The sequence below is a fragment of the Vaginella massiliensis genome, from assembly GCF_900089075.1.
Lineage (GTDB): Bacteria > Bacteroidota > Bacteroidia > Flavobacteriales > Weeksellaceae > Weeksella > Weeksella massiliensis_A.
In genome coordinates, this window is sequence record NZ_LT593747.1 from 57672 (window position 1) to 172101 (window position 114430).

118 protein-coding genes, 8 tRNA genes, 1 pseudogene and 1 riboswitch (2 of these 128 only partly in view) are annotated in these 114430 nt (G+C 37.7%); of the genes and pseudogenes, 75 read left to right on the forward strand and 52 right to left on the reverse strand.

The annotated features are described in order from the left end of the window. The 3 genes from BN8061_RS07600 to BN8061_RS12370 all read right to left on the reverse strand — a co-directional run. Positions 1-398 carry the 5' portion of a substrate-binding domain-containing protein gene (locus tag BN8061_RS07600; protein WP_235802709.1) on the reverse strand. The gene continues 370 nt to the left of window position 1, outside the view, so only the first 398 of its 768 coding nucleotides appear in the window; its start codon is at positions 396-398; its stop codon lies beyond the left edge, outside the window. A 214-nt stretch (positions 399-612) separates the two neighbouring features. After that, positions 613-921, reverse strand: coding sequence for a helix-turn-helix domain-containing protein (locus tag BN8061_RS12365; protein ID WP_317038981.1), 309 nt, complete (start codon positions 919-921; stop codon positions 613-615). Between the two features lie 99 nt (positions 922-1020). Next, entirely contained in the window at positions 1021-1500 is a 480-nt protein-coding gene (locus tag BN8061_RS12370; RefSeq protein WP_317038982.1) for a hypothetical protein, read from the reverse strand. A gap of 277 nt (positions 1501-1777) precedes the next feature. On the opposite strand from BN8061_RS12370, the gene BN8061_RS07610 reads away from it, so the two are divergent. Continuing rightward, positions 1778-2029, forward strand: a complete 252-nt coding sequence (locus BN8061_RS07610; RefSeq protein WP_068598098.1) for a cyclophilin-like fold protein — start codon at positions 1778-1780, stop codon at positions 2027-2029. 239 nt (positions 2030-2268) lie between these two features. On the opposite strand, the gene BN8061_RS07615 is transcribed toward BN8061_RS07610, so the two are convergent. Next, on the reverse strand, positions 2269-2790 hold the full coding sequence (locus tag BN8061_RS07615; protein ID WP_068598100.1) for a YciE/YciF ferroxidase family protein: 522 nt from the start codon (positions 2788-2790) through the stop codon (positions 2269-2271). Between the two features lie 120 nt (positions 2791-2910). On the opposite strand from BN8061_RS07615, the gene BN8061_RS07620 reads away from it, so the two are divergent. From BN8061_RS07620 to BN8061_RS07635, 4 genes are all read left to right on the forward strand, one after another. Continuing rightward, complete coding sequence (locus tag BN8061_RS07620) at positions 2911-3183, forward strand: T9SS type A sorting domain-containing protein (RefSeq protein ID WP_068598102.1); 273 nt, start codon at positions 2911-2913, stop codon at positions 3181-3183. Beyond that, on the forward strand, positions 3180-3416 hold the full coding sequence (locus BN8061_RS07625; protein ID WP_068598103.1) for a hypothetical protein: 237 nt from the start codon (positions 3180-3182) through the stop codon (positions 3414-3416). Before BN8061_RS07620 ends, BN8061_RS07625 begins: the two co-directional genes overlap by 4 nt. Positions 3417-3931: 515 nt before the next feature. Beyond that, entirely contained in the window at positions 3932-4852 is a 921-nt protein-coding gene (locus BN8061_RS07630; protein WP_068598105.1) for a hypothetical protein, read from the forward strand. Positions 4853-5088: 236 nt separating this feature from the next. Beyond that, positions 5089-5613: a hypothetical protein gene (locus BN8061_RS07635; RefSeq protein WP_154662285.1), complete on the forward strand. Its 525-nt coding sequence runs from the start codon at positions 5089-5091 to the stop codon at positions 5611-5613. A 97-nt stretch (positions 5614-5710) separates the two neighbouring features. On the opposite strand, the gene BN8061_RS12020 is transcribed toward BN8061_RS07635, so the two are convergent. The 4 genes from BN8061_RS12020 to BN8061_RS07655 form a co-directional block, all read right to left on the reverse strand. Then, positions 5711-5992 carry an OmpA family protein gene (locus tag BN8061_RS12020; RefSeq protein WP_068598110.1) on the reverse strand — a complete coding sequence of 94 codons (282 nt, stop codon included), beginning with the start codon at positions 5990-5992 and terminating at the stop codon, positions 5711-5713. After that, positions 5993-6199, reverse strand: a complete 207-nt coding sequence (locus tag BN8061_RS12025; RefSeq protein ID WP_068598112.1) for a hypothetical protein — start codon at positions 6197-6199, stop codon at positions 5993-5995. It lies immediately after the preceding gene. 136 nt (positions 6200-6335) lie between these two features. Continuing rightward, positions 6336-6521, reverse strand: a complete 186-nt coding sequence (locus BN8061_RS07650) for a hypothetical protein (RefSeq protein WP_068598113.1) — start codon at positions 6519-6521, stop codon at positions 6336-6338. Between the two features lie 15 nt (positions 6522-6536). After that, positions 6537-6860 (reverse strand): hypothetical protein, encoded by a 324-nt coding sequence (locus BN8061_RS07655; protein WP_068598115.1) that lies wholly within the window; start codon positions 6858-6860, stop codon positions 6537-6539. Between the two features lie 781 nt (positions 6861-7641). On the opposite strand from BN8061_RS07655, the gene BN8061_RS07665 reads away from it, so the two are divergent. Both BN8061_RS07665 and BN8061_RS07670 read left to right on the forward strand, forming a co-directional pair. Next, entirely contained in the window at positions 7642-7860 is a 219-nt protein-coding gene (locus BN8061_RS07665) for a VOC family protein (protein ID WP_154662286.1), read from the forward strand. A 22-nt stretch (positions 7861-7882) separates the two neighbouring features. Further along, the gene (locus BN8061_RS07670; protein ID WP_154662287.1) at positions 7883-8386 is read left to right on the forward strand and encodes a hypothetical protein; all 504 of its coding nucleotides are present in this window, start codon (positions 7883-7885) and stop codon (positions 8384-8386) included. A gap of 489 nt (positions 8387-8875) precedes the next feature. On the opposite strand, the gene BN8061_RS07675 is transcribed toward BN8061_RS07670, so the two are convergent. Further along, on the reverse strand, positions 8876-9445 hold the full coding sequence (locus BN8061_RS07675; RefSeq protein ID WP_068598122.1) for a DUF417 family protein: 570 nt from the start codon (positions 9443-9445) through the stop codon (positions 8876-8878). A 265-nt stretch (positions 9446-9710) separates the two neighbouring features. On the opposite strand from BN8061_RS07675, the gene BN8061_RS07680 reads away from it, so the two are divergent. The 7 genes from BN8061_RS07680 (at position 9711) to BN8061_RS07715 (ending at position 16495) form a co-directional block, all read left to right on the forward strand. Next, positions 9711-10430 carry a DUF3784 domain-containing protein gene (locus BN8061_RS07680; protein ID WP_068598125.1) on the forward strand — a complete coding sequence of 240 codons (720 nt, stop codon included), beginning with the start codon at positions 9711-9713 and terminating at the stop codon, positions 10428-10430. Positions 10431-10624: 194 nt separating this feature from the next. Then, positions 10625-11698: an AOC03_06830 family ribosome hibernation factor gene (locus BN8061_RS07685; RefSeq protein ID WP_068598126.1), complete on the forward strand. Its 1074-nt coding sequence runs from the start codon at positions 10625-10627 to the stop codon at positions 11696-11698. A 597-nt stretch (positions 11699-12295) separates the two neighbouring features. Next, positions 12296-13021: a slipin family protein gene (locus tag BN8061_RS07695; RefSeq protein ID WP_094745912.1), complete on the forward strand. Its 726-nt coding sequence runs from the start codon at positions 12296-12298 to the stop codon at positions 13019-13021. A 291-nt stretch (positions 13022-13312) separates the two neighbouring features. After that, a complete protein-coding gene (locus BN8061_RS07700) occupies positions 13313-13810 on the forward strand; it encodes a hypothetical protein (protein ID WP_068598130.1) in 498 nt (165 codons plus the stop codon). A 154-nt stretch (positions 13811-13964) separates the two neighbouring features. Continuing rightward, positions 13965-14486, forward strand: a complete 522-nt coding sequence (locus BN8061_RS07705) for a hypothetical protein (protein WP_068598132.1) — start codon at positions 13965-13967, stop codon at positions 14484-14486. Positions 14487-14490: 4 nt separating this feature from the next. Then, on the forward strand, positions 14491-15261 hold the full coding sequence (locus BN8061_RS07710) for a hypothetical protein (protein ID WP_154662289.1): 771 nt from the start codon (positions 14491-14493) through the stop codon (positions 15259-15261). Between the two features lie 316 nt (positions 15262-15577). Beyond that, a complete protein-coding gene (locus BN8061_RS07715; RefSeq protein WP_154662290.1) occupies positions 15578-16495 on the forward strand; it encodes a DUF3592 domain-containing protein in 918 nt (305 codons plus the stop codon). A gap of 279 nt (positions 16496-16774) precedes the next feature. Here the strand turns inward: BN8061_RS07715 and BN8061_RS07720 are convergent, their stop codons facing one another. Further along, positions 16775-17980 (reverse strand): NAD(P)/FAD-dependent oxidoreductase, encoded by a 1206-nt coding sequence (locus BN8061_RS07720; protein ID WP_068598137.1) that lies wholly within the window; start codon positions 17978-17980, stop codon positions 16775-16777. Between the two features lie 50 nt (positions 17981-18030). Next, positions 18031-18120, reverse strand: a riboswitch (SAM-I-IV-variant riboswitch). Between the two features lie 172 nt (positions 18121-18292). Between BN8061_RS07720 and BN8061_RS07725 the strand changes: the two genes are divergently transcribed. From BN8061_RS07725 to BN8061_RS07745, 4 genes are all read left to right on the forward strand, one after another. Beyond that, positions 18293-19177 (forward strand): restriction endonuclease, encoded by an 885-nt coding sequence (locus tag BN8061_RS07725; protein ID WP_068598139.1) that lies wholly within the window; start codon positions 18293-18295, stop codon positions 19175-19177. A 518-nt stretch (positions 19178-19695) separates the two neighbouring features. Next, a complete protein-coding gene (locus BN8061_RS07735; RefSeq protein WP_068598143.1) occupies positions 19696-20196 on the forward strand; it encodes a DUF1648 domain-containing protein in 501 nt (166 codons plus the stop codon). Between the two features lie 235 nt (positions 20197-20431). Beyond that, on the forward strand, positions 20432-20716 hold the full coding sequence (locus tag BN8061_RS07740; RefSeq protein WP_154662291.1) for a hypothetical protein: 285 nt from the start codon (positions 20432-20434) through the stop codon (positions 20714-20716). Positions 20717-20897: 181 nt separating this feature from the next. Next, positions 20898-21908: a M28 family peptidase gene (locus BN8061_RS07745; RefSeq protein WP_068598148.1), complete on the forward strand. Its 1011-nt coding sequence runs from the start codon at positions 20898-20900 to the stop codon at positions 21906-21908. A 101-nt stretch (positions 21909-22009) separates the two neighbouring features. Here BN8061_RS07745 and BN8061_RS07750 read toward each other — a convergent pair whose 3' ends face one another. After that, positions 22010-24235 carry a T9SS type A sorting domain-containing protein gene (locus BN8061_RS07750; protein WP_068598149.1) on the reverse strand — a complete coding sequence of 742 codons (2226 nt, stop codon included), beginning with the start codon at positions 24233-24235 and terminating at the stop codon, positions 22010-22012. An 82-nt stretch (positions 24236-24317) separates the two neighbouring features. Here BN8061_RS07750 and BN8061_RS07755 point away from each other — a divergent pair, with 82 nt between their 5' ends. Next, complete coding sequence (locus BN8061_RS07755) at positions 24318-25766, forward strand: aminoacyl-histidine dipeptidase (RefSeq protein ID WP_068598151.1); 1449 nt, start codon at positions 24318-24320, stop codon at positions 25764-25766. A gap of 80 nt (positions 25767-25846) precedes the next feature. Here the strand turns inward: BN8061_RS07755 and BN8061_RS11900 are convergent, their stop codons facing one another. From BN8061_RS11900 to BN8061_RS07775, 5 genes are all read right to left on the reverse strand, one after another. After that, positions 25847-25987, reverse strand: a complete 141-nt coding sequence (locus tag BN8061_RS11900) for a hypothetical protein (protein ID WP_154662292.1) — start codon at positions 25985-25987, stop codon at positions 25847-25849. 65 nt (positions 25988-26052) lie between these two features. Next, on the reverse strand, positions 26053-26646 hold the full coding sequence (locus tag BN8061_RS07760) for an RNA polymerase sigma factor (protein WP_068598153.1): 594 nt from the start codon (positions 26644-26646) through the stop codon (positions 26053-26055). A 182-nt stretch (positions 26647-26828) separates the two neighbouring features. Further along, positions 26829-27836, reverse strand: coding sequence for a type I glyceraldehyde-3-phosphate dehydrogenase (gene gap, locus BN8061_RS07765; RefSeq protein WP_068598155.1), 1008 nt, complete (start codon positions 27834-27836; stop codon positions 26829-26831). Positions 27837-27868: 32 nt separating this feature from the next. Further along, complete coding sequence (gene pfkA / locus BN8061_RS07770; protein WP_262509380.1) at positions 27869-28852, reverse strand: 6-phosphofructokinase; 984 nt, start codon at positions 28850-28852, stop codon at positions 27869-27871. A 37-nt stretch (positions 28853-28889) separates the two neighbouring features. Further along, positions 28890-29528, reverse strand: coding sequence for a DUF4294 domain-containing protein (locus BN8061_RS07775; RefSeq protein WP_068598157.1), 639 nt, complete (start codon positions 29526-29528; stop codon positions 28890-28892). Between the two features lie 62 nt (positions 29529-29590). Between BN8061_RS07775 and BN8061_RS07780 the strand changes: the two genes are divergently transcribed. The 5 genes from BN8061_RS07780 (at position 29591) to BN8061_RS07800 (ending at position 35753) form a co-directional block, all read left to right on the forward strand. Continuing rightward, complete coding sequence (locus BN8061_RS07780) at positions 29591-30682, forward strand: M42 family metallopeptidase (RefSeq protein WP_068598159.1); 1092 nt, start codon at positions 29591-29593, stop codon at positions 30680-30682. An 84-nt stretch (positions 30683-30766) separates the two neighbouring features. Then, on the forward strand, positions 30767-31390 hold the full coding sequence (locus BN8061_RS07785; protein ID WP_068598160.1) for an L-threonylcarbamoyladenylate synthase: 624 nt from the start codon (positions 30767-30769) through the stop codon (positions 31388-31390). Positions 31391-31400: 10 nt separating this feature from the next. Further along, positions 31401-32159 (forward strand): peroxide stress protein YaaA, encoded by a 759-nt coding sequence (yaaA, locus tag BN8061_RS07790; protein WP_068598162.1) that lies wholly within the window; start codon positions 31401-31403, stop codon positions 32157-32159. Positions 32160-32168: 9 nt separating this feature from the next. Continuing rightward, on the forward strand, positions 32169-33065 hold the full coding sequence (locus BN8061_RS07795) for a hypothetical protein (protein WP_068598164.1): 897 nt from the start codon (positions 32169-32171) through the stop codon (positions 33063-33065). Between the two features lie 87 nt (positions 33066-33152). Further along, positions 33153-35753: a BamA/TamA family outer membrane protein gene (locus BN8061_RS07800; RefSeq protein WP_068598167.1), complete on the forward strand. Its 2601-nt coding sequence runs from the start codon at positions 33153-33155 to the stop codon at positions 35751-35753. Between the two features lie 54 nt (positions 35754-35807). On the opposite strand, the gene BN8061_RS07805 is transcribed toward BN8061_RS07800, so the two are convergent. Further along, complete coding sequence (locus tag BN8061_RS07805; protein WP_068598169.1) at positions 35808-37937, reverse strand: Tex family protein; 2130 nt, start codon at positions 37935-37937, stop codon at positions 35808-35810. Positions 37938-38198: 261 nt separating this feature from the next. On the opposite strand from BN8061_RS07805, the gene BN8061_RS07810 reads away from it, so the two are divergent. Together BN8061_RS07810 and BN8061_RS07815 are read left to right on the forward strand one after the other, a co-directional pair. After that, positions 38199-38630 carry an acyl-CoA thioesterase gene (locus BN8061_RS07810; protein ID WP_068598172.1) on the forward strand — a complete coding sequence of 144 codons (432 nt, stop codon included), beginning with the start codon at positions 38199-38201 and terminating at the stop codon, positions 38628-38630. Continuing rightward, a complete protein-coding gene (locus BN8061_RS07815) occupies positions 38631-39863 on the forward strand; it encodes an RsmB/NOP family class I SAM-dependent RNA methyltransferase (protein ID WP_394330299.1) in 1233 nt (410 codons plus the stop codon). A 23-nt stretch (positions 39864-39886) separates the two neighbouring features. Here the strand turns inward: BN8061_RS07815 and BN8061_RS07820 are convergent, their stop codons facing one another. The 4 genes from BN8061_RS07820 to rlmH are packed head-to-tail and all read right to left on the reverse strand — an operon-like array spanning position 39887 to position 42655. Then, entirely contained in the window at positions 39887-40804 is a 918-nt protein-coding gene (locus tag BN8061_RS07820) for a ribonuclease Z (RefSeq protein WP_068598174.1), read from the reverse strand. A 6-nt stretch (positions 40805-40810) separates the two neighbouring features. Further along, on the reverse strand, positions 40811-41377 hold the full coding sequence (rdgB, locus tag BN8061_RS07825) for an RdgB/HAM1 family non-canonical purine NTP pyrophosphatase (RefSeq protein ID WP_068598177.1): 567 nt from the start codon (positions 41375-41377) through the stop codon (positions 40811-40813). Continuing rightward, on the reverse strand, positions 41368-42189 hold the full coding sequence (locus BN8061_RS07830) for a CPBP family intramembrane glutamic endopeptidase (RefSeq protein WP_068598179.1): 822 nt from the start codon (positions 42187-42189) through the stop codon (positions 41368-41370). Before BN8061_RS07830 ends, rdgB begins: the two co-directional genes overlap by 10 nt. Further along, complete coding sequence (gene rlmH, locus BN8061_RS07835; RefSeq protein ID WP_068598181.1) at positions 42182-42655, reverse strand: 23S rRNA (pseudouridine(1915)-N(3))-methyltransferase RlmH; 474 nt, start codon at positions 42653-42655, stop codon at positions 42182-42184. Before rlmH ends, BN8061_RS07830 begins: the two co-directional genes overlap by 8 nt. Positions 42656-42690: 35 nt before the next feature. Between rlmH and BN8061_RS07840 the strand changes: the two genes are divergently transcribed. Next, positions 42691-43668, forward strand: a complete 978-nt coding sequence (locus tag BN8061_RS07840; protein ID WP_068598182.1) for a YihY/virulence factor BrkB family protein — start codon at positions 42691-42693, stop codon at positions 43666-43668. Here the strand turns inward: BN8061_RS07840 and BN8061_RS07845 are convergent. Further along, positions 43658-44524 carry an ion transporter gene (locus BN8061_RS07845; protein ID WP_068598183.1) on the reverse strand — a complete coding sequence of 289 codons (867 nt, stop codon included), beginning with the start codon at positions 44522-44524 and terminating at the stop codon, positions 43658-43660. The genes BN8061_RS07840 and BN8061_RS07845 overlap by 11 nt on opposite strands. A 45-nt stretch (positions 44525-44569) precedes the next feature. Here BN8061_RS07845 and BN8061_RS07850 point away from each other — a divergent pair, with 45 nt between their 5' ends. From BN8061_RS07850 to BN8061_RS07865, 5 genes are all read left to right on the forward strand, one after another. Continuing rightward, entirely contained in the window at positions 44570-45460 is an 891-nt protein-coding gene (locus BN8061_RS07850) for a TIGR01777 family oxidoreductase (protein WP_068598186.1), read from the forward strand. 361 nt (positions 45461-45821) lie between these two features. Further along, positions 45822-45959 carry a hypothetical protein gene (locus BN8061_RS11905; RefSeq protein ID WP_154662293.1) on the forward strand — a complete coding sequence of 46 codons (138 nt, stop codon included), beginning with the start codon at positions 45822-45824 and terminating at the stop codon, positions 45957-45959. A 20-nt stretch (positions 45960-45979) separates the two neighbouring features. Continuing rightward, positions 45980-46114, forward strand: a complete 135-nt coding sequence (locus BN8061_RS12300; protein WP_262509381.1) for a hypothetical protein — start codon at positions 45980-45982, stop codon at positions 46112-46114. Positions 46115-46202: 88 nt separating this feature from the next. Further along, complete coding sequence (locus BN8061_RS07860) at positions 46203-46853, forward strand: hypothetical protein (RefSeq protein WP_154662294.1); 651 nt, start codon at positions 46203-46205, stop codon at positions 46851-46853. Between the two features lie 302 nt (positions 46854-47155). Next, positions 47156-47398, forward strand: a complete 243-nt coding sequence (locus BN8061_RS07865; RefSeq protein ID WP_068598191.1) for a hypothetical protein — start codon at positions 47156-47158, stop codon at positions 47396-47398. A 1-nt stretch (position 47399) separates the two neighbouring features. On the opposite strand, the gene BN8061_RS07870 is transcribed toward BN8061_RS07865, so the two are convergent. Further along, on the reverse strand, positions 47400-48380 hold the full coding sequence (locus tag BN8061_RS07870) for a LuxE/PaaK family acyltransferase (protein ID WP_068598193.1): 981 nt from the start codon (positions 48378-48380) through the stop codon (positions 47400-47402). A gap of 18 nt (positions 48381-48398) precedes the next feature. Further along, positions 48399-50039: a Na/Pi cotransporter family protein gene (locus BN8061_RS07875; protein ID WP_068598195.1), complete on the reverse strand. Its 1641-nt coding sequence runs from the start codon at positions 50037-50039 to the stop codon at positions 48399-48401. Between the two features lie 235 nt (positions 50040-50274). On the opposite strand from BN8061_RS07875, the gene BN8061_RS07880 reads away from it, so the two are divergent. The 3 genes from BN8061_RS07880 (at position 50275) to BN8061_RS07890 (ending at position 50544) form a co-directional block, all read left to right on the forward strand. Further along, positions 50275-50348 (forward strand) — tRNA-Thr (locus BN8061_RS07880). Between the two features lie 29 nt (positions 50349-50377). Beyond that, a tRNA-Tyr gene (locus BN8061_RS07885) sits at positions 50378-50460 on the forward strand. Between the two features lie 7 nt (positions 50461-50467). Continuing rightward, a tRNA-Thr gene (locus BN8061_RS07890) sits at positions 50468-50544 on the forward strand. 44 nt (positions 50545-50588) lie between these two features. On the opposite strand, the gene BN8061_RS07895 is transcribed toward BN8061_RS07890, so the two are convergent. The 4 genes from BN8061_RS07895 to BN8061_RS07910 all read right to left on the reverse strand — a co-directional run bounded on the left by BN8061_RS07895 (position 50589) and on the right by BN8061_RS07910 (position 53139). Further along, positions 50589-51350: a 5'-methylthioadenosine/adenosylhomocysteine nucleosidase gene (locus BN8061_RS07895; protein WP_068598197.1), complete on the reverse strand. Its 762-nt coding sequence runs from the start codon at positions 51348-51350 to the stop codon at positions 50589-50591. Between the two features lie 228 nt (positions 51351-51578). After that, positions 51579-51663, reverse strand: a tRNA-Ser gene (locus tag BN8061_RS07900). 142 nt (positions 51664-51805) lie between these two features. Then, on the reverse strand, positions 51806-52858 hold the full coding sequence (locus BN8061_RS07905) for a hypothetical protein (protein WP_068598200.1): 1053 nt from the start codon (positions 52856-52858) through the stop codon (positions 51806-51808). A 14-nt stretch (positions 52859-52872) separates the two neighbouring features. Beyond that, on the reverse strand, positions 52873-53139 hold the full coding sequence (locus BN8061_RS07910; RefSeq protein WP_068598202.1) for a VF530 family protein: 267 nt from the start codon (positions 53137-53139) through the stop codon (positions 52873-52875). Positions 53140-53258: 119 nt separating this feature from the next. On the opposite strand from BN8061_RS07910, the gene BN8061_RS07915 reads away from it, so the two are divergent. Further along, the gene (locus BN8061_RS07915; RefSeq protein WP_068599472.1) at positions 53259-54464 is read left to right on the forward strand and encodes a metallophosphoesterase family protein; all 1206 of its coding nucleotides are present in this window, start codon (positions 53259-53261) and stop codon (positions 54462-54464) included. Here the strand turns inward: BN8061_RS07915 and asnA are convergent, their stop codons facing one another. Further along, on the reverse strand, positions 54465-55463 hold the full coding sequence (asnA, locus tag BN8061_RS07920) for an aspartate--ammonia ligase (protein WP_068598204.1): 999 nt from the start codon (positions 55461-55463) through the stop codon (positions 54465-54467). It abuts the gene before it with no gap. Between the two features lie 312 nt (positions 55464-55775). Here asnA and BN8061_RS07925 point away from each other — a divergent pair, with 312 nt between their 5' ends. Both BN8061_RS07925 and BN8061_RS12305 read left to right on the forward strand, forming a co-directional pair. Beyond that, positions 55776-58811 carry an SbcC/MukB-like Walker B domain-containing protein gene (locus tag BN8061_RS07925; protein WP_068598206.1) on the forward strand — a complete coding sequence of 1012 codons (3036 nt, stop codon included), beginning with the start codon at positions 55776-55778 and terminating at the stop codon, positions 58809-58811. Between the two features lie 56 nt (positions 58812-58867). Next, positions 58868-58990, forward strand: a complete 123-nt coding sequence (locus BN8061_RS12305) for a hypothetical protein (RefSeq protein ID WP_262509382.1) — start codon at positions 58868-58870, stop codon at positions 58988-58990. Between the two features lie 47 nt (positions 58991-59037). Here BN8061_RS12305 and BN8061_RS07930 read toward each other — a convergent pair whose 3' ends face one another. Next, complete coding sequence (locus BN8061_RS07930; protein WP_068598208.1) at positions 59038-59610, reverse strand: PhnA domain-containing protein; 573 nt, start codon at positions 59608-59610, stop codon at positions 59038-59040. Between the two features lie 208 nt (positions 59611-59818). Here BN8061_RS07930 and BN8061_RS07935 point away from each other — a divergent pair, with 208 nt between their 5' ends. After that, positions 59819-60661, forward strand: coding sequence for an ATP cone domain-containing protein (locus tag BN8061_RS07935; RefSeq protein WP_068598209.1), 843 nt, complete (start codon positions 59819-59821; stop codon positions 60659-60661). 7 nt (positions 60662-60668) lie between these two features. Here the strand turns inward: BN8061_RS07935 and BN8061_RS07940 are convergent, their stop codons facing one another. Further along, entirely contained in the window at positions 60669-61130 is a 462-nt protein-coding gene (locus tag BN8061_RS07940) for a DUF4268 domain-containing protein (RefSeq protein WP_094745914.1), read from the reverse strand. A 96-nt stretch (positions 61131-61226) separates the two neighbouring features. Here BN8061_RS07940 and BN8061_RS07945 point away from each other — a divergent pair, with 96 nt between their 5' ends. The 4 genes from BN8061_RS07945 (at position 61227) to BN8061_RS07960 (ending at position 63755) form a co-directional block, all read left to right on the forward strand. Continuing rightward, the gene (locus BN8061_RS07945; protein WP_068598213.1) at positions 61227-61694 is read left to right on the forward strand and encodes a TlpA family protein disulfide reductase; all 468 of its coding nucleotides are present in this window, start codon (positions 61227-61229) and stop codon (positions 61692-61694) included. Positions 61695-61701: 7 nt separating this feature from the next. Beyond that, entirely contained in the window at positions 61702-62298 is a 597-nt protein-coding gene (locus tag BN8061_RS07950; RefSeq protein WP_068598215.1) for a thioredoxin family protein, read from the forward strand. Positions 62299-62393: 95 nt separating this feature from the next. Next, positions 62394-62852 (forward strand): hypothetical protein, encoded by a 459-nt coding sequence (locus BN8061_RS07955; RefSeq protein ID WP_068598218.1) that lies wholly within the window; start codon positions 62394-62396, stop codon positions 62850-62852. A 3-nt stretch (positions 62853-62855) separates the two neighbouring features. Next, on the forward strand, positions 62856-63755 hold the full coding sequence (locus tag BN8061_RS07960) for an MBL fold metallo-hydrolase (RefSeq protein WP_068598219.1): 900 nt from the start codon (positions 62856-62858) through the stop codon (positions 63753-63755). 35 nt (positions 63756-63790) lie between these two features. Here BN8061_RS07960 and BN8061_RS07965 read toward each other — a convergent pair whose 3' ends face one another. Then, the gene (locus BN8061_RS07965; protein ID WP_068598221.1) at positions 63791-64732 is read right to left on the reverse strand and encodes an NAD(P)H-dependent flavin oxidoreductase; all 942 of its coding nucleotides are present in this window, start codon (positions 64730-64732) and stop codon (positions 63791-63793) included. Between the two features lie 169 nt (positions 64733-64901). On the opposite strand from BN8061_RS07965, the gene BN8061_RS07970 reads away from it, so the two are divergent. From BN8061_RS07970 to BN8061_RS07980, 3 genes are all read left to right on the forward strand, one after another. After that, complete coding sequence (locus BN8061_RS07970) at positions 64902-65123, forward strand: DUF2795 domain-containing protein (RefSeq protein WP_032132481.1); 222 nt, start codon at positions 64902-64904, stop codon at positions 65121-65123. A 130-nt stretch (positions 65124-65253) separates the two neighbouring features. Then, the gene (gene secA / locus BN8061_RS07975) at positions 65254-68589 is read left to right on the forward strand and encodes a preprotein translocase subunit SecA (protein ID WP_068598224.1); all 3336 of its coding nucleotides are present in this window, start codon (positions 65254-65256) and stop codon (positions 68587-68589) included. A gap of 65 nt (positions 68590-68654) precedes the next feature. Then, on the forward strand, positions 68655-69170 hold the full coding sequence (locus BN8061_RS07980) for a YqiA/YcfP family alpha/beta fold hydrolase (protein WP_068598226.1): 516 nt from the start codon (positions 68655-68657) through the stop codon (positions 69168-69170). On the opposite strand, the gene BN8061_RS07985 is transcribed toward BN8061_RS07980, so the two are convergent. From BN8061_RS07985 to BN8061_RS07995, 3 genes are all read right to left on the reverse strand, one after another. Further along, positions 69163-69504 carry a hypothetical protein gene (locus BN8061_RS07985; protein WP_068598228.1) on the reverse strand — a complete coding sequence of 114 codons (342 nt, stop codon included), beginning with the start codon at positions 69502-69504 and terminating at the stop codon, positions 69163-69165. The genes BN8061_RS07980 and BN8061_RS07985 overlap by 8 nt on opposite strands. Beyond that, positions 69488-69838, reverse strand: coding sequence for a phage holin family protein (locus tag BN8061_RS07990; RefSeq protein ID WP_068598230.1), 351 nt, complete (start codon positions 69836-69838; stop codon positions 69488-69490). Before BN8061_RS07990 ends, BN8061_RS07985 begins: the two co-directional genes overlap by 17 nt. A 93-nt stretch (positions 69839-69931) precedes the next feature. Beyond that, the gene (locus BN8061_RS07995; protein ID WP_068598232.1) at positions 69932-70282 is read right to left on the reverse strand and encodes a YtxH domain-containing protein; all 351 of its coding nucleotides are present in this window, start codon (positions 70280-70282) and stop codon (positions 69932-69934) included. Between the two features lie 106 nt (positions 70283-70388). Between BN8061_RS07995 and BN8061_RS08000 the strand changes: the two genes are divergently transcribed. Then, a complete protein-coding gene (locus tag BN8061_RS08000; protein WP_068598234.1) occupies positions 70389-71588 on the forward strand; it encodes a pyridoxal phosphate-dependent aminotransferase in 1200 nt (399 codons plus the stop codon). After that, positions 71588-72610 carry a UDP-N-acetylmuramate dehydrogenase gene (gene murB / locus BN8061_RS08005; protein WP_068598235.1) on the forward strand — a complete coding sequence of 341 codons (1023 nt, stop codon included), beginning with the start codon at positions 71588-71590 and terminating at the stop codon, positions 72608-72610. Before BN8061_RS08000 ends, murB begins: the two co-directional genes overlap by 1 nt. Here the strand turns inward: murB and BN8061_RS08010 are convergent. Beyond that, entirely contained in the window at positions 72600-73400 is an 801-nt protein-coding gene (locus BN8061_RS08010; protein ID WP_068598237.1) for a cobalamin-binding protein, read from the reverse strand. The two genes, murB and BN8061_RS08010, sit on opposite strands and share 11 nt — an antisense overlap. Positions 73401-73501: 101 nt before the next feature. On the opposite strand from BN8061_RS08010, the gene lpxK reads away from it, so the two are divergent. Continuing rightward, positions 73502-74542: a tetraacyldisaccharide 4'-kinase gene (gene lpxK, locus BN8061_RS08015; RefSeq protein ID WP_068598239.1), complete on the forward strand. Its 1041-nt coding sequence runs from the start codon at positions 73502-73504 to the stop codon at positions 74540-74542. 74 nt (positions 74543-74616) lie between these two features. Here lpxK and BN8061_RS08020 read toward each other — a convergent pair whose 3' ends face one another. Together BN8061_RS08020 and BN8061_RS08025 are read right to left on the reverse strand one after the other, a co-directional pair. After that, on the reverse strand, positions 74617-76194 hold the full coding sequence (locus tag BN8061_RS08020; RefSeq protein WP_068598241.1) for an FMN-binding glutamate synthase family protein: 1578 nt from the start codon (positions 76192-76194) through the stop codon (positions 74617-74619). A gap of 239 nt (positions 76195-76433) precedes the next feature. Further along, the gene (locus BN8061_RS08025) at positions 76434-78020 is read right to left on the reverse strand and encodes an ABC transporter substrate-binding protein (protein WP_068599473.1); all 1587 of its coding nucleotides are present in this window, start codon (positions 78018-78020) and stop codon (positions 76434-76436) included. A 62-nt stretch (positions 78021-78082) separates the two neighbouring features. Between BN8061_RS08025 and mtaB the strand changes: the two genes are divergently transcribed. The 4 genes from mtaB to BN8061_RS08045 all read left to right on the forward strand — a co-directional run bounded on the left by mtaB (position 78083) and on the right by BN8061_RS08045 (position 81832). Then, positions 78083-79417 carry a tRNA (N(6)-L-threonylcarbamoyladenosine(37)-C(2))-methylthiotransferase MtaB gene (mtaB, locus tag BN8061_RS08030; protein ID WP_068598244.1) on the forward strand — a complete coding sequence of 445 codons (1335 nt, stop codon included), beginning with the start codon at positions 78083-78085 and terminating at the stop codon, positions 79415-79417. 43 nt (positions 79418-79460) lie between these two features. Continuing rightward, the gene (locus tag BN8061_RS08035) at positions 79461-80063 is read left to right on the forward strand and encodes a porin family protein (RefSeq protein WP_235802711.1); all 603 of its coding nucleotides are present in this window, start codon (positions 79461-79463) and stop codon (positions 80061-80063) included. Positions 80064-80162: 99 nt separating this feature from the next. Beyond that, positions 80163-80693: a DUF4136 domain-containing protein gene (locus BN8061_RS08040; protein WP_068598249.1), complete on the forward strand. Its 531-nt coding sequence runs from the start codon at positions 80163-80165 to the stop codon at positions 80691-80693. Positions 80694-80698: 5 nt separating this feature from the next. Next, a complete protein-coding gene (locus tag BN8061_RS08045; protein WP_094745916.1) occupies positions 80699-81832 on the forward strand; it encodes a carboxypeptidase-like regulatory domain-containing protein in 1134 nt (377 codons plus the stop codon). Positions 81833-81866: 34 nt separating this feature from the next. Here BN8061_RS08045 and BN8061_RS08050 read toward each other — a convergent pair whose 3' ends face one another. Then, positions 81867-82889 (reverse strand): TerC/Alx family metal homeostasis membrane protein, encoded by a 1023-nt coding sequence (locus BN8061_RS08050; protein WP_068598253.1) that lies wholly within the window; start codon positions 82887-82889, stop codon positions 81867-81869. Between the two features lie 110 nt (positions 82890-82999). On the opposite strand from BN8061_RS08050, the gene BN8061_RS08055 reads away from it, so the two are divergent. From BN8061_RS08055 to bshA, 3 genes are read left to right on the forward strand one after another with little or no spacing between them, the layout of a single operon-like run. Next, positions 83000-84883: a glycoside hydrolase family 3 protein gene (locus BN8061_RS08055; protein WP_094745917.1), complete on the forward strand. Its 1884-nt coding sequence runs from the start codon at positions 83000-83002 to the stop codon at positions 84881-84883. Positions 84884-84894: 11 nt separating this feature from the next. After that, positions 84895-85881 carry a serine hydrolase domain-containing protein gene (locus tag BN8061_RS11790; protein ID WP_094745918.1) on the forward strand — a complete coding sequence of 329 codons (987 nt, stop codon included), beginning with the start codon at positions 84895-84897 and terminating at the stop codon, positions 85879-85881. A 21-nt stretch (positions 85882-85902) separates the two neighbouring features. Next, positions 85903-87042, forward strand: coding sequence for an N-acetyl-alpha-D-glucosaminyl L-malate synthase BshA (gene bshA, locus BN8061_RS08060; protein WP_068598256.1), 1140 nt, complete (start codon positions 85903-85905; stop codon positions 87040-87042). On the opposite strand, the gene BN8061_RS08065 is transcribed toward bshA, so the two are convergent. Together BN8061_RS08065 and BN8061_RS08070 are read right to left on the reverse strand one after the other, a co-directional pair. Then, a complete protein-coding gene (locus tag BN8061_RS08065) occupies positions 87037-87273 on the reverse strand; it encodes a hypothetical protein (protein WP_154662295.1) in 237 nt (78 codons plus the stop codon). The genes bshA and BN8061_RS08065 overlap by 6 nt on opposite strands. Further along, positions 87270-89027 (reverse strand): aromatic amino acid hydroxylase, encoded by a 1758-nt coding sequence (locus BN8061_RS08070; RefSeq protein ID WP_068598260.1) that lies wholly within the window; start codon positions 89025-89027, stop codon positions 87270-87272. Before BN8061_RS08070 ends, BN8061_RS08065 begins: the two co-directional genes overlap by 4 nt. Positions 89028-89276: 249 nt before the next feature. On the opposite strand from BN8061_RS08070, the gene lon reads away from it, so the two are divergent. Continuing rightward, entirely contained in the window at positions 89277-91697 is a 2421-nt protein-coding gene (lon, locus tag BN8061_RS08075) for an endopeptidase La (protein WP_068598262.1), read from the forward strand. A gap of 136 nt (positions 91698-91833) precedes the next feature. Here the strand turns inward: lon and pncB are convergent, their stop codons facing one another. Together pncB and BN8061_RS08085 are read right to left on the reverse strand one after the other, a co-directional pair. Further along, entirely contained in the window at positions 91834-93036 is a 1203-nt protein-coding gene (pncB, locus tag BN8061_RS08080) for a nicotinate phosphoribosyltransferase (protein WP_068598263.1), read from the reverse strand. Between the two features lie 70 nt (positions 93037-93106). After that, entirely contained in the window at positions 93107-93886 is a 780-nt protein-coding gene (locus BN8061_RS08085) for a hypothetical protein (RefSeq protein ID WP_068598265.1), read from the reverse strand. Between the two features lie 75 nt (positions 93887-93961). Between BN8061_RS08085 and BN8061_RS08090 the strand changes: the two genes are divergently transcribed. Further along, positions 93962-94366 (forward strand): RNA-binding S4 domain-containing protein, encoded by a 405-nt coding sequence (locus BN8061_RS08090; RefSeq protein WP_068598267.1) that lies wholly within the window; start codon positions 93962-93964, stop codon positions 94364-94366. On the opposite strand, the gene BN8061_RS08095 is transcribed toward BN8061_RS08090, so the two are convergent. After that, positions 94314-94844 (reverse strand): shikimate kinase, encoded by a 531-nt coding sequence (locus BN8061_RS08095; RefSeq protein WP_068598269.1) that lies wholly within the window; start codon positions 94842-94844, stop codon positions 94314-94316. The genes BN8061_RS08090 and BN8061_RS08095 overlap by 53 nt on opposite strands. A gap of 129 nt (positions 94845-94973) precedes the next feature. Here BN8061_RS08095 and BN8061_RS08100 point away from each other — a divergent pair. The 6 genes from BN8061_RS08100 (at position 94974) to BN8061_RS08125 (ending at position 98090) form a co-directional block, all read left to right on the forward strand. Continuing rightward, positions 94974-95046 (forward strand) — tRNA-Lys (locus BN8061_RS08100). A 7-nt stretch (positions 95047-95053) separates the two neighbouring features. Further along, positions 95054-95137, forward strand: a tRNA-Leu gene (locus tag BN8061_RS08105). Positions 95138-95180: 43 nt separating this feature from the next. Further along, positions 95181-95253: transfer RNA gene (locus BN8061_RS08110), tRNA-Lys, on the forward strand. A 63-nt stretch (positions 95254-95316) separates the two neighbouring features. Continuing rightward, positions 95317-95389, forward strand: a tRNA-Lys gene (locus BN8061_RS08115). A gap of 285 nt (positions 95390-95674) precedes the next feature. Further along, a complete protein-coding gene (typA, locus tag BN8061_RS08120; RefSeq protein WP_068598271.1) occupies positions 95675-97483 on the forward strand; it encodes a translational GTPase TypA in 1809 nt (602 codons plus the stop codon). Positions 97484-97772: 289 nt separating this feature from the next. Beyond that, complete coding sequence (locus BN8061_RS08125) at positions 97773-98090, forward strand: hypothetical protein (RefSeq protein ID WP_068598273.1); 318 nt, start codon at positions 97773-97775, stop codon at positions 98088-98090. A 257-nt stretch (positions 98091-98347) separates the two neighbouring features. Here the strand turns inward: BN8061_RS08125 and BN8061_RS08130 are convergent, their stop codons facing one another. After that, complete coding sequence (locus tag BN8061_RS08130) at positions 98348-100648, reverse strand: choice-of-anchor L domain-containing protein (RefSeq protein WP_162270415.1); 2301 nt, start codon at positions 100646-100648, stop codon at positions 98348-98350. Between the two features lie 117 nt (positions 100649-100765). Then, positions 100766-101161, reverse strand: a complete 396-nt coding sequence (locus BN8061_RS08135; RefSeq protein WP_068598277.1) for a hypothetical protein — start codon at positions 101159-101161, stop codon at positions 100766-100768. Positions 101162-101202: 41 nt separating this feature from the next. On the opposite strand from BN8061_RS08135, the gene BN8061_RS08140 reads away from it, so the two are divergent. Both BN8061_RS08140 and BN8061_RS08145 read left to right on the forward strand, forming a co-directional pair. After that, positions 101203-101814, forward strand: coding sequence for an NUDIX hydrolase (locus BN8061_RS08140; protein WP_068598279.1), 612 nt, complete (start codon positions 101203-101205; stop codon positions 101812-101814). Then, positions 101807-102328 (forward strand): DUF4920 domain-containing protein, encoded by a 522-nt coding sequence (locus tag BN8061_RS08145; protein ID WP_068598280.1) that lies wholly within the window; start codon positions 101807-101809, stop codon positions 102326-102328. Before BN8061_RS08140 ends, BN8061_RS08145 begins: the two co-directional genes overlap by 8 nt. A gap of 91 nt (positions 102329-102419) precedes the next feature. Here the strand turns inward: BN8061_RS08145 and BN8061_RS08150 are convergent, their stop codons facing one another. Next, on the reverse strand, positions 102420-103859 hold the full coding sequence (locus BN8061_RS08150; protein WP_068598282.1) for a glyceraldehyde-3-phosphate dehydrogenase: 1440 nt from the start codon (positions 103857-103859) through the stop codon (positions 102420-102422). A 291-nt stretch (positions 103860-104150) separates the two neighbouring features. On the opposite strand from BN8061_RS08150, the gene BN8061_RS08155 reads away from it, so the two are divergent. The 3 genes from BN8061_RS08155 to BN8061_RS08165 all read left to right on the forward strand — a co-directional run bounded on the left by BN8061_RS08155 (position 104151) and on the right by BN8061_RS08165 (position 105431). Further along, positions 104151-104777 (forward strand): peroxiredoxin, encoded by a 627-nt coding sequence (locus BN8061_RS08155; protein ID WP_068598285.1) that lies wholly within the window; start codon positions 104151-104153, stop codon positions 104775-104777. Positions 104778-104884: 107 nt separating this feature from the next. Next, on the forward strand, positions 104885-105202 hold the full coding sequence (locus BN8061_RS08160; RefSeq protein ID WP_068598286.1) for a thioredoxin family protein: 318 nt from the start codon (positions 104885-104887) through the stop codon (positions 105200-105202). Further along, positions 105183-105431: a DUF6952 family protein gene (locus BN8061_RS08165; RefSeq protein ID WP_068598288.1), complete on the forward strand. Its 249-nt coding sequence runs from the start codon at positions 105183-105185 to the stop codon at positions 105429-105431. The genes BN8061_RS08160 and BN8061_RS08165 overlap by 20 nt, the downstream gene beginning before the upstream one ends. Before the next feature lie 112 nt (positions 105432-105543). Here BN8061_RS08165 and BN8061_RS08170 read toward each other — a convergent pair whose 3' ends face one another. Genes BN8061_RS08170 through BN8061_RS08180 form a run of 3 tightly spaced genes read right to left on the reverse strand, consistent with a single transcriptional unit; the run spans position 105544 to position 107518 of the window. Further along, a complete protein-coding gene (locus BN8061_RS08170) occupies positions 105544-106308 on the reverse strand; it encodes a DUF4241 domain-containing protein (RefSeq protein WP_068598290.1) in 765 nt (254 codons plus the stop codon). A 33-nt stretch (positions 106309-106341) separates the two neighbouring features. Next, a complete protein-coding gene (locus BN8061_RS08175) occupies positions 106342-106947 on the reverse strand; it encodes a hypothetical protein (protein ID WP_068598291.1) in 606 nt (201 codons plus the stop codon). Continuing rightward, positions 106940-107518 (reverse strand): Crp/Fnr family transcriptional regulator, encoded by a 579-nt coding sequence (locus BN8061_RS08180; protein ID WP_068598293.1) that lies wholly within the window; start codon positions 107516-107518, stop codon positions 106940-106942. Before BN8061_RS08180 ends, BN8061_RS08175 begins: the two co-directional genes overlap by 8 nt. Positions 107519-107755: 237 nt before the next feature. Between BN8061_RS08180 and BN8061_RS08185 the strand changes: the two genes are divergently transcribed. From BN8061_RS08185 to BN8061_RS08195, 3 genes are all read left to right on the forward strand, one after another. After that, entirely contained in the window at positions 107756-108082 is a 327-nt protein-coding gene (locus BN8061_RS08185) for a DUF493 family protein (RefSeq protein WP_068599477.1), read from the forward strand. Between the two features lie 467 nt (positions 108083-108549). Continuing rightward, positions 108550-110001: a helix-turn-helix domain-containing protein gene (locus tag BN8061_RS08190; RefSeq protein ID WP_317038984.1), complete on the forward strand. Its 1452-nt coding sequence runs from the start codon at positions 108550-108552 to the stop codon at positions 109999-110001. Between the two features lie 116 nt (positions 110002-110117). Then, positions 110118-111026 (forward strand): UbiA prenyltransferase family protein, encoded by a 909-nt coding sequence (locus BN8061_RS08195; RefSeq protein WP_068598298.1) that lies wholly within the window; start codon positions 110118-110120, stop codon positions 111024-111026. Positions 111027-111058: 32 nt separating this feature from the next. On the opposite strand, the gene BN8061_RS08200 is transcribed toward BN8061_RS08195, so the two are convergent. Together BN8061_RS08200 and BN8061_RS08205 are read right to left on the reverse strand one after the other, a co-directional pair. Continuing rightward, positions 111059-111691 carry a nitroreductase family protein gene (locus BN8061_RS08200; protein ID WP_068598300.1) on the reverse strand — a complete coding sequence of 211 codons (633 nt, stop codon included), beginning with the start codon at positions 111689-111691 and terminating at the stop codon, positions 111059-111061. Between the two features lie 68 nt (positions 111692-111759). Then, positions 111760-112128 (reverse strand): methylglyoxal synthase, encoded by a 369-nt coding sequence (locus tag BN8061_RS08205; protein ID WP_068598302.1) that lies wholly within the window; start codon positions 112126-112128, stop codon positions 111760-111762. Between the two features lie 86 nt (positions 112129-112214). Here BN8061_RS08205 and BN8061_RS08210 point away from each other — a divergent pair, with 86 nt between their 5' ends. The 3 genes and pseudogenes from BN8061_RS08210 to BN8061_RS12375 all read left to right on the forward strand — a co-directional run. Continuing rightward, positions 112215-113264, forward strand: coding sequence for a 2Fe-2S iron-sulfur cluster-binding protein (locus tag BN8061_RS08210; RefSeq protein ID WP_068598304.1), 1050 nt, complete (start codon positions 112215-112217; stop codon positions 113262-113264). A 190-nt stretch (positions 113265-113454) separates the two neighbouring features. Next, positions 113455-114160, forward strand: a pseudogene (locus BN8061_RS08215) (response regulator transcription factor). Positions 114161-114300: 140 nt separating this feature from the next. Beyond that, on the forward strand, positions 114301-114430 hold the 5' portion of the coding sequence (locus tag BN8061_RS12375) for a four helix bundle protein (protein WP_317039022.1). It continues 62 nt past the right edge of the window; 130 of the gene's 192 nt are visible here — the first part of the coding sequence; its start codon is at positions 114301-114303; its stop codon lies beyond the right edge, outside the window.

Genomic DNA, 114430 nt, shown 5'->3' on the forward strand with positions numbered 1-114430 from the left:
AAAGAATAGGTACCTGAACTACTTTGCCTACCGTAAATGTTGATGTCCATGTCAACATCGGCTATTTCGGACCAATTTGTCACTTCTCCGTTCATAATCTTGCCCAAGCTGTTTACATCAATTTCATCAATCGGCAGCGCTTTATGAACGATAAATGCTGTAGCATCTTCGGCAAAAACAATGGTGCGTAGTTGGATACCAGCGTCTTTGAATTGCTGTATTTCTTGAGCAGATAGCGGTCGAGAAGAATTGGCAATGTCTGCCTGACCGTTCAGTAGAGATGTGATTCCAAGTCCCGATCCGCCACCCGAAATAGCAATGCTAAAATCGGGGTTGATTTCGGTGTACTTTTCGGCGAGATTCACCGCGAGGTTTACCTCGGTGTCTGATCCTTTCATTTTGATGCTTTTTTCTTTACTGCACGAAAACAGCGAGAAAAGACCAAAAACAACTAAAAGTTTTCTCATATTCAGCTTGAATAGTTCATCTAGACAAAATTGATTTTTCAAGATGAATTCAATATTATATTCAGGTTAAATTAATGTTTCAAAGTGGGTTATGTTAATGGATGAAGGTAAAAATATTTTATAACAATCTTCCCAATCAAATCCCTTAATCCAAGCTCCGGAATTCGACAGGCGTAATGCCTGTTTTTTGTTTGAAAAGGTGGGTGAAATGCTGCGAATATTTAAACCCTAAATCGCAGGCAATTTCACTGATGGATTTAGAATGGTCGAAAATGCGTTCTTTGGCAATTTCGATCACTTTGGTCTGCAGAAATTCCTGTGCCGTACTGCCGGTTTCTTTTTTGATGAGGTCGCCAAAATAGTTGGGCGAAAGGTGCAGTTCTTCGGCGCAATAAATTACCGTCGGCAACCCGATGCGGTAAGGCTTGTCAGAGTTGAAGTAGTCGTCGAGCAACTTTTCGATACGGGTGAGAATGTCGCTGTTAGCGTGGCTACGGGTGATAAACTGGCGGTCGTAGAAAAGTATGCAGTAATTCAGAAAGAGTTCTATATTCTACATGATGAGCGTTTTGCTGTGGCGGACGATGTTTTGCTGAATTTCTTCGGCGATTTTTTCTAAACAGAATACAATCGTCTTTCGCTCTTTTTTCCAAAGGTGCAAGGCCTCATTCACCTGATACGAAAAAAACTGAACTCTTTTATCCCGTTGGCAAGCGGCGTATCTTTTTTCAAATCGAGATGAAAAACTAAGGCATAGCCTGAAGGTTTTATCGCCTCGCACTTGCTGTCGACACCGTACACCTGCCCCGGAGCCACAAAAACCAGCGTGCCGTCTTTTTAGTCGTAATTTTGGCAACCAATACAGCATATCGCCACTTCTCACGTCTTTCAAAAACACGGCGCAAACTCCCATATACGTCTTGAAATACGGTATCGGGCAGATTTCGTTAAAATCAATTACACTAATCAGCGGAAACAGCGTCTCGGCACCTACATAATCATTGTACTGCTTTACGGTGTCTATTCTTTTCAACCTGTTCCATCATCCTTTTTTTCAAATATAAATTTAATAAACATCAACGCCTTATCTACACCTTCCAACCCAAATCAGTAAAAATGGTAAAAAGAACCGTATCCTGTATAAAATAGCGGAGCTCAACTGTTGCGATATTTGTAAGGTAATCCTATAAATCGAAAATATGGATAGAATAAGGTGTAGATTATGGCTTACACTCGTTGGCATTCAGCTTTATGCCTGCAACCACTAAAATAACCGAACCAAAGAAAGTAATAAAAATTTTGTTTCTGAAATGGACAGCGTACAAGTAAAAATTACAATAGGCGAAAAGACCGCAAAGACCATCCTGTACAACCACCCGACATGTAAAGATTTTGCCTCATTACTTCCCTTAACTTTGAAACTGGAAGATTATAACAAATTGGAGAAAATCAGTCTATTGTCGCCAAAGATTAGTTCAGAAAATGCACCGTCTGGCTTCGATCCCCCGGTCGCCAATTTAACTGACTATGAGCCGTGGGGCAATCTTGCATTGTTTTATTAGGATGAAGGCTATGCAAACGCTCTGATTTCAATGGGGAAAATCACTTCGGGTTTAGAAGTCTTTACGGTCAGCCGAACGGTAACGGCAAAGTTGAAATAATTATAAATCGTAACAAAAGTTACAAATAGAAGATACCTATAACGGTTGGTTTTATTTAAGAAATATTGAAGAAGATTTTTTTGAAAAATAAAAAGCCTATCTTGATATTTAGATAGGCTTTTAAGAACTAAATTTTATGCTTATTTATCAGCTTTTAAATTAATCTCAGAAGTAGCAAGTTTTGATAACAATTGATCAGTCTTTTTTTCTTCTTTCAAAATTTCATTTATCAAATCTTTAGCTTCTTTTTTTTTTAAATGTCGAGCATAGGAAACCATTGTACCGTATGAAGCAATTTCATAATGTTCTACTTTTTGGCAAGAGGCAATAATACCTGCGTCTCTAACTGCTCCAGGTTCGGTTTCTTCTAAAATACCTTCACCTTCTTCAAGTATTCCTGCCATCGCATTGCATTTTTCTTCTTCGGGCTTTACACCAATTGATTTAAAAACCAATTTTAGAGTCTTAATTTGATTTTTAGTTTCTTCTAAATGATCTTCTAATGCTTTTTTCAAATTTTTAGAAGTAGCATTTTTAATCATTTTAGGTAATGAATCTTTAACCGCATTTTCTGCCCATAAAGTATCTTTTAAATAATCTTCAAATAAATCTTCTAAAGATTTTGCTGCATCTTTTTTTGGAGTTACTTTTTCTTTTTTCATAGCATCTTTGTTTTATATTTATAAATAAATATAAAATGTTGTGTATTGTAAATTTTTTCAAAGAAAATTTTGAAAATTGATTGTTTTTTATGTGTGTTTTTGATTTTATATCATTATGAAATGAAACAAATTGATCTTGTAGAAATTAAAGATTTTCAAGCGCAACTCAATGATAAGCAGTTTTACGCAAATACCATATCAACACATCTCTTGCAAAATCATAAACGTATAGAAAAACCGCATAAACATAATTTTTATGCTACATTCTTGTTTATGAAAGGTCATGGAGTACACGAGATAGATTATAATAGTTTGGAAGTTAAACTGGGAGTTTACTTTATCAAAGCAACTATCAACAATGAAATTATAACCAAAAAAATTATCAAAAAATGAAACCAATAATTTTAATTTTAGCATTTCTCTCATTGTTCTCTTGCAACAATGACGATGACAGCGGCAAAGACAATGGCGGGAATACTTTTTCCGCCACTTTCGATGGGCAAACCATTGAACCTGAATGGATACATGGTTTTGGATATGGATCATATACACTAAATTTCAATAGAGATCCTGATGATATTAATGACTGGTTTATTACTATTTCTAGTCCTAATAACTTATATTGAGATATTCGACTTTTAGATGTTATAGAAATAGGTAATTACCCTATAGAAACTGCGACAATGGAAAATTTGAATAATTTTTCAAGCTTTACTTCTATATATCTTCTATATATCTTCAGGATGAAGTTACAGCCCAATACTCATTTTTAAGCTTAGGGAATACAGGAAGTTTTGAGATAACACGCTATGATAGTGAAAGAGGAATTTTGGAAGGTAGTTTTTCTTGTGATATGTATGACCCACAACATCCTGAAATCATTAAACCAATCAGCGGAAATTTTAAAATCAATATGGAAACTCATCCTAATTATAACTAGTCATGATAAAAAACGTCAGCTAACATGAGTTTTGCAAAAGAGCGAGGTTCTCTGCAAAGTTGAAAGTTTGCACTTCTTAATCCGTAAAAAGCAATTTTTTATTATTTTAGTCCAAACAAATGGTTTTTGCTTGATTTCCGTCAGTAATGTCAAGGAGGAAGCTGTTAGCAGATGTTTTAAAAACCATATAAACTTCATTAGATGAGTTATATAGATTTCGACTACACTAAAAATTCAATTTTAATTTGCAAAGGAGATTCTAGAAATAGAAAGAAACTATCTAAGTCTGATTCACATTTAAATTTTGATGTATATGATTATGAAAACAACTTTAGCGGAATAGAAATATTTGATTTTTTATCAGAATTTGAACAAGATGGTTTAAAAGGAGAACTAAAATTTAAAGAACTTTTAGAAGAAAATCATATTCCCTATTTATACATTGGTCAGGGACCGTTTGGCATCGAACGTTCAGGGATTTTAATAGAAAAAACCAAATCCAAAAGGGCAGATTTCCTTGTAAATATACAAGATATGGGAACTATATTATTTGATGTCAAATGTAGAAATAAAATAAAGTTTCATAATCGTGAAGAAAGTTACTTTTCGATCTATATTTCTGAATTAGAGGCTTTACGCAACCTGCAGAATTCTATTTTGATGCCTGTTTGGTTAGCTTTTATAGAAAGAAAAGAGATTGATAACCATGCTAAGTTCCATTTCATTTCCATATCATCAATAATTAAATTTTGGTCAGGGCTATTGAGGTTTTATCCAAATGAAAATGAATTCAATGAAATAACTGTTTTAAGAATACCAAATGAATTGTTTACAATAATTGACGATAAAATTATTTTTGAAGTAGGTTTAAAAAATATCCATGAAGAACTGTTAAATGAATATGCAAAATTGAACATTGGTTTGAATCGTGTAATAAAAGATAAAATAAAAGAAACTATTAGAAAAACCAATTGTCTAAAATCAAGAGTGCATCACGAATTACAATCAGTTGGAGTAAATTATTGTTTTCCGATTGAAGTTTTTCATCACACCCAAAACATGATTGATTTACAAATCATAGAATATACGCCCAAAAAACCTCTAAAACTATTTGGAGAATAAAAACTTTTGCCAACACCGCCTTGGCAAGCAACGGGCTAAAAGAAAACATGAAGTTGTTGCATTTTTCCCTCGCCAAAAACATTCGCTTGCACAATTTTTTTATTATTTTAGTCCAAGCAAATGTTTTTTGCTTTTTTCGGGGTGGAGTGGAGGTTGGTTTGTTTTATGCTCTGGTATTTGGCAAGGCGAGAGTCGATAGGTGTATGCTATAAAAACGAACAAAAAGAAAGAAGATAATGAGAATATCAGTCCCGCTAATTACAATTTTGGCTATAACATTTAGTGCTTGTCATTCATCCAATGAAAAGCAAAATCAATCTGTAGCTGATAAAGCAACTCAACAAGCCGAAACTAACGATAATAATCCTGAAGATGAGGTAAACGAATTCGGTTTTACACTCGATGATTATAAAGGTTTTCCCGAGGAAATTTCAGGATGTTCTTGTTATTTTTCGGAGACATCTACAAAATTCAAAAATGAAGAATATTTATTTGTGGCTGACTTCGATAGTATTGGTCTTATTTCTATAAACCAAAATATGGAAAAGTTAAAATTGACCTCAACTACCAGAGCGCCAGATACTTTTGGGGATTATGATCATGTTGATGTTTACAAATCTGAAAATTATACAGTAACGCTTGATGTAAAATACAAAAATTCGACTGGGTATGAAGTATGGTGGAACGAAGGAACCATACTCGTTGAAAATAAAGATGGTAAAAAAATATCGAAAAAAATTGTTGGCGAATGTGGATGCTAAAAATAAAACCTTAGAAATAGTCCCAAAAAAATGACCGCCCTCTGAGTGACAGCCATTTTTCAATTTGAATTATTCAGCCTTGCACTTTGGTAACATTTTACTGTCCCAAAGTTTTCTGTTTGTTTATTACAATAGTTACGCGTCTATTTTTAGCCCTTCCTTCGGGGTCATCACTGCCGTCGGGTTTCGTATTGCTTGCAACTGGCTCTTTGGCGCCCATTCCAAAAACGGTGTAGTTATAATTTAAACCTTTTGCTTCAAACCAATCCTTCACTGCCTTGGCTCTGTTGAGTGAGCGTTTCTGGTTATAGCTCTCCGAGCCTTTGGAATCGGTATGTCCGGTGATGCTTATCCCGCCTTTGCCTTTTTCCTTAATCAATTATGCCACCTTTTCTAGCTCCTTACTCGCCTCGGGTTTTAGGTCAGCTTTATCAAAGTCGAACAAAACATCCGAATTCAGATTGATTTCAATATTAAAGTCAGATGTTTCGCCTGTCAGACTACTTTGGCTTCCCGTTAGGCTTTCTCCGGGTGAGTAGATTGCTGTTTGGCTGTCAACCTTTTCTACAGAATCTTGCTGATGCACCGTATCCAGAGCGGTAAATGATTCTGTATCATTTATTTCGGCTTTAATATGCTCTTTCTTTTCAGAACCGCTGCAAATGAGGATTCCCGAAAGTGTTAATATAAGATACTTTTTTATTTTAGTGGACGTTTCGAAATTAACGTGAGACCGGAATGTCTATATCTCCGTAATTTGGTACATTAAGGATGATCGTTTCGGACTCAGCAGACGGAGCAGGGAATTTCACCGTGCAAACTTTGTTTTCTCTCGGATAAAAATAACGATCGTTAGGACTTACCATATAATTTCCGCTAGCATCTTTCAAAAGTGAAACGATCTTCATTGTTTTACTGTCGATCTAGTGAATATCTTTGGTATCTATAGACGAAGGCGATTGTGCGTATGAATTTGATTTGCTGAATGAAAATTCGACCGTGAGCATTTCGCCAACCACTTTACATTCCTGAACGTTTAACACCCAATCTCCAACCGTCTTACTGACAACTGATGCGGTAGCTGGAGCAACTTCTTCTGCAGATTGATCCTCTACAACAATTGCATTTTCCTCAGGTTCTGCATTGTTTTCAGAAGTTGAAGTGTCCTCTGCAACTACCTCTACTTTCTCATTAACTTTTTTTTCGCACGAAACTGCAATGTTGCTTAACACATACCAAACAAGCATTGAAATGACTGTTTTTTCATAATCGTATTTTTGTGAATTTAATTAATAATTTATATGATTAATTACAAGGTGTTTGCCACGCATAGCACAAGTTTTTATATTTTTTTTTAATAATTTTATAGTTTTAATAATAAACTGCTGGTTTTTGGAAGGATACTTTTTGTTTTTTTTCTAATGAAATTTTGCAACGTATTTTAGGATTTTATTCAAAAAAAACAGTCAGAATTAACTTCCAAATTTAAAGATTCTGCGCTAAATATGCCCAGAATTATCAACCTAAAAAATTGATACGGAGAGTATTAAAATATTTTATTTATAAAAAATGTATTTTACATTTATTTTTATAATAATTTAGCTATTGTGGAAACACATCAGATCCGTTCTGGCTAATTGGATCTTTTCGCCCAATATATTTGCTTGGTTGTAAATTTGCAAATCGTTGTGTGTCAAGTTATTTTAACGCAACAAAGAAATTCAATATTAAAACAATCAAAAAAGAATATGAAACTCAGCGTCGAAATCAAATGGGCAACCTACTTTACGCTAATGATTTTGGCATGGATGCTCTTGGAAAATTGTGCGGCTTACACGGAAAATATATTGACTATCATTTGTATTTGACCAACTTGTTTGCCATTTCTGCGATTTGGTTTTGGATTTTATTTCAGAAAGTTTAGCTAGGCTAGAGGAGTGAAGGGTGCATTTGATTTTTTGCGAAAATAATCATTAAAAAACTAACGATAAAACACTTAAAATTTTGGCAACAACAAACATTTTTTCAATGGGGTCATCTGTACTGATGGGGAGCGATTGCGGCGGAGATTGGTCGCCAACATTCAAGCAAGGAAACAATTTTTCGGTGGCAATTACCGCCGACAGCAAAGAAGGCAACGCAATTTTCAATGCACTTGCTGTTGGTGGAATAATTACCATGCCGCTAGACGAAACGTTTTGGGGTGATTACTTTGGAATGCTGATAGACAAATTTGGTATAAATTGAATGATGAGTCTCAATGAATAAAATGCAATTACATCGTCATTATTTCGGGCTGATGGTTTTGTTGCTTTTCTTTTCGTGCAATAAAACGCAAGAAATTAAGCAGACCGAATTGAGTTCAAAAGGAAGCGAGGCTAATGTGCCAGAGCAAGAATCGCCAATGATAGGAAAAGAGCGTTCGCCCGCAGGTAGGAATCAAACAGAACTTGATGGCATCCTCAAGAACGATTTCAACACTCTGAATATTTCAGAAATTCCTCGTGTTTGGGCAAAACGGTACGATCTGTTACCAGAAAAGTTCAAAAATACCGTGTATATTGGAAAGGATGCTTACGAGGTCAAAAACAATGAAAATGGGGTGGAAGAGCTTATAAGAGGATTCCATTGGAGTTGCGGTAATAATGAAAAAATGAATCAATTGGGCGAATTAATTTCCGTAACCCTTGGGTATGATAATCCTGAGCTAAGCTACAAGTCAGGAATGGTTTATTTTTATTTTAAACAAGAAGTTTTGAATTGTGCAGATTGAGATTTAATAGATTTTTAAAAAGATTTTCTATTGCGATTTAAGTAAGTTTTGTCATCAGATTATCCTTGTAATTTGCTTGATATACAACGTTTGGTTGTTGTTTTTTCAACAAATTAAAAAAGGTTCACACTCCAGACGAATTAGCAATTAAAAACAAAAAAAAAACCTTCGGGGAAATTAGAATCCTCGAAGATTTTAATATCAAAACATTCTCTGTTACGCTTTCTAGAAACTCCAAACTTTACCATTGAATACAGCGAGGAGTTTCTCTCCTGGTTTATTCACCAAGACCATCATGCCTGGGCTGGGTCTATAACGGATTAGTCAGGTGCGTGTCATTCAAATCCATAACCGAAGTAATCACCATTTTTTTGACTGACGAGTATGTCTAGTTTTTACTAAAAAATAAGCGCAATGCCTCGTTATCAACTCTATTTGATTGTTTTTAAAATGAAAAATAATTTAAAGCATTTGGTATACGACCAAAAATTATCTTCCCAATAATTTACGAGCGTTGTCTGATGCACAAGTCAAGCCGGCTGCCAGCATGATAACATCTTTCAAAACCAATCTACCTGCTCCAGATAAATATGGAAATCCGTGTTGAGGCGTCGGAAAATCTCCGCCAAGATTCGGGACATAAACTTCTGGCGTAGTGATCAAAAAAGACAAGGTGACGATCGACATACCAAAAGTTAGAAGACCGCCTAGCAATCCAATTTTATCATTCCAAATGCCTAAAAATGTCAACAGTCCGATCGTTACAATGACCGTTCCTAGACCGTAAGAAAATTTGTAGGTTCCGTTTTCTTTATGCCAATCTATATTTTTTTGCACGGTTTTCCCTTCGGGATTTTTGTACTCCGCATATTCAGGCGCTTTTTTATACAGAAAGAAAGACATAAAAGGGCTGTTTGCGACAAATGGTATAATTCCGTCTGCCTCGTACTGAAAAGCTTTTAATCCGCCAATCCAAATCATCACGATTAGGATCGAAATTCTCATCAAATTGATAAAAGAGGATTGGCTATTCGCTAAAAATGTAATTAGTTTGTTCATGTTGATTTCAATTATTATTATGCTTTTTATTGATTAGCTCGACCTATTTATTTGCTTTTGTTTCGCTTCCTTATTAAGACTTTCACGAACGCTAAATTATTAAAAATTGCTAAAAGTGAAATACATTTGCTATTGAAAATACAAAAATGAAATGCAGAAAAAATTCAATTATTACCTTCGCTTCAAGTAAAATTTTGTATATTGTTATTTCCGAAAAGGCTTTCGTTAGTTTTGTAAACGTTCAAATATTTTACCGAAGGTGTATATGTTCCTATTTTTCAGTATAATTTTTATCGGACTAGCATTTTTAGTAAACGAGAAAAATGCTAAGAACCTGCTTGCAGGCTATAACACCATGTCGGAAGAAGAAAGACAAAAATTTGATATAAAATCCTACATTCCTTTTTTTCGAAAGTTTCATATTTTTTTAGGAATCTCGTTATTCATCATCTGTTTAGCCATTCACAAACTCGTAAACCCCGATTGGAGTTTTATTGTTATGGTAACGTATCCATTACTTGCGTACGTTTTTTTCATTTGGAAAGGCAATCAGTTTTCAAAATCAAGCGATCGGAAACAGAAACGAAAAAACAACATCGCCTTGTGGATTGTAATCGTAACTTTTTTGGCAATTTCTGCGATGTTGCACCACAGCATGCAAGATAATACCCTAGAAATTCACCCAAATACTATTGAGATAAAAGGTGAATATGGAACAAAATTGCAGAAAAACGAGATAAAATCGGTTGAATTGGTAGACAAATTACCCAAAATCACCGCAAAAATAAATGGTGTTGCATTGGAGAGCATAAAAAAGGGTTATTTCAAGACCGAAAATGGCGAAAAAGTTAGGCTTTTGCTCAATACACAAAATCCACCTTTTATTTACCTCACCACCAACGAAGGGCAAAAAATCTATTATTCTTCCAAAAATAAATCAAATCAACTATTATTTGATGAATTAAAAAATGGGTTGAAAAAATAATCACATCTACTCAAATTCCTTTCGCATGAGCTGAGGTTTCTCTCGTTTTTAACAGTTGTCAAATGTGTTGAAATAGCTTAAAAACGCATTGTTTCCGAGTCTATTGGGCAAGCCGAATTTGTTCTTGGTACAATTTTTCCCTATATTTAAAAAAAACTTTAAACACAGTAAAGATAAATTTAAAATCAAACCCTATGGAGATTAAATTAAAATCACTCAAAAATTTACGTTCAGAAAACAGTATTACCATTATTCTCAATACGCACAGAACCCTTCCAGATAACAAGCAAGATGCACTTTTATTGAAAAATCTTGTAAAAGAAGCAGAAAATAGACTGTTGGCAGATTTTTCATCGAAAGAAGTAAAAGACTTAATCGAAAAGCTACACACGCTTGCCGATTCTATCGACCACAGGCATAATCTAGAAAGCTTGATTTTGTTTGTAAGCCGTGAAATTGCAGAATATGTAAGATTACCAATTCCGGTTGAAAACCGTGTCGTAATCGACAATACATTCGCAACACGCGATTTGATAAGAGGGATGCATCATCGAGCAAATTATTACGTATTAGTTTTGAGCAAAGACGAAGCGCGTTTAATCCAAGCGTCTGAGGATAAGGTCGTAAAAGAGTTTGGAGGTGTTTTCCCATACAAAAACGAGTTGGCTCAGGCTCCTTATAAAGCAGAAGCATCCGATGCGAGCCGCTTAAGCAATCTTACAGCAGAATTTTTCAATCAAGTAGATAAAGCAGTAAACTACGCAAGAAAAGACAATCCACTACCTGTTTTGGTTGTTTCTGATGAGCAAAACTACCATGAATATCTAAAAATAGCAGATCAGCCAAATACTATTTTCGAAACCTCTTTGGGTAGAAGTAGACAAACCGAAAAAGACGCAGCGATCGTAGCCGATGCATGGAAAATTGTGAGAAAACATAACGAGGAGAAAAATAACCAACGCAAAGAAGAATTGTTAAAGGCTGTTTCTTCAAACAAATTCTTGAGCGATACCAACGAAATTTATCAGGCGATAAAACAAGGTAAAATGCAAACCTTATTTATAGAACAGGGCTTGTTTCAGCCTGCAGTTATCGAAAATGACGAGGTTGTTTTGGTGTCTGATGATCAGCGCAACGATAAAGATGTGATCGACGATATTTATGATGAATTGATTGAGTTGAATATGGATTTTGGTGGAGATGTGGTATTTCTTCCGAAAGGTGAACTCAAAGACTTCAATGGATTTGCGGGAATCACAAGGTATTAATTCATTTAGCTGAAAAATCGTCATCTGAAAGTTTAATCATCATAAAATTTAAGTATTACAAAACTGAGTTCGACCTAGCGTCGGACTCAGTTTTATTAGCTCGATTATTTTTGTAATTGCATTGTTTTTTCGTTTTTAAATTTCTCAAACCGATTTTATTTTTTATAATTTAGCGCTTTTAGCAATATTTCGGCTTTGTTTTTGTTGATGATCCATCGAGATGTTTTTCGTGGGGGATCGTCTTGAAGACAACCAACACCGAAAGAATGAAAAAATGAAAAGCGATAAGACGATTTTAAACATAAACCGCCACCTGTTTTACAAGGGGACAAACGATCAAAACAGGGTATTGCGGAGTTTTGTCCCTAGGGGTTCGACTCCCTGTTTGCAGTGGTTGCAAAGCTCTTTTATGAGCCACAAACAGTTATTCTGTTCAGAAAGTAAAGGGGGAGAACAGAGCAGAAATGCTCAAACCAAAATAGAGTTTGCAAGTCTGGGGATACCGTTTGCTCAAAACGGGCGAACTCAACCTGACTTCCCTCGGTTTTGGTGTTCTTCCCTTTTTTGTTCAACAACAATTAAAACAACATAAAAACAATGGCAATATTCAAAAAAAAATATCAGGTAAAACCTAATACCGTCGGTTTTCTTTACCGCGACAATGTTTTCGAGCAAAAACTAAATTCGGGTATTCACGAGATTTGGGATCCGAAAAATAGGACGGAACTCTTCACCCTTCCCGAAACTTCGAAACTGTTGACCATCACCAATCAAGAGGTGCTGACCAAAGACAATATTGCTTTGCGTTTTTCATTTTATATCCTGTACACCATTACAGACGGGCAAACGTTTCTGAGCAAATTTGCACTCGATAGGCCGATTAACGAAATAATCCAAGAAGCCGAACAACGAATTTACACTATCGTGCAGCGCTATATTCGCAACAAAATTGCCGAGTTGGACAGCGAAACATTGAACGAAAAACGAAATGAACTGACCGATTTCAAGACAGCCGAAATGGAAAAGGAGGTTTCGGAATTCGGTATAACGATTGAACAAGCGCAGCTTCGAGATTTGACCTTCCCGAGAGCTATTCAAGACTTGTTTGCCAAGCATTTAGAAGCGAAAATCAGAGCCAAATCCGAGCTAGAAAACGCACGCACAGCAGTTGCCACGGCGCGAGCCTTGAAAAATGCTTCTGAATTGATGAAAGACGATGAAAACATAAAATTTTTCCAAATAATCGAAACCATTACCAAAATTGCAGACAAGGGCAAACATACTTTTATGATCGGCGATATCAATCAATTGACCAATAAATAAATTGCGGTTGAAGGGGTAATTCTTGTTACTCGTTTCTCTTTATGTGAAAATTATTATCTTATAAAATGTTAAATATCAATAAGTTGTATAAATTTTTGGTAAGATATTGGATAATTACATAGTTTCAGGAATTGAAAAACGAACAATTTTCATCTTCTTGTAGGATAAAAATCATGTCGTTTGCTGTTCAATTTGTTGAAAAAATGATCAAAAAACAATTCGATCAAATAAAAAGGTATAATTATTGTTATTATAGAAACACTAATACTAATTTTAAAAATTTAAGAAAAAATGAAAATGTCTTTTTTAACTGTGGCTACCATGGTATTGTTTTTAGGAGCAACTTCATGTAACCAAAATAAAACCAATGAAGAAATGTCACAGGAAACACCCGAAATGGTGGAAACAGCTGACAGTATGGACGTAACAACTGATGTTACCGAGAATTCTGCAGCTACACAAAACGTTATTACTCAAAATGAAGGGAAATATCCACGTGAAGTTGAATTATTTGGAGACAACGAAATCGCAAACAGAATAAAAAAATTGGTTGGAGCTGAGTTTGAGGAAATCTCGAAAAATTTTCAGGTAGAAACACCAATCGTGTCTGAAAATAACGTATACAAATTTTCTGGTTGTCAACAACACAGCTGCCCAAGTTTCCATACAACGGTAGTGTACGATGCCAATAACGACAATTTGAATGTTATGGTAGACAAAGACGGTAAAGTACAAAACTTCAACGAAAAGGGAGAAATTACCCTTACCGAAACTCTGAAAATGAAATAATTTTTTTCATATTAAAAACTTTCGAAAGCTTGAGGAAACTCAAGCTTTTTTTTATTGAAAAATGTATCGACAGAGACATCAAATCATCACAAATTAACATACTGTTAATATTCAAACTGCGCTTCTATGTAAATAATTCATAAATTTGATATAGATGGTATATGGAGCAACATTTTTGGCAGCGGTATGCAAATCTGTTTTGGGACTTCCCTTGTTGCTTGCCTTTGTAGTGGCAGTATCCTTTGTGATTGTGAATGCGATAAGACTAAAAAACGCTGCCGGACAGCGAAGGATCGATTATCAGAAAGAAAAAAAGAAATATAAAATGATCTTGGGGTTCGGATCTGGATTTTGGATTTTCTTGATAATGGTTGTCACCTCTAGTATTGGTTTTTCGTTTTTTGTGGGCTATAAGATTTACCGCAAGATTGTCGAAAAATACGGTGTCGAAACAGAAGCCGTGGTTTATAAAATCTCGGATACGGGAATGTTGGTCAACTACCAAGAGATCAATAAATACCATTTTGTATTTCAACTCCCCGATAATAGCCTGAAAGAAGCCACTTTGCTCGATATTCAAGTTAGTAGAGGCTATGGAACAAACAAGCGGATCGCTATAAAATACCTGCCGCTTACAGTTGATTTTTATCCAATGATTATTGATGTAAATGATTAAGAATATGCAACAGATTGTAAAAATGTTTCTATTGTCGATTGCCACTTTCATCCTTCATTCGTGCGACTATGTGAAAGAGGCTTATAACGAAACCTTTAATTATAAAGATAAAAAAGAACGGGAGATAGACCTGAGAGAAATTTTCGATAAAACGTTTGATCTGGAAAAGGATTACACAAATCGAAATACCGAAAACTACACCAAAGTTCTCAGCGATCTCTACCCAGATTTAGACAGCGCAAAGGTGAGGGTCGCCGCCGAAATGATTACGAATAGTATGCAGAAAGGGCACTATAGTGGGATTTCTCTACTCTTTCAACCCGATAAGTTGGATGAAATACAGGCCGAATTATACACTTTTCTAAATGCTGAAAACCTGCTGATGTACGATCCCGTGATTTTTGTAGAGTACGACAGGGTACGGCTGCGACTCCTCAATCCGCAAAACCCGAAAGAAGCAGACTGGTATTGGTACGAAACCGGAACTGGGAAATGGAGAAAAGAGGATGCCGTGAAAATTTCGAAATCAAAATTAGAAAAAATGGAAGAAAACACTTTACCGCTTTCTTCTATCAAGCTGAGTGCCGCTACGAAAGTGATGTATCAGATAATCAGTCATTTAGACGAGCTTGGTTATATAGAAATGCCAAATTCGATAACAGCCTATATCAATTCATACAAACATATCTGGACGGTTCAGTTACGGGGCGAAAGGGCAGATTATAGATTAGAAACCGATCTCGAGGGGAATTTATTGACTTTGGAAAGGTTGTAATAAGCATCATCACAGCACAGTTGAAAACGAGGGTTATGAGCAAGAATTTCTGGAATTGGTTTGGCGTTGGCTCTCGTTTTGGCATCCGTGGGTTTGGACACCTTTTGTACTATTATTTTTTTATATCAAAAATGATTAAAGTGTTGATATGTAGAGCGTTATGAAAATCATTAGATGAAATTTTTCAAAGGTTTAATGAAAAAAATTAGTAAAAAAATCATCCTTAGACTAAAAACGCATTTTCTCTCGGATGAATGATCAAAAAAATATTTCAAATAAAATATTAAACAAGCGAAAAATCTAAAAGACAAAGATTATGAGCAGTAAATTTTGGCAATGGTACATTTTGGGTTTCTTCTATATTTTCCCGCTGTTTTTTTGTTTTGCTGGGGTTTGGAACATGGGACCTTGGCTCGCAACTCTTTCCCTGTTGTTGGGTATTGTGGGATGGATTTGGCTCGTGGTGGATCAGTTTCGCCTTTTTTTCAAAAATCCAAACCGTTTGCTCGAGCAGGTGCGCCAATTGCAGCGAAACGGAAAAGTTGTGGATGCGAAAATCAGAAGGGTCATTTCGAAAAAACAATCCAAAGACGGAGATGTTTTTACCGAACTCTACGTTTCTTTCCCAAATTTTTCTGGAACCGAAATTTTTACCACTTTCGAGATGTATGACAGCAAACCGCACGAAAACAGGTTTGAAGTTGGCAAAACCTTTCCGCTTCGTCTCAATACCTCGCCCAATACTTCGACGCCTTGGGTGATTGGCGATGGCGAATATTTCAAAACAAGGTCGGGTTTCCGCTGGCTTTTCCTGTTTTCTATAGTCTATGCAGTGGTGGTATTTATTGTCAATTATTATATTTTCACCGACGATAACGGCTGGCGTTGGCTTTCTTTTTTTCATCCTTGGGTGTGGATACCCTATACCGGGGTGATTTTTTACAACAGATTTTTGAACAAATTTCTGTATGGTGACGACAATGACCAATCGTACAAGCTTTATCTGTACGGATTAGAAACGACGGGGCAGATTACAAAATCCTCGCAAACCGGGCTGTATATCAACGAACAGCCGCAAATGAGAATTCAGATCTCCTACACCGATAAAAACGGTAAAACGCATTTTGTAGAAAAAAAGCAAATCGTTATGCTTTCCGACTTGCATAATTATCAGGTAGGCGATGTGAAACTGCTTTACCTGCCCGATAACCCTGAGACGATTGAGTTGTTGTAAAGTTTTGAGTGAAAGTTTCGAGGTGAGAGTTGCTGACCAAATTGTAATTGTTTTAAAAAGAAAATTCGACAGAGCGGATTTATAAAGCTAATCAATCTTGTATCAATCTCAACGGTGCGCAATTGGAAGGAAATCCTATTCTGGTCTATTAACTGAAAAAAAAGAACGATATAGAAAAATTATTTAGCTCTGGCTAAACGATAAAACCTCAACACAACCCATTCGCTTGAATAGGTTTTATTATTTTAGTCCAAGCAAATGGTTTTTGCCTGATTTTTTTTATCTATTAAAACTAAATAATTTCATTCGACTATCTTTTTTTTCTTTAATAATGTTAGTTAATACCTGAGCAGCAATAGCACTAAACGTTATGCCATTTCCACCATAACCTAAGGCAAAAAGCATACGACTACCAGATTGATAAGGACCAATAAATGGCAAACCATCTTTTGTAGAACTAAAAGTACCACACCAAGCCATTTCTGTCTTAAATGAAATACTGGGATATAATCTTTTAAATTTTCTTTCTAGGAATTTAATTTTTTCTCTTAAAATAGAATCTCTTTTAATAGGATCTTCAAACATTTCATCTCCTCCTCCAACTATCATGCGATTATCAGTCGTAGTACGTAAATATAAATATGGATCATCAGTATTCCACAGCAAACTTCTATTGGGCCATATATTGTCTGGATGAACAGGAGAAGAAATTATAGCGTAGGTAGATAATAAATTCATAACTTTTTTGGGTAAAAAGAATTCAGATTCGAAACCAGTTGCAACTATCACATACTTGCAACTGATTTTTTTATTGTTAGCTGTATAAAGCGTATAACTATTCTTATTTTCTTTAAAAGATTGAATTTCGGTATGTGTAAACACTTTCAGATTAGATTTTTCGCGATGATATTTCAGTAATCCAGTAGCTGCTGTATAAGCATCCATTTGAGCTGAAGTTTCATTATGCAAGGCCGCATAACCCTGAATTTTTTGATAATCCCACAATTGATTTTTATCTAGAAAATCAACAGGAAGATTGGCTTTTTTACGTGCTTTATACTCTTTATCTAAAAAAGCTAGTCCTTTTTTGGTAGTGGTATAATATATAGTTGGAATTCTTTCAAACTCAGCATCTACATTTGTTTTTTTTAGAATATTTTCAATATCAGTAATGGACTGTAAACAATATTCAAACGCTTTTATTGCGTTTTGTTCTCCTACTTTTTTTATTAATTGATGCAATGGAGTATCAATTTCGTATTGCAACTGTGCAGTACTGGCTGCGCTGCTTCCAGTGGCTAATGTTCGTTTATCTATTACAGCACAAGAAATACCTGCTTCACAAAGTTCATGTGCAACCAATGCACCAGTTATTCCTGAACCGATAATCGTAACATCAATTGAAATATTTTTTTCTAAAGGATTAAAAGTATTATCTAAAGAACTTTTCAATATCCAATAAGGTAAACCTGAATGTAAATTCATTTTTTTATTAAAATTACATAAAAATTTTCACACCAAGAATCAGGTAAATGAATGGAAGAGATTTTTCCTTACGGCTCATCTATTTTAGCACCGTGGCTTTCGCTCGGTTGCTGTCAATTCAATGACTCTTGATGTTGGTATAAATTTAAACAAAATTTTTACCTATCCAATAGCTAACCAAATTTTATTGGCTTTTTTAGTATTTTTACAAAAGACAATAGTTGGCTCAGTGATAAAGTTTTTTTAGACATGATTCCTTGCCGATTCGTTTTCTGTTCTGTAAAATGTTTCCAATAAACGATTAAAAAAATAATGAAATTAGAAATTCCAAAGTTTCACGAAACTTTTGACCTAATACTTGCAATCCTCCAAAAACAAGACAACATCTCCAGAGCAAAATTGCGGGAGATAGTCATAGAAAATTTTTTCTCAAATATTCCAAAAGATCTTTTAGAACAACGGATTAAAAGCGGCGAATTACTGATTCATAATCGCATAAATTGGGGAATATCTTATTTGAAACAAGCAGGTTATCTCATTTACCCAAAAAGAGGGTTTGTACAATTAACAGAAAAGGGTAAAAATCAGAAAGATAATTTGAATTTGGCAATAATAAAACAAGAAATTGAAAAACTTAATCCTTTTGATAAAAAAGATAATCATAAACCAATTGTTGATAAAGGTATAAAGGAGGAAACACCCGAAGATTTGATCAACGAAGGTTTTTCTCAAATTGAGAAAGAAGTTAAAAACGATTTGCTCGAAAAACTCAAATCAATGGATCCGTATTATTTTGAAAAGGTGATTTTGATCCTTTTGAAAAAAATGGGATATGGTGATTTTATCGAAACCACTAAATCTGCTGATGGTGGAATTGACGGCATAATAAACGAGGACAAGTTAGGGCTTGATAAAATTTACATTCAAGCAAAAAGATTTACAGAAAACAAGGTGCGTGAAATAGATATTAGAAATTTTATTGGGGCCATGAGTGGTGATACGAACAAAGGTGTCTTTGTGACCACCTCCCTTTTCGACAAAGCAGGCGAAGAAAAAGCAAAAAATGCTCACCATAAAATAATCTTAATCGATGGATATAAATTAGTGGACTTGATGCACGAATATAATGTGGGCGTTCAAATAAAATCAATTTATGAAATAAAGCAAATCGATGAAGATTTCTTTGTGGAGCAGTAAATACAAGAACTATTTGTGGCTACAAAAAATTAAAATATGAGACTGAAAAGAAAAATTATTTAGAATTCTTTATTTGGCGTTAATTGAAATTCGCGCCGAATCAAATGGGAGCAAAAAGATATTTGAGATTTCAAATTTGCTTCACAATTTACCTTTAAAACTTTCTAAAGAGCATTGTAATTATGACGATGTATATAATCAGATTTTAGAAGCTTCTAAATCCAATAAAGGATTAAACAAATGGGTCGAATCGAATATTGGAAAAGATTGACACCACTGATAGCACCACTTTCCCTACAACAAGCCAAAGCCCCAACACAAAATTCACACAAATTAATCCATAAAAATCATTCATTTTAGACGAATAATAAGTCAAGCGAGAAATCGCTCTTAGACAAAAGAAAAACTTTCGGTCTGCGCTAATCCTCACTGTATTTTGGAACATTACAAACCGTGTCAAAAAATACTACAGATTGCTTATCTTAGCAACTAAATGCCTCTAAGCATAAATTGACAAGATGAGCAAACGACCGAAAATAAAAATAGAACTCACTACAACCGACAAATTACTTGAAGCTTTGGGCTGGATTGCTGTTCTTGGAATTTGGGTCTTGACCGCAACAAACTACACCAACTTACCCGAAATTATCCCAACCCATTACAATGCAGCCGGGCAGGCAGACGGTTTTGGCGATAAAGCCAATATTTTATCTTTACCGATTGTTGCAACTGTTCTTTTTGTTGGGATGACAATTTTGAACAAGTTTCCTCACGTTTTCAACTATCTGACAGAGATTACCATCGACAATGCACGACAGCAATACACCTATGCGACTAGAATGATGAGGTATCTAAAGCTCATACTTGTAGTAGTTTTCGGGCTGATTGCTTTACAGACAATCAGACAGGCAGACGGTCAAGAAAAGGAACTCGGCGCTTGGTTTTTGCCGTTATTTTTGGGGCTTGTTTTTTTGCCCATCTTCAATTATTTAATTAAATCATCCAAGGCAGAAAAATAATGACCACAGCTTATCCATCTCGAGTTTGCTGGATTTAAAAACAGATTTTTTTGCGATATTTTACGTAAGAATTGTTTAATTTGCGATTTTAACTCAAACCTTATTTTTATAAAAAAATAGCAAGATGAAATTCAGCTATACGCAAAAAAGATTGTACAGAAACCTTTTTTTTGGAATTTTTTGGTTGGTAATCAGCCTGTATTACTTTTTTGGTGAAAATGAAAATCTAAAATTAATGAGTATTCTATTTTCAATTCTTGGCATTGCCTATCTTTTGATTTTTGCTTACGAATACCAACAAAAATATTTTGAGTTTACAGATGATAAAATCAAATTGTACACCATACCAAAGAAGGAAATCAAGATAAATGAGATTACCGAAGCCAAATATTTTGCCGAAGATTATGTTTTCAAAACACCAAATCAATCGCTAACGATTGTAAAATCACAACTAAATAAAAAACAACTTCCAGAGTTTGAAAGCTTTTTCAATGGTTTAAAGGATACTTTAAAAAAATAAGTGAGTGATGATTTTATCATAATATGAAAATCCTTCAAACACATGAATTCAAAAAAAAACACCTTAATCACTTTGGTTAAGGTATTCTTTTTGCTAGGCAACTTGCTACATCGGCTTAGAGAATGATAATTTTCTTTCCTTTGTATAAAATATATCGTTTCATTTTACAAAAACAACATACATGAAAAATTTCTTATTGTCCGTTGCATTTGCTTCCAGTCTAATCTCGTGTAACAGCGTAAAAGATTTGACTCAAGATCGAGTTGTACAAACTTACGTAGATAAAATAAGTCAAACCGAACTTACCAAGCAGCTCTACATCGTGGCTGCAGACGAAATGTTGGGGCGTGATGCAGGAAAAGAAGGAGAGGTTTTGGCCCGAAATTATTTGGTGAATTATTATAAGACGATTGGAATTTCTTCGCCCGATGGCACCGACGAAGGTTATTTTCAGATAATTCCACCCAAAACATTTAGTCGGGTAGAAGGGGAGATGAGAAATGTGATGGCTTTTGTAAAAGGTGCAGAATTGCCAGACGAGGTGTTGGTCGTAAGTTCGCATTACGATCATGTGGGGGTGAGCGATGGAGAAATTTATAACGGAGCCGACGACAATGGTTCTGGTACAGTGGCATTGATGGAAATTGCTCGGGTGGTGAAAGAGGCGCAGAAAAAAGGAAATGCACCCAAAAGGTCAATTTTGTTTTTGCATGTTTCGGGTGAAGAAAGAGGACTTTTAGGGTCTAAATATTATAGCGACAATCCAATCTTTCCTCTCGCCAACACCATTGCCAATGTCAACATCGATATGATAGGGCGTGTAGATGATGAGCATCTTACAGATGAAAATTATGTCTACATTATTGGGTCGAATATGTTGAGCACCGATTTGCACAATACGGTGATGAAGACCAAAGATTTTGTAAAAGATCTGAAACTCGATGAGCAGTTCAATACCAAAGATGATCCCAATCGTTTCTATTATCGATCAGATCATTACAATTTTGCAAAACACGATATTCCGGCGGTTTTTTACTTCAATGGCGTTCACGAGGATTATCACCGTCCTACCGACACCGCAGAGAAAATCAACTATCCGTTGATGACCAAACGCGTAAAATCTATCTTCTCTACCGTTTGGTTGTTGGCAAATGCAGATAAGCGTCCGGCGGTAGATAAACCTACAAAGTAAGGATTGTATTTTTTGGGTTTAATGGATTGTGGTTGAAAAAAAGAAGAGGCTGTCTCGTGACACTTGTTTGCCGAAGTGTAGCAGCGACAGCCTCTTTTAGATTATTTTACCATCACTTTTTTGGTGATCGATTTTCCTTCATTTGTTTTTAGGGTAACGAAATACGTTCCTTTACCGAAAGATTTCATCGAAATATCTACTTTTCCGTTTGCTTTACCAGCTTTTAATTTCTGTCCGGTCATCGAAATTATTTCGTATTCATAAGGACCATATTGCGAATTTAGATCCAATGTAATGATATCTTTGGTCGGATTCGGATAAATAGCTAAATCCCTAGAAAGTTGATCGTTTATACCTAAAGACGACGTGATTTTGAAATTGGTAGAATCTACTGCTCCAAAACTTGCACCTTGTGCCAATACAGTACCTTCTGCAGTTTTTAGTGTATAAGACCCTTGTCCATAAGAACAACAAATTCCATCACCGTATTTATCATAAATCTCGAAACGGTAACAGCCAGAATTTTCTAGCGGGATCTCTACCACATGGGTTGTATTGGCTTGCAAAGTTCCGTTTTGTGCAATCACATTATTGTTGCTGTCGAACAATTTCCATGTGGTTTCAGAAGCAAAGCGGTCTGTTGTCAGGGTTAAGATCACTTTATCTGTATCATGAGCTTCGAGCACTTCATATTCTACAGTTCTCTTGTTGTTGTTCGGATTTTCATCCGCATCATAAATCACTTCGGCCGTAAAATTGCCAACCCCAGTAGCTTGCACAGCAGACGGGATTTCGATATCTACCGATTGGTTCGAAGCCAAACTTCCGTTCCAAGTAAGTGTTGTAGGATTTTCGCTGTTGAAGTAATAGTTAAGTTTAAACGAACTTACAGCATTGCTTCCACTATTTCTCACTTTTACGGTGTTGCTCACTTCTCCATCGCATGATGTATTGGTGTTGATGCTCTGTAGTTGTAAATCATTTGCCAATATTTGGAATTGATAATGATCTACCGTGGTTACACCAGATTGACTAGGGTCTAACCAATCTTTCAGACGAGTGGCAGCAGATCCACCACCTTCCCACGAAACATTGAAACGCCCATAACCGTCCCATTTACCATTACTTTGCGTTCCGTTACAAGCCGCCTGTCCACCATAGAGTTGTCCTACGATCTTACCATTATGATCGAAAAGAGCAGAACCCGAAGAACCACCCTCGGTCATTCCTAAATCCCAATCCGGAATTTCCCAAACCGCAACATTTTGGCGAATAGTTGCCAATGGCGAAGAATAATATTGTGATATCTTCATGATGTCACCATCTGGATGATGCATCCCAGTAACATTTTCTGGTACAGCTCCAGAATTATCCCAACCTGCTAAAACCAGATCCCAATCGAGCGGAATATCATTTTTAAGTTTCAATAATGCGAAATCAGAAGGGGCATTTTTAGCGATGATCGTTGCACCATTCATGGTATAAATTCTTGGTCCGTCACCACTTGGCGCTGTGGTCGCACAATCTGGATTTTCACTTATCCATCTGAATCTGAATGCCCAGTTTGGAGTTTGGCTATTGATACAGTGATTTGCCGTTAAGAAATACGGCGTACCGTCTTGTGCAGTATTGTTGATCAAGGTTCCAGAACACAATTCTGAAGATGATGATAAGATAAGGGCAACAGCGCGTTTCTGCAATTCGAAATTATCACCAGTCGCACAGTTCACGTCTACATTACAGTGCCCAGAAGTGTTGAGTCCTTTGGTCGGATTCATATTTGGGATCGAACGATAACCGTGCACCACTTTCGAAATTACAAAAGTAGATTGCCCAATTTCTGCCTTAGGCTCGTAGAACTCCACAGTGGCTTTAGAACCGTCTATCAGCCAAGTGTTTACTTGTTTGGTTTTACTGTTTTCGTTGGCGGTATAATAACCAATGAATTGATTGTTTTCATTGTGCAAATATAATTTTGCATTTGGTGAAAGCTGATATTGATCTAATAAAAAGTTGAGCGTAATTGCATCTTTAGACTCAATTTGCAGTCGCCAAATACGATCACCGTTTGCCAAGGTTGTCCACGTACCATGCGTTTTTGGTGAATAATTTACATCGAATTCTTTACCAAATCGGAATGGTTTTATAATTCGTTCTTCATTTTCTTTATCTTCTTTTTTGAGTTTTTCAACATCGAAAGAAGGCATTGTGATAGTTTCAACAACTTGATTTACATTGTTTTGCTTACTGTAAATTATTCCTTGATCGGTGACCTGAGCAAAAGCCAGACCAGAGAATAAGAGCAATGAAATAAAAAGTTTTTTCATGTGTAATTGATTTATTAAATGTTAATTTTGCACAAGTTAAGAAAAATATCTTTAGTAATTTTGAAGCGCTAAAATAGAAAAAATGTCTGAAATACTTAATTTACAACCTTCGTTGTTGTGGAAAAATTTTTATAATCTCAATCAAAACCCTAGACCATCCAAAAAAGAAGAAAAAGTAAGAGCTTTTGTAATCGAATTTGCCAAAAATCTTAACCTCGAAGTCAAGACCGATGAGGTGGGAAATGTTTTGGTGTGCAAACCAGCTACCCCCGGCATGGAAAATCGCAAAAAAGTAGTGCTCCAATCGCATTTGGATATGGTTACGCAAAAAAACAACGACCTAGATTTCGACTTCGATACCCAAGCCATCCAAATGTATGTAGACAATGGTTTTGTAAAAGGCAAAGGAACGACTTTGGGCGCAGATAATGGAATTGGTGTTGCCGCGATTATGGCAATTTTAGAGTCAAAAGATATTCCGCATCCTGCAATAGAGGCATTTTTTACCATTGACGAAGAAACAGGCATGACTGGTGCTTTGGGATTGAAACCCAATTTTCTTTCGGGCGATATTTTGTTGAATTTGGATACCGAAGAAGATGACGAACTTGATATTGGATGTGCAGGCGGAGTCGATGTTACCGCTACCAAAACCTATCAAACTGTCTCGCTCGATGGTGTTGCTTATCAGTTGTATGTGAAAGGTTTACAAGGTGGACATTCTGGTATGCAGATTCACGAAGGCTTGGGAAATGCCAACAAAATTTTGGCACGCTTACTCAGCGTTGCTACCGCTTATAAGTTGCAAATTGCCGAGGTAGAAAGTGGCGGTTTACGAAATGCTATCCCGCGCGAAGGTTGGGTAAAATTTGTCATTGAAAAAGAGGCGAAAAACAATTTCGAAAATCAGATTCAGATCATAATTTCCGACATCAAAACAGAGTTCGAGAGCTTAGAACCTAAATTAGAAATATCGCTAGAAGAGATTGCTACTTTAGAAGAAGGGATGAATGTAGACGATTCTAAGATTTTGGTTCAGGTATTGAACAGTGCTTTCAATGGCGTTTTTCGGATGAGTCCAGATGTAGAAGGCTTGGTCGAAACATCGAATAATGTAGCCAAAGTTGAGGTGAAAAATGGAGAAATCAAGATCCTTAATCTCACCAGATCTTCTGTCGAAAGCGGAAAAGAATATTTGTGTGAGGTGCTGAAAGCTAGTTTCGAATTGGGGAATTTCAGCGTTGAATTTTCTGGCTCATATCCGGGTTGGAAGGCAAATCCTCATTCAGAAATCTTAGCGTTGATGAAGCAGATATATACACAAAAATTTCACCATCAACCTCGTGTAGTCGCTTGTCATGCTGGTTTGGAGTGTGGGATTATTGGGCGCAACTATCCTGGATTGGATATGATTTCTTTCGGACCGAATATCTCGGGAGCGCATTCGCCAGATGAAAAAGTTGAAATAAAATCGGTTGAGAAATTTTGGGATTATTTGTTGGAGGTTTTAACGCAAATTCCTGTTAAATAAGTACTTAAATAAGAAATAAATCAAAAAAATCGGTTCCATCTGGAACCGATTTTTTTGATTTGATAACGCTTATTAATCTATTAATTCAAAAACAAAAGGATGTTTTCGGGTAATGATTCATTTTTTATCGCTTTCACCGACTTGGAGAAAGATAATAATGATTGAATGGTAGACTCTTTCGGATTCAAAACTTTAGGAGAAAATGTAGATTTCTTATTCATTCGCGTTAAATTAAAATTATTACACTTAGAACGAATACATCTTGTTGTTATTGTTTCTCCTATTCTTAATCTAATGTTAAAATTAATTGATTTTCATGAATTAACTTTCTCAGGTTGATCAAAGCATACCGCATTCTCCCCAAAGCCGTGTTGATGCTTACATTGGTTTCTTCGGCTATTTCCTTGAAACTGAGATCTCTAAAAATTCTCAGCACCAAAACTTCTCGCTGATCTTCTGGTAAAAACGCTAACAATTCTACAATATCGTGATTGATCTGCTCTTTGATTAACTTGGTTTCAGAACATTCGTCCATTTGTCCAAGGAAATCGAAAATATTGTAGTCCTCAGAATAAGAATTGCTTTCGCTTATTTTGGGCATTTTTTTGGTCGAACGAAAATAATCGATCGTCAGATTGTGTGCAATACGCAAAACCCACGGTAAAAATTTTCCTTCTTCATTGTATCGCCCTCCCTTCAATGTCAAAATCACTTTGACAATCGTGTCTTGGAAAATGTCTTCTGCAAGATCGCGATCCAAAACTTTTGCATAAATACTACTAAAAACTTTCGTTTTGTATTTATTGATAAGGCGTTCCAAAGCCTCTTCGTTGCCCGATACATAGGCACCGATAAGTGTAGAGTCATCTTCGTACATCATGTCTATTTTCTTTGTGCAAACACTAGGTTTTATGTCGATAGAATAGATGTTTTAGTCGATAAGCTTTGGTTTTTGAGTTAAATGTTAAACAAATATAAAAACTTATTTAATAAAATGTGATTATTTAACAAAAATGCAGACGAAATTTCGTCTGCATCTAGAAAGGTTAATTTTTTTGAGGATTAATCCAGCTCTACCATGTGGAGGAGCAGGTCCACAACCTTGCTCGAGTAGCCCATTTCGTTATCGTACCAAGCGACTAATTTTACAAAAGTTGGCGAAAGCATGATGCCAGCTCCTGCATCGAAAATGCAAGGGCGTGTGTCGCCTACAAAGTCTTGTGACACAACGGCATCTTCTGTATAGCCAATAATTCCTTTCATCTTACCCGTTGCAGCTTCTTTCATTACTTTTTTGATCTCTTCGTAAGTTGTTGGTTTTTCCAATTTTACGGTGAGGTCTACTACCGACACGTCTGCTGTTGGCACTCGAAAAGACATACCGGTGAGTTTTCCATTCAATTCGGGGATTACTTTACCCACTGCTTTTGCAGCTCCTGTAGACGATGGAATGATGTTGACCAAGGCGCTTCGTCCGCCTCTCCAATCTTTGTTCGATGGTCCATCTACCGTTTTTTGCGAAGCGGTGGTTGCGTGTACGGTGGTCATCAAACCTTCTTCAATCCCGAAATTTTCATGAATTACTTTTGCCAATGGCGCCAAGCAGTTGGTTGTACAAGAGGCGTTCGATACGATAGTGTCTTCTGGCTTTAGGTCTTCATGATTTACACCCATTACAAACATTGGGCTATCGTCTTTAGAAGGTCCGGTGAGGATGACTTTTTTTGCGCCTGCTTCGAGGTGTTTGCCAGCGGTTTCTTTGGTCATGAAAATACCGGTGGCTTCTACTATATAGTCTGCGCCTACCTCGTTCCATTTAAGATTTGCAGGGTCTTTTTCTGAGGTAATTCTAATTTTCTGACCATTTACTTTTAGAAAAATATCTTCTACTTCAACCTCGCTTTTGAAGGTGCCATGTACCGAATCGTACTTTAGCATATATGCCAAATAGTCTGGGGCAACCAAGTCATTTATCCCGACAACTTCTATATTTTCTTTTTCTGATAAAACACGGAATACCAAACGACCAATGCGTCCGAATCCGTTAATTCCTACTCTGATTTTAGACATTTTTTTATTACTTTTTTGAGCTACACATGGTATTATATTGCTAGAATTTGAGCGGTTTTAATCAAATCTTGATCGATTTCATTATGTTTTTTGATGGCTTCTTCGATTGGGGTATAAACGACTTTGTTTGAGCGCAGACCTGCCATCAGATTGGTTTTGCCCTCCAATAGGGCTTCTACAGCAGCAATGCCCAGTCGACTGGCTAAAACCCGATCTTGACAGCTTGGGCTGCCGCCGCGTTGGATGTGACCAAGAACTGTTACGCGAATATCGTATTGAGGTTTTAGCTCTTTTACTTGTGCTGCAAGTTGGTAAATATTGCCAAGTTTTTCGCCTTCTGCAATCACGACAATACTCGATTTTTTACCTGTTTTATCTGATTGTTCCAAGGAGGCAATCAATTCTTCGATGCTGTCTTTTTTTTCTGGAATGAGGATTTCTTGAGCTCCAGAGGCAATTCCGCTATGGAGGGCAATAAATCCAGCGTCGCGTCCCATAACCTCTACAAAAAAGAGGCGATCGTGCGAGGTCGCTGTGTCGCGTAGTTTGTCTATTGCTTCTACCACGGTATTGAGGGCTGTGTCGTATCCAATCGTAAAGTCTGTGCCAAATATATCATTGTCAATCGTGCCTGGCACTCCTATAAAAGGTATACCGAATTCTTCGGCAAAAATTTTTGCTCCCGTGAACGATCCGTCGCCTCCGATCACGATCAAGGCGTCGATCTGGTTTTGTTGGATGTTCTGATAGGCTTTTTTTCGACCTACTGCTGTGCGGAATTCTTCCGATCGGGCAGTTTTCAAAATCGTTCCGCCCTGATTGATGATATGGCGTACAGACCGAGCTCCGAGAACGATTACATCATTCTGAATCAATCCTTCATAGCCTTGCCGAATTCCGATCGATTCCACATTGTAATATTTACAGGCTCTTACAACGGCTCGTATGGCTGCGTTCATGCCTGGTGAATCTCCGCCAGAGGTAAGTAAACCTATTCTTTTTATTGTATGTTCCACATTACTCAATTACAACCGAGTAAATTTAATCATATTTTTAATTTTCATCATCCTCATATACCGGAATTAACATTCCCGAAGCAAAATCTCGTTGCAGAATCGCTTCTATGAAGTAGTCTTCTCGCGTTTTTTTCGGATTGTAGGTTTGTTTTAGACTCACATTGTACGCTCCGCCAGCGGTATTCCAAATAAAAGCATTTACGCCACCTCTCAGATTTTTGATGATGTCGAAGGCGGTTTGGTCTGTTTCGCGATAGATGAGTTTGGTTAAAATTTGCCCACGAGAGGTGGTTAAATTTTTGAGTTTATGCTCGAATTTGTCTGCCAAGGCTTTTTGTTGTTTTTTGATGAATTGTCGTTTGTCTCGACCTCTGTCAAGTTTCGTAATCGAATCTGTTACATAATCGTATTCTCTCACCGCAACACGCACATAGGGCCATACGTCTCGAACTCTTTGCCGGAGCCAGAAATAATATTTCTTTTCTAAATCCGTCTTCAAGTTGAGTGAATAAATTTCAGAAGGTTTGAGGTTGATGGTATCATTGAAATCAAAATCGTGAATGCTTTCAGAATTGGCAATGCTATCTTGCTTTATCCCTAAATCAATCCCAAAAATTTGGGCACGACTCCAAGCAAAACCAATTAGAAAAAAAATGATAATGTAAATCCTCTTCATAACGGCATTCTTCATACAAAGATTGTTCCTATTTTATTACATTTGTATTAAAATTTTAAACAATGGAAATTAATCGTCTGTTCGATGAAAAATCAATGATTTTTTTAGAAAAATATTTAAATACGGCTTCGCCAACAGGATTCGAAAAAGCGGGTCAAAAAGTTTGGATAGACTACATTCGACCTTTCGTAGACGAGGTGAAAACAGATAATTACGGAACAGCCTATGGCGTTATCAACCCCGAAGCAACCTACAAAGTGGTGATCGAAGCTCATGCTGATGAAATATCGTGGTTTGTAAATTACATTTCAGACGACGGACTGTTATACGTGGTGCGAAACGGTGGTTCTGATCATATGATTGCGCCATCGAAAGTGGTGAATATTCATACCAAAAATGGTTTTGTGAAAGGCGTGTTCGGATGGCCAGCAATTCACTTACGTGAAGCTGGAAAAGAAGATGCACCAAAGCAAGATAAACTCTGGATCGATTGCGGTTGCGTTTCTAAACAAGAAGTTTTGGATTTGGGGATTCATGTAGGAAGTGTGATTACCTATCCAGATGAATTTTTTACCCTCAACGACCGTTATTTTGTTTGCCGAGCGATCGATAACCGAATGGGAGGATTCATGATTGCCGAAGTTGCACGCAAATTGTTTGAGAACAACGATAAACTGGATTTCGGGCTGTACATCACCAACGCCGTGCAAGAAGAAGTAGGACTGAGAGGAGCCGAAATGATTACCCAAACCATAAAACCAGACGTGGCAATCATTACCGATGTTACCCACGATACCACCACGCCCATGATTACCAAATCCAAAGAAGGCGAACAAAAATGCGGCGATGGTCCAGTAATTACCTACGCACCCGCAGTACAAAACAATCTACGCGATTTGATTATCGATACGGCAACGCAACACAATATTCCATTTCAACGGGCAGCGAGCTCTCGAGTGACGGGGACTGACACCGACGCCTTTGCCTACAGCAATGGTGGTGTACCATCGGCATTGATTTCTTTGCCATTGCGCTATATGCACACCACAGTAGAAATGGTGCATCAGGCCGATGTGAAAAACATCATCGATTTGATGTATGAAACAGTAAAAACACTAAAATCGGGGCAGAGTTTCAAGTATTTTGATTTTTAAAAAAAATCAATTTTAAATCGAATAATTTCTTTTTTGGAAACATTATTGATACTAAATTAAACAAAAATATAATCCCACACCATCATGGCACGAATCATTCGCATACATCCAGACAATCCGCAAGAGAAAGCAATCGATCAGGTTGTTGAGGTCTTGAAAAATGGCGGGTTAGTGATCTATCCTTCTGACACCGTTTACGGTTTGGGTTGCGATATCACCAACTATAAGGCAATGGAAAATCTTGCACGAATAAAAGGAGTGAAGCTCGACAAAGCTCAATTCTCGATTGTATGCAATGATTTGAGTCATCTCTCGAATTTTACTCGTCCCATCGACAATGCTACCTTCAAGATTTTGAAACGTGCCTTACCCGGACCTTTTACTTTCGTATTGCCCGCTTCAGGAAATTTACCTTTGGCGTACAAAGGCAAAAAAACGGTTGGAATTCGGGTGCCCGACCATCTGGTTCCGCGCATGATTGTAGAGAAATTGGGCAATCCGATCGCGTCGACTTCAATCTACGACGAAGACGAAATCATCGAATACACCACCGACCCAGAACTGATTGCCGAAAAATGGAATCATCTGGTAGAGGTAGTGGTCGACAGTGGATATGGAAACAATGTGGCGTCTACGGTTGTTGATCTGAGCGATGGCGAAATAACAGTTCTGCGTGAAGGAAAAGGTGAAATTGACGAATTTTTATAATTTTTTTTGAATGAAATTATTTATTTCTCCAGCAAAATTGATGGATTTGAAACATGAAACCAGCTGGAATAAAAATACAAAACCTCAATTTTTAGAGATTTCTAATCAAATTATGGATGTCTTAAAAGACTTCAAACCCAACGATTTGAAGAGTTTGATGAAAGTTTCGTCTGAAATCGCCGAACTCAATGTTGAACGAAATATGCATTGGAACGACCACCCGAAAGCAAAAGATAGTTTGAATGCTATTTTGGCTTTCAAAGGCGAGGTGTATCGCGGAATTGCAGCCGAAGAATTGTCGGACCAAGCGAAAGAATACCTCAATGCCAATTTGTTTATTCTATCGGGTTTGTATGGTATTTTGCGTCCGTCAGATCGCATCATGCCGTATCGTTTAGAAATGGGGACTAAACTTGCCGTGCAACATCATAAAAATCTTTATGAATTGTGGAAAGAAAATCTCACCGAATACATCAATTCGAAAACCAAAAAAAATGAGATTTTACTCAATTTGGCGAGTAACGAATACATCAAATCAATTGATCGTAAACTGTTGAAAGGTAAATTGATAGAGGTCGATTTTTTGGATTACAAAAACGGAGATTTGAAAAAGATTATGATGTATTTCAAACATGCGCGGGGTGAGATGGCACGTTGGATTGCCGAAAACAACATTCAAACCTTAGAAGAACTGCAATCATTCGACGGGATGGGGTATCGATACGACTCTCAAATGTCTGACGAGCAGAAACTTACCTTTACACGATAAGCAACAGCTATGAAAAATCGAAAAAATCAACTATCTGTTTTCAAAACGCGTAGCATTCCTTTATTGACCACTTTTCTGATTTCATCCTGTGCCACTTATTCCGTACAAAAAGGAAAAGATGCGACAACAATCGTCCAACCACAAAATCGAGGCTTAATTCAATCGTTTTATCTGTTTGGCGATACCGAAAAATTAGAATCAAATGCAGAGCGAGTGGCAAGCGTTGAGAAAATTCTTGCGCAACATCCTGCGCAAGCATCAGTAATTTGGTTGGGAAACAATGCGGATGTTTCGTTACTAAGCAAGCTAAAAAAAACGTCTGAAATTCCATTTTACATCACCAATGGTGATAAGGAATGGCAAGAAGGATTAGAAAATTTACAACAAATTACCCAGCAATATCAGCAGACAAAGCTTCATGTTTTATCGTCGAATTATTGCGGAATAGAGCCTATTGAGCTCAACGAAAACTTGGTTTTATTGTCGATCGATAGCCAATGGTTTTTAGAGGGTTGGGAAAAGAATCCGAATGCCAATGCCGATTGCCCAATACAGACTCGAGAATTGTTTTTCAAAGAGTTCGAAAACCAGTTGAATGTCTATGAAAACCGAACCGTTTTGTTGGTTATGCATCATCCGATTTTATCTAATGGTAAATTTGGTGGGCAATTCTCGCTCAAAGATCAACTCTTTCCTTTCGAACCGCCGGTGCCGTTGCCTGTAATTGGTTCTGCATTAAATTTGGTGCGAGCAACTTCGGGCATCAGCAACCAAGATTTAAACAATCATTTTTACCGAGATTTGCGTCAGCGTTTTTCAACTTTGCTTGCCAATAGAGAGAATGTTGTGGTGGTTTCGTCTCACGAGAATAGCTTACAATATGTACAGCAAAATGGCGTGAAATAAATCATAAGCGGATCCCTCAACAAGCATAAAGAAGCAAAGGCGAGTGGGCGACACGTTTTTTCTTTTGGTGGGAATGGTTTTGCGAAGTTGAACGTTTTTGCAGACGGAAGTTCTGATGTCGAGTTTTATCGTATCGATGATTTAGACACGCCCATACATCGCCAACAAATCACACCTAAACGAAAAGAATATTTAGCCAAAGTTTACGATCAGTCCATTCCGAAAGCGCATTCATCCTCAATTTACGAAAAAGATAAAACCGAGAAATCGAAAACTTACCGGAGTTTTTTTGGTGAGCATTATCGGGCAATTTATGGTGAAAATGTGAAGGCGAATACGCTCGATTTAGAAAAACACCAACTTTCTACAATTAGCGAAAAAGAAGATTTACAATTCAACAGTTTGAAATTGAAGAACCTTGCTGGAGAAGAATTTTCGATGATTCCGGTAAAAAAGAATCCCACGCAATTGATTCAGAAATTGGCGTATAAGAACGATTATGTTGCTCAGGAGTTCGAGAACACGTTTACGCAAAAATTTTTGCAAGATTTTCAAACCACGCAACATCCATTTTATCCCTTGTCAATTTCAGAATTTACAAAGGACAAAAAAATCAATCAGCTCGCCTCCAACTTGTTCTACATTCCAAAACAAGAGGCGCTCAAAGAATACAACGACGACTTTGGAGACGAGCTCTACCTCGTGCAACAATTGCCCAAATCATCAGACCGCAACCATTCTTACCTCACCACAGAAGAAATGCTGGCAGCGATTGTACAATCGAAACACCATCGGGTCGATCGAGCGCAATATATACGCCTGCGGTTGCTCGATATGTTGGTTGGCGATTGGAATAGGAACGAATCGCAATGGTTGTGGCAAGTAAAAGTTGAAGGGCAGGATACCATTTATACGCCATACAGTGCTACTCGCGAATTTGCCTTTCCGAAGTACGATGGAGCATTTTTTTGGTTTTTGATGAAATTGATTCCTTTCCGGCACATGGAAAGTTATAGCGAATCAATCAGTAATATAAAATGGTTCAATAAAATAGCCTATCCATTAGACTTGGCGATTTTAGAAAATTCGACCGAAGAAGAATGGACAACTCAGGCTGAATATTTACAGCAAGAGTTCAATCGGACTGATTTCGAAAAAGCTTTTGATATTCTTCCCAATCAAAACAAATCGGATGATGCCACGATTATCGACAATCTGATGAAGCGCAAAGCCGAATTGGTAACCTACGCAAAAAATTATCACCAAGTACTCGATGAGTTGGTAATCTTGAAAGGAAGCAATCTTGCCGAACGATTTACGATCGATCGCTATTCGAATGGGAAAACCAAAATTGTGATAGCCGATCGTGCGACCAATGAAATGCTTTACGAGGGAGATTTTGATCACAAAAAAACAAAAGAAATTCGCCTGTACGGATTGAATGGTGATGATGAATTTATAGAACAAGGCGAAGCGAAAAATCGTATTCTTGTGCGTGTAATTGGTGGATTGGGACAAGATGGATATCAGATTTCGAATTACCATAAATTGAAGTTGTACGAAAATTTAGACAACAAAGGGATAGGCGATCAATACAAATATGATGATTATGAGCTCAATACCTACGATTATAAAAATCCGAAATACAATACCCTTGCAACCTTGCCAAATGTAGGTTATAACCCAGACGATGGAGTAAAATTGGGAATCATCACCAATTATACCATAAACGGATTCGATCGTAAACCATTCTCTCGTCGTCATCAATTACAGTTCAATTATTTCTTTGCTACAGACGCGATAGAAGCCAAATACAAAGGCACCTTCGTAAAACTGATTGGGAAATGGAATGTTGATCTCAATGCAGCCTATACCAGTCCTACATTCAGCCGTAATTATTTTGGGATGGGTAATGAAACGCAAAACCATCAAAAAGATTTGGGAATGGATTTCAACAGGGTGCGATTGCAACAAATTTCATTTGGACCGTCTTTTTATCGAATTTTCAAGAATGAAGGACGATTAGATTTGTTTGCCAATTACAATCATCATCAAATCGAGCATAATTTAGATCGTATTGTAGCCTCAGATCCATCGGTTAATCCTGCTGTTTTCGATGGTCAGCAATTTGGCGAACTCGGAGCGAGTTATTTGTTCAGAAATTACGACAATCAATCGTTGCCGACCCTGGGCATGACTGTCTATTTGTTGGCAAAATGGGTCAATAATTTAGAAGATTTTGATCGCAATCATCAATACACCGAAGCCAACATAGGTTTTACTCATAAGTTAACCCACAACGGGCGACTTACGATTGCTTCCATGGTAAAAGGTAAAGCGCTATTTGGCGACGATTATGAGTTTTTTCAGGCAACGTACTTGGGTGGCGATCAGGATATGAGAGGATACCGATTGGGAAGATTTTCTGGTGAGAAAGCCTTTTTGCACACCACCGATTTGCGTCTCAACTTGGTTCGACTCAGAACTTTTGTGCCTTTGCGTCTTGGCGTTTTTGCAGGATATGATTATGGAAGAATCTGGATGAAAAACGAAAACTCAGAGCAATGGCATCACTCGATGGGAGGCGGAATTTGGATAAACGGAGCCAAAACCATTACCGGAACGCTTTCTTATTTCAAAGGAGAAGAGCCAGGACGTGTGGTTTTCGGACTGAATTTTGGGTTTTAAGTTTGCTCATCAATAATCGAAAAAGGCTGACACTCATTCCGTCAGCCTTTTTTATTAATCAATCAAACTGAGTTGAAACTTTCTGTTTGCCAAATCTATTCCGATCACCGTCGCCATTACTTCTTGGTTGAGGTGAACTTTGGTGCTGATGTCGGTGATGAATTCTTCTGCAATTTTAGAAACATGAATCAACCCATTTTCTTTGATGCCAATATTCACGAAACAACCAAAATTGGTAATATTCTGAATAATTCCAGGAATTTTAGCGCCGATTTTCAGGTCTTCTAATTTGGTTATCGTCGGATCAAAAGAAAAAACTTTAGACGCTTTGCGCGGATCCAATCCGGGTTTCTCGAGTTCTTTAATCAAATCGTTCAAATACAATTCGCCAATCTCATCGGTTTTATACTTTTCCAACTTTATTTTTTGCAGGTTTTCTACATTTCCAATGAGATCTTCCGGTTTTAACCCCAAGTCTTTCGCCATTTTCTGAACAATTGCATAACTTTCTGGATGCACCGCCGAATTGTCTAAAATTTCTTCGCCATCTATAATCCGTAAAAAAGCCGATGATTGCTCGAATGCTTTCTGACCAAATCGAGGAACTTTTAATAAGGCTTTCCGATTTCTGAAAGGACCATTCGCCGTTCGGTATTCGATGATGTTTTGAGCCAATTTTTCTCCGATTCCGGCAGTATATCGAAGCAAATAAGGGCTTGCCGTGTTCAAATTTACCCCAACTTTGTTTACACAAAACTCTACCACATGATCCAATTTGTTTTTGAGTAAGGTCTGATTGACATCGTGTTGATATTGCCCTACGCCAATAGATTTTGGATCTATTTTGACCAGTTCTGCTAGCGGATCTGCCAATCGTCTGCCAATAGAAACAGCGCCGCGTACCGTGAAATCTTTGTCTGGGAACTCTTCTCGTGCAATACTCGAGGCAGAATAAACCGATGCTCCAGATTCGTTCACCACAAAAACATGCACGGGTTTATCGAATCGCATTTGTTGGATGAACTGTTCGGTTTCTCGCGATGCTGTGCCGTTGCCAATTGCAATAGCCTCGATTTGATAGGCGTTGATGAGCGATCTTATTTTTTTGGATGCATTTGCTTTTTCGTTTCGAGGTTGGTGCGGATAAATGTTTTCGTTGTGCAACAATTGTCCGTTTTCGTCGAGGCAAACCACTTTACAACCCGATCGAAATCCAGGGTCGATCGCCAAAATTCTTTTTTCGCCCAAGGGTCTAGCCAGTAACAATTGTTCCAAATTTTTTGCAAAAACTTCGATCGACTGTTGGTCTGCTTTTTCTTTGGCTTGTTGCAAAATTTCTTGCGAAATAGAAGGTTCTAAATATTTTTTATAAGCTTCGGAGATACATTTTTGTAAAAAATCTACAAGCGTTGGCTCCGTGGTTTTTACGATTCGTTGCGCTATGATTTTCAAAGCTTCCTCTTTGTCAACCTTCAATTTGGTTTTCAAAATACCTTCGGATTCTCCTCTCAAAATTGCCAATAACCGATGAGCCGGAATTCTTTTTATTGCTTCAGCAAAATCAAAATAATTTTTAAACTTGGCTGCGTTTTCGTCTTCGCTTTTAGATTTTACCAATTTGCTTTCCAACATTCCCTGATGAAAAAAGAGTTTTCGCAATTGATTTCGTACGCCTTCATTTTCAGAAATCCATTCGCAAATGATGTGTTGAGTTCCTGTCAAAACCTCCTTACTGCTAGCCAATTTTTCATGGCAGTAATTTTTGGCAAGTTGTTCCAAATCGTGGATGTTTTGCTGTTTCATGATGATTTTCGCAAGCGGTTCCAAACCCAATTCTCGGGCTGTGGCAGCCAAGGTTTTCTTTTTACGCTTGTAGGGTAAATAGAGGTCTTCGAGTTTTTGCAAATCAAAGGTTTGCTCTATTGTGTCTTTCAGCTCGCTGCTCAAGGCGTTTTGCTGTTCGATGCTTTCCAGGATACTTTTTTTTCGAGCCAGTATTTTCTCATAAGCTTCTTGTTGTTTTTTTATTTCGAACAATTGTATTTCGTCTAGATTGGCGGTGCTGTCTTTACGGTAACGGGCGATAAAAGGGATTGTAGCGCCGTCTTGAAACAGTTCGAGGGCTTTTTCGATCGAATGTTCGGGAACGTTTAAGCATTGTTGAATATAAGCGACAATGGTCATACTGTTTTTATTTTATTTATAATTATAGATTGATTATAGTGTAGAATGTTCAAATTTATAAAATGGTTGTTGTGTATTGTTTTGAAATTTTAAAAAATAATTAAAAATATTTTAAATTATAAAAATTAATTGTATATTAGCACTAGGTAGTAGAGAGTTAGATTGGTTTTTTAATGTTAAAGTTTAAAAAGTAAATCTATCTGGGCCTTAGCAAAGCTAAGGCCCATTTTTTTATCTTTGTTTAGCAAAATTAATGTAAACATGGGTAGAATAAAAGTTGATCTGGCAAAGAATCCTATTTTTCAGACCGAAATTCCGGTTCGTATTACCGATCTCAACTATGGAAATCATTTAGCAAACGATCGTTTATTGGGTATTTTACACGAAGCGAGAATTCAATTTCTTGAGTCACTAGGTTATAGTGAAATGGATTTGGCTGGGGTAGGTGTGATTATGGCAGACGTGGCAATCGAGTACAAAGCTCAGGCATTCTATGGTGATCAATTGTGTATAAAAATCGGGGTGATGGACGTTTCGAGGGTTAGTTTCGATTTGACTTACGAAGTGAGTAAATCTCAAGAAACTGTTTTGGTTGCCAAAGCAAAGAGCGGAATTGTCACTTTTGACTATCATAATAATAAAGTGGTCGAAGTCCCAACAGCTTTTTTAGAAAGGCTTAGCGAAATTTCGTAGATGTTTTTACCTTTGCAGCGTATGAAAATTTTACCATTTAGAAATCTTTTTGTCGGAATTGTCGACACTTTAAATCAAATCTTTTTCGAAGGCAAATATGCAGACCGAGAGGTAGAAAAAACCTTGAAATCGAATAGATCTTGGGGAGCAAGAGATCGCGCATTCATAGCCGAAACCGTTTACGATCTAGTGCGTTGGAAGCGTTTGGTAGAAGGAGCCATGAGCAGACCTTTGTCGCCCGATACCCTTTGGGAATTTGTAGGAACTTGGTTCGCCATGAATCTTGCCGAAGAGCAGCACCTTCCGCAATGGGAAGAATTTCGCCAAATCTATCCTAAAGAAATTTTGAAGCGTTTACACAATTCGTCAAGCAATCCGGCTGTGGCACAATCGTTTCCAGATTGGCTCTATGCTTTGGGTGAGAAAGAATTGGGGCAACAATGGTTGCAAGAAGTAGAAGCGCTCAACCAACAAGCGCCAACCATCATACGCGTGAATACGTTGAAAATCGATCGAAAGTCTTTGCAAAAATTATTGAAAGAACGCAGAATTAAAACCAAAATTTTATCCAAATTTCCTTACGCCTTAGCACTGGAAGAAAAAACCAATATTTTCCGTACCGATGAATTCCAGAACGGATTGTTCGAAGTGCAAGACGTTGGTTCGCAATTGATTGCTCCTTTTTTGCGCGTAGAGCCTGGTATGCGAGTGGTAGATGCCTGTGCCGGAGCAGGAGGTAAAACCTTGCATTTGGCTGCACTTATGCAAAACAAAGGACAGATTATTGCGATGGATTTGTACGAATGGAAGTTGAAAGAACTCAAAAAAAGAGCCCGACGAAATGATGTACAAAATGTGCAAACCAAAGTCATCGAGTCTAAAACTATAAAACGTCTAGATAGCACGGTCGATCGTCTGTTGATCGATGCACCTTGTAGTGGTTTGGGCGTATTAAAGCGAAATCCAGATACCAAATGGAAGTTGCAACCCGAATTTTTGGATAATATTCGTGCCGAACAAGCCAAAATTCTCAACGACTATTCTCGAATGCTGAAAAAAGGCGGTCTGATGGTTTATGCAACTTGTTCTATTCTGCCTTCGGAAAATCAGGAACAAGTCGAAAAATTTTTGGCAAATCATCCCAATTTTACACTTATTCAAGAAAAACAATATTTTCCGTCGCAATATGGGTATGATGGATTTTATATGGCGCTGATGGAAAGAGTAGAATAAAAAATGATGAAACCCTTTCAGGTTTATTTCAGTTTGATTTTCATTAGATTCTGAGGCAAAATTGTATGCTCGAAAACCGTTTTAGCTTCGTCCAACAAAACCCTGTAGTCTGAATAGCGATTCGAGAAATGACCCAAAATGAGTTGTTTTGCATTGGCTTCTTTTGCAATTTGTGCAGCTTCTAAGGAGGTCGAATGCCCAGTGAAATCGGCGAGTTCTTTCAGTTCGTGTAGAAAGGTACTTTCGTGGTACAACAAATCTACATTTTTTATAATGGGAATAATGTCGGGTTTGTACCGGGTGTCTGAGCAATAGGCATAGCTGAAGCTTCGAGCTCCGTCAAATGTGAGATATTCGTTTGGAATCACTTTGCCAGAAGACAAGACAAAATCCTTCCCTTTCTTTAGATTATGGTAATCACAAATTTCAATTTCAGGAAATTCGTTGATAGCATCGGTATTCAAGCGTCTCAATTTTTCTTTTTCTACAAACAAATAGCCGTTGGTGTAAATGCGATGATCGAGCGGTATGGTGCTCACTCTTACTTTGTCGTCTTCGAAAATAATCTGGGATTGATTACCTTCTAGTTCGTTAAAAATAATGGGGTAACCATGATAAGCTCCAGACAGTCGCAGTTGAACTTCTATGAATTCTTTTATTCCTTTCGGACCATGTATCGTAACGGGTGTTTTTCTACCCAAAAGTTGCAAAGAAGATAAAAATCCTATCAAACCAAAAACATGATCACCATGCAGATGCGATATGAAAATGGTGTTGATTTTATTGAATTTTGCTTTTGCTCTTCGCAATTGCACCTGTGTGCCCTCGCCGCAATCGATCAAGAAATAGCGTTCTTCGATATTGAGCAATTGGGCGCTCGGATGCGAGTTTGCCGTAGGTAAAGCAGAATTGAAACCTAATATGGTGAGTTCTAATGCCAAAATGAGTTAACTTAAAAATTCGATCAATTGTTGCGTTGCCAAATAGCGATGACTAATGTTGTTTTTTTCGTCTGCCGACATTTCGGCAAAGGTTTTATCGTAGCCTTCTGGTACAAAAATCGGGTCGTAGCCAAATCCGTCGGTTCCTCTAATTTCTTTGGTAATATTACCCCAAACTTTCCCTTCGAAAAAGTGAGCTTTGCCATCAAATATCAGACAAATCACTGTTATAAAATAAGCTTTTCTATGCTCTTCGTTTTCGAGTTTCTTCAGAACCTTGGCAATGTTGTCGAGACTGTTTCCTGTGCCAGCGTAGCGAGCCGAGAAAATTCCGGGTTCGCCGTTTAGCGCTTCTATGACCAAGCCAGAGTCGTCTGCAAAAACATTTCGGTTGATTTTTTCTGAAATCGATTTTGCTTTAATATAGGCATTTTCATCAAATGTTTTACCCGATTCCTCAATATCTTCATGGAAATCAATATCGGTCAGCGATTGGATGAGTACTCGACCTTTTAGCATTTGTTGTAATTCATCCACCTTGTGTTGATTATGCGTTGCAAAAATTAATTCCATTGTCGATTTGGTGTTTTTTTGTATAAATAATATCCGGCTGCCAAGCTCAAGACCAAACAAGCCATGATGAGACTAGTAGCAGAAGGATCGAAAATATTCTCTTCGATAGTTTGATATTTTAGCATCAGAACAAAAGAAATCGTATTGTTGATGGCGTGTAAAAGAATGCACAAGAGGAGCGATTGCGTTCTGTAATAGACGTAGCCAAACACAGCGCCCAAAATTCCGGCTCCGATAAATTGCCATGGATTGAGGTGAGCTGCACCAAAGATGAGTCCGCTAAGCACGATTGCAACCCAAGGATTGCTCCCGTTTTTCAACATGCCACGCAAGATAAAACCTCTGAAAATAATCTCTTCGAAGATGGGAGCTAAAATGCAAACGGTGAGAAATGCAGCGATTTTATAATCCATCATCATCCCGAAACTTTCGGTAAATTGTTGATACAAATCTTTCAGAAACGGGATGTCTGTCGGAATTTTACTGGTTGTAAATTCTGCAAATGGCAAGGCTAAAATATAGATGAGAAAACCTAACAAATAATTGCGAATGCTGGTCGGATGAAAAATCCAAGACTTAATTTCTTCTGTGCTAACTTTGAACCAAGCTTTCAACAATAAAATGCACGCCACTGTGCTGGCAAAAAAAGCCAAAGGAAGTAAAACATGATACAATGGCGCATAGAAAAAGCCTGGTAAAGCGACCAATCCTTGTACCAATTGTATGGTGAATGTAATTGCAAACCCTACCAAAATAGCATAGATGGGGGTGAATTGCAGCGAAGTTTTGTCGGATAGTTTCAAATTATTCATGGTGATATGGTTTGCCTTGTAAGATAGTGAATGCTCTATAAATTTGTTCGGTAAGAAACAATCTTACCATTTGGTGCGTGAATGTCATTTGCGACAGCGAGAGTTTTCGGTTGCAACGTTGGTACAACTTTTCGTCGAAACCATAAGGTCCTCCGATAACGAAAACCACATTTTTCAATCCTTGATTCATATACGATTGCAGGTCTTGTGCAAAAAGTTTAGAACTCGCTTGTTTGCCACGCTCATCTAGAAGAATTACAAAATCTGTGGGCGCAATTTTTTGTAAAATCAGTTCTGCTTCTTTCGCTTTTTGTTGATTTTCTAATAGGTTTTTGCGGTTTTTTGGATCAGGAATTTCGTGACGTTGATAATTGATGTAATTCGGAAAACGCCCTTCGTACTTCCTCAACAAGGTCTCGATAGGTTCTTCGTCTGTTTTTCCAATGCAAATCGTCGTGATATTCATAGAAATAATCTATACTTTAGCAAAAAAAATTGTGCTTGGTAAATTTAAAAGAAATATTACGAATATCCACATTTATCGATTGGACGAAGCGTATTCGTTTGGCAAAATTTTCGAATATCAGCGTGTATGATCTGCTCAAAGTATTTTGGATTCGCGTGATGAAGGGAAATTTTCCAGTACGTTCGAGTGCTATTTCGTGGACTTTATTTTTTAGTATTTTTCCCTTTATTCTCTTCCTTTTCACTCTCATGCCAAAAATTCCGCATTACGAGGAGTTGAAATTTCTACTGTTCGAGCAGTTTTTACCCCAAGTATTACCGCGATCTGTAAGTCAAGAAGTGATCAATTTCATCGGCGAGATTACTTCGAATCAAGAAAAACGCCGCGTAAATTGGTGGTTCATGATTATGACGATTTTTCTTTCGTCCAATGGCGTTCAAGGCATCATCAATGGTTTCAATGTGAGTTATCAAGATGTTTTCATCAAACGTAACAATAACACCCAACGTCTGATTTCTCTGGCGCTTACCATTTTGTTTTCGATATTTATCATTTTACAATTAACTCTATTGTATTACACGGGAGTGATTTGGAAGTATTTGGCACAAACCGATTTCTTTTTCGATTTGTCTAAAAGTTCGAGGCTGATCAATGTGCTCAGTGCCATTATCTTTTATTTCGCATCGATGTGTATGCTTTATCATTATGGCCCGAATTCCAAAAAATCGAGCTCAACTGTTGTTCCGGGTGCGGTGCTTGCGACGATTCTATTTTTAGCCACCTTGTTTCTGTTCAATATTTACCTCAAATATTTCAATAATGTTGATTTGCTTTACGGTTCTTTGGGATTGGTGATGTTGGTGATGTTTTTTATCTATGTAAACGTCTTGATCATGTTGGTTGGATATGAATTGAATATGTCGCTAACTTATGCCAAAGATTACGATAAAATGAGCCAAATGCAACGGAAAAATTTTATAGAAATTGAAAGTTTTCTCGATGCTAAGGATTGAGTAAATGTCCGCAAGTTTTACAATATCGTGCATTATCCAAATGATAATTGTCGTTGCAATATTGGCATACATCGGTGTTGGTAGGGATGTTGTCTTGTTTCGAAGCGTTTACCATTTCGCTAGAGATTATTCCGGCAGGCACCGCAATTATCCCATACCCCAATATCATAATGATCGAAGCTAAAAATCGTCCGAAACCCGTGACAGGAGCTATATCTCCAAATCCAACCGTCGTCATAGTCACAATAGCCCAATAAATGCTGATAGGTATACTGGTGAAGCCCGATTCTGGATGATCTTTTTCTACCATATACATGATGGCACCAATGACCACAACTACCAAGCAGATAAATGATAAAAACACAATGATGCGATCTTTACTTTGTTTCAGTCCAAGAATCAAAATGTTGCGATTTTTGGTGAGCCCCGAAAGATTGAAGATTCTAATAATGCGAAACAATCGTAAAATTCTAATGCTGGATAAGTATTTACTATTCGGAAAGAAAATGCCGAAATAGAATGGTAAAATAGAAAGCAAATCAACAATTCCATAAAAGCTAAAAACATATCGCCAAGGTTTTTGTAAACAGTAAATCCGCAAAAAATACTCTACAGTAAACAGCATGACAACAATCCATTCGGCAATTACCAAAAAATCATGATAGCGAGAGTTGAAAGAAGGCACAGACTCTAGCACAATAAGCGCTACACTGAATAAGATGACCAACAACAACGAGATGTCGAACAGTTTTCCGTACGGGGTGTTGGCTTCGAAGATGATATCGAAAATCTTCATTTTTAGTTTTCGTTTTTCATCTTTGTCTAATTTTTTCCATGGGAAAACCTTCGGATTCATAAATTTCTTTTCTTAAGTTATCGCTAAATTAGAAAAAAAAACAACATGAAGATTTTAGTTTCTGGTGGCACTGGATTTATTGGAAAATCATTGGTAGAAAAGCTACGCGCATTAGATCATCAAGTGAATGTCTTGCAACGAGATCAAGAAAGCGAACAATTTTTTTGGAACGCAAACAAAGGCTTTATCGACCCAACTGTTTTTCGAGGTGTAGAAGCCATAGTGCACCTTGCTGGAGCACCGATTACAAAACCTTGGACCAGCAATTACAAAAAGTTAATTTATGATAGCCGCATCAAAACTGCCGATTTGCTTTTTGCGTATGCTCAACAATATGCGCCAGAGCTCAAGACCTTTGTTTCGGCATCTGGTATTTCTATTTATGGTAATCAAATCACCAATCGAAGATTGCAAGAAGAAGACAAGGCAGGAACAGATTTTCTGAGTGAAATAACCGTAAATTGGGAAAAGGCAGCAGACCAATTTTCATCGCTCAAGGCGCGTGTGGTAAAAATTAGAACGCCACTGGTACTAAGTAATCGAGGAGGATCTTTCCCAAAAATGAGTTTTCCATTTCGTCTTGGCTTGGGAACTAATCTTGGGAATGGAAACAATTTTATTCCTTGGGTGCATTTAGAAGACCTTACCGCAATCTATGTCGCCGCGTTGTTCAACGATCGTTACCATGGTGCTATCAATGCCGTTGCCGATGAGCAAGTTACCCAAGCAGAAATTAATAAATTACTCGCAGAAACTTTGGACAAACCTTTTTTCTTGCCAAATATTCCGAAATGGATGGTCGAAAAATTCTTGGGCGAACGCAGTAGTTTGGTGTTGAATAGTGTTTTGGCAAACAATATGAAATTGAAAAAATTGGGGTATGAATTCGAGTATTCTAAACTGCAAGATGCTTTGAATCAGATTGTTGAAAAGTAAAAAAGGATTAAAATGAATTAATCCTTTTTCAGTTTTTCCTCTATTGTGTTAATTAAGAAGCCATACTAAATGCTTTAGCAATGATTTCTGAACGTAAAAGTATACATTTTTTTTGCATTTCCTAATATAAAATACAAAAAAATGTTAATTAACAGTAAATAAACTTGTTTTTAATAAAAATAGCCAGCCTTTTTTTCTATTTTAAAAAAAAATATTTGGAATATTTTATAGCATATTAACGTTGAGTTTACTAACCTTTTTGCAAATAAACTTATTTTTAGTCAACCAAGATTTTTCGTACACCACAAATCTTCAGAAGTGTGATGATAAACTTTTTAATTCTGAAAAAATTAATCAAAAAATGAAAACAATTCTATTGTTTTTTGTCTTTTTCTTTTCTACACTTCAAGCCCAAAATTATAATTTTCGCTGGGGAATTATTTCCGATCAAGAATTTACGTTGACTGAAGTAAATTTCGATCTCATGCTTCTGCCGTAATCTTGTACGAAAAAGGCTTGATGAGCATCAGCAATCAGCATTATTCGCTTCTTGTAAAAAGACAAATAAAAATCTTGAATGCAATCGGACTGTATCAAGCCAATGTGAAATTGAATATTACCATCATCATCGTGCAAAATCCATTTCGCAACTGAAAGCTAGATTATATTCTCATATGGAAAAAAACATCCAGACAAAACTTGGGCTGTACAAGATATTCCGAGCATCGATAAGATAAAGTGTTTGTACAATCAGACAGATCAGTTAGAAAGTTTGCGTTTACATGCAAAAGGATATATCGGATATAAAAACGATTTTTATGGTAAAGAAACCGAATACAAAACCTTGTTCGACACTTGGCCAAATCTGATAAGAGAATACAAAAAAAGCTTAGAAACTTATAAATCCTCAGTCGTAGCAAAAAGTATTATGCAGAAAATTGCAAACGGAAACGATGAAAAAGAAACCTTGCAGTATGTATTGTTGTATTTTAGAGATAATTTTTCTTGGGATAAATTCTTGAGTATTTCACCCGAAAAAACCTTCGAACAGTTGATGATCGACAAATCTGGAAATCAAGCAGACCTCAATTTATCGCTTCATGAAGCTCTTGCTGCTAAAGACATTCAGGCTAGCTTGGTGTTGTTTAGTCCAAGACAGTACGCTTGGGTTTTGTTTAATTATCCCTATAGAAAACAATTCAAATCGATGAACAATTTTGTGATGCTAAAAAATGGCGAAAACACATTGATAGAAGACAGCAGAATTAGTTATACGATGTTTTATTTTGCGCCAATAGAAAAATACAACCAACGTTTTTTAGTGGTAAACAACGAAAGCGATTCTCCTTTTCTGACTACAAAACAGACTCTTTCTGAGCTCAATGTGCGATAAGATTATAAAAAAAGGTAGAAAAAAATCTTTGTACCCAAAATTTTACATTCTGTGGCCATATGAAAAATGATTGGATTGCAGCGCATTCTACCAATTTCAATGCCGATACACATTTTCTGACCGAGCTACAATAGCGAGAAGCCAGTGGCAATACTCGATTAATCTATAAATCGACCAGCAATTTTTCTACGCCAAATAAAATTTATAATCCTCTTCGAAAATTATTAGAAAATTATGTTTTTCATGGTGACAAACGTTATCAGGATATAGAATTTCAGTTTCCTTATTTTGTAAATTACGAAATGTATATTGACTTAGAACCCAACGAAAAAGTAAATTTACAACAGGTAAAAAAAGAAATTTCGTCTCCGGTTGGATTAAAGTACTTTCAGAATGGAATCATAAACAACGACAAACTTATCCTTACCTACCAATTGCTGATTCCCGAGGGATTGATAGAAGCAAAAAAAACTAAAGAAATAAAATCGTTTTTCGATGAACTGTTGCAAATAAAAAACCAAATCGTAGAAATAGAGCGTCAATAAATCAGACCACCATCAAATTGCAACCTCTCACATCGGCATGGTCGAATCTACCCATAATCTCGAAAGTTTGAGGCGATAGTTTTCGACCCAAATCATCGGTTGCGATAAAGCTACAAGAATGAAAATTTGCCAAATCTATTACGTTGACACCGCCTGTTTTTCCTTGTTCTACAAATGTGAGCGGATCTTCGGTTTCGCGTATGAGGATGTGCATCCAGTTTGGCGATTCGAAAACGCCTTTTTCTCTCAAATAGGCTTGCGAGAGCAATTCTGTCATCCCGTATTCAGAATGAATGTGCTTCGTGCCAAAACCTTTTTTTAGAATAGTATGCAATTCGGTTCGGGTGATTTCTTTTTTTCTACCTTTCATTCCGCCCGTTTCCATGACAATGGTTTGCGACAGTTGCATTGGATAATGCGCTACAAAATCCAACAATGCAAAAGAAACGCCGATGAGAATGGCTTTTTTACCCGCTTTTTCGCACGCCAACAAATCGGTGTGCAGTTGTTGATGATTGTACAAATAAAATCCACCAAAAGAAGTGTCCGATTCTTCTAACCAATAGGCGACCATATCGATGAGCGACGAACCTTCTCGCTCCAAATACGAGGGTAATAAAGCAAAAATACAATAGTCAGACAAATCGCCATAGAAATGCCTGAAACACGCCGAAAGGCTATGATGATACAGCGCCAAATCGGCAACCAAATGTTGACTGGTGTTTTGCCCTGTGGTCCCCGAACTGCTGAAAATTTTTTCGGGTTTGCATTGATTTTCGATAATAGGATATTGTTTGAAAAATCGGATAGGTAAAAAAGGAATTTCCTCTAAGCGCTTAACCTTTTTCGAGTCTACTTTCATCAATTCTACAAAATCTCTGTACACCGAAACGTGTTCAGCCTGATGCCTGAAAACAGCTAATGCCACTTCCTGAAATTCAGAAAAATTTTTTATATCGAAAACAGAATAAGGATCTACCATTCTGCAAAGGTACAAAACTTAGTTTTTGCTCAGCGTCATGTTTGCTTTGTAAATATGGTCGCCTATGAGTTCGTAGTTTTGTATCAGTTCTTTGTAGTATAAAGCGCTCAGCGTTGCCAGTTTATCTTTTTCTATGGTTTTGATCAGGTCGGCCTCTGCCAATTTGTATTGTTGATTTATTCTATGCTCGATTTCGCGAGGTTTTTCCAAATCTATTTCGTCTTTAGACGAACTCAGGTTTTGGTACAAAAAAGAAATTGCCAAATTGAGTTCTTGTTGCATCAAAGACATATGCGCACGAAGATTTGGCGTGATGAAACTGTTGCTATTTCTTCGCTTGTTGTGGATTGCCGTCATCTTTATCGCAATATCACTGATGCTTTCTAGGTGATGACAAATAACCAAAAGCTGGTTGATTCTAATCGCTTTGCTTTCATTGATTTCGAGATTGTAAATCTTCATCAGAAAAGAGGTGATTTCTTCTTCGACCTGGTCGCTTTCGTTCTCCAAATGCAATACCCGTTGTTTTAGAATTTTAAATTTTCCCTCATCGCTTTCGGTAATCATCCTACCCAATATTTGGATGGTGCGTCTGCTTATCGCCGCTAATCTTAGAATGTTTTTCGTAGCTTCGTTGAGGTACAAATTGGCATTATGACCAAATGCCGCCAGCAAGAAATTCATCTTATCCAATCGTTTGCTTTCTTGCGTTTTGATTTGTTTCTTTTCGAAATATTCACTTATCGGATTTAGAAAAAGCAAAGCGATAATTGCCGTTACCACATTGATTATCGTATCGAAAGTGATGAGTAAGATATGTGAATTGGCAATATATTGTTGTAAAAAGGAAATGATAAAAGGGACTAAAAAAAAGAAAAGCAATGCACTAAATACATTGAAACAAGTGTGAAAATTAGCCACAATTCTTGTCGATTTGTTCCCCACAAATGATGCCAACTGCGCGGTGAAAGTGGTGCCGATATTTGCCCCCAAAATCATCATAGCAGCCAATTCAAGAGGCAAGCCTTTGGTTACCAACAAGACCGAAATGGCGATCGAAGCAGATGAAAAATGCACCACCAAGGTGAGGAGTAAACCAATCACAATAAACAATAAATAGCGGGCATACAGCCAAGAAGATTGACTATTTAATAAGTCTTGTATAAAATGAAAATCGGCAATGTCTGGCAGGAAAGTTTTTAGAAAATACAAGGCAAAGAAAATCATCGTAAAACCAATCATGGTTTCACCTATCAGCCTTCTATTTCGCTGGTAAGATACATAAAGCGGAACCGCCACAATAAGCAATGGCAAAGCAATATACAACAACTGAAATTGCAGCCCAACGAGAATCAACCACAAGGTAAGTGTTGTGCCTACATTGGCGCCGATTATCAAACCGAAAGCTTTCCTTAGGTTGATGAAACCAGCATTCACAAAACTTAGCACAAAAATACTTGCCGCAGAAGAAGACTGTATAGAGGTAGTGAACACAGTTCCCGTGAGAAAAGTGGTGAAATTGTTGCGCGTGAGATTATTGATCGTATGTTGAAAACCTTCACCAGAAATCGCTTGCAGGTTATCGCTCACCATTTTCATCGCGTAGATAAAAAGAGCAATAGCACCCAAAGCTTGAAGTATGATGAGGAGTATATGCATATTGATATTAAGTCGAACAAAAATAAGTTGAACAATGTAAATTCTATGTTAACCTTTGTTTCAGTTAAAAGCCAATTTTTTTTTGTTTGATAAATGTTTGATTATCAAATTTTAGAATCAAAAACCAGAAAATAGTCCAAAAAAAGTCATTCAACAATTTGCGAGATTCAAATTTACGTTCTAATATTGCACCACGAAAAACGGGAAGTTTTTTTGAAAACCATACTTTGAATACGCCGATGTAGCTCAGCTGGCTAGAGCAGCTGATTTGTAATCAGCAGGTCGTGGGTTCGAGTCCCTCTATCGGCTCAATTTTTTCAAGGTACAATCGTTTTTCTGGGGAGATACTCAAGCGGCCAACGAGGACGGACTGTAAATCCGTTGGTTTTCACCTTCGCAGGTTCGAATCCTGCTCTCCCCACTTTTTTGCCGATGTAGCTCAGCTGGCTAGAGCAGCTGATTTGTAATCAGCAGGTCGTGGGTTCGAGTCCCTCCATCGGCTCCATTTTTTTCCAAAGTCTTTCGTTTTATTATGGAAGACTTTTTTTATTATAATTTTCTTGCTCGAATTATTTCTTCTACGATGCCCTTGCTGTATGCTCTGCCGATATGCTGTATGAAGCGCATAAAATTCACGCTCGAGTGCTCGTCGGCATCATCCGAAATGCTTCGGATTACCACGCATGGTACACCAAATTCGTAACAAACCTGCGCGACAGCAGCGCCTTCCATCTCAACACAAAGTATAGCTGATAGGCGTTGATTCAATTGTGCTTTTTTCTGATTGGTCGAAAAAAATAAATCACCAGAACCAATCAATCCGACATGAACTGTGGGCAGATGAAGCTTGAATTCTTCGATTTCTTGATCACTGAAAATTTTTTGATTTAAAACTTTTTGGGCAGCTTTTTCACTACAATTCAATAATTTTTGGTCTGCTTCGAAAAAAGTTTTACCCAACAAAGGAATTTCGTGTCTTGGCATGAGAGGTTCGGCATTCATGTCGTGCTGTACTAGCTGATTTGCAATCACTATATCTCCAATTTTTACCTTAGAATCGATACCGCCCGCGACCCCTGTAAAAATCACTTCGCTTACGGCAAAGTGTAAAATGAGCGTAGAAACAGTGGCTGCCGCCGCAACTTTTCCTATTCTAGAAAACACCACGACGACTTCTTGTTGATGGATGGTTCCGCAATAAAAGGTACGTTTGCCAAGTCTTACTTCGGTTTTATTTTCGATTAGTGGTAAAATATAATCGATTTCTTCGGGCAAAGCGCCCATGATTCCGATGCGTTTTTGATTTCTCATTTCTTGTATTTAGAGTACATGCAATAGACTTCGTATGCCAAGATGAATGGCAACGAGATTACGATTAGTAAATCATTTAGAATTCGTCTCATTCGGCAAAGATAGGTGAACAGAATTTGATTATTGAAATAATTTTGTTTTTTAGAAAAAATGCGATCTCGCAGATTTACGATCTATGAAAAGAAAAAAGCGTAACAAATTTAAAATTAAATTGTTACGCTTTTTTTGCGGAGAGAGAGGGATTCGAACCCCCGGAGGTGTGACCCTCAACGGTTTTCAAGACCGCCGCATTCGACCACTCTGCCATCTCTCCAGACGCAATCTATTGCGTGATTGCGACTGCAAATATAGAAGATTAGATGACATATTTGCAAATACTTTTTTAAAGTTTTTTACGAAATACATCTTATTGATTCGTTGTCAGTGAGATAAATTATCTTTTGACAGCATAATTTTTATTTTCTATAATTTCTGATGAGGAATTTCAGTCCCATTTCCAAAATTTCGCCCATCGATTGACATGCGTTGAAGCTGGTTTCGTGCGTGAATTTCAGCAAAGCTGTTTTCAGTTGTACTACGTTTTCGGTTGGCGCAATTTCATCTTTTTTCATTACCTCCATCAAATCTGTAAAATGGCGTTGACTGTTGAGTAGCCGTTTGGTGAGCAAGGAGCGTACTTCGCGTTGATACTGTAAAATAGAACTATTTTTGAGTTTTTCGTATACCAAATCGACCATCACACGATTTTCTTTGAAATATTGCGGACGATAAATTTTTAAGTTGCCCTCGTAGCATTGCTGATCAAAATCGATTGGTCTGATGCGGTAAATAACCTGATTGTAGTCGTGTATCGGAATTACGACATAGTTGTACGATCGCATATCTCCCAATAAGCCCAAAAAACAGCGTTCGTTGAATTTTACGAACTCTTTCGCCAATTGTGATTTCTCGAGTTCGGAACAATTTTCTAAATGTTTTTCGATGAATAAGTCGCCTGGGATGCCCAAAATATGCTCTTCGATCAGCGTATCTTTATAAATCAAAAAATTGATGCGATGCGGCGATAACAAATCTTCCAGCTCCAGCCCATAAATACGCGATGCATCAGCTTTTTTTACATAATAATTGGTATAATTATCGTTCAGTATGTTTCGCACTTTTATCCGAAAAGGTCTCGAATTGCCGAATGTGCAATATTCTATGCTGTCGACCGTGAGAAATGGCAGGTTTTCTTCATCACCATCCGAATGCAACAAATTGTAGATTCTTTTCAGATTATCTTCGATTTCCCAACGCTCATGTTCGGCATAAAAGACGCTCAGCCACAAGGTGTCTTTCCCGTCAATATCCTCAACATGTGTATAGTCGGTAAAGCGCAACAAATCTTCGTATTCTAATGCAATCTCGGTAAGGCGTTGATATTTTTCGAGATAATCGTGCAGAAAGGGTTGAATAGGATAAATGGGCTTTCTGAATTCGATTTTTACGTCTTTTCTAAAAGGATTCATAGCAGGGCGAAGTTCTATTTTTTTTGTTTTTTGATGATCGTAAGGTATAAATTTTCTACTTTTTCTCTAGCCCAAGGAGTCCTTCTCAGGAATTTTAAAGACGAATTAAGGCTAGGATCATGCGTAAAACAACGAATGTTGATTTGCTCGCCAAGCCCTTCGAATCCGCCATAATACAAGACCAACTCTTCGATGATGTCGACCAACTTTTTACCATGTAACGGATCATTAGAATGTTCTTCCACAGCTTTTTTTTTGTAAAAATAAGTTTTTCGTTTCATATCTTGCGATAAAGTATAGGATTTAGAAAAAGTTTTTAAAGAGAGACACACATTGTCGTGATTATCCTGTATTTTTGATTTTTATTGCAAAAAGAAATCGTTTTACCATAATTGTACCCATGAAAATTCTTCACACTGCAGATTGGCATTTAGGAAAAAAATTAGACCACTATACTCGTATAGAAGAGCAGATAGAGGTTTTGGACGAAATGGTATCCATTGCTGAGGAGCACGCTGTAGATATCGTGCTTGTTGCAGGTGATTTGTTCGATACTTTTCATCCCAGCACCGAAGCGGTTGATTTATTTTACAAAACTCTAAAACGATTGACAAAAAATGGCAAACGCCCTGTGATCGCAATTGCAGGCAACCACGATTCGCCAAGTTTTATCGATGCGCCAGATCCGCTTGCACGCGAATGTGGCATTTTCCTGATTGGTTATCCGCAGGCGAAAGTTTTGCCAATAACTTTAGAAGACTTTAAGATTACTCGTTCAGAAGTGGGTTTTATAGAATTGAAATTGCATTCTTACGATTATCCTTTTCGGTTGATTCATACACCTTATGCCAACGAACTGCGGTTGAAACAATACTTTGGTGAGGAAAAAGAGCAAGGGCTCAATCAAGTGTTGGCTTCTCATTGGGGACAGCTGGCTCATGATTTTTGCGATTCTAATGGAGTGAATGTTTTGATGACGCACTTGTATATGAATAGTCGAGGAGCTGATTTGCTAGACGAACCAGAAGGTGAAAAACCATTGAAAATTGGGAATGCCGATTTGGTGTTTGCCGATGCTATTCCGCAAGCGATACAATATACGGCATTGGGGCATTTGCATGCTTATAACAATATTGGGTCTGATGAAAAACCTGTTGTTTATTCGTCATCTATTTTACCGTATAGTTTTAGCGAAGCTGGTCAAGAAAAATTTGTGAATATAGTGGAACTCGAACCCAATCAACCCATAAGTCAAACTGCAATTCGTTTACGTTCTGGTAAAAAGTTAGCTCGCAAATCTTTCACAAAAATCGAAGATGCCGTAAATTGGTTGAGTAGCAACCCCGATGTTTTGGTCGAACTTACCATAGAATCATCAACCTATCTTACCGCAGAAGAACGTAAAATGCTTTATCAAAATCATGACGGAATTGTTTATTTGATACCCAAAGTACAAAACGATATTATTGCACCCAACGTTACCCAAACCATCAATTTGGATCAGGATATACGAGATCTTTTCAGAGATTATTTCAAATCCAAACATCAACAAGAACCCAACAGTGAGCTCATGCAGTTGTTCGACGAAATCAATCGTCTCGATTGATTACAGGAGTTGTATCCCGTGCTGTTGCAATTCTGTTTTTAGATTTTCGTCCCAAACACTCGACTGCACTTCGCCCACATGCTTTTTCTGTAAAAAGAACATGCAAAGTCTAGATTGTCCAATGCCACCGCCAATACTGTAAGGTAAGGATTCTGCCAAAATTTGTTGATGATAATGAAGCGATGATTTGTCTTCTTCGGCACGAATTTTCAGTTGCTTTTCCAAGGCAATTTTATCTACTCGAATTCCCATCGAAGACAATTCGATACTGTGTCCCACAACTGGACTCCACACGATGAAATCACCGTTCAGTCCGTTGCCTATTTCGGTTGCGGTACTCCAATCGTCATAGTCGGCAGCTCTTCCGTCATGAGCTTTTCCACAAGAAAGTTCACCTCCAATGCCAATGATGAATACGGCGCCAAATTCTCTCGCAATCGCGTGTTCTCGTTCTTTTGCGGTAAGTGTAGGATATTTTTGATACAAGTCTTCTGCGGTAATAAAATGGATGCGCTCGGGCAATAATAGCGATGCTATAATGTTTTCTTGCAACAGCTGCGATTCTGTTTCTTTAAGGGCAGAAAATATTTTTTCGACCGTTGTTTTCAAAAAAGCTATCGTTCGGTCTTTTTTGGTGATGTGCATTTCCCAATCCCATTGGTCCACATAGATCGAGTGCAAGGGTGAATAATCTTCGTCTGGTCTTAGCGCATGCATATCGGTAAGGATTCCTTCGTGTACCCGAATTTCGTATTCTTTCAGTTTTATTCTTTTCCATTTGGCAAGCGAGTGTACAATTACAGCTTGTGCATCTTGCAGTGCTTTCACTTTGAACTTTAATGGTCTTTCTAATCCATTCAGGTCGTCATTAATTCCCGTCCCATCCATTACCATAAGAGGCGATGAAATTTTGTGCAGTTGCAAAGCTTTTCTCAGTTTTTGTTGAAAAATGTTTTTGATTTCTTCAATTTTTCGTTCTGTTTGTAGTTTCGTTTCCATATGTTTAGCGATTTTTTTTAATAAAAAAAGCTTCTCAAAAGTTGAGAAGCTTGGGAAATTTGTTGTACAATATATTTTATAATGCTATACTTTGGTCCATAACTTCTCTGTTCGAATCTGGTTAGAATTCAAATTATTATTAGAAAAATTATTTACCGCAGTATATTTCATGTTTTCCTGATGGTTTTCGTTCTCACAAATATAAAAAAATATTTTACACATCAAAACAATCTTTTGGCGTCTGAATAATTTTAATAAATTCAATTCGATTATCGTTAATTTTGTTGTCCTAATTTTAATCGCTTTGTTACTATGATTCCTGTAAAACTCACGTTAGAAGGCTTGTATTCTTATCAAGAACGTCAAACTATTGATTTTTCTGATCTAATTGATGCCGGATTGTTTGGGATTTTTGGAACCGTAGGTTCAGGGAAATCATCAATTTTAGAAGCGATCAGTTTTGCTTTGTACGGTGAAATCGAACGACTAAATTCCAAAGAGCGAAGGGCTTACAATATGATGAATTTGAAGTCGAACCGCTCTTATATCGAATTTGATTTCTATAATTTCGAAGACCGACTTTTTCGTGCTACAAAAGAATTCAAACGGAATTCTAAACGGTATGATGATGTCGGTACGGTAACTTCTAATCTATACGAGTTCAAGGATAATAAATGGTTTCCGCTAGAGAGCGTAAATATCGAACCGATTATTGGGCTAAGTTACACAAACTTCAAACGTACAATCATCATTCCGCAAGGGCAATTCAAAGAGTTTTTAGAATTGAGCGAGACCAATCGAACAACAATGTTGAAAGAAATTTTCAACCTCGATCGTTACGATTTGCAAGAACGAGCTGCAACTTTAGTGAAAGAAAATTCGGCCCAAATCAACCAAATGGAAGGGAAGTTGCAGGGTTTTGAAGCGATTAACGAAGAAGTAATTGAAAATCAAAAAAATCAATTGGCGCAAATACTCGAAGAATGGCAAAAAGCAAAGTCAAAGGTTGAGGAAGCTCAAGAAAAATTTCAACATTTAAAATTGATAAAGGCTGATTTTCAATTGTTAGCGTCCAAAGAAGCCGAATTTGAAAAGCTGACCGAAAAGAAACGATTTGTAGACGAACAAGAGCAAATATTAAAAGAATTCGAACAGCTACAATCGCTTTTTTCTCATGATTTGAGGTTGCAGAAAAAATTGACTCAAGCTATTTCTGCCCAGCAAAAACTTATCGAAAAAGAAACCAAAACTGCAGAAATTTTAATTCAAAAACTGACTGCCCTTACAGCAAAAAAAGAACAATTGCAACAAGAATATGCGACCTTGGAAGATCGCAAAATCGAAGTTCGGGATTTAGAATTTTTAGTGAAAATCGTAGAAAATCAGGCAACATCGAAAGATTTGGAAGTTCGGGTAAAAAACGGTTTGAAAGAGGTAGAACAGGTAGAAAATGCTAAAAATAAAATCACTCAAAAAATCGTAGCGTTAGAAACTGAAATTGAGGCATTTAATAGCAGCTTGATTGATGATGAATTGTTGATGAAAATAGAAAAATGGTTTCTGGAATTGAAAACTCTACAAAGCGAACAATCGAAAATAAACGATTCAATTCGCCAGAATTCCGAGCAAATTTCTGCAATCAGCGCAACGTTGAGATCCGAAAATATTAATTTATCGGATTTTGATTTTCAGTCGAAACAAAAATTTGATTTGCTCAACGATCAAGAAAAAAAATTATCGCGCGAAAGGCAACAATTGTCCATACAAGAAAAATTGTCGACCTATGCTCAGAATCTGCACAACGGCGAGGCTTGTCCGCTTTGCGGTTCTACAGAACATCCCAACATTGTGCATATAGAAGATGTTACGAATGCGCTGACGACAATTGAAGAAAAATTGAATGCGGTCAAATCAGCTCGTGAACACGAACATCAAATCAAAACAAAAGTAGAGCAATTTCGTTCGCAATTGCAAATTTTTGAAGAGCAGTTGCAAAAAGATAAACAACAACTTTCGATCATTGAAAACAAGGCAAAAGAACACCAAAAAGCCTTCGAATGGACGATTGTTGAGCCAAATGAAAGTCTTTTTTCGAAACTCAAACAAGAGAATTTGAGTAAGAAAAACCACTTGAAAAAGCTTCAGAATGAATTGAAAAATGAGCGAGAAGTCTTGCAAAAAGCTATAGAAAATGTAGATAAATACAAACATTATGTAGAAAAATTTCAATCGCAATTGCAGGTTTTAATATCGCAAATTGAACTCAATCGAACGTATCTCAAACGCTTAGATTTCGAAGAGTTTGTACAAAAAACTCAAGAAGAACTAATACAAATACATCAAAATAGCATAGAAAAGATACAGAAATTGGAGCAAGAATACGAAGCTTGTAACCAAGAATTAATCGAGATTACGCCAAAAATTTCTTCTCAAACAACGCTCTTGACAACAGCTAAAAATCGTTTAGACGAATTGAAAACGGAGTCTGATGAATTGCAGCAAAGATTTTTAGCCAACATGCAAGCGCATCAAAAATCGAGTATGGAAGAAATCGAAAAGGTTTTAACTAAAACCTTGAATGTAAGTGAAATGAAAAAAGAAATACAACAGTTTACCATTCAGTTTTCTGCTTTACAATTACAGCTGACCGAGTTGAAATCGAAGTTGAAAGCAGTTGTGTATGATGAAGAATCCTATCTTTTGGCCGAAAAACAACTTACCGAAAACGAAGAATCGTTGAACATTTTTACAGAGAAAAAAGCAACCCTCTCGTCAGAAATTTCTCGACTTTCAACCGAATTCGAGAAGAAAAAAAATCTAATACTCGAATTCGAAAAACTGCAAAAAAGACAAGAAAACTTGAGGCTGATGAGCAACTTATTCAAAGGAGCAGGTTTTGTGAGGTATGTCTCGTTGATTTTTCTACGGCAATTGTGCGACAACGCCAATGTTCGTTTTCATCGAATGACCCGCAATCAATTGAGCTTGCAGGTAAACGACAAAGGAGATTTCGAAATCATCGATTATTTGAACGAAGGGCGTGCTAGAAGCGTAAAAACCTTGTCGGGCGGACAGGCTTTTCAGGCGTCGTTGAGTTTGGCTTTGGCGCTTGCAGAAAGTGTGCAATCGCAGGTAAAATCATCCAAAAACTTTTTCTTTATAGACGAAGGTTTTGGGACGCAAGATGCCGATGCGGTGAATGTAGTTTTCGAGACTTTGATGAGTTTGCAAAAAGACCAAAGAATTGTGGGTATTATCTCGCACGTTGAAGAGTTGAAAGAACGCATTCCTAAAGCACTCACGATAACGAAAGACGAACAAAAAGGTAGTTTTATCAATATAGTATAAAAGATTTTGGCATGATACTTGGATTGTTCTATGCAATACCATAAAACTCGAAAAATATGAACATCCAGATTAGCAACCAGAATTTAGTTCAAATGATGATGAACACTGGTGAAAAGGTAAAAATAGAAGAATATTTGAGCGCGCTCATGGAGCGAGTGAAAATAGAAACTCAAGCATAAAAAAATCCTCAGTGCGTCGACTGAGGATTTTTTTTGAAATTTATTTTTTATAATTGTTTCTTTACAAATTTTGTTAAGATTACAATTGTTTGTCCGTCAACTTTTCCTTCAATTTGCTCGTGGTTGTCATGTACTAAGCGAATATTGCGTACAGCCGTCCCGATTTTTGCATTGAGCGAAGAGCCTTTCACATCCAAATCTTTGATCAAAGTTACGGTATCGCCCGAGACCAAAATATTGCCGTTCGAATCTTTGTGTAATTCGCCACCCTCGTCTTTGCCAGCCTTTGCCCATTCTAGCGTATTGTCGTCCAGATACAACATATCCAAAGCCTCGCTTGCCCAAGCTTCATTTTGTAAGCGGTTGAGCAATCGCCAAGCAACTACTTGTACGGCTGGAACTTCGCTCCACATGGCAGTTGGCAAAATCCTTTCCCAGAAATTGGCATCCATTTCTGCTCGACGCTCGATTTGCGCTTTGCATTTTTCTGCAATATAAATACAACGATTCGGATCGTTGGCTGCATTTGGTTGCACTTCGTAAACTGATAAATCTTCGGTAGAACCGCTCAATTCGCATTTGTTGCCACTTCGTTGTTTCAATTGATCTTCTAATTTCATTCTAAATTTTTTCCTAAAATTAACAAAACCTTTTCAGATAGGCGAAGTTTCGGCATGCCAAATATTGCTTTTCTATTTTTGATTATTAATTATACTTGTCATCATTTGTAAATATTTCACAAATCTGCCATTGATTCACCGATTTTAAAGCTCAATAAAAGTTCCAACCCAAAAGAATTTTCTATATTCGTCATATAAAATTACAAAAATGCAAGTCAGAAAAAACTCGGGAGAATTGGTTCCTTTTGATATCAAAAGTCTGAAAAAATCTCTTACTCGATCAGGAGCAAATTCTATTGAAGTTGAGCAGGTTTTAGACGGTATAAACAAGGAGTTGTATAATGGGATGACCACCAAAGAATTGTACCAAAAAGCGTTTGAGGGACTGAAGAAGTTTCGCTCGTCTTACGCTGCTCGTTACAGTCTGAAGCGTGCCGTAAAAGACTTGGGACCAGAAGGTTATTTTTTCGAAAAATGGATTGCCAAACTTTTTAAAGAACAGGGTTTCGAAACAACTACTGGCATCACTGTTCAAGGTACCGCTGTAACCCACGAGATTGATGTGGTTGCTTGCAACGGAAAGGATTTAATTTTTTGCGAATGCAAATTCCGTAACGATATCGATGCCAAAATCAGTGTTACAACGCCCATGTACATTCTTTCTCGATTGAAAGATGTGATGGATAATCCTTACGAATTTTTCGGTTTGCGCATGAAGCCAACCAAAGGTTTTTTGGTGACCAATGCCTATCTCACCGCAGATTCTATAGCATTTTCTGAGCATTATGGGATAGACCTTATCTCGTGGAATTACCCCGAAGAGCATAGTATCAAGTTTTTGGTAGATCGCAGTGCGCTGTATCCGCTCACTTGTCTCACGGTGCTCACACCCGAACAAGAAAAGCATATCATGGAAAAAGGAATAATTTTGGTAAAAGAATTGGTCGCGCAACCAGAAGTTCTACAATCGCTTGATTTAGATCAAAAAACAAGAACGCAAGTTTTGAAAGAAGCCGAAGATTTGCTCGATGTTTCTTGTCTTACATGCTAACATTACCTTATTTGAAAATCTCGAAACTGTCTTGATGATCGACCCAAAAACTATCGAGGTTGAGCATATGCTCTTTAAAAAAACGAATGATGCTTGGCCAATCGCTTTCTCTGAAAACACTCACGTTTTCTAACCGTAGCCTGATGGTTGAAATCGGTTTGCCTTCTGGTGTAAAGTCCTTTTTAGACCAAATCCAATCCTCACCCAAATAAGAGTTGAGCACTAGGTTGTATTCTTCCAATTGATCCCAAATCATTTCTTGGAAATCTGGATCTGGATGGGCAATAGTAATGCTGACCTCTGCGTGCTTGTTCTCGACATTTGTTTTGAAATATATGCCTTTGACACCCGTGTTGTAATTGATCCAATTGACGCGCTCGCCATTTGCATTAGGATGCAATTTCATAAAAGAACCGTAAGCAGTCCAAAATTCTTTTTTAATCTTTGTAGCTTCTTCTTTCGAGAACAAAATATAATGTTTTTTACAAATTTAGTATTTATTTAAGAAATGCATCAAAAGCTATACAAGTTGAATATCTTAAATTTGAATCAGATACTTTTTAAAATGAAGAAAATAATCTTTACCATTGGAATGTTGCTGAGTTTCGTGCTGAATGCACAGCAGGTAAAAACGGTGAAATACGAAGCCTTGCCAGAACATTTTAATCAGAATGATAAACTTACGGTGGTGAATTTTTGGGCGACTTGGTGTGGTCCATGTGTGAATGAAATTCCGTATTTTGTACAGGCAAACGAACGGTTCAAAGATCAGGTGAATTTTGTGTATGTATCCCTCGATCAGGCCAAACAATTGCAAAAAGTAGAAGCGTTTGCCAAAAATCAAGACATGACTGGAACATTGTTGTTGTTGGATGATGCAAAACGCATGAACGAATGGATTCCGGCAATTCATAAGGGATGGCAAGGAAACATCCCGATTACCGTTTTTTACAAAAATGGCGAAAAACTTCATTTCCATGGTGAAGAAATCGACCAACAAAGATTAATCGAAAAAATAGAACAATTAAAATAATGCCACCATGAGAAATTTAGGATTTGCAGTACTATTCTTTTTATTGCAATTTACTGTTCAGGCACAATACAAAGTAGGAGATGTGGCAACAGATTTCAGACTGAAAAATATCGACAATACCAGCGTTTCGTTGAGCGATTTCAAAGAAGCAAAAGGCTTTATTGTGGTGTTTACCTGTAACCATTGCCCTTATGCAAAGGCATACGAAAACCGAATCATTGCGCTCGATAAGCAATTCAAAAAAGCAGGATATCCGGTCATCGCGATCAATCCGAACGATCCAGAAGTTCAGCCAGAAGACGGATTCGAGGAAATGAAAATTCGAGCAAAAGAAAAAGGATTTACCTTTCCGTATTTGTTAGACGAAGGTCAGAAAATTTTCCCACAATATGGAGCGCTCAAAACGCCTCATGTTTACCTGCTGCAAAAACAAGCAAAAGGCAATGTGGTGAAATACATTGGTGCGATTGATGACAACTACGAAAAAGAGAACGAAGTGTCTGTAAAATATGTAGAAAATGCGGTGAACGCCCTTTTGCAAGATAAAGCTATCGAAACCGAAAATACGCTCGCCATTGGATGTACCATAAAAGTAAAAAAATAAAAACTAAAAAATCAACACACAAAAGCATCCAAACGATTTGGATGCTTTTGTTTTTTCTTGTAAGTTTATCTCATGACAATTAAAAAATATTAGCAATGAGAAAAAAAATATATAATCGTAAAGATGTAATCGAACATTTAATCAACCTGAAAAGAGAAGAAATAAAAGGCTTGGAAGAATCGTATAAAATTTATGCAGAAAGTGCAGATTTAGACGAAGATTCAAGTTTAGAATTAGACGACTTTGCCCAACAAACCTTATCTACAGAGTCGGCAAGAAATCTTCAGTTGAGAATCGACGCCGAGCGAGAAAAACTAAATCAATTCATCAATCTTCGACCAGAATTGGTCAACGAAATCACAGAAGGCAATGTGGTGCTTACAGACAAGGTGAATTTTGTGATCGGCATGGCATTCAAAGATTTCGAGTGGGAGGGAAAACGATTTGTCGGAATCAGTACCAAAGCCCCTATTTTCGAAGCTTTGGTAGGCAAACGAGCAGGCGATCAAGTGCAATTCCATGATATTGTCTATAACATCGAACAAATATTATAAACAATGAACAAAATACATGTTGTTGATCTACACTTCTTAGGAGAAAAACATGCCATAGGCGCGTTTCTAATCGAGTCGAAGGTCGGCCCAATTCTCATCGAAACTGGTCCCGAAACCACCTATGAAATGCTCTGTAAAGGAGTAGAGGCAAAGGGTTTCAAAATACAAGATATTCAACATGTTTTATTGACACACATCCACTTCGATCACGCTGGAGCTGCATGGAAGTTGGCACAGCACGGCGCCACAATCTATGTGCATCCTGTGGGCTTGCCTCATCTTGCAAATCCAGAAAAATTATGGAATTCGGCTGCCTTAATTTATGGCGATCAGATGGATTGCTTGTGGGGAGCGATGAAACCAATTCCAGAAAAACAGTTGGTCGGAGTGGACGATGGCGAAGAATTGGATTTTGACGATGTGAAAATCAACGTGCTTTACACGCCTGGACACGCCGTGCATCACAACGCATACCAGTACGAAGATGTAATTTTTACTGGCGATGTTGCAGGGGTGAAAATAGGCGATGGGCCAGTAGTCGCTCCTTGTCCGCCACCTGATATCAACATAGAACTTTGGAAATCTTCTATCGAGAAAATAAGAAATGCAAAGCCTCGAATGCTCTACCTTACGCATTTTTCCGAGCAACTCAATCCCGATTTATTGTTATCCGAATTGAGCATGACATTGGACAAATGGGCGAGTTTTATCAAGCCGTTTTATGATCGTCAAACTCCTGCAGATCAAATTGTTCCAGTATTTATGGAGTTTGTTCAGAATGATTTACGGTCGAAAGGATTGGACGAACACGACATTCAAGTTTACGAATACGCTAACCCAAGTTGGATGTCGGTAAACGGATTGCTGAGGTATTGGAAACTCAAAGATCAAGGACGTCTATAAAAAATTAAAGCTGTTCATTTCGAACAGCTTTGTTGTTAAATATCCATCAGCCTATTTTTCGCTTGTTGATATTCTTTCAAAAGATTATCAAAAACCTGATCTACCGATAAGATTTCTTTAATCAACGAACTTACTTGTCCGATTTCCAATTCACCTTCTTCCAAATCTCCTTCAAACATTCCGCGTTTTGCTCTTCTTTTACCGAGTAACGCAACCAATTCATCTTTGGTCGCACCGTTTTCGTAGGCCTGTTGCACCTCTTCGAAGAATTTATTTTTGATGAGTCTTACTGGGGCAAGTTCCTTTAGGGTCAAAAGAGTGTCACCCTCATTCGCTTTTACGATTTCATTTTTGAATAAATCATGAGCTGAAGACTCAAAAGTAGCGGCAAAGCGAGACCCAATCTGCACTCCATCTGCACCTAAAGCCAGCGCTGCAGCTATTTGTGAACCATGTCCAATGCCACCAGCAGCAATTACTGGGATGTCAATATTTTGTACAACATTGGGTATGAGGCACAAAGTGGTAGTTTCTTCTCTACCATTATGTCCGCCAGCTTCAAAACCTTCTGCAACAACAGCGTCTACGCCAGCCTCCTGAGATTTCAAGGCAAATTTTGCACTACTCACGACATGAGCTACTTTTATTCCTTCAGTTTTCAGGTGTTGAGTCCAGGTTTTTGGATTTCCAGCTGATGTGAAAACGATTTTGACTCCTTCTTGTATGATGATTTCCATGATTTCTTCTATATTCGGATAAAGCATCGGTACATTCACGCCAAAAGGCTTGTCGGTTGCTTGCTTGCATTTTTGGATATGCTCTCGCAATGTGTTAGGATACATACTTCCCGCTCCGATAAGTCCCAATCCACCCCGATTTGATACGGCTGAGGCGAGCTTCCAACCCGAATTCCAAATCATTCCTCCCTGTACTATCGGGTATTTTATCTTAAATAATGCTGTGATTCTTGTATTCATTTTGTTAAATTAGTTCGTTAAAAATACTCATTTTTATTTATTTCGAAATAGCCTTATTGGGGTCGAAATATGACAGTTTGACTTTGGCAAATTTTTTGATAGTGACAGCCAAAGAGTATGAAAGATTTTTAATTGAAATATTTAACCGAATTTTATAAACAGAAAATATATGTATTGGACGTTAGAATTAGCATCGTATCTGAGTGATGCGCCTTGGCCAGCAACAAAAGACGAATTGATCGATTATGCCATTCGTACTGGAGCTCCTTTGGAAGTTGTAGAAAACCTTCAATCTATTGAAGATGAGGGAGATTCTTATGAGAGCATCGAAGAGATTTGGCCAGATTATCCAACGGATGATGATTTCCTTTGGAACGAAGATGAGTATTAAAATGTGAAAAGCCCAAGAAAGGGCTTTTTTCTATCATAATATTGCCTGAATTTTCATTGAACTTTAAAGGTTTAATGTATATTTGTCACGCATAAAAAGTGGGTGATTTGCCCAAAATACAATAGAGAATATGAGTATATTAGACAAAATACTGAAAGGTTTTCTTGGCGATAAGAATGCAAAAGACGTAAAAGAATTACAAAAATATGTCGATCGTGCAAATGCAACTTACGAATCGTTGAAAACCTTGAGTCATGACGAATTGAGAAACAAAACGGTTGAATTCAAAAATAAAATACAAGAAGCTACTGCCGATTACAGAGCTCAAATAGAACAGCTAAAAAAAGAGGTTGAAGAGATCGAAGATTTTGATCAGAAAGAAGTTCTCTACAACAAAATAGATGAAATCAACAAACAATCTTATAAAGTAGAAGAAAAAGTTCTTGCCGAAATCTTACCAGAAGCATTCGCTGTAATGCGAGATACTGGTCGTCGATTTTCAGAAAACAAAGAGATTGTGGTATCGCTTACAGAATTCGATAAGCAGGTTGCTTCAAGAAAAACCAACGTGCAAATTGACGAAGCTAACGGCAAGTCGATCTGGAGCAACACTTGGGATGCAGCTGGTAAATTGGTGACTTGGGACATGATCCATTATGATGTGCAATTCATTGGTGGGGCTGCCTTACACTTAGGTCGAATTGCAGAGATGCAAACGGGTGAAGGTAAAACCTTGGTGGCAACCCTACCCGTATACCTGAATGCGCTTACTGGTCGCGGTGTTCACTTGGTTACCGTAAACGATTATTTAGCAAAACGTGACTCGGCTTGGATGGCTCCAATTTTTGAATTTCATGGTTTGAGTATTGACTGTATCGACAACCATCAGCCCAATTCAGAAGGTAGAAGAAATGCTTACCGTTGCGACATTGTCTATGGTACCAACAATGAATTTGGTTTCGACTATTTGCGCGATAATATGGCATCTACGCCAGACGCCCTTGTGCAACGCGAGCTCAATTTTGCCATTGTCGATGAGGTCGATTCGGTTTTGATCGATGATGCTCGTACTCCATTGATTATCTCTGGACCCGTTCCGCAAGGAGATCGTCATGAATTTGATGTATTGAAACCAAAAATCGAAAGATTATACCATATCCAACGCGAAGAATTAGGAAAAACCCTGAACGAAGCAAAAAAATTATTTGCAGAAGGAAATTTGAAAGACGGTGGTTACAAATTATTCCAAGTTTATAGAGGATTACCAAAATACAAACCTTTGATCAAATTCTTGTCACAAGAAGGGGTAAGAGCACAATTACAAAAGACAGAAGGGCATTTCATTGCCGATAATAATCGCGAAATGCACAAAGTAGATAAGCATCTGTATTTTGCAATTGATGAAAAAAATAATCAGTCTGACCTGACAGATAAAGGAATTGAATACCTATCTAAAGGAATGGAGGACGATCAATTCTTCATCTTGCCAGATGTTTCGACCGAGTTGGCAAAAATCGAAAATTCTGGTTTGTCGAAAGAAGAAATCGTATTGAAAAAAGAGGAATTCTTCCGAAATTATTCAATCAAATCAGAACGCATTCATTCATTAAACCAATTATTAAAAGCCTATACCTTATTCGAAAAAGACATCGAATATGTGGTCATGGACGGTGAGGTGAAGATCGTTGACGAACAAACTGGGCGCATCATGGACGGTCGCCGTTATTCAGACGGATTACACCAAGCATTAGAAGCCAAGGAGAATGTGAAAATCGAAGCTGCAACCCAAACTTTTGCAACCATTACCTTGCAAAACTATTTCCGTATGTACAACAAACTGGCTGGGATGACAGGTACTGCCGAGACAGAAGCGGGAGAGTTTTGGGAAATTTATAAATTGGATGTTGTGTCGATTCCGACCAATCGCCCAATTGCTCGTCAAGACAAAAACGATTTGGTTTTCAAAACCAATCGAGAAAAATATAAAGCAGTTATCGAAGAAATAGAGCGATTAGCAAAAGTAGATAATCGGCCTGTATTGGTTGGTACTACCAATGTAGAGGTGTCCGAATTGCTTTCTAAAGCCTTAAAATTAAGAGGAATTCCTCACAATGTATTGAATGCTAAATTGCACAAAAAAGAAGCCGATATCGTGTCAGAAGCTGGTCGCCCAGGAACTGTAACCATTGCCACAAATATGGCGGGACGTGGTACCGACATCAAACTCACCGATGAAGTGAAAAACCATGGCGGTTTGGCAATCATTGGTACAGAGCGTCACGACTCTCGACGTGTAGACCGTCAGTTACGAGGGCGGGCAGGGCGTCAAGGCGATCCAGGTTCATCGCAATTCTTCGTATCTTTAGAAGATCCATTGATGCGATTGTTCGGGTCTGAAAGAATTGCCAAATTGATGGACCGTATGGGGCATAAAGAAGGCGAAGTCATCGAGCATTCGATGATTACAAAATCTATCGAGCGTGCCCAGAAAAAAGTAGAAGAAAACAACTTTGGTATCCGTAAACGCTTATTAGAGTACGACGATGTCATGAACAAACAGCGAGAAGTGATTTATAAACGTCGTAAAAATGCCTTATTTGGCGAACGATTAGGTGTCGACATTGCCAATATGATTTACGATGTTGCAGCAGCTGTTGTGCGCGAAAACAAAGACATGGAGAGCTATGCCGATTTCGAGTTGGATTTGATTAAATACTTCACCATGGGAAGTCCGGTGACTGAGGATGAATTCAAATCGATGAACGTTCGCAACCTGACAGACAAAGTTTACGAAGCAGCATTATTAGACTACAAAAATCGTAAAGACTACTTAATGGATACTGCTTATCCTGTGATTGCAAATGTGTACGAAAATCAAGGGAATATTTTCTCTAGAATTCAGGTGCCGTTTACCGATGGTCTTCGCACGATTACGATTTTGACAGACCTCAAAGAATCTTATGAGTCTCATTGCAAATCATTGATTCGTGATTTTGAGAAAAATATAGTTTTGAGCCTGATCGATGAAAATTGGAAAGAGCACTTGCGCGATGTGGATGATCTGAGAAGAACATCACAAAATGCAACCTACGAGCAAAAAGACCCGTTGGTAGTTTACAAACAAGAATCGTTCTATATCTTCCAAAGAATGTTGGATACGCTGAACAAAGAAGTGGTTTCGTTCTTGTTCAAAGGCGAGTTGCCACAGTCACAAAACAATAACGAAGAAGATATAAAACAAGCAAAAGAACAACAACCAGAGCAGGTGCAAACCTCTAGAGGTGAAGAAGTTGTAGAAGACGAAGATGCAACACAAGAAAAACAATCCCCTATGCAAGTAGACAAAGTTGGGCGAAATGAAAAAGTTAATATCCGACATCGCTCGACTGGAGAAATTAGAGAAGTGAAATTCAAACAAGCCGATTCTTATATCCAAACAGGCGAGTGGGAATTGACCGAGAAATAATGTATTCTTTATGAATAGGATGAACCATTGCAGCGTTTCTGCAATGGTTTTTTTATTTTGAAAACATGAACAAAAAACCAAATTTATTATACCTACACGGTTATCAAGGATATGTCACAGAGGAGAAAAAGGCATTTCTAAAGCAGATTTCCAATGCTTTTTATCCGCAAATCGATTACGATTTAGAAGCGAATACCTTATTCGATAAATTGTTGAATTTGGTAGAAGAGCACGATATCCAACTGATTTCTGGTACGAGTTTGGGTGCTGTGATAAGCTATTTGATCGGGATGCAGAAGAGTTTGCCTATGTTGTTGTTCAATCCGGCGGTAAGTGCAATCGAACAATTGTCAACTTTTATCCCTTTTGAATATGATAATTTGCAAATAGTAAAGCCTGCCATGGTCGTTGTTGGCGAACAAGACGAAATCATTCCTGCCTCAACTCAAGTTAGTTTTTTCGAGTCTATGGAGCATGTTTCTTTATACCAATGGTCAGAGATGACACATTTTGTAACGCTTTCGCAGTTTGAGAAAGCATTCAGGCTCTTTTATGAAATGTTAGAAAATCAACCTATCTAAAAAGGCGATCTTGTATAAAATTTTGAAGTTTCGAAGTGATGATCGGAACGGCAATAATGACCAAACCAGAAAGAATAACTTTTGATAAACCGCCCAAAGGATATCGCGTCGAAATCTTATCAGAAAGAAAATTCAACGAGCGTTCTATACCGTTAGAAGCGTACGTGTCATCGGTTGTGACATTTTCTATGAATCCCATTGTTTTACCTAGGAGCGAATTGTCATGCGCAGTTTCTCTTCTTTTCATTTCGCGTTGCAAATGGCGTTTGGCAGCGCGTAATTCGTCGAGGTTCCTAATCGGTTGACCTGGCGTGTAATTAATCTTCTTCTTCATCTTCGTCGTCGTCTTGGTTAGTAATGGCATTCATCGAATTCGCAATCACAATATTGGTAAGCAACAATTTGATTTTTTTACGAAATAAAATACAAAGTATCAAAAACAGCAGATAAAGACCAGTAACCACAAGGAAACCAATGCCATTATCATCGAACAATTGACCTAAAACAAATCCTACAGCAATGCTGCCCAACAAAATTAAAAACAAAGAAAAAACTGCAATGATCAAACCGTAAACTCCACCAGCAATCATATGGCTTACAGAGTCTACCACTTCATATTTGGTAAGGGTAATACGATTGTTGATATAGGATTTTAGATCTTTGAACATGTAAAAAGTATAAGTTATAAATTATAAGCTATAAACTATTAGTTATAGAAACAAATATAATGATATTGTATTATGATTGAAAAAAATGTAGGATTAAACTCCTACATTTTTTTGAAACTCGTCTTGTGCCTCGTGTAACTTATCTTTAGCATCGTCTTTTGCTTTTGTAGCCTTAGCTAAAAGATCGTCTTTTTGGTCTGCTAATTTATTTTTGATTTCCTCCAATTTGCACTCCAAATCTTTTTTAGTTTGCTTTGCTTTATCAGAAAAATCGTTTGCATATTTATCCAATTCTTTGCGTAACTTATCTGCTTCTTTACGAAGTTTTTTACGTGATTCTTCACCAGACTCTGGCGCATATAATAATCCTACCACTGCTCCGATTGCGGTACCGATAGCTAATCCTGCTAAAAGTTTTGTTGCGTTGTTCATTTTATTACTCATAATAATTTTTTTTAATGTTATTAAACGTTTGTAATTTTACAAATGTTTAGACAAAAACGATGCCATTGTAGGTATTGAAAGTTAAAAATATATTAAAATCAGTTAAATGAGAATCATTTCAAACAAAGCATTGAATATGCCTGCCTCGCCAATCAGAAAATTGGTACCTTATGCAGACAAAGCGAAACAAAAAGGTCGAAAAGTTTATCATCTCAATATTGGGCAACCCGACATCGATTCGCCGCAATCGGCTTTAGACGCCCTGAAAAATTTCAACGAAACCATCGTTTCTTATACGCATTCAGAAGGAACTTTAGCTTATAGAGATGCATTGGCAAAATATTTCAAAAATCGAGGAATAGATTTACAACCGCAAAACTTTATCGCAACATTGGGAGGGTCTGAGGCATTGTTGATGCTGTTTGCCATCATTGCCAATCCAGGAGAAGAAATCATCATACCAGAACCGTTTTATGCCAATTACAACGGATTTACGTGCGACAACGAAGTGAATATAGTGCCAGTTGTGTCGACGATAGAATCTGGATTTGCATTGCCACCAATCGAAGAGTTCGCCAAAAAAATCACCGATAAAACTCGCGCTATTCTGATTTGTAATCCAGGAAATCCGACTGGTTATGCCTACAGCAAAGAGGAATTGAAGCAGCTAAAAGATTTGGTCATCGAGCACGATTTGTACCTGATCGCAGACGAGGTCTATGCCGAATATTTGTACAGCGACGAAGCCTTTACTTCCATTTTATCATTTCCAGAACTTAAAGATTATGCTATTGTAATCGACTCTGAATCAAAGCGTTTTAGTTTGTGTGGAGCGCGAAGCGGTGCTTTGATTTCTAGAAATGAAGAATTCTTGAACGCGGCGATGAAGTTTGCTCAAGCCCGACTTAGTCCGTGTGAAATTTCACAATTTATAGCAACAAAAGCACACGAAAATCCAGGGGATTATTTCGAAGAATGCCGTGCCGAATATGTAAAACGTAGAGATGTTTTGGTCGAAGGACTCAATCAAATTCCTGGCGTAACTTGTCCGAATCCTAAAGGCGCATTCTATTGCATGATTCAATTGCCGGTCGATAATGCCGAGAAATTTGCCATCTGGTTGTTAGAAGAATTTTCAGACCAAAACCAAACCGTTATGATTGCTCCCGGAGCAGGGTTTTATAGCACGCCAGGTTCGGGGCTACAAGAAGCGCGCATCGCTTATGTTTTGAATGTTGAAGATTTAAAACGTTCGGTAGAATTGTTGAAATTAGCCTTGGCACAATATCCTGGAACGATACAGTAATGGAAATTTTAGAACATTATTCGCTGAAGTCTTATAATACCTTCGGAGTAGAATCGAACGCACGATATTTTACTGAGGTTTCTAACTTTCACGAGCTGAAGAAAGCCTTGCTGTTTCGTCGTCAACACGATCTGAAAATGTTGTTTATCGGTGGCGGAAGCAATATGTTGTTTGTGGATGATTTTGATGGAATCGTTATCAAACTGAATCTGAAAGGAATTGAAATTCTAAAAGAAACCGAAGATCATGTTTGGGTAAAAGCCATGGCGAGCGAAAATTGGCACGAGTTTGTCCTTTATACCTTATCGCAAGATTTCGGAGGATTGGAAAACTTGTCGCTCATCCCTGGCAATGTAGGCACGGCACCCATACAAAACATTGGAGCATATGGGGTTGAGGTAAAAGAGGTGATAGACGAAGTTGAAACTTTGGAAATCGAAACAGGAAATGAGCGATATTTCACGAACGAAGAGTGCCGTTTCGCCTACCGAGATTCTATTTTCAAAAATGAAGCAAAAGGGAAATATGCTTTGGTGAGCGTTACATTCAAACTGACCAAACATCACCACAATTTGCAAACAAGCTATGGAGCAATCCAATCCGAGCTAGAGGCGAGAGGCATCACCACTCCAACCATACGAGACATCAGCGATGTCGTGATTGCAATTCGCCAAAGCAAATTACCAGACCCAAAAGATATCGGAAATTCGGGGAGCTTTTTCAAGAATCCTTATGTGACGAATGCGGTTTATGAAACCCTAAAATCGAACTATCCAGACGTGGTGGCTTATCCGAACGCAGACGGAACCGTGAAACTTGCTGCAGCTTGGTTGATCGAAAAAGCAGGCTGGAAAGGGAAGCGTTTTGGGGATGCTGGCATACACGAAAAACAAGCCTTGGTATTGGTCAATTATGGCAATGCAACTGGGCGTGAAATCTACGATTTATCAGAAGCAATAATGCAAGATGTCGAAGATAAATTTGGGGTGAAGATCAAGCGAGAAGTCAACATCATACACTAGCTTGATAAGCTGCTATGATCGAAAATAAAGCATTTGCACCATCGGTGAGTGCTGCAGGTCCGGGCTGAAGAATCAGCTCGGATTTTATTTCGTATAAATAGTTGTTTCGCACAGCTTTTATTGCCTCGAAACCTGGTCGAGCTTTTACATGTTCGGGTTTAAACATTTTTCCGCACCAAGAACCGATGATGATATCTGGATTAGCCTCGATGATTTGTTGAGCTTGGAGAATTCTATTTTTGGCGAGTTTTTCGTTTTTGATGGAAGAGAACGGAATTTTTCCGCCACATAATTCAATCAACTCTTGTACCCAACAACTTCCAGCAATGATAGGGTCGTACCATTCTTCGAAAAATACGCTAGGTTGTGTCTCGAATTTGGTCGCGCTTTGATGCAGTTCGTCTAGTTGTAATGCATACGAATCGATGAGTTTTTTTCCTTTTTCCGTCTCGCCAATCAATCCGAAAAACTGTTGCATAAAATCAAAAATTCCTTGCAAACTGTGATGATTGAAGATGTGCACGTCAAAACCTTTCGCAATTAATTCTTGCGCTATATTGGCTTGCAAATCAGAATAACCGATAATCAAATCGGGTTTCAATTGTTCTATTTGTGCTGTTTTGACTTCTAAAAATGTGCAGACTTTAGGTTTTTCTTTTCGAGCAATGGCGGGGCGATAGGTAAAACCACTGATGCCAACCAATCGATCTTGTTCGCCAATGGCATACAAAAGTTCGGTTCCCTCTTCGGTAAGGCAGATGATGCGCTGTGGTTTTCGAGCGAGATACATTTCTAGTATTTGTTTTTACGAAGATACAAAAGCAAAACTTTATGAAACTCCATAGGAAGAAAAAATATTTTTTGGTATTTTCGCAGAGATATTATAAATGTATGAATTGGCGTAAATTTTTACTCCCTCTTTCTGGGCTTTATTGGATTGGAACCAGTTTCAGAAATATGCTGTTCAATGCCGGAATTCTCAAAGAAACTTCGTTCGATATTCCGATCATCAATGTTGGAAATTTGAGTGTAGGAGGAACAGGAAAATCGCCTCATGTCATGTATTTGATCGAATTGTTGAAGAACAAATACAAAATTGCAACACTCAGCCGTGGATACGGTAGAAAAACGAAAGGGTTTGTTTTTGCCAATTATCAGACCAAAGTCTATGACATTGGCGACGAACCAATGCAGTTTTTCAGACGATTCAAAAACAAAATCATTGTCACAGTTTGTGAAGATCGAGTTACTGGCGCTAATAAATTGATTCGTGATTTTTACCCCGATGCAATAGTCTTAGATGACGCTTTTCAGCATCGCAATATAAAACCTGGTTTGAATATTCTTCTCACCGAGTATCATCAGCCTTATTCGCAAGACTATGTGTTGCCTGCGGGTAATCTACGAGAGGGAAGTGCGGGAGCGAAAAGAGCAGATGTTGTGATCGTTACAAAATGTCCAGAAAATCTGAACGAAAAAGAGGTGAGAGCATTACAACACGACTTGAAATTAAAACCGAATCAGGAATTATTCTTTTCGAAAATTGTTTACGATCATCGCATTTATGGCTTACATGGCGAAATCCCGATGAGTGAATGGATGAATTACAACGTGGTGCTCATTACCGGGATAGCAAAAGCCGATGATTTTGTAGCGTTTTGCAAAACCAATTTTCGAGCAGTATTGCATTTAGAATATCCCGATCATCACAACTTTAGCGATTCTGAAATCGATTATATACGAAAACGTTACCGAGATACAGAAGGTGATAAATTGCTCTTGACGACCGAGAAAGATTATGTGCGGTTGTTGGAAGAAGAATCGTTGAAAAACGAATTGTATTATCTGCCTATTGGTATAGAACTCAACGATCCAGAGAAGTTCAATCGATTGGTTTTGAATTATGTATCCAATAATCTTAAAGTGAAATAATCAAGGGCCAAAATATTTTAGATATAAAAAAATCCACTCTCGCGAGTGGATTTTATATTTCGATAGGATGAAAATTAACCTCCGATGTTCGAGTTGCGAACCATGGTAAGAATATCATCCATAGATTTTCCAAGGTAAGCTCCTTCTTCTACAATCGGATACAATTGATCGTAGGTGCGAACTCGTGTTTTATCTATTCGAAGATTTACAAAGGTACGGTCAAAATCACGGTGTGATTTTACACCTGTTGCCGAAATCAACTCAGATAAATTATGCATGGTTTTCTTATGGAAGTTGTACATACGCGTCGCTTTATCTTCTACATCCAAACCTTTCATTAACTCGCGATCTTGTGTGGCAACCCCTACAGGGCAAGTGTTGGTGTTACATTGTAAAGCTTGGATACAACCTACGGCCATCATCATCGCACGAGCAGAATAGCACAAATCTGCACCAATTGCCATTACGCGAGCCATATGAAAAGATGAGATGATTTTTCCTGCAGCAATTACTTTGATGTCTTTTTTCAGGTCATATCCTCTCAGAACGTCAACTGCAAAAGCTAAACCGTCTAATAAAGGTGTCCCGATTGAGTTAGAAAATTCAATTGGCGCAGCTCCTGTTCCACCTTCACCACCGTCGATTACAATAAAATCGGGTTTAATTCCAGTTTTAATTATCGCTTCACAGATTTCTAAAAATTCACGTTTTACACCGATACACAATTTGAATCCGACTGGTTTCCCACCCGATAAGTCACGCAATTTTTTAATAAAATGCATCATTTCCTCTGCATCACCAAAAGCAGAGTGAGATGGAGGTGAGTCTACCTTTGTATAAGGCTCTACAGCACGAATTGCTGCAATTTCGGGCGTGTTTTTTTCTGCTGGTAGAATACCACCATGACCAGGTTTTGCACCTTGCGAGAGCTTCAATTCGATCATTTTTACGTTCGGCAGTGTTGCTCTTTCGATGTATTTCTGCTCATCAAAACCACCATCAGCAGCACGGCATCCGAAATATCCTGTTCCTATCTGCCAAATCAGGTCACCACCTGGTTTCAAGTGATAAGGCGAGATCCCACCTTCACCTGTGTTATGAGCAAAATTCCCAAGTTTTGCACCTTTGTTCATCGCCAAAACAGCATTCTCACTCAACGACCCGAAACTCATCGCCGAAATGTTGAGCAAAGAAGATAAATAAGGTTGGGTACATTCTGGCCCACCGATTTTAACACGAGGATCATCGGCATGTTTTATTTTTCCTGCGTACATCGAATGATTCAACCATTCGTATCCTGGCGAATACACATCGTCTTGTGTACCAAATGGCACGGTGTCGATTACGTTTTTGGCACGACGGTAAACCATCGAACGCATCAACCTGTTGATTGGTTTTCCCTCGGTATCGGTCTCGACAAAATACTGCATGATTTCGGGACGAATACTTTCTAATAAATATCGCCCATGTCCTACGATAGGGAAATTTCGTCTAATCGCATGTTTCTTTTGAGTAATGTCGATAACGCCCAAAAAGATCAGCGGTAAGAAAAAGATTAATAGCCAAAGCACACCTTTCCAGAAGAAAGAAATTACACCAATGGCAACTAAGATTGCAATGGAAGCTATAATGAATAGCTGTCTAACTTTCATAAATATCTAATTTATCTTTAGTACAAAATTCGCGATTCAAATATATTTAAAAAATACACAGTAAAATTATTTATCTACAAATTTTATTCGATAAATTTTATCTTTTGGCAGGTAGAAAACCTTTTCTCTTTGTAAGTTCCTTGCTTTGTATTCGATTTAGATGAAAGATTCATAGCAATAGGATAATCTTATTGAAAAATTTCTTCTCAAAATTTAAGATTAATGATAAAGTATGAATTCTATTTTTCTTTGTAAACACGAGTCAAATCGAGCATTTTGATCGGACTCATCCTGAGATTTTTCACTTTTTGATTAATGAATAAGGAAGTCTGATCGTACATGATGGGTAGGATAGGCGCTTCTTCCATCATCAACTTGTCGAGTTGCGCATAGATTTCTGCTCGTTTTTCTGCATCGTTTTCGTTAAAGGTCTTTAGGTATAGGGCATCGAATTGGGAATTGTTGTAATGCGAATAGTTCGGCCCTTCTGGCGCAAAATTTTTACTATAATATAAGGATAGGAAATTTTCGGCGTCTGGATAATCTGCTCCCCAATTGGCTCTGAAAAAACTGAATTTCCCTGTTGCTTTTCCTTCTCGCAGGGTTGGTCCCGGCACGACGTCAACTTTTATTTTAAGTCCGAGTTTCCCCATTTCGGCAGCAAAATATTCGCAGATGTCGATGTATTCTTGCACGGTGGTCAAGGTGATGGGTTTGGCGTTGGGGAATTCTTTTTTATATGCCAGAATCAATTCTTTCGCACGCTCCAAATCATATCGGTATCCGCTGGTGTTGCTATGACCTGGTAAACCCTTGGGAATGAAGCCGCCATCTGCAGCAAATCCTTGTCCTTTCATCAGGTATTTGATGATTTTGTTTTTGTCGATGCCGTAATTCATGGCTTGTCGCAATCTGTGGTCAATCGCATCTTTATCATCTAAAAAGAAACAAAAATATACGGTAGAGAGATAGGGCTCTTTGCGCAAATACAATTGGTCGCGATATTTCGGATTCAGGTTTCCATCTGCACTTAGAATTTCGTCTTTGTACGACGGATCCAAATCGGCCATCATATCGACATTGCCTTTGATCAACTCTAAAAACTCTGAATTTTTTTCGGGTAAAAAACTGATGTTTACGGCTTCTAAATACGGTAATGCTCGCCCTTGCTCATCTTTTTCGAAATACAAAGGGTTTCGGCGCAGCACCATTTTCACGTTGTCTTCCCATATTTTGAACTGGAATGGTCCTGTACCAATCGGATGTTGATTGAAATTTTCATTTCCATCTGCGAACAATTCTTTCGGCACAACCGAAGCATATTTCATGCTGATGAGACCCAGAAATGGCGGAAAAGCATCGGTCAGTTTTATTTCGAAAACACTATCGTTGATTGCTTTATAAGATTCGATATTGTTCATAATCCAACCGCCTGCACCATTGTTTTTGGGGTCTTTCAAACGGTCGAAACTGAAGGTGAAATCATCTGCTTTTACCGTTCTGGTCGAATCGTTTCCAAAGGCAGCGTGCTTGTGAAAATAGACATCTTGTCGCAGGTAAAAGGTGTAGATTTTTCCATCATCAGAAACGTTCCAACGTTCGGCAATATCGGGCTGAATAGTCAAATCGTAATCAATCTTTACCAAGCTGTTGTACATGAGGTTACAAGCCCAATTGTTGGCTTGTGTTCGAGCTTGAATCGGGTCTAGCGATGAGATGTTATCGTATCGGTTGAGCCTGAAAATTTTAGAATCATCAACACTTGTCTCTTGATAACAAGAGCAGTAGAGGAGTAATAAAATGATTCCCAATAGATATTTCCACATGTCGGATGGTGATTTTGCAGCCAAACTTATTGATTTTTGGGCTAATTTACTAAATTTGCAGCATGAATCTAGAAAGCAAAACAGTCGCATTTCATACTTTGGGTTGCAAATTGAATTTTTCCGAAACCTCTACCATTGCTCGTAGCTTGCAAGAACATGGTTATCTTCGGGTAGAATTTCATCAACCAGCAGATGTGTATGTCATCAACACCTGTTCTGTTACTGCAAATGCCGATAAAGAATGTCGAACGATTGTGAAAAATGCCCTGAAAGCAAATCCAGATGGATTTGTGATTGTGGTAGGATGCTATGCTCAATTGAAACCTGAAGAAATTGCACAAATGGAAGGGGTTGATTTGGTTTTGGGCGCCACAGAGAAATTCAATATCATCCAATATTTAGATGATTTGGATAAGCAGTCGGAAACCATCATTCATTCTTGCGAAATCGACGAGGCTGATTTTTATGTCGGTTCTTATTCGATTGGCGATCGTACTCGCGCTTTTTTGAAGGTGCAAGACGGTTGCGATTATAAATGTACCTATTGCACCATACCCTTGGCAAGAGGTGTTTCTAGATCAGACAAGATGGCTAATGTAGTAAAAAATGCTTATGAAATAGCAGAGCAAGGCATCAAAGAGATTGTACTCACTGGGGTAAATATTGGCGATTATGGCAAAGGTGAATTCGGAAATAAAAAACACGAACATACTTTTCTCGAATTGGTACAAGCCTTGGATGAGGTAGAGAATATAGAACGCATTCGCATCTCATCGATCGAACCCAATTTGTTGAGAAACGAAATCATAGAATTTGTAGCACAGAGCAAACGATTTGTACCTCATTTTCATATCCCATTGCAATCGGGGTCCGATGAATTGTTGAAAAAAATGAAACGTCGTTACCTTACTGCATTGTACCAAGATCGTGTACAAACCATCAGACAAATCATGCCCAATGCTTGTATTGGTGTAGATGTAATCGTTGGATTTCCGGGGGAGACCGATGAATTATTTTTAGAAACCTACAATTTCTTGAACGATTTGCCGATTTCTTATTTACATGTTTTCACCTATTCTGAGCGAGACAATACAGAAGCAATTGCATTTGAAGGAGCAGTTGACCAGCATACCAGAAAAGAGCGTAACAAAATGCTGCGCATCTTATCAGAGAAAAAACGATTGGCATTTTATCAATCACAATTGGGGAGCACCCAAAAAGTCTTGTGGGAACACGAGTCCAAAAATGATAAAATGTATGGATTTACCGAAAACTATGTAAAAGTAGAAATGCCCTACGATGAGCAATTGGTAAACCAAATACAACATGTAGATTTGGTCATGCTCAATGCGCTGGGAATAGTAGAAGCGCAAGCTGCACAAGCTGTCTTGATTTAATCAACTAAATAACATCAACAACTATAAGAATATGAAACAAATTATGAAGAAAATCAGCTTGCTGTTGGTAATAGTTTTAGCAATGAATACAACAGAAGCGCAAACCGTTTTTGGAGTAAAAGGAGGTGCAGGCGTGTCGAATACAACCAAGATTCATGGTGTATCAGAATCTCGAGTAGGTTTTTTGGCTGGTGGATTTGTAGAATTTCCATTAACGTACAAAAACAATTTTCACTATTTGCAGATCGAGGCACTCTACACCAGCCAAGGAGAATTTTCAAAATTTAGAGAAAGTAGCGACGAGAAGTATAAAGCATTTCTGAATTATATCAGCATCCCAATCATGTACAAATATTATTTGGATGATTCGAATACAGATTTCTTCTTAGAAGCTGGTCCACAGTTAGGCTTCCTTGTATCGAAAAATTTCGAAACCAATGGTCCTGAGATTGTAGAAGACACAGAAAAATCTTTTGATTTGGCAATAAACCTCGGTTTGGGATTCTCTTATCAAAGAAAATATGAAGCGAATCTGCGTTACGGCTACGGATTACTAGATTCTTATGAAACGTTCAACAATGGAGCAAGCGGAACTGGCATCAATCGCTCATCCTTACTATCGCTTCAACTGGCTTATAAATTCTAAAGAAATACAAAAATTGAAAATCTGGCTTCGGTCAGATTTTTTTTATTTTAAAAATAATGAAAAAAAAGATGTAAATTAGCAAGTATAAATTCTAAAAAGATGAAAGAAATAAAATACATTCTAGCAATCGCGCTCATCTTTACATTGGTGAGTTGTGGCGTTGTGCAAGTTCGTTCGGATTACGATAAGACAGCAAATTTTACAGCCTATAAGACCTATGCCTTTCATGAAAAAGGTTTCGAAAAATTACCTTTGAATGATTTGGATAAGAGAAGAATCATCAATGCTTTGGATCAAGATTTAGCGTCAAAAGGCTTTCAGAAAGTCAACAGCAATCCAGATCTGATTATCAATGTCTTGGCAAGTTCTAAAGAGCAAATCAACATCGATCACGATTATTACGGCGGATGGTATGGTTGGGGACCATATTGGGGTGGACCTGCCTCACGCGTTTCGCAATACACTTCTGGAACTATAATCGTAGATGTGATCGATTTCAACAAAAATATTTTAGTCTTTCAAAGTGTTGGTTCTGGGTTGAATGTTTCGGATATTTCTTCAAAATCTGAACGCATACCGCAAGCGATTCAAGAAATTATGAAAAATTTTCCGCCAGGTCAAAAAAAATAACTTAGATGAAAATTTTTCAACGTCTGATAGTGTGCTTCGGCATGCTATTTTTTTATCCTATAATGGCGCAATCCATCTTGAAGGGTAAAGTTGTAGACCAATACGCACAAGTTGTAGAAGGAGTCACGGTCATGGTCGATGGATCGAGTTTGAGTACCACAACAGACCAACAGGGTAATTTCCAAATTCAATTTCCCAATGGGCAGCATGCGTTGGTGTTCCGCCATGAGGGATTCGAACTGAAGAGAATTACCGTAAATGCTCAATACCTCACTCCGATCGTGGTAACTATGGTCGAAAAAATAATCGAGCTCGAGCAAGCCAACATTCGTGCGATGAGTCGAGAAGATTGGGAATATTATTATCAAATTTTCAAATCGAATTTTCTTGGGATCGATCAGCCTGCTAAGCAATGTAAAATACTGAATCCTAATATTTTGAGGTTTAATTATGAGCCCGAAAATCGGGTGCTGACTGCCAGCGCTCGCGAACCGCTTATCGTAGAAAATCTGTATTTAGGTTATAGAATAGAATATGATTTGTCCGAATTTATGATGGATTACAAATCGCAGTATTTATTGGTAATCGGCTCAAGTTATTTTCAAGAATTAAAAGCTTCTAAGTCCAAACAAAACAAATGGCAAAAAAATAGAAAAAAAGCCTATTTGGGGAGTTTTACCCATTTTCTAAAATCGGTCTACGACGATAAAATTAACGAAAATGGCTTCGATGTGAAACGCCTTATTCGCGAAGAAAATCCAGCCTATACCGAAGCTGTAGAACGTATTAAAAAAGGCGAATCGAATATCATTGTACCTCGTTCTAAAACAATTGCTTATCTGGTGAATCAGCCTGTGCCCATCGATTCTCTGGTGCAGCGAAAAGCTAATCAGGTGATGATGAATTTCGAAGGTTTGTATTCGGTCGAATATACATTAGAAAAAGAAGATATCGATTATGTGAAAAATATCAAGCATCAAAATTTATTTGGAAATCAAGTATCGCTTTTCAGCCTGAAATCACCAATCGAGCTTACGCCAGAAGGCTATTATGTAAACCCAGGCGATGTAATTTTGGAAGAATATTGGACCTGGGAAAAGTTTGCTCATCTCTTGCCTATCGATTACGTACTGAATTAAAAAAAGTCAACCCGATAGAGGTTGACTTCAATTTTTATAATTTTTCTTTTTTATTGCTGAGCAACGAAAGTATGATGGAGGTAATGAGCACCACTGCAATCACGCCCAACGAGATGATAGAATCGAAATGATAAAAAGGCATTATCAACATTTTGGTACCAATAAAGGCTAAAATAATCGCCAAACCATAATGCAACTTGTTGAATTTGTCCATTGAATTCGCTAAAAGAAAATACATCGAACGCAAACCTAAAATTGCAAAAATATTCGAGGTGTATAGGATAAACGGATCGTTTGGAGCGATTGCAAAAATAGCCGGAATACTGTCTACAGCAAAAACCAAATCGGTAATCTCTATCACAACCAAAGCTACAAATAATGGCGTCGCCATTCTGATACCGTTCTTCACGGTGAAGAATTTTCCGCCCGCAAAATCATTGGTAACTTTAAAGAATTTATGAACCAATCGTACCCCCAGATTTTTGTTCAAATCTTCGCTTTCGTCATCTTGATGCGAGTTCCAAGATTTGATTCCAGCACCGATTAAAAATAGTCCAAAAATTGTCAAAATGATATTCACTTCTCGATCTTGTCTAAACAAAGGCAATGTGATATAGGTATGTTTGATGATTTCTACGCCTGCAAAAATGAAAATCGCACGGAAAACTAAGGCACCCAAAATTCCCCAAAACAACACTCTGTGCTGAAATTCTTTAGGAATTTTGAAAAATGTAAAAACCAACACAAAGACAAAAAGATTGTCTACCGAAAGGGCTTTCTCTATCCAATAAGCCGCCTGATATTGGGAGAATTTTTCGAGCGCAAAGACGTGCCCATCATCTGCCTTGAACACAAAATAAATAATTACACTGAAAATCATTGAAAGCCCAATCCATAAAATCGTCCAGTTGAGGGCTTCTTTATTCGAAATTTCGTGAGAATTTTTATTGAACACGCCCAAATCCAATAAAAGCATAATGAGAACCGCAATGGCAAAGCCACCAATAAGCCAAGGATGATTGAACATATTGTCTTGTACTACAGTGAGAAAATTCATAAAGCAATAAAGATTTTATTTGAATACAATTTTAAACTAATTTTAGCACAATAAACTTTTTAAAACAATAAATTTTAATTTTTTTTACAATTCTTAATTCAAAATAATAAATGAAAAGGTTTTTGATCGCCATTTTTAGTAGTGTACTTTTGCAGACATCCTTAGAGGCTCAACAGGATTCACCTTTGTACCTCGATAGTCTTCAGCTCCAATGGGTCGATGCACAATACAATGCGATGACATTAGACGAGAAAGTTGGGCAACTCTTTATGGTGTCGGCCTATTCTAATCGCGATGCTGCACACGAATCCGAAATAGAAAAGTTGATTACCGAGGAACATATTGGTGGATTGATTTTTATGCAAGACCAAGCAGAGCATCAGCTACAATTGACCAATCGTTTTCAAAAAGCATCTAAAATTCCATTATTGATTGGGATGGATGCAGAATGGGGTTTGGCCATGCGGTTGAAGGGTGTCGAACGTTTTCCTTGGAATATGACGCTCGGAGCTTTGCGAGATACCCAATATATTTTTCAAGTAGGGCAGAGCATTGCTTTTCAGGCACAGCGTATGGGAGTTCATTTCAATTTTGCCCCATCGGTCGACGTGAATGTCAATCCGAATAATCCTATCATTGGTAATCGTTCGTTTGGTTCAGATCCTCTTCGCGTTGCGCAAAACGGAGTAGCGTATATGAAAGGTTTGCAAACTCAGCGCGTCATCTCCTCTGCCAAGCATTTTCCGGGGCATGGCGATACCGACCAAGACTCTCACAAAACTTTGCCTACCATATCGGCAAATCTTCAAGATTTAGAAAAATATCATATTGCACCTTTCAAAAAATTGATAGACGAAGGCGTTTATAGTGTGATGGTTGCCCATCTCAACGTTCCAGCATTGGATAATTCGAGTGTGCCTTCTACTTTATCTTCCAAAATCGTGACCGATTATCTGAAAGGAAAATTGGGCTTCAAAGGGATTGTGATTACCGATGCTCTCAATATGGATGGCGTTGCAAAAGGTCGTGAAGCGGGCGAAATTGATTATCTGGCTTTCAAAGCAGGGAATGATATTTTGTTGTTTTCGCAACAGGTAAAATCGGGTAAGGCCAAAATAATCAAGGCGATAGAGTCGGGCGATATCCCAGAAGCTCGGCTAGAAGAGAGTGTAAAGAAAATCTTAATGGCTAAGTATTTGGTTGGACTTCATGAACCGAAAACGCTTTCGGCAGAGCAAGTGTTACAAGATCTGAATTCGAATATGTACAAAGCCCTGAGCAATAAAATCTACGAGAAGGCAACAACCTTGGTGAAAAATAAGCAAAACATTGTTCCGATCAAAACATTAGAACAACAGAAAATTGCATTTGTGCCTTTGGAAGAAGACAATTATCAAACTTTTCACGATGCGCTCAATCGCTATACCAAAGTAGATTTGATAAAAATTTCTAATGCTTCACAACTCAATCGTTTAAATAATTATGATTATGTGATTGTGGGCGCTTTTCTGTCGAACGAAACGGTTTATAAATCGTACAAATTATCTAATCAATCGAAAATGATTCTAGAAAATATGCCAGCCAACAGCAAGGTGATTTTTTCTTTGTTTACCAGTCCGTACGGTTTAAAAGATCTCAACTTGAAGAATATTGACGCAGTTTTGGTTCAATATCAAAATACCAACGATGCACAATCGGCTTCTGCACAGGCTATTTTCGGAGCGATTGATGTAGACGGAATTTTACCAGTCGAGGTGAATCAGAAATGGAAAGCAGGGCAGTCGATTACCACTCAAAAAATCAACAGACTTGGTGAAGCCTTACCAGAGGTTGTTGGGGTAAATTCTATCGTTTTGTCTAAAATAGACATGATTGCCGAAGATGCGATTGCAAAGGGTTACACGCCCGGAATGCAAATTTTGGTTGCTAAAGACAACAAAATTATCTACGATAAAGCTTTTGGAAATCATACCAAAAGCGAAAAAAAAAAGTAAACACAACAGATTTGTATGACGTAGCCTCGGTAACAAAGGTCACAGCCACTTTGCCTTTGATGATGAAAGAGGTAAGTGAAGGGAAAATGAGTTTGTCGCAACGCCTCGAAGAAATCGATGCCGACGCTCGAAACACGAACAAAGCGCGTTTGAGTTTGAAAGAGGTGTTGGCGCATCAAGCTGGATTAGCTCCTTGGATTGGCTTTTACAAAGAAACCGTAAATGTGCAAAACGCTCGTTTGTACCTCGATTTTTATTCGCGTAAGCAAGACGAAGAACATCAAATCAAGGTTACCGATAATATTTACATCATCAATACGATAAAAGATTCGATTTTCGATGATATCTACAACTCTAAATTAGGACCAAAGAAATATGAATATTCAGATTTGGGCTATTATATCTTTCAAAAATATTTCGAAAAGAAATATCAGCAACCTTTAGATGAATTGGTAGATGAAGCGTTTTACAAAAAAATGGGCATGTACCGCACAACTTACAACCCCAAAAATCATTTTTCGTTAGACGAGATTGTCCCGACAGCGTGGGATAAAACCTACCGCAATCAGTTGGTTCATGGTTATGTGCACGATCAAGGCGCGGCGATGATGGGCGGTGTTGCTGGGCATGCAGGTTTGTTTTCTACGGCAAATGACATGGCAAAAATTGGGCAACTTTTCCTCAACAAAGGGCAGTATGGTGGGCATCAATTGATACGTCCAGAAGTTGTTGATGAATTCACCAAACAGCAATTCTCTGGCAATCGCAGAGCTGCAGGTTTCGATCGTCCAGAGCGCACAGCCAAAAAAGGGCCTTCTGATGAGAGTTACGGACACAAAGGCTTTACAGGAACCATGATTTGGGTAGACCCGAAATATAATGTGGTCTACGTTTTCTTATCGAATAGAGTAAACATTAGCGTCGAAAACAATTTGTTGTCGAGCAAAAAAGTGCGAGAAAATATCCTCGATATAATTTATGAAGCAATAATCCCTTAAATTTGACGTATGAAAAAAAGGATGAAAATTGGCATTGTTTGCTATCCTACCTATGGCGGTAGTGGCATTGTCGCAACAGAATTGGGAATGGATTTGGCAGAAAAAGGTCACGAAGTTCATTTCTTCAGCTCCAATATGCCGGCTCGACTCAACATCAAATTACCGAATATTTTTTTTCATCGTATTCATGTCGAGACTTATCCTTTGTTCCAATATCAACCTTACGATCTGGCATTGAGTACAATTTTATACGAAAAAACTCTCCAATATCAGTTAGATTTGGTGCATGTACATTATGCAATTCCGCATGCTTATGCTGCATATTTTGCCAAACAAATGTTGAACAGAAAAGGTTACAATTTACCTGTTGTCACCACCTTGCACGGCACCGATATTACCCTGGTTGGGAAACATCCGGTTTACAAAACTGCGGTCGAATTCTCGATCAACGAGTCTGATATTGTAACCGCTGTTTCGGATAGTCTAAAACAAGATACACTCCATGCTTTCGACATCAACAACGATATTCAAGTGGTGCCAAACTTCATCGACAACGAGCAATATATACCAGAAAAATTTGGTTGCTGTCGTAGTCATTTTGCTTTGCCAAGCGAAAAAGTGATTTTGCATGTTTCTAATCTGAGGCGAGTAAAACGTATACAAGATGTGATTTCTACATTTAATCTTATCCAAAAATCAATTCCTTCGAAACTCATCATTGCGGGCGAAGGACCAGAATGGGAGATGGCCGATAATCTGATTCAAGAATATGGAATTGAAGATAAAGTAAAAAGTTTGGGTATGGTAAGCGATCTGAATGATGTTTTGAAGGCAGCCGATTTGTTTTTATTGCCTTCCGAACAAGAGAGTTTCGGGTTGGCTGCTTTAGAAGCAATGGCTGCGAGCGTTCCGGTGATTTCGTCGAATGCAGGTGGCATACCTGAAGTGAATTTGGATGGAATTACTGGGTTCGTTTGTCCGGTTGGTGATGTAGCGATGATGGCAGAAAAAGCCATTTATATCTTAGAAGATCAGCAAAGGTTGGCGCGTTTCAGTAACGAAGCCAAAGAACAAGCCTTGCGTTTCGATAAGAAAATAATTTTGCCTATGTACGAAGATTTGTACCGCAAAGCTTTGATAAACAAAACAGTCGAATTATAATCCGACTGTTTTGTGATATTCCTCCTCAAAAATTTTCAATAGCTTGTTCATGTCGTGACGCCAAAAGAATTGTTCTTTCAGGTCGTCGTGGTCTTTTTCATGGTAAAAAACTCTAAACGCCGACATGTTGCCATTTCCTATTTTTTCTATTTTGGTAATAACTTTTCCAAATTTCTTAGCTTGCGATTTGAATTCGTTCAATTCATCGTTTATCGATATGCTGTTCATCATACAGTTTCTTTTTCGAAAATTAAATCCAATCCATTATCAATCAGATGCGCAAGTCCAGGATTATTTTGTTTGTAATGCTCCAAATATTGCAAAGCTCTGGTCTGCAAATCGCTGTCGTTTTCTCGATGTGCCAATTCGGTGATTTCTAAGGTCAACAACCAATCTTTTGGATGATTTGTTTTGACCTCTTCGAAAACGCTGTGCAACGCCACCGACTGCTTGTCGCTGTTTCGATAATCTCTTACTTGTTGATAGAGTTGCTCGAGTGCTAATTTTTCTGGCGATTTTTTAGGTTTAATGGTGGTCGAACTCGGCACATGCGAAATCATATCAAAACTATTGTAATCTGCTGGTCCAGAGAAAGCCGAAATTACTTTTTTACCAATTGCCATATCGTAAACGCCCCATTCTGGTCTGAATAAGATTTCTTCGCCATATTTAACCGTACAATTCTTGAAAGAAATCAAAACAATTTTTCCTTTCAAATCTCGTCTTCCGGTGATGATTTCTCCTTCTACCGTGATGTCGCCCTCAAATTCCAAATGGGTTACCTTGCCTTCGTAGATGTTGTATGCGCTTAAATCTTTCGGACTCATGTCTTCAATAGCCAAGTTGATTCCTTTCAGTTTGCCGAGTGGCGAGCCAAAACCGTCTTGATGATAATCGGTTCCGTGATTGATGAGTTCTCGCTCGTGGTAAGCCAAAGCGGTAGGTCCTGTGGTTTGGTAATAAACTGGTTTTCCGTTATGTTCGATAACTCGAGTGAAAACGCCAGAAACTTGTATCCCCGTCGAAAGTTCGATGGTTCCTAAGGCTTTAGAGTCGATGAGTTTTTGCAATCCGCTCAAACCGCCATTTCGCACAGCCATCGTATTGGCAAATTCTTCAAGAATCAGGCTGAGATGAGCAAAATCTGGTGTTACATAAAGTTGCGGTTGAGGTTTGGTAATGTCGAAACCTTGGTAAGCCGCTTTGATGTCGTATGGAATCTTTTTTACTTCATCTCTCATACACCAAGTAGATTCGCCGATAGACGACAACAAACCTGCACCGTAGATTTTGGGCTGTTCCAAACTTCCAATCAAACCATATTCCACCGTCCACCAATGCAAGTTTCTAATGAGTGCCATTTCAGAGGGTTCAACTACTTTTGCTTGCAAATCATCCACTCTTTTACGCGCTTTTACCAAGACGTCTTCTGGTGTTCCTTCGGCTTCTTCGAAAATCGAAAGTTCGCGAATCGCTTCATAGATTTCGTAATCATGTGCAGACGAAATGGCCTTACAACCAATTTCACCAAATCTTCGTAAATATTCTGCATATTCTGGATTGGCGATGATTGGGGCGTGCCCAGCACCTTCGTGAATGATGTCGGGAGCAGGGGTATATTCAATATTTTCTAATTGTCTGATGTCTGATGCAATCACCAAAACATGGTAGGCTTGGAATTCCATAAAAGCATTGGGCGGTATAAAACCGTCTACCGCAACCGCAGCCCAACCAATTTCTCTCAAAATTCGGTTCATCCCATACATATTCGGAATGCTGTCGATTTCGAGCCCCGTTTTTTTCAGTCCTTCGACATAAGAGTCGTGAGCGACTTTCGAGAGATAGTCTACATTTTTACGCATTACATATCGCCAAACCGCTTGATTTATAGGAGTGTAATCCTCGTAATTTTGAGGTTTGATGAATTGTTTCAAATGTGGCGGTAACCGATCTATCAGTGGGTTTGATTCATATTGTGTGTCCATTTCAGAGGATTTTATTTACGTTCCTAAAATACTAATAATTCTTCAAATATGCCAATCTTTCAGCGTAGTTTCCTTTGGCATTTGGTTTGACTAGAATAGTTGGTTACAATGAATGCGTTTGTAATGGTATAAATTAACAAATTGACTATGAATACGTTAAGTTCGCTTTTGTTTTGATTTATAGCATTATAATCGAGGTATAAATGTCGTCTTACAGAAATAGTAGACAAATTGTCATAAACTTAAAAAATGGGAGAAGAAATCGAATTAATCCCGCTCATGAGCAGGGACGAAGAAAATAAATTACAAAAACAAAACTTGCCAGAGGTTTTACCGATATTATCGCTGCGCAATACCGTGTTGTTTCCAGGAGTGGTGACGCCCATTACAGCAGGTCGAGACAAATCGATAAGATTGCTTACCGAAGCTCACAAAAACAATGGTTTGGTAGGCGTGGTAGCGCAGAAAGACATCAGCATCGAAGATCCGAACACCGACGAGGTTTTCACTATTGGTACCATGGCAAAGATTCTGAGAATGATCAAATTACCAGATGGTAATATTACGGTGATTCTTCAGGGGATAAAGCGTTTCAATATTGTGAATTTCGTAGAAGAACTTCCTTATTTCAAGGCAGAAATAGAGGTGCTGAAAGAGAAAAATCCTTCTTCAAGAAACAAAGAATTTCCGATCATCATCGAATCGATGAAAGAATTTTCGTATCAGATTATCGAAAAAAATCCGATGATCCCAACCGAAGCAGCAGAAGCCCTGAAAAATATTGAAAGCGATCGATTCTTGATCAATTTTATCGCAACCAATCTTACTTTATCCATTTCAGAAAAGCAAGATCTTCTCGAAATTTCTGACATCAAACATCGAGCAATGGAGGTGTTGCGCTATATGAATTTGGAATTGCAAAAATTGGAACTGAAATCAAATATTCACAACAAAGTGCATCGCGTACTCGATCAACAGCAAAAAGAATATTTTCTGAATCAGCAGTTGCGCACCATACAAGAAGAATTGGGCGGCAATACAGCCGAGTCGGAGATGGAAGAAATGCGCGAAAAGGCGAAGAGCAAAAAATGGTCGGAAGAGGTGGCGTTGCATTTCGAAAAAGAAATCAATCGTTTGGCTCGATTGAGTCCGCAAATGCCAGAGCACAACATCCAACGCAATTATTTAGAATTTTTGCTCGAGTTGCCTTGGAACGAATACACGCAAAATCAGTTCGATTTGAAGAATGCACAACGCATTTTGGATCGTGACCATTACGGATTAGAAGATGTGAAAAATCGCATCATCGAACATTTAGCCGTCTTGAAATTGAAGGGCGATATGCGTTCGCCAATCTTGTGTTTGTACGGACCTCCCGGGGTGGGAAAAACTTCACTCGGGAAGTCGGTTGCAGAAGCCATTGGGCGCAAATACATTCGAATGTCTTTAGGAGGATTGCACGATGAATCGGAGATTAGAGGACATCGAAAAACCTATATCGGCGCCATGCCAGGTCGAATCATCCAGTCGATCAAAAAAGCAGAATCGTCGAACCCTGTTTTTGTGTTGGACGAAATCGATAAAATGTCGTCGAGTGCACACGGCGATCCATCTTCTGCCATGTTAGAAGTGTTAGATCCTGAGCAAAATACCAGTTTCTATGATAATTTTTTAGAACTTGGTTACGACCTTTCTCGCGTGTTTTTCATCGCAACAGCGAACAACATCAGTAATATTCCTTCGCCTTTGAGAGATCGAATGGAAATGATCAATATTTCGGGCTATACCATCGAAGAGAAAATAGAAATTACTCGTCGTCATTTGTTGTCGAAACAATTACGAGAACATGGAATGAAAGATGGAGATATTATTTTGTCTGTTGAGATGATAGAGTACATCATTACTGGATATACCCGAGAAAGTGGAGTTCGAAAACTCAACCAACTCATTGCTAAAATTGTGCGTTATGGTGCGAAAAATTTAGCAATGGAAATCGAATACGATCCTCATTTATCAGAAAAAATAATTCAGCAAATCTTAGGTCCATCAATCACAGCAGATCGATACGAGAACAACGAAACGCCTGGCGTGGTGGTTGGTCTGGCTTGGACTAGCGTTGGAGGCGATATTTTGTTTATCGAATCGATTTTGTCTAAAGGTAAAGGCGGATTATCCATTACTGGAAATTTGGGAAATGTGATGAAAGAGTCGGCAACAATTGCGTTGGAATATATACGCGCAAATGCCGAGGAGTGGAATATAGACCCAAATGTTTTCGAAAATTACAAAGTTCACATTCACGTTCCTGAAGGTGCAACCCCGAAAGACGGACCATCTGCCGGAATTACCATGCTCACTTCTTTGGTTTCTTCGTTCACTCAACGCAAAGTAAAAGCCAATTTAGCAATGACAGGTGAGATTACTTTACGTGGGAAAGTGTTGCCAGTGGGCGGAATCAAAGAGAAAATTTTGGCAGCTAAGCGTGCTGGAATTAAAGAAATTATTCTTTGTGAGGATAATAGAAAAGACGTAGAAGACATCAAGAAAAGTTATCTGAAAGGGTTGAAATTCCATTACGTTACCGAAATGAAAGAAGTCATCAATTTGGCGTTGACCAAGCAAAAGGTAAAAAATGCCAAAAAGTTTGAGATAATAGAAAAAATAGATTAATAAAAATTGAGGAGGCTGTATCAAAAGTCCAATTATTGTCAGGCTCAAATCGTCTGAAGCATTATGCAAATTCTTCACCAACGAGCTTGGCGTGGCAGTTGAACAAATTGTTACAGCCTCAACTATTTAGCTTTTCTTATTGCAACACTTCGTCGTGTTTTTCGATATCGCCCAATTGTAAAATTTCTTTTGCCAATTCGATATCACGCGGTTTGCCCGTGTGTTTGTTTCCTTCGTCAGACAGTTTTACCACACCAGTCCAAGGCAAATCGTAAGAAGAAATTTCGGTCAGTTTCATCACGATGTTCATCGCTCTCAATCCGACATCGTTGGTGAGGTTTGTTCCAATTCCGAAAGAAATTCCAATTTTACCTTTACAGAAATTACTGATGGTTTCGACCTTCTCAGAATTTAGACCATCAGAAAATATGATGGTTTTGTGCAACGGGTTGATTCCCATTTTTTCGTAATGGGCGATAGTCATTTTTGCAAATTCGATTGGGTCGCCGCTGTCGTGTCGAACGCCATCGAACAATTTCGAATGTTTTTTGTCGAATTGCCTGAAGAAAATTTCGCTGGTATACGTATCAGAAAGCGCAATACCCAAATCGCCATAGAAAACTTTCACCCAACGATCTAGGCTTATGGCGTTGGCAATTTTGTACCCAAATCTTGCGCCGTGAAACATGAACCATTCATGGGCGTGCGTTCCAATTGGTTTCACATTGTATTTATGAGCAAAATGCACATTCGATGTTCCTACAAAACTTTTACCCGTGTGGGTGGTCAATTCTTGCATTACCAAATCGTGCACCTCGTACGAGTGTCTTCTGCGCGTTCCGAAATCGGCAACGTTGGCATCTAAGCGATTGTACAAATCGATTTTGTCGCTTGTTCTTTGTTTTACCTCTTCATCAGATATGCGTTCGGCTTTGGTCATTTTGTAATACAATTCGCAGATGAGCGCCAGCAGTGGCACTTCCCAAAGTATTGTTCGATACCAATTGCCTTCGACATGAACTTGCAAATCTGTTCCGTCTTGGGTAATTTTCACCTCGTCTGGGTCGAATCGGTAACCTTGTAGAAAGTCTAAATAAGACGGACTGATATACGGACAATTGTCTTGCAAATATTTTTTTTCTTCTTTTGTAAGAGCGAGCTCGGCCATTGCTCGAACTTGTTTTTTTAGTTCTTCGCCAAAACCTTCGGGAAATTCGTGTTTTCCACGGTTGATGAAGGCGTATTTGGCTTGTACGTCTGGATACAATTTTGTCACGGCAAATTGCATGGTGATTTTATAAAAATCGTTATCCAGTATAGAATGATATATTGGCTCCATAATTATGTATTGTGAATACGAAAATAAAAAAAGCCAACGATAATGTTGGCCTTTCTGTGGATTTTTATTTCTATTTTTTACGATCGGTAACTTTCAGTAATTCGAACGAGAAGATAAAACTTCTATCTCGATATCCTATATCACCACTATCGGTAATTCCGCTTCCTACAAAGGCTTTGCGACGAGCAAATGCCAAACGAGAAGGTAAAATAATTACGCCTTGCATATGGTACAAATCGTTCGGGTCTCGCTCGGTAGATTTGAATTGTTTAAGCCCTTCTACAAAATTCGGCAATTCGAAGTATTCTTTTTTGTAACCCAAATCAATAAGCGATTGCGTCAATGGATAGTAATAAAAAGATGGATCTTTCAACGGAATATTCGTTTCTACCGTAGTCGAATATGGCAACATACTGTTGAAGTAATAACGCTTGGTAGACAATTGTGTTGGTCTGAAGTGACGAGCTTCTACATGCAATAGAATAGAGTCGTTTTCATTATTGATCACAGAACGCCCTTCGGCAGTCGCATTTGGATTCAACACATAGATAACACCTTTGGCATCTTTTTGTGCAAATTCATCCAAAGTTTTGTAATCATCATCGTTGATACCTGTTGTTGGATTGGTTCCTACAATGGTATCTTTCGTGGTGATTTTTCCGTTTATCGGATGAAAATAATGGTTCGATAAGAATTTTTGTATGGCATCATCATCCAAGGCATCGCGTTCAGCTTGAGATACTTCTACATACGATTCTACTTCATTTTTATCATCATCATCGTTTTTACAAGCGGTAAATCCGATCAAAAGCGAAGAAGCCATCAAGGCAACGGTATATTTTTTAATCATTATAATTGAATTTCTTTCTAATTTGCGAATTTAAACAAAATTAAGAAATTATAAGCTTAAAAATACGAAGAGACTATGCGATTGGATAAATTTTTGTGGAGTGTACGCTATTATAAAACCAGAAGTTTGGCAGCAGACGCCTGTAAGAAAAACAGAATAAAAGTAAACGGAGACGTGGCAAAAGCCTCTAGAGAATTGATAGAAGGCGATGAATTGCAAATAAAAAAAGATCAGATCAACCTCTCGTGTAAAATTTTGCAAATTCCTAAAAGTAGGATAGGAGCCAAGTTGCTGAGTTTACACATCCTCGATACCACCCCGGAAGAGGAGTACGAATTGCTCGAGCTCAGACGAATGTCGCAAGATTATTACCGAGAAAGAGGCGAAGGCAGACCGACGAAGAAAGACCGACGAGATCTTGACGAATTCATTGCTGGAGAATTTTTTGATGACGAAGATGATCGAGCAACAGATTCGTAATTGTTTTTTCGTCCCGATCTTTCGTGTTCAAAATAAAATTGGCTTGCTCGTAAAACGTTCGACGCTCGAACAGGTGTTTTGCGATGAATTCTGCTAAATTTTCGTCGGTCAAATGTTGTAACATCGGACGTTGCGATTTCTCTTTTACAAGCCGTTGAGTAAGCGTAGGGATAGTGGTTTGCAAATAGACCGAATACGATGAATTGTTGATCAATTCCATATTGTTGTAATAGACAGGAGTGCCACCACCAAGAGACAATACAGTGTTGGGGAGCGTTAAGGCGTGTTGCAACAGCTCGTGTTCTAATTTACGGAAAGCGATTTCGCCTTTATCTCGAAAGTAATCAGCAATAGAACTGTTGATTTCTTTTTCGATAAGTGCATCCAAATCATAAAACGAATAGTGAATTGCGCTTGCCAACAATTTCCCTACCGTAGATTTTCCGCTTCCCATATACCCAATAAGTGAAATATTCATGAGGAGATCATTTTTGCAAAGTTGCATCATTTTTTAAATCAAACAATTAAAAAAAATATTAAAAAAAAGTTTTCGAAACGTTTGTTTAATATCGAAAGATAACTCTATATTTGCACTCGCAATTTGTAAGACCTGGTAGCTCAGTTGGTAGAGCACAACACTTTTAATGTTGGGGTCCTGGGTTCGAGCCCCAGCCAGGTCACAAGATTGCCCACGTGGTGGAATTGGTAGACACGCCATCTTGAGGGGGTGGTGTCCCTTTGGATGTGCTGGTTCGAATCCAGTCGTGGGCACAGAAGTTGCATCAAAAATTACAAGAAGCTATAGACTATTGTAGACCTGGTAGCTCAGTTGGTAGAGCACAACACTTTTAATGTTGGGGTCCTGGGTTCGAGCCCCAGCCAGGTCACAAGTTTCTGTTTTTTTTGAGTATCTTTTTGATGAACAATTTCTTTGTTTTAATACAAAACTAGACCTGGTAGCTCAGTTGGTAGAGCACAACACTTTTAATGTTGGGGTCCTGGGTTCGAGCCCCAGCCAGGTCACGCAAAGTCTTATTTCGGTAAGGCTTTTTTTGTTGTCTTCACTTTTCTATAGAGATTTCGGTCTTTTTTTATTAATCATCGAAACTATTTTTTTAATAACTGAATAATCACGCATTAATCTTTCCCATCAAGAACCTTGCGCCAACACATCATCAAAGGTGATAAAATTATAGAACAACAGAATTTAAATTTTTTAATTCGGAGAGAGTTTTTTGCTTAAATAAAACAGAAAATATGGTGATAAACGATTAGTTTATCGTAAATTTGCACCCATAATATTTTAGAATGCAAAACATTAGAAATATAGCGATTATCGCACACGTAGACCACGGTAAAACAACCTTGGTAGACAAAATTCTGCACAGCACCATCAACATTCGCGAAAGCCAAGAAAACGGTAATCTCATTATGGATAACAACGATATCGAACGCGAACGAGGAATTACTATTTTTTCTAAAAACGCCGCAGTAGAGTACAAAGGCGTAAAAATAAATGTGATCGATACGCCGGGCCACGCCGATTTTGGAGGTGAAGTAGAACGCGTGTTGAAGATGGCAGACGGTGTTATCTTGCTGGTAGACGCCTTCGAAGGACCAATGCCACAAACGCGTTTTGTGCTGAAAAAAGCTTTAGATTTAGGGCTGAAACCTCTTGTGGTCATCAACAAAGTTGACAAAGAAAACTGTAGACCAGACGAGGTACACGATAAGGTTTTCGAATTGTTTTTCAATTTAGATGCTACCGAAGAGCAACTCGATTTCCCAGCTTTCTACGGCTCTTCAAAACAAGGATGGTTCAATACAGAGAACGTTCCAAGCCAGGATATTACACCACTTTTAGACGGAATTTTAGAACACGTCCCAGCGCCTTTAGCTCAGGAGGGACCATTGCAAATGCAAATAACTTCACTGGATTATTCAAAATTTTTAGGAAGAATTGCCGTCGGAAAAGTAACGCGCGGAACCATAAAAGAGGGCGATTGGATTGCATTGGCAAAGCCAGACGGAACTTTCAAAAAACACAAAGTAAAAGAATTATACACTTTCAAAGGATTGGGCAAAGAACGCGCTACAGAAGTTGCAGCAGGCGATATTTGTGCCGTAGTAGGAATCGATGGTTTTCAGATTGGCGATACAATTGCCGATGCAGAGCATCCTGAAGCTTTGCCTGTGATGCACATAGACGAACCTACGATGAACATGTCTTTCGGAATCAATAATTCACCGTTTTTTGGCAAAGACGGAAAATATGTGACCTCTAGGCATTTGGTAGAACGATTGGAAGACGAACTCGAACGCAATTTGGCTTTGCGCGTAGAACCTACCGAAGATTCGAATACGCTGTTGGTTTACGGACGCGGAATCATGCATTTATCGGTGTTGATAGAAACCATGCGTCGCGAAGGCTATGAATTGACCGTTGGGCAACCTCAAGTAATTTTCAAAGAGATAGACGGGGTAAAATGTGAACCATACGAAACTTTGGTTATCGATGTACCAGACCATTATGCCTCAAAAGCAATTGATTTGGTGACCCAACGCAAAGGTGATTTGCTGGTAATGGAAGCCAAAGAAGGGGTGCAACATTTAGAATTCGAAATTCCATCGCGTGGATTAATTGGTTTACGTTCGATGATTCTTACATCTACAGCAGGCGAAGCAGTAATGGCGCACACCTTCAACGAATACAAACCTTTCAAAGGAAGTATTGCAGGGCGTTCTGCAGGAGTCATCATTTCGAAAGATCAAGGGACGTCTACACCATATTCTATAGACAAATTACAAGATCGTGGTAAATTTTTTATCGAACCTGGTGAAGAGGTCTACGAAGGAATGATTGTTGGCGAACATGCCAGAAACAACGATTTGGTGGTGAATGTGATCGAAGCCAAAAAACTAAACAATATGCGGGCAGCTGGTAAAGACGACTCCACTTCTATTGCACCGAAAATAGAAATGTCTTTGGAAGAATGTATGGAATATATCCAAGCAGATGAATGCATAGAAGTAACGCCAAACCATATCCGATTACGAAAAATTCACCTGAAAGAGGTAGACCGTAAACGATACGAAAAATCTATGGAGGGTGCTTAATAAGAAATCATTCTAAATCAATATAAAAAGGGGAATCGCAAGATTCCCCTTTTTATATTTAGAATTAATTAATTTTTTTTATGTTTTTATAATTATTAAATGTTTAATAATATCTTTAGAAAAATAAGCTTACTTAAATATTTAATTTTTAAACATTTTAAAAATCAAGATTATGAAAAATATTTTTGTATTAACATTTTTCTTCTTGTGTTTTTTCTCAAAAAATCGCTATGCTCAGAATAAATTATAAGCATTAAAAATCGAAAATTATGATTCACTTCTTTATAAAGTGAATAATCAGATTAGAAATGATATATATTCTTTAAATGAAGATGAATTGAAAAAAATTATACAACAGTCAAAGAAACCTAAGACTTTGATATACACATTTGGTTGGTGGTGTGGAGCATATGTTAAGAAGTTACCCGAAATATTAAAAATAAAAAAACAATATGATGAATCTGTAGAGTTTATCCTATTAATTGCGGAAAAAGATGACGGAAAATACCTTTTTTTGACTAATTATTATTTAGAAAACGATTTTAATATTAACTTCTCTACATTTAATATCTCTAGTGAATTTACAGGTGGAAGAAACAAAAGATAAGTTAATTTTCTAGAAAAAATAATTCCGAAAAGAGAATTATACGAATATTCGTTGTCAATTATGATTGATAATGAATCAAATTTCATCTTATATGTATCAACTTATATAGATAATGATGAAATTATCTTTAGTAAAATAAGGGATATTTTAGAATAAAAACTGTAACCAACACCGCCTTGTCAAGCAACGGGCTAAAAGCATGCATGAAATTGTTGCAGTTTTCCCTACGCAAAAATCATTTATTTGTACAATTTTTATTATTTATTTTTTAGCAAAATCGAACCGCTTACTTTTTGATGCTGATTGGATGTAGGCTCTGTCCATTCAACCACATACCAATAACTTCCTGTCTCCAATGGAATACCATTTAATTTAGCATCCCAAATGAATTGATTTTGTTGGTTACCTTCAAAAATTACCATTCCATAACGGTCGTAAATCGTCAATTTCGGATTCGTTTTTTGTAACAATTGCGCATAATCCAAAACATCATTCAAACCATCACCATTTGGTGTAATCGCATTGCTAAGTTGAATCACCGAAAAAGCTCGCTCAACAGCATTACAATCATCAGTAGATGACTTTACGTAAACGGTATGCATACCTAAAGAAACATTCGTAAACACATTAGAAGACTGAAAAGAACCACCGTCCAGCGCATAGCGATATGGTATATTACCACCAGAAGCTATTACAGTAACTGTAGATCCTTGAATATCAACAAGATCAATGCTGATTTCTTCGATTTCTTTCACCTCTACCGTTTGGGTATAAAAACAGCCGTTCCATTCCAATCGCACTTGGTAACTTCCAGCTGCTACATTTTCTATAGACGATGTCGTAGCACCATTGTGCAGCCAAAGGTAGGAGTCAAAATCTTCTCCAGCATCTAAGGTGGTAGTTGTACCATTGCAAATCATTTGATCGGACAATAGTTCTGTTTTTTTTCCTTGTTTGAAAAGGAATTCGACTTTCATGATATTTTCACAGCGATTAGGCTGTTTGTAACGTACATAAATGTCTGTATCCGAAGAGATGATGATCGTATTGATAGAATTTATACCATTCTTGGCATCAGATTCCGATAAATAATAGGTTGGACTGTACTCCAAATCTGTAAAGAAATCGGTTAGAGATTCATCTATATCAAGCTCAATTTTTCCATCCAAATCCTCATCGCAAAGCTCAGTTGGCGGTATGGGTTCTACTTCACTTAGAAATCCAACCTCCAGTGTAATAGGAACGATTTTTACTGGGCAACGCCCCGATTGTATTCTTGCAAAAATAGTCTGTGAAACCGAATCGAATAAGTATTCATTTTGGTCTAAATCATTCTCATCATCATTCTCAGCGTCCTCACGTTTTTCATAAAACTTTATATACATCCCATAGGTATAATTGCTTATGATTTCGTGCAGGTAATCGCGCAAAGAAATCGCATAGTTGCCGTCAAAATCATCATCACAAATCGAGAAAGTTGTGGTTTTTATTTCTGGGACTGGCTGTACTTCTACCGTTTTATTTCCCTTCAAAATACAACCGTCTAAGAGGATCTCTACTTCGTAATAGCCCGTTTCAAAAACTTCAAGCTGTGGATTGTTTGCGCCTTTCAAGAGTTCTCCGTCTTTGTACCATTGATATGCTGTTGCACCGTCTATGCTAGCGTCTATGGTATGCGTTTCGTCAGGGCAAAGTCCGTCCTCATTTTCAGAAAACAAATCTGGTCCCAAATCGACATGCCCAGTAAAACTACCCGAGCGCAAGAATACGCCAGAATCATAATATCCGTTATTATGGTCAGCGATTACAATTTTCAGGTGATATTTGGTGTCTGGTTCTATTTCGGTAGTTGCCGTAAGCATTTTGGTTTGCCCGTTGAAGTTGGTGGGCGATTCAAAAGGATTGAACCGATCGAAAAATTGAGGATTCACTGGGGCACATCGTCCTCCAGGCCCATTTACGGTATTTACCGAAACCGGAATAGTGGTATTGGGTAAGACTGCCAAATTTTTATAGGGTTCGTCGGTATCTGCCTTTTTTATTAAGAAAACAAATCCATCGCTATAGCTACAATTTCCTGTGCTTCCCGGTCCTAAATATTCTTCTGAGGCAAAGAGATAATCGAAACTAATACGCGTGCCTTTCGACATGGTAAATTCGAATTCTAATATAGTGGCGTTGGTAGAATTGCTGATGTTCAATGCGCGTTCTAAATCTTCATCACCTTTCCAATCTCTGGATGTACTGCTAATAATTTTATTGTTGGGTCCGACCGCTTCTTTTAGACGACCAGTGGTCAATAGAATTCCCTTTTCTATCGGGAAATCCAAACTGCCTTTTTCGAAGTAACCATAACTTTTGTCATTCTCCCCAAAATCCCAACCTGTAATTTTGATATTTTCTACCGTAATACAATTCCTATTTTCATTACCGATAAAGATATCTTTTATCAATTTCTCATCGGTGTATTCCCCAGAGACATTAAGGTATTGCGCCTTAGAGATCGAGAGCGATAGTGTAAAAAAACTTAATAATAAGATGGGTTTTATAAAATTCATTCTGCTCATGTTGTCATCTGTTCGGCTGCATTTTATCGGGCTTTGGTGGTGAGAAAAAATAAACTGCTAAATTAGTCCATAATTTAGCAGTTTCGAATTGAATTGTAATCAATTCGGTTAGATTTTTTTCAAATTTTCTGAAATGGTTTCTATAAACGATGTCAATGGTTTTTTAGCCATCATTTCGATCATCATGTTGAATTTTCCGTCAAAATCCAAAGATACCTCCGATGAATTTTCGTCCACAGCGTCTATATTGACCGTGAGGTAATACTCGAAATTTGGCGTTGGTGATTCGAAAACAATTTTAGAAGGTGCTTCGGTTTCTTTCAATCGCATACCTACTTTTGGCAGCGAGCCTACACCAACTGTAAAACCTTTACCAGAATCGTGCACTTCGAAAAAATTGGTGTCCTCTGGCATCAATTGTTTATAATTTTCCATATTCAACAAAAATTCATAGGTTTCTTGTTGATTTTTATTAAATTTTACTTTCTCGGTATTTACCTTCATACTTTAACTTGTTTTTAATAAATTTGTAGCAAACATGCCAAATGTACAAAGTTTTTTTTAATGACAGTTGTCTATTATTATCAGATCGTGCAGTAGAAGGAATGAAGAATATTCCGTACCACTTCACTTCTCAAATTGACGAAGCCATGCATCTGATGGCAAACTCGAATCAATCGGTCATCAATCTATATAGTGACGACCTAGAAGAATTGTGGTTCGATTTTCAGAATCACTTCAAAATTGTTGAAGCGGCGGGCGGAATTGTGAAGAATAATCAAGATGAAATACTGTTAATATACCGACTTGGGAAGTGGGATTTGCCAAAAGGTAAAATGGAAGAAGGCGAAAGCAAAGAAGCCACAGCCATCAGAGAAATAGAAGAGGAATGCAAAATAGATAAGTTGAGCTTAGACGAATTTATTACCACGACGTATCATATTTATTTTCAGAAAGAATACATCCTCAAAAAAACACATTGGTTTCATGTAACGCACGATGGGAATGACGTGCCGCAACCGCAAACCGAAGAAGGCATCGAAAAAGTAGAATGGGTTAAAGCTTATGAAGTGAAAGAATTGCTGAAAAATTCTTATTCAAACATCAAAATGTTATTCGAAATATACCACAATTCAAAATCCAATTATAATGAATAAAATAATCTTGAGTCTATTGACAATCGGAAGTTTAGCTTCTTGTACCTCACAAAAATCCGCTACAGCCAAAGACACAGTGGTGTACGTGAATGCAAAACCAGTGGAGCATTACGATGTGTTTGGAGAAGCTTTTGTCCCAAAAAACGTCTTGAGCAAAGAAGCCATGATGACAAAATATTCCAATCTGAAAGAGGGTGACACCATACAAAATGTACAATTTGCGACCACCATCAATTCGGTTTGTAAGAAAAAAGGATGTTGGATGAATTTGGCTTTGTCTGATGCCAATAAAGAGGCGAATGTTCGTTTTAAAGATTATGGATTTTTTGTCCCGTTGGATGCTGATGGAAGAGAAGCGATCGTGCATGGAAAGGCATATTTAGAAAAAGTTTCGGTAGAGAAACTACGTCATTATGCAGAAGATGCAGGCAAATCGAAAGAAGAAATTGCAAAAATAAAGCAACCAGAAATCAAATTTCAATTTATGGCAGACGGTGTTTTGATCGAAAAATAAAATCGAATTTCAACTCGCTCCTATTCAGCCAATAAAAAAAACAAAAAGCTCGATTCGCAGAATCGAGCTTTTTGTGTATAACGTTTATCTATTAATAATAGGTGTATCTTCTTACTTTAGCTACATATTTGGCCAAACGAATCACCTGATGGCTGTAACCGTATTCGTTATCATACCAGACGTAGAGAACACCATTTTTTCCGTCAGAAGAAACCAAAGTCGCATTGCTGTCGAAAATTGCAGGAGCAGAAGTCCCGATGATATCAGACGATACCAATTCGTTGTTCATCGAATATTTAATCTGTTCTACCAAATCACCTTCGAGTGCAGCGTTTTGAATAATCTGATTGATTTCTTCTACGCTTGTATTTTTATTAAATTCAAGATTCAAAACAACAAGTGAACCATTCGGAACGGGAACACGAATCGCGTTGGAAGTCAATTTTCCAGCCAAGCTTGGCAAAGCTTTAGCCACAGCGCTACCAGCTCCAGTCTCGGTGATGACCATGTTCAATGCAGCGGCACGACCTCGTCTATATTTTTTGTGCATATTATCGACCAAGTTCTGATCGTTGGTATAAGCATGTATCGTCTCCAAATGTCCTTTTACAACACCCAAAGAGTTTTCGATAACAGCTAAGATTGGCGTAATAGCATTGGTTGTACAAGAAGCCGCAGAGAAAAATTTTACTTCGTCTGGCGAATATTCTTCGTGATTTACCCCATACACAATGTTCGGAACTCCTTTACCTGGAGCTGTAAGAATCACTTGTGATGCTCCTTTAGAAGCTAAATGTCGGCTAAGTGCTGCATCGTCTTTGAAAGCGCCAGTGTTGTCGATTACCAACACATTATTCAAACCGTAAGCCGTATAGTCTACATCTTCTGGCTGTGCAGCAGAGATCAAATGGACGGTTGTCCCGTTGATGATTAGTGCATTATTTTCTGGATCTGCAATTACAGAACCGTCGAAATCTCCATGAATAGAATCGTAACGCAATAGAGAAGCGCGTTTTTCGATCAACGTCGCGTCATTTTTGTCACGAGTTACAATCGCTCTTAGGCGTAATTGTTGTCCTTTGCCCACTTTAGACATCAATTCGCGAGCCAACAAGCGACCAATTCGTCCGAAACCATATAAAACAACATCTTTGGGCTCGATTTCTTCTTGGTTAGAAGCTTCGCTCAATTTCTTGTTGATGAATTCGTTTTCGTCTGTTGCTCCCTCTTTTGTATATTCGTAAGAAAGCTTACCAAGATCGATTCTCGATGGTGGTAAGTCTTTGTTATTTATTGCTTTAGCTATTTTTAGAGTTGTTGCTATATCTAGCGGTTTGTTTACGAATTGGGTTGCGTAATCGTGCAAGTTCAAAATTTCGCTTACATTTTTGTCGATCAATTGATTACGGAAAATCAACAATTCTATTGATTTGTCGTACCATAAATCGCTTACAATTTTTATTAATTCAACCGTGTTTTTCCTTACATCAGCCTGATTTGCCAATTGTTGGTCGTAAGAAACTTGTGTCATGTTTGTTAGATTTGTTTTTTTGCTTTGCAAATGTAATGAATAATAACGGTTTCATAGAACTGTTTTCTAAATATTTACTAACTTTCTTAACAATTATATGTTGTAGATGATTTTCAATCCAAAGAAAATTTTCTTATCTTTAGGCTGTAAGTTTTTGATGGACTGATATAGATATTATCTATTCTCAAATATGGATTTGATATTGGAAATATTAGGATAACGGTCGTTCTGCGCTTAACTTTGTAGTAGAAAAGTTTAGAAAAATAATTTAATAAATAAATACTTAGAATTATGTCATTAGTAGGAAAAAAAGCACCAAATTTTGTTGCTCCAGCAGTAATCAACGGAGATGAAATTGTAGAAGACTTCAAATTACCAATCGGGGAGAAAAACATTGTATTCTTCTTTTATCCAAAAGATTTTACATTCGTTTGTCCGACAGAATTGCATGCTTTCCAAGCTAAACTTGCTGAATTCGAAAAAAGAGACGCCGTAGTGATTGCTGCTTCTGTAGACTCAGAAGAAACGCATCTTGCATGGTTGAACACCGCTAAAGACAATGGAGGAATCGAAGGTGTAACTTACCCAATTGTTGCAGATTTGGCAAAAACTATCGCAATGGACTACGGAGTATTGGCTGGTGATTACGTTTACAATGAAGAAAACGATTCTTTGAAATTCGAAGGAGCTCCAGTGGCTTACCGCGGAACTTTTATCATCGACAAAAATGGAGTAGTTCGTCACGAAACAATCAACGATTTACCTTTAGGACGTAACATCGACGAGTATGTACGTTTGTTAGATGCGATTCTACACGTAGAAAAATACGGTGAAGTTTGTCCAGCAAACTGGGAAGAAGGTAAAGAAGCGATGAACGCGACCAAAGAAGGTGTTGCATCTTATTTAGCTAAAAACTAATTAGCTCGTTTGAGCAAAAAAATAAAGGCTGTTTGGGTGGTGTAGGTTTTACCTAAATGTACTTTGGACAGCCTTTTTTGTGAAATATTATAAAACAAAACTTAATCATGGAATTAATTGAATTACAAGAAGATAACTTAGCTCAAATCGTAGCAGACAACGATTTGGTCGTGGTACAATATGGTGCCGGATGGTGTGGAAATTGCCGTTTGGTGAAACCAAAATTCAAAAGAATGGCAAGCGAAACAGACAATGCACAATTTGTGTATGTGGATGCCGAAAAATTTGTGGAATCTAGAAAATTGGCAGATGTTCCAAATTTACCAACCTTTGCTATTTTCAAAAATGGAGAAAAAGTAGGTCAAGTAACCGCGTCTAAAATAGAAGCTGTAAAAGAATTATACAATGAAGTTACCCGTATTTAAAAATTTAGCCAAAACTGTTTCAACAGAACAAATGGAAGCTGCGTTGGAGGTTTTAGAAGCTTACGCAGATTGCCGTGCAGTAAAAGAAGATGAGCAAGAAGCAATAGGTGAAATCATCTCCAATATTTGTGGAGCGATGGAAATGCAACAAATGCTTGCAGATGGAATGGACGAGCGCGAGGCAGCCAATACTTTTATGCAACGTGTGATGGGAAGTATAGATAAATAAATCATCATACCAAAACAGTAACCAAGCAACATTGGCTTGGTTTTTTTATACCACAAAAAAGCTGTCTCGCTGAAGTAAACGAAACAGCTTTATTATTTTTTGCTGAAATTTTTTAATCTAAAAACTCTTCATCTTCATCAATTTCCATTTCGGCATCGATGAAATGGACGTATAATGCAACAATCTCGTTCTTGTCGTTGTATCCAAAATACACCGGATAAACGCCTTCGCCAAAACCAGCCTGGAAAATAGGGAAGTGGTAGTTCGATTCTGGCACGCTCCAGTTGATCCAATCGCCCTCTTCTGATTGCATTTCTGGATTCGCTTTCAAGTTCTCTTTGAACAAGGCTTCAAAATAATCGTCGTATAGATTAGCCTCTTCCGATTTGTTTTCGATTTTATCGATCTGCGCTGTTATTTGAGGAAAAGCATCTTGATCGAAAATAGCCGCTAAACCACTATCGGTATTGAAACCAAAATATTCGTCTTCTTGTAAGCTCGCCAAATCTTCGTTTCCTCTCAAAGCTTCACGGTAATGCGTTGGTTTCTCGTCAGAAAATTGGATTTTGTACGAAGCGATTAAATGTGCCTTTTCCTCTTCTTCTGGATGATCCAAGGTGATGAAAGAAGCATAGGTTTTGAAAATTCCCACTGGTGCATTTTCGAAAAATGCTTCGCTTTCTTCTGTGATGACAAATCCCAACGGATCTACAGCGACCAATTTACCAGAGGTAGAGGTAAATTCGCCCATTTCTACCACATTTAGCGCATAGCCTGCGATTTCATCTTGCGAGAAATATTTGTCCAAATCGATTGGAGCTTGTAAAAAATCTTTTTTCTGATTCAAAAGATTCAACCATTCTTTGTTCGGTTCCATAATATAAAAATTTTATTGTTTATCGACGGGCAATCAATCGTTGCGCATCTGTTGTTTCAATTCGTTTTTGTCGATGTCGTATTCAATTTTCAGCAGATACACCAAATCTTCATAGTCTAATATCCCTTTTTTGGCATATTCGAGCAGAATAGGACGCATTTTATCAAACTCTTTGCGCGATTCTTGTTTGAATCGGGTTTCGAAGAATTTTTGTTGTCGATCTTGTATCGTAATGCTATTGTTCACCCCAAATGAGCCTTCCTCACGTTTGAATTCGCCAAACTCTCTCACTTCTTTGCCTACATAATCATCATTTTTGATGTTCAAAAGGCGTATTTGGTCGATGAGAATAATGTTTTCGCCAATCATTATTTTGTCTCGATAAAAAGACAATTCGCCGTTCAGGCTACCTTCCGGAGAGTATTTTTCTCTCACAAATAATTTGTTGAGATAGGCGACAAAGGTTGCCATCACCAGTACATAAACAATCCATACCAAGCTGTTTTCTAGCCAATCATTGATGACCAAGAGGTAAGAAATGGCCGAAATAAAAGCCAAGATGCCTAAATTGAGGAGAATCGTGAGGTGTTTGAACCGTTTTTTCTCTTTTACAAAAATCGGGAAGCTGTATTTAACCATTGTTTGCAATATCTTTTCTTACTCGACTCAAACTCTCTGGCGTAATCCCCAAATAAGACGCAATCATCCATTGCGGCACTCTTTGCAAGAGGTTCGGGTACAATTTTATAAATTCTTGATAGCGAGTTTTGGCCGATGCACTTAATAATAAATTGATTCGGTCTTGTAAATGTCTCACATGATTGTGCAACAGAATATTCATGCCTTTCATGTATTCGGGATTGATTTCGTGAATCTTCGATTGGATTTTCAGACTTATGGGGATAATTTTACTCTCTTCTATTGTTTCGATCGTAAATTTTGCTGGCTGATGACATAGCGTAGAATAGCGGTCGCTGACTATCCAGTTTTCTGGCCCAAACTGGATGACGTGTTCTTTGCCCATCTCGTCAACTGTATAGGACCGCACAAGACCTTTTTCTATGAAATAGAAATATTCAGAAATTTCACCTTCTCTCAGTATGGTTTCATTTTTAGCATAGTCGACCATCTTTACCAACACCAAAACTTGTTCTAACTGCTCAAGCGTAAAAGGACAAACCTGTTTCAAATGATTGATGAAATTTTCCATAGGATAAAATCGAACTCAAATTTAGTATTTATTTGTAAAAATTGAATCATTAATAAATTTATTAATCATATTTTTAAGTTGAAGGTTTCTCGCGTCGTTCTTATGAAAATCGCCTCCTTTTTTTATAAGAAGCTCGATTGATTTCGAAAAGTAACGACTGTCAGATTTACAGGTAATAATGACACCGTTTTTCTGATGGGTACGGTTATTGAATATAAAGATTTAAAACAAAAGAATATGGCAGACAATATCAATATAGATTTTCAATCTATCCCAGAAGATTTTCAGAACGAAGATGAATTTTATGCGAAATTCAAAGAGCGGTTAGAAGATGTAGAGAATTTTCCTTCAGAATATATGTTCAAATTCATTTATCCATCGAGCGAAGAAACGATGAAGGAGGTAAAAACAATCTTCAAAGATGTAAATCCAAGCTACGACTATAAAGCTTCTAAAAGTAGAAAATATACTTCGATTACCGTGAAATACAAGGCAATAGATGCAGACGAAGTTATTGATTTTTACAAACAAGTAGCCAAAATAAAAGATGTCATCATGTTGTAAATTAAAAACATCCGTTTCAACCGAAGCGGATGTTTTTTCTGATAAAACAAAAAGAATACGAGTGTTTTTTAATTAATTGAATGGAGCGGTTTCTGTACTTTCTGCCATGGCTGTTGTCGATGAGTTGTCTTTTTGTACAGAATCGCTTCCTCCTGCTGTTCTAATTTTGGAAGATTGAAATAAGGCTCACTTTGATTGGAAAGTAACGTGTGTGCATTATGGAAAAATATAAACCAAGGTCAAATAGTGAGCCTGATATTTCTTCATTGTTTATGATGATATGTTTTTCGTTTTTAACCCCTACGAATTCTAGTTTTTATATGGTTGTTGTTTCATGTTTTGCTTATTTTTGATAAACGAAAAATAGTTTACCAGCGAACGTTCGCTAAATTAGTAATTTTCGTTTTATTTTACCAAATGTTTAGACAGAAAAAATGCGAGAAGATTATATTAAATTAATTTTTGGATTGAAAATCAAGCAGTTACGAACCGATAAAGATTTGTCGCTATTCAAATTATCGAAGATTACTGGGCTGTCGAAATCCTATTTGAATGAAATAGAAAAAGGGAAAAAGTATCCGAAAACAGATAAAATAATCTTGCTCGCCGAAGCTTTGGAGGTAGATTATGATGAGTTGGTTTCGCTGCGATTAGACAAAAATTTGGCGCCGATTGGAGAAATTTTGCAAAGCAACCTTCTGAAAGAAATTCCGCTGGAATTGTTTGGAATTGAAGAGCGAAATTTGATCGAAATCATTTCCAATGCGCCTGCAAAGGTGAACGCTTTTATTTCGACCGTCATCGAAATTGCAAATAATTACAACCTCACGCGCGAAAGTTTTTTCTTGGCTGCTCTGCGATCGTATCAAGAGGCAAATGATAATTATTTTCCAGAAATAGAACAAAAAGCCAAGAAATTCTTGAAAGAATATGCCGATCGACCTTCTGTAGAAATTACCGATGATTGGATGGAAGAGGTTTTGCGAGAAGAGTTTGGTTACGAGATTATTTTGGAAGACTTCGCCACAATAATGCCTCAGGATTTGGCAAAATTGAGGTCGATTTTTATCGAAACAAAAAAGAAGTTGTTCATCAATTCGCAGACCGATCGAGATCAAAAACGATTCATTTTGGCTAAAGAAATTGGCTACAACTATTTAGCATTGAAAGAGCGATTATATACTTTTTCTTGGGCGAGTTTCGAATCGTTTGATCAATTGTTGAATAATTTTTATGCCTCTTATTTTGCGGGAGCGATTTTGTTGCCCGAAGAGCAATTGGTCGATGATCTGAAAACTGTTTTTTCGTTGGAAAAACATGATTTGAATCGAATGTTGAATGAGCTGATGCGCTATACAGAATCTCCAGAGACAATTTATCAACGGTTGACCAATTTGCTTCCGCGGCACTTCAATATTCGCGATTTGTTTTTTCTACGAATTTCTAATCGTCGAGGAACAGACAGTTTTAGGTTGACTAAAGAATTGCACCTGAATCAACAACATTCGCCACAAGCCAACGAGACCGATGAGCATTATTGCAGGCGTTGGGTGTCGATACGAGTGGTAAAAGATTTAGAAAAATTAGAAGGTGTGAATCATGTGATTTCGGCTCAAATTTCGGTGTATCCTTATCATAACAGCAAGAAATATTATGTGATTTCGTCGGCAACTCAAGATCCATTTCATCCAGAATTTTTCAGAAGTGTTTCGATAGGCGTGTTGTACGAATCTGCAACAAAACATGTGAAGTATTTAGAAGATCCTTCTATTGTAGAGCAAGAAGTTGCGGTGACTTGTGAGAATTGCGGAATGAAAGATTGCCTCGAAAGAGCTGCGCCACCAAAACGATTCGAAAGAAATGTAAAATCAAAAAAACTGAATTTCTTGATCAATGATTTTATCAAAAAACAAAGTTGAAATATGTTGATGAATGTTTTATTTTTCTAATGTTTTTTGAAATCTTTATCCATTCTACGATTGAATTAGTCGCTATTTTATTTTAGATATTTTAGTATTCAAGTACCTTTGTAGGCATGCAACAAACCTTGAAGCGATATGTAGAAAAAATATTTTTTTCCAATGTGTTTTTGGGTTTTATCGTTGTGGCATTATGCATAGACAACAATCTGGAACAGGGATTTGTAATCAATTCGGTTTGGTTTTATGCTTTTGTTTTTTCGATTACCATTTTGTTTTATTTGCATGCTTATCGCAATTCTGACCAAAACAAATTCATCGCAAATCCTAGAATGCAATTCTATTTCGATTATCGGCAGTCAGTCGGATTGTTGTATAGATTTTTACTTTTATCCAGTATTGTATCTGGAGTTGTGTTGGCACTGAATTCGGTAGAAAATCTTGCTCATTTACCCTTTTGGGTTTATGTGATGCTTGGTATTTCTGTGTTGTTGAGTTTTGCCTATTACGACACTCCATTGCAGTTTTCTTTTCGACGTCTGATGTGGTTCAAACCGATTTTAATAGCTTGGACTTGGACGATGGTGACCTCGATTTTACCGCTTGTTTTTCTTACTTTAGAACAAAATCAATCGTGGAGGTTAGATGCACGATTTGTTTTTATTTCGACACAAATTTTTATGTTTTGTTTGGTCAATGCTCTTTTGTTTGATGTAAAAGATTACGAAGACGATGCCAATCATCAACTGAAAACATTTGTAGTGCAATATGGTGAAAAAATTATGGTTTATCGCGTGATAATACCGTTGTTGTTCTTGGGTGCAATGAGTTTAATTGTTTTTGGTGTTTGGTACGATTTGCCATTGCATCGAGTGATTTTCATGCTGATGCCGATTGTAATTTTTGCCCTTCTTAGCCTACGGTTGAATGCCAATAAATCGATTCTCTATTTCTTGGTTGTCATCGATGGAATGTTGTTGCTAAAAGCACTTTTAGGAATTTTCTGCGTATTTTGGTTTGAATAAAAAAAGGATTGAACATGCAATCCTTTTTCTCATTATTTTATTTCGGTAAGAAAGTTTTCTTTCGGTTGTCGTACTTTTTTCAGTGGATAAAGCCAGTCATTTTCTGTATCTCGATAGCCTAAAACAAGAATTGTTTGCGATTTCAAGCCCTTAGCTTTCAAACCTAAAAGTTCGTCTAAGTCTTGATTTACAAAGCCTTCCATTGGTGTAGCGTCTACTCGTAGTTCTGCTGCTGCTGCAATGGCAACACCGAATGATAGATAGGCTTGTTTTGCTGTATGAGCGGCTTGTTCGGCTTCTGGTAAATTGAGTAATTGTGCTTTCAGTCCGGCTTTGTATTGGTCGGTTGTGTTGAGTGGTAAACCGCGTTCGGTATTCATGTGATCGAAAATTTTATCGATGCGTTCATCGGTATACCGATCCCAAGAGGCAAATACCAAAACATGCGATCCGTCTACGATTTGCGATTGCCCAAAAGCAACTGTTTGAATTTTTTGTTTCAATTCGTCATTCGATATCGAAATAATTTCGAACGGTTGCAACCCAGATGAAGATGGAGCAAGATGAGCAGCTTCTAAAATTTGGTCTACCATTGCTTGATCCACTTTTTTACCATTCATTTTTTTGGTAGCGTATCGCCATTTAAGACTATTTAATAATTCCATGATTCATTTTTTATAATTGTCAAATGTAGACATCATCAGCAAAAAAACTATTGATGTACGTCAATAAATCATTTGCTCAAATGATCCAATAACATTTCGGCAGTTGCCGGATTTGTTGCCAACGGAACATTGTGCACGTCACACAATCTCAACAGCATATTCACATCTGGCTCGTGTGGGTGTTTCCCCATCGGGTCGCGAAAGAAGAAAACCATTTGTGTGAGTCCGTCTACTACGCGTGCTGCAATTTGTGCATCGCCACCAAGAGGTCCAGAAAACATTTTATTCACGTTGAGTCCGATTTCCTCTATATATCGACCAGTAGTTCCTGTTGCGATGAGTTGGATGTTGTTGGCAGCTAGTGTTTCGCGATGTTTCATGATGAAATTGACCATTTCGGCTTTTTTACCGTCATGAGCAATAAGTGCTATTTCCATATTGGTTCTATTTTTTGTTGATAAAGTAGTACCTTTGCAAAGGTAATTCCAATAAAGGAATTGGCGATAAAAAGCATCGATATTTTATGAAATTTCATACCTTAAAGATTAAAAATAAAAATCAACTCACTACCGATTCTGTTGAGCTTATCTTCGATATTCCCGAAGTTTTGCATACCGATTTTGATTACAAGCCAGGGCAATATGTAACCCTGGATTTCGATGGAGTAAGACGCGATTATTCGTTGTGCAATTCGCCATTGAATAAAGAATGGTCGGTTGCAGTGAAGACAACCCCCAATGGTAAAATTTCTAATTATATAGTTCATGAGCTGCAGGCTGGTGATGAGGTTTTGGTTTCTACGCCTCATGGTCGATTTGGGATTCCTTCTAGGCCCAACGAAAAACGCACCCTGTTAGCTTTTGCGGCAGGTAGCGGAATTACACCAATCATGAGTATGCTCGAATATACGTTGCAGACCGAAGTTTGGGTTAATTTTTACCTTTTTTATGGCAACAAATCGGCTAGCAATACGATGTTTCGTGAAAAATTAAATCATTTGAAATTGAACTATCCAAATAATCTTCATGTGTTCAATTTTTATACAAACGATCCTCAGGAAGATTGGATTTTCAACGGTCGAATCGATAAAGCAAAATTCGATCTGATTTTGAATCAGTTGGTTGATATCAACGAAGTTGACGAAGCCATGATTTGTGGACCAGAAGAAATGATTTTCGAACTGGCGGCGGCAATCAATGAGGCTGGAATCATTCAGAAACATATTCATTTCGAATTGTTTAATCCAAAAATCGATCCGACTAAAGTTTTTCCGAAAGACGAAGGCGGAATCGATGAGGTCGAGGTGACAGTGGTCTTGGATGGCGAAACCAATACCGTTACTTGGAATAGAGAGAAAAACCTAATCGATACTTTGTTGGATGCTGATATTGATGCGCCATATTCTTGTAAAGGCGGTATTTGTAGCAGTTGCCTGTGTAAAATTGAAGAAGGCGAAGTTGAAATCGGGGAAAACTTTATCCTTACCGATGCAGATTACGCAGCAGGGTTGACATTGGCTTGTATTTCGCGACCAAAAACTCCAACCTTGTCCATCAATTTCGATGCAGTCTAAAAATAATAATATCGAAAATAAAAGCTCGATTAAGCCAAAAAAAGACACAGAAAGCTCTAATTCTTCAACAATTTAGAATCAAAACAGCGGTAATCATCAGTTTACTGCTGTTTTTTTATGAGGTATAAATTTAGAATCTCACGCCCAACATCCTGAAGAGTAAAGAGATTAAAATTGTAACCTTACCAAGATGGAAATTTTACGCATAGAAGACGACCAAAGGGTTGCTGAGCTCATACAGAGAGGTTTGGAAAAGCAAGGCTTTGCCATCACGCAAGCGTACGACGGGCTTTCGGGTATGAAATTGGCGCTGCAAAATCATTACGATCTGATCATTACGGATATTATTTTACCAAAAATAGACGGATTGGATTTGTGCATACACATCAGAAAGTACAAGCCAGAATCGCCGATTATCATGCTCACGGCGCTTGGCACTACAGATGATAAAGTAGAAGGTTTTGAGGCCGGAGCAGAGGATTATTTGGTGAAACCTTTCGAAATGCGCGAGCTTTTGGCACGTAATTGTGTTTTGCTCAAACGTAATAATCGGGCAGCGAACAACGCCAGTTTTATCTTGCGATTTACCGATCTTGAAATGAATTTGAACACCACAATTGTAAAGCGCAACGGAATAGAAATAAAGCTTACGCCAAAAGAATTTAATCTGTTGGAACACATGATGCAAATCCCCGAAAGGGTCTTGTCGAGAGCAGAAATCGCCGAAGAGGTTTGGGACACACGTTTTGATACCAGTACCAATTTTATTGACGTTTATCTCAATTATTTACGCAAAAAAAATCGATAAGAATTTCGATAAAAAACTTATTCATACCAAATCGGGAATGGGGTTTATTTTGATGAGTTATGAGTTAGAAGTTTTACGTTATGAGTGAAAGGTAATCAATATTAAAGGAAAAATCATTTTTGTTTGCTTTGCGAGCGATTGATTTATACAAATACTTATGCGATGAGAAAAAAGAGTTTGTATTAAGTAAACAATTTTTTTCGAAGTAGCACTTCGGTTGGTGCTAATATTCGTGAGGCTCAAAATGCAGAGAGTAATATGGACTTTATTCATAAGCTTGCTATCGCTCAGAAAGAATGTGATGAAACCTTGTATGGGGTAGAGCTTCTTTATAAAGCGAATTATATTGCTGAAGCTG

Bases quoted from the DNA above. Each gene is read 5' to 3' on its own strand.
- BN8061_RS07610 (WP_068598098.1), top strand. From the start codon at position 1,778: ATGGACAGCGTACAAGTAAAAATTACAATAGGCGAAAAGACCGCAAAG.
- BN8061_RS07615 (WP_068598100.1), bottom strand. From the start codon at position 2,790: ATGAAAAAAGAAAAAGTAACTCCAAAAAAAGATGCAGCAAAATCTTTA.
- BN8061_RS07620 (WP_068598102.1), top strand. From the start codon at position 2,911: ATGAAACAAATTGATCTTGTAGAAATTAAAGATTTTCAAGCGCAACTC.
- BN8061_RS07625 (WP_068598103.1), top strand. From the start codon at position 3,180: ATGAAACCAATAATTTTAATTTTAGCATTTCTCTCATTGTTCTCTTGC.
- BN8061_RS07630 (WP_068598105.1), top strand. From the start codon at position 3,932: ATGAGTTATATAGATTTCGACTACACTAAAAATTCAATTTTAATTTGC.
- BN8061_RS07635 (WP_154662285.1), top strand. From the start codon at position 5,089: ATGAGAATATCAGTCCCGCTAATTACAATTTTGGCTATAACATTTAGT.
- BN8061_RS07650 (WP_068598113.1), bottom strand. From the start codon at position 6,521: ATGAAGATCGTTTCACTTTTGAAAGATGCTAGCGGAAATTATATGGTA.
- BN8061_RS07655 (WP_068598115.1), bottom strand. From the start codon at position 6,860: ATGCTTGTTTGGTATGTGTTAAGCAACATTGCAGTTTCGTGCGAAAAA.
- BN8061_RS07665 (WP_154662286.1), top strand. From the start codon at position 7,642: ATGGGGTCATCTGTACTGATGGGGAGCGATTGCGGCGGAGATTGGTCG.
- BN8061_RS07670 (WP_154662287.1), top strand. From the start codon at position 7,883: ATGCAATTACATCGTCATTATTTCGGGCTGATGGTTTTGTTGCTTTTC.
- BN8061_RS07675 (WP_068598122.1), bottom strand. From the start codon at position 9,445: ATGAACAAACTAATTACATTTTTAGCGAATAGCCAATCCTCTTTTATC.
- BN8061_RS07680 (WP_068598125.1), top strand. From the start codon at position 9,711: ATGTTCCTATTTTTCAGTATAATTTTTATCGGACTAGCATTTTTAGTA.
- BN8061_RS07685 (WP_068598126.1), top strand. From the start codon at position 10,625: ATGGAGATTAAATTAAAATCACTCAAAAATTTACGTTCAGAAAACAGT.
- BN8061_RS07695 (WP_094745912.1), top strand. From the start codon at position 12,296: ATGGCAATATTCAAAAAAAAATATCAGGTAAAACCTAATACCGTCGGT.
- BN8061_RS07700 (WP_068598130.1), top strand. From the start codon at position 13,313: ATGAAAATGTCTTTTTTAACTGTGGCTACCATGGTATTGTTTTTAGGA.
- BN8061_RS07705 (WP_068598132.1), top strand. From the start codon at position 13,965: ATGGTATATGGAGCAACATTTTTGGCAGCGGTATGCAAATCTGTTTTG.
- BN8061_RS07710 (WP_154662289.1), top strand. From the start codon at position 14,491: ATGCAACAGATTGTAAAAATGTTTCTATTGTCGATTGCCACTTTCATC.
- BN8061_RS07715 (WP_154662290.1), top strand. From the start codon at position 15,578: ATGAGCAGTAAATTTTGGCAATGGTACATTTTGGGTTTCTTCTATATT.
- BN8061_RS07720 (WP_068598137.1), bottom strand. From the start codon at position 17,980: ATGAATTTACATTCAGGTTTACCTTATTGGATATTGAAAAGTTCTTTA.
- BN8061_RS07725 (WP_068598139.1), top strand. From the start codon at position 18,293: ATGAAATTAGAAATTCCAAAGTTTCACGAAACTTTTGACCTAATACTT.
- BN8061_RS07735 (WP_068598143.1), top strand. From the start codon at position 19,696: ATGAGCAAACGACCGAAAATAAAAATAGAACTCACTACAACCGACAAA.
- BN8061_RS07740 (WP_154662291.1), top strand. From the start codon at position 20,432: ATGAGTATTCTATTTTCAATTCTTGGCATTGCCTATCTTTTGATTTTT.
- BN8061_RS07745 (WP_068598148.1), top strand. From the start codon at position 20,898: ATGAAAAATTTCTTATTGTCCGTTGCATTTGCTTCCAGTCTAATCTCG.
- BN8061_RS07750 (WP_068598149.1), bottom strand. From the start codon at position 24,235: ATGAAAAAACTTTTTATTTCATTGCTCTTATTCTCTGGTCTGGCTTTT.
- BN8061_RS07755 (WP_068598151.1), top strand. From the start codon at position 24,318: ATGTCTGAAATACTTAATTTACAACCTTCGTTGTTGTGGAAAAATTTT.
- BN8061_RS11900 (WP_154662292.1), bottom strand. From the start codon at position 25,987: ATGAATAAGAAATCTACATTTTCTCCTAAAGTTTTGAATCCGAAAGAG.
- BN8061_RS07760 (WP_068598153.1), bottom strand. From the start codon at position 26,646: ATGATGTACGAAGATGACTCTACACTTATCGGTGCCTATGTATCGGGC.
- gap (WP_068598155.1), bottom strand. From the start codon at position 27,836: ATGTCTAAAATCAGAGTAGGAATTAACGGATTCGGACGCATTGGTCGT.
- BN8061_RS07775 (WP_068598157.1), bottom strand. From the start codon at position 29,528: ATGAAGAGGATTTACATTATCATTTTTTTTCTAATTGGTTTTGCTTGG.
- BN8061_RS07780 (WP_068598159.1), top strand. From the start codon at position 29,591: ATGGAAATTAATCGTCTGTTCGATGAAAAATCAATGATTTTTTTAGAA.
- BN8061_RS07785 (WP_068598160.1), top strand. From the start codon at position 30,767: ATGGCACGAATCATTCGCATACATCCAGACAATCCGCAAGAGAAAGCA.
- yaaA (WP_068598162.1), top strand. From the start codon at position 31,401: ATGAAATTATTTATTTCTCCAGCAAAATTGATGGATTTGAAACATGAA.
- BN8061_RS07795 (WP_068598164.1), top strand. From the start codon at position 32,169: ATGAAAAATCGAAAAAATCAACTATCTGTTTTCAAAACGCGTAGCATT.
- BN8061_RS07805 (WP_068598169.1), bottom strand. From the start codon at position 37,937: ATGACCATTGTCGCTTATATTCAACAATGCTTAAACGTTCCCGAACAT.
- BN8061_RS07810 (WP_068598172.1), top strand. From the start codon at position 38,199: ATGGGTAGAATAAAAGTTGATCTGGCAAAGAATCCTATTTTTCAGACC.
- BN8061_RS07815 (WP_394330299.1), top strand. From the start codon at position 38,631: ATGTTTTTACCTTTGCAGCGTATGAAAATTTTACCATTTAGAAATCTT.
- rdgB (WP_068598177.1), bottom strand. From the start codon at position 41,377: ATGGAATTAATTTTTGCAACGCATAATCAACACAAGGTGGATGAATTA.
- BN8061_RS07830 (WP_068598179.1), bottom strand. From the start codon at position 42,189: ATGAATAATTTGAAACTATCCGACAAAACTTCGCTGCAATTCACCCCC.
- rlmH (WP_068598181.1), bottom strand. From the start codon at position 42,655: ATGAATATCACGACGATTTGCATTGGAAAAACAGACGAAGAACCTATC.
- BN8061_RS07845 (WP_068598183.1), bottom strand. From the start codon at position 44,524: ATGAATCCGAAGGTTTTCCCATGGAAAAAATTAGACAAAGATGAAAAA.
- BN8061_RS07850 (WP_068598186.1), top strand. From the start codon at position 44,570: ATGAAGATTTTAGTTTCTGGTGGCACTGGATTTATTGGAAAATCATTG.
- BN8061_RS11905 (WP_154662293.1), top strand. From the start codon at position 45,822: ATGAAAACAATTCTATTGTTTTTTGTCTTTTTCTTTTCTACACTTCAA.
- BN8061_RS12300 (WP_262509381.1), top strand. From the start codon at position 45,980: ATGAGCATCAGCAATCAGCATTATTCGCTTCTTGTAAAAAGACAAATA.
- BN8061_RS07865 (WP_068598191.1), top strand. From the start codon at position 47,156: ATGTATATTGACTTAGAACCCAACGAAAAAGTAAATTTACAACAGGTA.
- BN8061_RS07870 (WP_068598193.1), bottom strand. From the start codon at position 48,380: ATGGTAGATCCTTATTCTGTTTTCGATATAAAAAATTTTTCTGAATTT.
- BN8061_RS07875 (WP_068598195.1), bottom strand. From the start codon at position 50,039: ATGCATATACTCCTCATCATACTTCAAGCTTTGGGTGCTATTGCTCTT.
- BN8061_RS07895 (WP_068598197.1), bottom strand. From the start codon at position 51,350: ATGAGAAATCAAAAACGCATCGGAATCATGGGCGCTTTGCCCGAAGAA.
- BN8061_RS07905 (WP_068598200.1), bottom strand. From the start codon at position 52,858: ATGAATCCTTTTAGAAAAGACGTAAAAATCGAATTCAGAAAGCCCATT.
- BN8061_RS07910 (WP_068598202.1), bottom strand. From the start codon at position 53,139: ATGAAACGAAAAACTTATTTTTACAAAAAAAAAGCTGTGGAAGAACAT.
- BN8061_RS07915 (WP_068599472.1), top strand. From the start codon at position 53,259: ATGAAAATTCTTCACACTGCAGATTGGCATTTAGGAAAAAAATTAGAC.
- asnA (WP_068598204.1), bottom strand. From the start codon at position 55,463: ATGGAAACGAAACTACAAACAGAACGAAAAATTGAAGAAATCAAAAAC.
- BN8061_RS07925 (WP_068598206.1), top strand. From the start codon at position 55,776: ATGATTCCTGTAAAACTCACGTTAGAAGGCTTGTATTCTTATCAAGAA.
- BN8061_RS12305 (WP_262509382.1), top strand. From the start codon at position 58,868: ATGAACATCCAGATTAGCAACCAGAATTTAGTTCAAATGATGATGAAC.
- BN8061_RS07930 (WP_068598208.1), bottom strand. From the start codon at position 59,610: ATGAAATTAGAAGATCAATTGAAACAACGAAGTGGCAACAAATGCGAA.
- BN8061_RS07935 (WP_068598209.1), top strand. From the start codon at position 59,819: ATGCAAGTCAGAAAAAACTCGGGAGAATTGGTTCCTTTTGATATCAAA.
- BN8061_RS07945 (WP_068598213.1), top strand. From the start codon at position 61,227: ATGAAGAAAATAATCTTTACCATTGGAATGTTGCTGAGTTTCGTGCTG.
- BN8061_RS07950 (WP_068598215.1), top strand. From the start codon at position 61,702: ATGAGAAATTTAGGATTTGCAGTACTATTCTTTTTATTGCAATTTACT.
- BN8061_RS07955 (WP_068598218.1), top strand. From the start codon at position 62,394: ATGAGAAAAAAAATATATAATCGTAAAGATGTAATCGAACATTTAATC.
- BN8061_RS07960 (WP_068598219.1), top strand. From the start codon at position 62,856: ATGAACAAAATACATGTTGTTGATCTACACTTCTTAGGAGAAAAACAT.
- BN8061_RS07965 (WP_068598221.1), bottom strand. From the start codon at position 64,732: ATGAATACAAGAATCACAGCATTATTTAAGATAAAATACCCGATAGTA.
- BN8061_RS07970 (WP_032132481.1), top strand. From the start codon at position 64,902: ATGTATTGGACGTTAGAATTAGCATCGTATCTGAGTGATGCGCCTTGG.
- secA (WP_068598224.1), top strand. From the start codon at position 65,254: ATGAGTATATTAGACAAAATACTGAAAGGTTTTCTTGGCGATAAGAAT.
- BN8061_RS07980 (WP_068598226.1), top strand. From the start codon at position 68,655: ATGAACAAAAAACCAAATTTATTATACCTACACGGTTATCAAGGATAT.
- BN8061_RS07985 (WP_068598228.1), bottom strand. From the start codon at position 69,504: ATGAAGAAGAAGATTAATTACACGCCAGGTCAACCGATTAGGAACCTC.
- BN8061_RS07990 (WP_068598230.1), bottom strand. From the start codon at position 69,838: ATGTTCAAAGATCTAAAATCCTATATCAACAATCGTATTACCCTTACC.
- BN8061_RS07995 (WP_068598232.1), bottom strand. From the start codon at position 70,282: ATGAGTAATAAAATGAACAACGCAACAAAACTTTTAGCAGGATTAGCT.
- BN8061_RS08000 (WP_068598234.1), top strand. From the start codon at position 70,389: ATGAGAATCATTTCAAACAAAGCATTGAATATGCCTGCCTCGCCAATC.
- murB (WP_068598235.1), top strand. From the start codon at position 71,588: ATGGAAATTTTAGAACATTATTCGCTGAAGTCTTATAATACCTTCGGA.
- BN8061_RS08010 (WP_068598237.1), bottom strand. From the start codon at position 73,400: ATGTATCTCGCTCGAAAACCACAGCGCATCATCTGCCTTACCGAAGAG.
- lpxK (WP_068598239.1), top strand. From the start codon at position 73,502: ATGAATTGGCGTAAATTTTTACTCCCTCTTTCTGGGCTTTATTGGATT.
- BN8061_RS08020 (WP_068598241.1), bottom strand. From the start codon at position 76,194: ATGAAAGTTAGACAGCTATTCATTATAGCTTCCATTGCAATCTTAGTT.
- BN8061_RS08025 (WP_068599473.1), bottom strand. From the start codon at position 78,020: ATGTGGAAATATCTATTGGGAATCATTTTATTACTCCTCTACTGCTCT.
- mtaB (WP_068598244.1), top strand. From the start codon at position 78,083: ATGAATCTAGAAAGCAAAACAGTCGCATTTCATACTTTGGGTTGCAAA.
- BN8061_RS08035 (WP_235802711.1), top strand. From the start codon at position 79,461: ATGAAGAAAATCAGCTTGCTGTTGGTAATAGTTTTAGCAATGAATACA.
- BN8061_RS08040 (WP_068598249.1), top strand. From the start codon at position 80,163: ATGAAAGAAATAAAATACATTCTAGCAATCGCGCTCATCTTTACATTG.
- BN8061_RS08045 (WP_094745916.1), top strand. From the start codon at position 80,699: ATGAAAATTTTTCAACGTCTGATAGTGTGCTTCGGCATGCTATTTTTT.
- BN8061_RS08050 (WP_068598253.1), bottom strand. From the start codon at position 82,889: ATGAATTTTCTCACTGTAGTACAAGACAATATGTTCAATCATCCTTGG.
- BN8061_RS08055 (WP_094745917.1), top strand. From the start codon at position 83,000: ATGAAAAGGTTTTTGATCGCCATTTTTAGTAGTGTACTTTTGCAGACA.
- bshA (WP_068598256.1), top strand. From the start codon at position 85,903: ATGAAAATTGGCATTGTTTGCTATCCTACCTATGGCGGTAGTGGCATT.
- BN8061_RS08065 (WP_154662295.1), bottom strand. From the start codon at position 87,273: ATGATGAACAGCATATCGATAAACGATGAATTGAACGAATTCAAATCG.
- BN8061_RS08070 (WP_068598260.1), bottom strand. From the start codon at position 89,027: ATGGACACACAATATGAATCAAACCCACTGATAGATCGGTTACCGCCA.
- lon (WP_068598262.1), top strand. From the start codon at position 89,277: ATGGGAGAAGAAATCGAATTAATCCCGCTCATGAGCAGGGACGAAGAA.
- pncB (WP_068598263.1), bottom strand. From the start codon at position 93,036: ATGGAGCCAATATATCATTCTATACTGGATAACGATTTTTATAAAATC.
- BN8061_RS08085 (WP_068598265.1), bottom strand. From the start codon at position 93,886: ATGATTAAAAAATATACCGTTGCCTTGATGGCTTCTTCGCTTTTGATC.
- BN8061_RS08090 (WP_068598267.1), top strand. From the start codon at position 93,962: ATGCGATTGGATAAATTTTTGTGGAGTGTACGCTATTATAAAACCAGA.
- BN8061_RS08095 (WP_068598269.1), bottom strand. From the start codon at position 94,844: ATGAATATTTCACTTATTGGGTATATGGGAAGCGGAAAATCTACGGTA.
- typA (WP_068598271.1), top strand. From the start codon at position 95,675: ATGCAAAACATTAGAAATATAGCGATTATCGCACACGTAGACCACGGT.
- BN8061_RS08130 (WP_162270415.1), bottom strand. From the start codon at position 100,648: ATGAATTTTATAAAACCCATCTTATTATTAAGTTTTTTTACACTATCG.
- BN8061_RS08135 (WP_068598277.1), bottom strand. From the start codon at position 101,161: ATGAAGGTAAATACCGAGAAAGTAAAATTTAATAAAAATCAACAAGAA.
- BN8061_RS08140 (WP_068598279.1), top strand. From the start codon at position 101,203: ATGTACAAAGTTTTTTTTAATGACAGTTGTCTATTATTATCAGATCGT.
- BN8061_RS08145 (WP_068598280.1), top strand. From the start codon at position 101,807: ATGAATAAAATAATCTTGAGTCTATTGACAATCGGAAGTTTAGCTTCT.
- BN8061_RS08150 (WP_068598282.1), bottom strand. From the start codon at position 103,859: ATGACACAAGTTTCTTACGACCAACAATTGGCAAATCAGGCTGATGTA.
- BN8061_RS08155 (WP_068598285.1), top strand. From the start codon at position 104,151: ATGTCATTAGTAGGAAAAAAAGCACCAAATTTTGTTGCTCCAGCAGTA.
- BN8061_RS08160 (WP_068598286.1), top strand. From the start codon at position 104,885: ATGGAATTAATTGAATTACAAGAAGATAACTTAGCTCAAATCGTAGCA.
- BN8061_RS08165 (WP_068598288.1), top strand. From the start codon at position 105,183: ATGAAGTTACCCGTATTTAAAAATTTAGCCAAAACTGTTTCAACAGAA.
- BN8061_RS08170 (WP_068598290.1), bottom strand. From the start codon at position 106,308: ATGGAACCGAACAAAGAATGGTTGAATCTTTTGAATCAGAAAAAAGAT.
- BN8061_RS08175 (WP_068598291.1), bottom strand. From the start codon at position 106,947: ATGGTTAAATACAGCTTCCCGATTTTTGTAAAAGAGAAAAAACGGTTC.
- BN8061_RS08180 (WP_068598293.1), bottom strand. From the start codon at position 107,518: ATGGAAAATTTCATCAATCATTTGAAACAGGTTTGTCCTTTTACGCTT.
- BN8061_RS08185 (WP_068599477.1), top strand. From the start codon at position 107,756: ATGGCAGACAATATCAATATAGATTTTCAATCTATCCCAGAAGATTTT.
- BN8061_RS08195 (WP_068598298.1), top strand. From the start codon at position 110,118: ATGCAACAAACCTTGAAGCGATATGTAGAAAAAATATTTTTTTCCAAT.
- BN8061_RS08200 (WP_068598300.1), bottom strand. From the start codon at position 111,691: ATGGAATTATTAAATAGTCTTAAATGGCGATACGCTACCAAAAAAATG.
- BN8061_RS08205 (WP_068598302.1), bottom strand. From the start codon at position 112,128: ATGGAAATAGCACTTATTGCTCATGACGGTAAAAAAGCCGAAATGGTC.
- BN8061_RS08210 (WP_068598304.1), top strand. From the start codon at position 112,215: ATGAAATTTCATACCTTAAAGATTAAAAATAAAAATCAACTCACTACC.